Origin of the sequence: Providencia sp. PROV129 (assembly GCF_028482245.1) — a bacterium.
Taxonomy (GTDB): domain Bacteria; phylum Pseudomonadota; class Gammaproteobacteria; order Enterobacterales; family Enterobacteriaceae; genus Providencia; species Providencia vermicola.
Window position 1 is genome coordinate 57,491 of sequence record NZ_JAMPQD010000014.1, and the last position, 115,343, is coordinate 172,833.

A 115,343-nucleotide genomic window follows, 5' to 3' on the forward strand; every position below is an offset into this window, starting at 1 on the left:
TTGTTGAGCATTCTACGTATACAGAGCCAGATAAATTATTTATAGCTACTCAAGAAACATTAAAAAGCTTATTTTCCCACTGCAAAGGAAAACGCCCCAAAAGATCAAGGCTTGCACCTGATATCTACTTTAATACGGAAAGAAGCAAAGGATTATGTCGTCTTTGTGGCAACCCAACTGAGTTTTCTTCATTTATTACCAATTGGGATAACGACGGTTTTATTGATGATACTGAAGAAAAATATGGACTAAAGAAAGGGCCAGATTTTAGCCATAAATACTGTGCTCACCATAAACCACAATTACAAGATGGCTCTTGGAACCCAGCCTATAAACAAGCAATGCGCTCTTCTAAACAATTTGAATTGGAAGTTTTAAGATTATGTCGCCAAATAGCTAAACCAGAGCGTTTAAACGCTATGTCAGGTGATAATCTCATAGATGAGTATTTTTATTATTATCTTAAAAATAAAACAATAAATTACGCTCAATCACTTACATTTTTTGAGCATATCCAAAATACATTTTCTGGATCAATTACCGTTGATGAAAAAACATGTGAGGAAATAATTAGTATTGTTAATAACATGACAAATGCAGGAATTTCTTTGGGGCCTGATGATATAGATAAGATACGCAATATTGCCCGTGAAATGGTCAATTCACGTTTATCAGATAATAAAAAGCGCATGTTAGTTTTACGCAAAAAAGGTTTTAATCAACGAGAGATAGCTGAAATAATCAGCTCACTGATCGGTAAAAAATTATCACACCAAGCGGTATCTAAGGCTATAAAATCAGTTTGTGATAAATTTCAATTAAATTATATATCAAATAAGCATGTATACATGGAGTAATGAAATTGATACTAAATTATGATGGCTGGTGTAGAAGAATCGATTTAAATTTTCGAGCCGAGTATCCTTATATATCTACAAGAATATTCAAAATAAGCAACTATGAATATCATTTATATGCCATTGGCTTAGCTGAAGATTTCTCCCACATAGAGAAAATATTTGATAACAAAATTAGATATATAACAACACCTATAAAACTTGTTGCAAAAATTCCTGAAAAGTACGAGTGTGAACTCACATCGATTGCCGATGAAAATATACCTTCAAATTTTGAAGGTATACCTTTTACATTAGATCAAATGCTGGTTCATATTGCGTCTATACACTCTAATGTAATGTTTTCACAAATCAGAGAGGATCATGAAAATAGCAGGATTATTATTGAACTAGCTCCAAACAGCAAACAACATGATCTTGATAATGTTGAGAAAACTACTAGTCAATTAAAATCCCCATACTCATTTCAAGTTATCATAGGGAATACTAAAGCAAAAAAAATTATAATGCATGATGAAGTATTCAGTATCGCACCATCTCAATATAAAAAGGATTTAAATTGTAATTTTTTAGAACGTGATGAAAGCCTATGGTTTGAAAATATTGATAAAATATATTCTGGCGAATTTAAAAAATCTGAATTATATTTCATAGAAAAAAACAAGTCTAGTTGCCTAGTGAATTTTTCTATTTTTAAAAATTCAAACTTAAGAAATCACTTATTACTTTATGATATAGTTTACTGCGTACTTCCCTTTTCGAAAAATATAAATAACTTTTTTGAAGATCAAAAAATAAGTAGATTTGAATTTTTAACTTTACTTAAACGAGGTCGGATTAAAATATTAAACATACAGCCTGAAATCAGATTAGATTATGGTTTACTTAACGAAGCATATAGCGAAAATCCGTCCTCAGTAATAAGCAGAAGAGCACTTTCAGCATTATCTGCTATCGATCTAGTTGAGTTAAACCAATCTTATATATTCAGTGACCCAGAATTGGAAAAACACATACTTCCTCTATTGAAACAAATTTCTGAGCTTACAGCTATTAATTTAGATTTAATCAGCAATTTCATACTTTGGCCAAAAAAAGCGTTAAGAAATAGCTTAGATACATTAAATCAATCAGGTCCTATAGGAATAGCTCAATATGGGGTCAATAATACAATTACTAGGTTATTACCATCTAAAAATAAACAAAGTTATGACTTTGAATTTACAGTTAATAGTAATCAGATTCATTTAGCACATGCTTTGGATGCTACATATTTTCCTTTCTATACTGAAAATGCAGAATATTCAGACCATCCCTATGCACTAATGATGGGGCACTTATTAAATTTTTATAAAAAGTATAGCTACCAAACATTGAGTCAGTGTTATGATATGAATGAAATGAAGATGATTACAAACCCTAGCTTATCTCTTATTTCTATATTTGATATTAATGAGTATATTCCAATATTAGAGTTTGAGAATGAATTGTCTAGTGGCACTACGCGTAAATATATGCAATCTTTGTTTTCAGAGTTAAGCACTCTTGACCAAACAGATAGGAATGAACGCATACACCAATATAATATTGAGCTTGAGAAAGCACTCAAAAATAAAAACAAGATCAGACATGGTCTAGATTTAGGATTAGATGCCTTAGGTATGGCTGTGCCATTTTTATCCACTATAAAAAAGGCACTTACATACCAAATAAAAAGAATAAAATCTAACAGTTCAGCCATACAAGAGACTTTTGATTTTATTGAAGATAAAGCTTTACGAGGAAATATGAAACAGCGTCAAATATCTCTCTTAACAAAAATCAATAGAGTTGCTAGGCTTAAACGCAGCTTAAAATAGATATATAATGATTTATATATCTGATCAGATTTGAGCTATTCTGTATTAATTTTCATACAGAATACTCAAATTTGTGTAATGGATATTACGCATTTATATCAATATTAACTTTATTATATAATCTTTAAAGTTATTTCTTTTCAGAGGATCTTCTATATTAAATTATCCACTCATCTATCATATCAGCCCAATCCTGTAACATAGCGGTGCGCTGCTCGCGGTACTCAGCTTTATTGTACACTGCCCTAACCCCTTTCTGTTCATGTGCCAGGCATTTCTCTATCCAATCCGAGTTATAGCCAGCTTCATGCAACAATGTACTCGCTGTTCTGCGTAAATCGTGAGGTCCAAATTTAGCAAGGTCGTGTCCGTCTTTTTGTGCAGCTTTATAGGTAAGATCCAGTACCCGATTCATTGTTGCACTACTCATTGGTGCATCTGAATCATAGCGCGATGGTAGAATAAAATCAGAACCGCCTGCAAAGGTTTTTAAGGCAACTAAAATATCCATTACCTGACGCGATAAGAAAACCAAATGCGGATTGCGACGTTTCATTCGCTCTTTTGGGATTGTCCAAATTGCTTCACTGAAATTAATTTCACTCCAGGTGGCATTAGTTAACTCACTTTTACGTACCATTGTTAACAATAGCAGTTTTACAGCTACCCGAATTGAGGGCGTTGTCCCAACCTTCTCAAGATAGCGATACATCAAACCAATTTCACCTGGCGTTAACGATCGATCTCTGGGTTCAAATTTAGCAATACTTGCGGGCCTTACTAAATCTGCGGGGTTTTCTACCTTCTGACCTCGTTCAATCGCCCAGCGATAAACCTGAAGTACGATTTCTCGTGCATGAACCGCAGTCGCTGGTGCACCACGTTCAACAATAGTATCAGTGACCGCCCGTAAGTCTTCGTGTGTGATTTCATTTAACTTTTGGTTGCCAAATTTGCCCTTGAGTTCCCTAGTATAAACTGATCGCCGCATATCCCGTGTAGAATCTGCCATCTGATAGCCACGAAGCCATTTTTCAGCCCATGCACCAAATGTTTCAGCACCTTTAATTCTCGCTTTATCTCTGGCTTTTTCTTTAGCCGGGGACTTACCATCTGCCACCATTCTTTTGGCTTCCCCTAGCCGCCCTCTGGCTTCAGCTAAAGTGATCCCGCCAATACCATAACGACCAAAAGTTACCGTTTCCTGTCTGCCATTAATAGCGTAGTTATAACGAAAAGAGACAGAGCCTGCAGGCGTTACAGCGACATATAGCCCATCTCTGTCATTCACTTTATAGAGCTTTTCTTTCGGTTTTAAATTTCTCAGTTTGGTATCAGTCAGCATTCATTTTTATCCTTTTTTAACGTTTTGATACCATGCAAAAACAACCGTAGGAAACTATGATTTAATTCCTTTAAAAACAAAGAATTACTTATTTTTAATACCATGAGGAGATCAAAAACTATCGCATGGTATCAGTCGGTGTTCATGGCATCTGCTTGCGATAATACCAACTTTAATACCCCATTCAACTTGTGCTTGACGCTGCTAATCAGTGCCAGATACGGCAAGCCACAAAAACAAAAAAGCCCAATTTTACATGGGCTTAGATAGTTATTTTGCTAGTCAGTGCCAGCTGATTCTTATTGCGGGATTATTCCCACTCAATCGTCGCAGGTGGCTTGCCGCTGATATCATAAACCACGCGGGAAATACCATTAACCTCATTGATGATGCGGTTAGAAACGCGGCCTAAGAAATCATATGGTAAGTGTGCCCAATGAGCAGTCATAAAGTCGATGGTTTCAACTGCACGCAGTGAAACAACCCAGTCATATTTACGGCCATCGCCCATAACGCCAACAGAGCGAACAGGTAAGAACACAGTGAATGCTTGGCTAACTTTATGATATAATTCAGCTTTATGCAGCTCTTCGATAAAGATAGCATCTGCACGGCGCAGTAAGTCACAGTACTCTTTCTTCACTTCACCTAATACACGAACCCCTAAACCTGGGCCTGGGAATGGGTGACGATATAACATGTCATAAGGTAGGCCTAACTCTAAGCCAATTTTACGCACTTCGTCTTTGAACAGCTCTTTTAACGGCTCCACTAAGCCAAGTTTCATGTCATCTGGCAATCCACCCACATTGTGGTGAGATTTAATGACGTGTGCTTTACCAGTTGCAGATGCTGCTGACTCAATAACGTCTGGGTAGATAGTCCCTTGTGCTAACCACTTGATATTTGGCAGTTTAGATGACTCTTCATCGAAAACTTCAATAAACACATGACCAATTTTCTTACGTTTCGCTTCAGGATCGCTGATCCCCGCTAAGGCGTTTAAGAAACGATCTTCCGCTTTAGCATGGATAATGTTCAGGTCAAATTTACCTGCAAACATTTCCATCACTTGGTCTGCTTCGTTTAAACGTAATAAGCCGTTATCAACAAACACGCACGTTAAGCGTTTACCAATAGCGCGGTTTAACAGTAAAGCGGTAACTGAAGAATCAACACCACCTGACAATGCCAGCAATACGTGGTCATCACCGATTTGCTCTTTCAAGCGCGCAACAGTGTCTTCGATAATTGCAGCAGGTGTCCATAATGCTTCACATTGACAAATATCTTTGACGAAACGGGATAAAATATTTAAACCTTGATGAGTGTGAGTTACTTCTGGGTGGAACTGTACACCGTAGAATTTTTTCTCTTCGTTTGCCATGATGGCATACGGGCAGCTTGGTGTGCTTGCGATGGTTTTAAAATCCGCAGGGATAGCCGTTACTTTGTCGCCATGGCTCATCCACACGTCTAAAACAGGTTTGCCCGCTTCATTGAGAGAGTCTTTGATATCGCGGAATAATTCACATTGTTCAGTGATTTCAACGTTTGCGTAACCAAACTCACGTTCACCTGAAACTTCAACAGCACCACCCAGTTGCATTGACATGGTTTGCATGCCATAGCAAATTCCTAATACAGGTACGCCTGCGTTAAAGACGTAGTCGGGTGCTCGTGGGCTATCATTCTCAGTCGTACTTTCTGGGCCACCAGAAAGAATAATACCATTTGGATTAAATTCTCGAATTTGCTCTTCTGTAACGTCCCACGCCCAGAGTTCACAATAAACGCCAATTTCACGGATACGGCGGGCAATCAGCTGTGTATATTGCGAACCGAAGTCAAGGATAAGGATGCGATGCTTATGGATATTTGTTGTCATTTGAGGAGAATTCCAAAAATTCAAGTCAAAAATAAAAATTGGTGATGTGCAATACATCAACACACCACCCTGTAAAGTTATCGGTTATTGTCCCAAACGATAGTTTGGTGATTCTTTGGTGATAGTCACATCATGTACGTGGCTCTCTTGAATACCCGCGCCACTGATGCGGACAAATTCCGCTTTTGTTCTCAGTGCGTCAATGGTACCACAACCCGTCAGCCCCATACAGGAACGTAAACCACCCATTTGCTGGTGAATGATTTCTTTCAGGCGACCTTTATAGGCAACACGGCCTTCGATGCCTTCTGGTACTAATTTGTCTGCTGCGTTATCAGATTGGAAATAACGGTCTGAAGAGCCTTTAGACATTGCCCCTAATGAGCCCATACCACGGTATGCTTTGTAAGTACGGCCTTGGAACAGGATAGTTTCACCCGGAGATTCTTCAGTCCCTGCGAACATCGAACCCACCATCACACACGCGGCACCCGCTGCAATCGCTTTGGAGATATCACCAGAGAAACGAATACCACCATCAGCAATAACTGGAATACCCGTGCCTTCAAGAGCTTCTGCAGCTTCAGCGATTGCAGTAATTTGTGGTACACCAACACCCGTTACGATACGCGTAGTACAAATAGAGCCAGGGCCAATACCGACTTTCACTGCGCTCACGCCTGCATCTGCTAACGCTTTTGCGCCTTCAGCTGTTGCAACGTTACCACCAATGATTTGTAAGTCAGGGTATTTTTGGCGAGTTTCACGAATGCGTTGTAATACACCTTCAGAGTGGCCGTGTGAAGAGTCTATCAGTAAGACGTCTACACCAGCTGCAACCAGCGCATCAATGCGCTCTTCATTGCCACCGCCAGCACCAACCGCAGCACCAACACGTAAACGACCTTGCTCGTCTTTACATGCGTTTGGTTTACGTTCTGCTTTCTGGAAGTCTTTAACGGTGATCATCCCTAACAGATGGAAGTTATCGTCGATGACTAAGGCTTTTTCTACGCGTTTTTCATGCATTTTTTGTAATACGATTTCGCGTGCTTCACCTTCTTTGACGGTAACTAAACGCTCTTTTGGCGTCATAACCGCGGTAACCGGTTGGTCTAAATCTGTCACGAAACGCACATCACGGCCTGTAATGATACCGACTAATGAATTGTCTTTCGCCACCACTGGGTAACCTGCGAAACCATTACGTTCAGCCATTTCTTGCACTTCGCGGATAGTGGTATCAGGGGTAACGGTGACAGGGTCAGTGACAACACCACTTTCATGTTTTTTCACGCGGCGAACTTCTTCCGCTTGACGCTCGATAGACATGTTCTTGTGGATAAAGCCAATCCCACCTTCTTGAGCCAAGGCGATTGCAAGGTCAGATTCAGTGACGGTGTCCATTGCTGCAGAAAGCATTGGAATGTTCAGGCGGATGTTTGCAGTCAGTTGAGTAGAGAGATCAGCTGTATTTGGTAATACTGTTGAGTGTGCAGGAACGAGTAATACGTCGTCGAAAGTTAGTGCTTCTTTTTTAATGCGTAACATAGGCAATATCCCACCAGGCAGCGTTATGGAAAGGTATAAAATATTGCCGCGGCATTATACACACCGTAATCGGTTGCTTCCAGCCTTTTTTTGAAAAATTACTTGATAACTCCGATAGCTAGGTTAGTATTTAGCGATTAAGTCCTTGTTTTAAAATTTGATCTGGCTCACATGTCGACTTCACAAAATAGTGCAATTTTTTCTGTTAGTAAGCTTAACCTTGCCGTGCGCGAACTTCTTGATCAGCAAATGGGGCGGATATGGCTAACTGCAGAAATTTCAAATTTTTCCCAGCCTAGTTCAGGTCATTGGTATCTGACGCTGAAAGATGACCGTGCACAAGTTCGTGCGGCGATGTTCCGTGGGCAAAATGCACGGGTAACCTTCCGTCCTCAAAATGGGCAACAGGTTTTAGTGCGCGCCACTGTCACGCTATATGAACCCCGCGGCGACTACCAGTTAATTATTGAGAGCATGCAACCTGCTGGCGAAGGGTTATTGCAACAACGTTTCGAGTTGCTAAAACAAACGCTAAGCGCGCAAGGTTTATTTGATACACGGCATAAAAAACCGTTACCCAGCCCAGCAAAATCTGTGGGGATTATCACCTCTGCAACGGGTGCGGCTTTGCACGATATTTTAAATATTCTTCGCCGTCGTGACCCTTCACTGCCGATTGTTATCTACCCCACGGCGGTTCAAGGGGATCTCGCCCCTGCTCAAATCGCACGTATGATTGAATTAGCAAATTTACGCCGTGAATGTGATGTATTAATTGTTGGCCGCGGTGGCGGTTCATTAGAAGACTTATGGGCGTTTAATGAGGAAATCGTCGCAAGAGCGATATTTTCGAGCCAATTACCCATCATCAGTGCTGTAGGCCATGAAACTGACGTCACCATTGCAGATTATGTGGCGGATGTGAGAGCACCGACACCATCCGCTGCTGCGGAACTGGTCAGTCGTAACCAACAAGAAATGCTCCGCCAGATAAAATCAGCACAACAACACCTTGAAATGGCGATGGACTATTACATCGCAGGGCAACAGCAACGCTTTGCTAAGCTTCATCACCGTTTACAACAGCAACACCCGCAATTACGTTTAGCAAGACAACATAATCAGTTGAATTTATTACAGCAAAAACTTGCACAGTCAATGACTCGTCAATTGCAAACTGCCTCAGTTAAATTTGATAGAGCCAATCGTCGTCTGCAACAAAACGATTTACGACCACAATTGCAAAAACAACAGCGCCACATACAACAAGTGCAATACCATTTACAAAATATGATGACGCAATTAGTGAACAGTTACAGGCAACGTTTTGCAGTAGCGTGCTCAAAAATGGAAGCTGTTAGCCCATTAGCAACACTGGCTCGTGGCTTTAGCATTAGCGAAGCACCTGATGGCGCAGTTTTGAAAAAAACCACCCAAGTTAAACTGGGACAACAGCTACGTACGCGCTTAAATGATGGCTGGGTAGAAAGTGAAATTACCCATATTGAAAAAGTAAAAGCAAGGCGCGCCACAAGAAAAACAAATTAACTGTTTTATGGGTTTCATCTTTTCAATTTAATGAAACCCATATTTTAACCCTAATTAGAAACGAATTTGCCCACCCAACATATAGGTACGCCCTCTTGCCGTCGCATTGTGTTTACCACGTTCCTCCATAATTGCTGTCGAATTTGAACGGTTTAGTGCATCAGAATAATTTTTATTTGTTACGTTATTTATTGTCATCATCAATTTGACGTTCTTGTTGATTTCATAATCGGTGTATAAATCAATCACGGTTGGCTGCTTTTCATATTTATCTTTTAAAGCATTCCCTTCATTATCTACAATAGATTCAACACCAATACGTTTGGATGGCCCAGTCCATGTAACCGTCGTTCCCAATGTTAACTTTTCATCCAATAAACGGACACCTGTATCTAAGGTTAGATAATAATCAGGTAGTTCCGTAAAATCTCCTGCACTAAAATCTGCGGTTTTCGCAATGGACGTAGGCTGGTCTCCAGTCTCTTTTGTATAAGAAAGCATTGAATAGAATACACCTGCATCATAGTTTGCTTGCAGTTCATAACCACGCAAATTAACGTCTTTTATTTCATTCGAATAGATATAGCTTTTTTGAGTAATATTCGGAAATTCGTTGTCCCAAACATCATCGTTCATCAAACACCATTCTAATTCAACCGCATTTGTTGGCTTACACAATAAATATGGCTTGCTCGTAATGTAATTTTTAATTTTTGTATTAAACCACAACGCTTTCAGATTAAATTGGTCGCCTTCAACAAATAAATCAGGTTTTAAACTGTTAAACCCAACCTGCCATGTATTTGCTCTTTCACCTTTTAAAAATGGGTTCATACTTTGTCCGCCATTTTGCGAATAAAAAACTTCCTGTGAATTTGGTGCCCTCATTGAATGTGCATAACTCACAAAAGGCTGAAATTCAGGTATGATTTCAGCAGAAAGTAATACTCCAGGGTTAAAACCACTCTCTTTTAAGTTAATATTAGCTTCTTCCTGAGGGAAACATTTCTCAGTTTCATCGCAAGCGGGTTTATAACCTTTTAAACGGTAATGCATATAATTCAAATCAAATACCGCCGTATAAATATCGTATTTCGCTTCTAGTTGCGTATAACCGCTGGATAAATCCAGTGTGCCTTCTGGGGAAAAAGGGTTATATTTTAATGTGTCATCATCAATAACTGAGCTTACTGTCTTTTGGTATTTCGTTTTCGATAATTTAGAACCGATTTTCCATTGAAAATCGACATCTCCATAAGAAAATCGGCTCGTATTTGAGATATTAAGGCCATCTGCAATATTTTTAGACCCGCCCTCTCTCAAAGCCCACCCAAGGGAATCCCCTTCAAACTTTTGGTTGCTATTACTGTGGTTTGCCAACACCTCAATATCCACTAGTTCATTTAATGGCGTATATTTATATTTAAGGTAATAATCTTCACTATCAATTTTACGGCGAGTTAATTTATTTTGTAAAAAACGGCCGCTAAACTCTAATTCATGTGTATCATTGGGTTTATATTTTAATTTGGTTAATTGTGATTGAGGCTTTTGTTTGAACGTTGAATCCGTTGCAAAATCATCACTGTCATATCCCGCACCATTTTTATAACTTCCGGGAATATTGTGACCGCTGATGGCAATTAAACCACCAAAATATCCTTCCCCATCATTTAATAATGTTTTTCCTGCAACGGAAACCATACCATTATAGCCAAGCCCGTTATCTCCCCAACTTCCTTTGCTACGTAGTCCATATAAATTATCTTTAAAAATTACATCATCAATACCAAGAGTACGAAAGTTTGCGCTACCAGCTAAAGCATTCACACTATTACTGCCATTTAATTGCCCTTTTTCTACCTCAACTTCAACAATAAAATTAGGGTCAATTAACGCGCCGAAATCATTATTGGGCTGTTGCCCATGCGTGTATTGGCTAGGCGAAATACCGTAGTAACTTTGTGTGACACCATCCACCATCATATTAACGCGACCAAAACCACTCAGGCCACGAATGTTCACGTTGATAGTACCTTGGCTGCCATCCATTTGGGTGTACGTCCCTGGCATAGTACGGATAATTTTATCCATACCTTGTAACTTATTTTCAGTTCCAACAGCACTGTAAGCACCTGGTTTTTCCAGTGCTTTAACCAAAGGCGTTTGTTTTTGCGCACCTGAGACTTTTAATTGGCTAAATTTAACAACCTTTTCTTTACCTTGATTTTCTTGCTGTGTATTTTCAGCGAAAGCAATCCCCTGAGCACCAGTAAAAACCATACTCGCACTCAATATTATTATTTTATTTTTCATTTAAACCATTCCTGTAAACGCAATATTTCTATTCACGCCCACAGTGCATTCCAATATAAAAAAGATAAATTCAATACCCATAATTGAATTATCAAAAAATGTTTTCCCCCAAATATATTCACACATTTAGGGGGTTATTATTAGATTGAATAAATTATTTTAAATAAGGAAAGTATTTAGCTTTATCTTCTAGCATTAAAAGAAAACTGTAATCCAGAGCAATATCATCAAGTGCATTAAAACGCCCAGATTTCCCGCCGTGCCCTGCGTTCATGTTAGTTTCCAATAATAATAAAGAATTACCTTGTTTCATATCGCGTAATTTTGCCACCCATTTAGCGGGTTCCCAATATTGAACTTGAGAATCATGCAGGCCTGTGGTGACCAACATATGTGGATAACGCTGTGCTTTAATATTGTCATAAGGACTATAGGATTTTATGCGCCAATAAGCCTCTTCATTTTCAGGGTTTCCCCATTCATCATATTCCCCAGTGGTCAATGGAATAGAAGGGTCAAGCATTGTCGTCACAACATCCACAAATGGAACCGCAGAAACCACGCCTTCATATAACTCAGGCGCCATATTCACAATCGCCCCCATTAATAAACCACCTGCACTCCCCCCCATCGCATAAATATGCCCTTTTTTTCCATAACCTTGGTCAATAAGCGCATTGGTCGCATCGATAAAGTCAGTGAAGGTATTCATTTTATGAATAGTCTTTCCTTGCAAATACCATTTTTTACCCAGTTCACCACCACCACGAATATGTGCGATAGCATAGACAAAACCGCGATCTAACAGAGACAATCTTGATGAACTAAATGAAGGGTCCAAACCATAACCATACGCCCCATAGCCATAGATAAGTAATGGGTTTTTGCCTTGTTTAAAGAGGTCTTTACGATAAACCAGTGAAACGGGGACTTTTACGCCATCGTTAGCCGTTATCCATAAACGTTCACTTTGGTAATTTGCCTTATCAAAATTTTTGATATCCTCTTGTTTTAGTAACTGTTTTTCTTGCGTTTGCATATTGATTTCATACACAGAAGACGGCGTAGTCATCGATGAATAGCCATAACGCAATTTGTTAGTATTAGGTTCTGGATTATTTGATATCCATGCCATGTACGCAGGGTCGTCAAACGTCACATAATTTTCTTGCTGAGTTTGCCAATCAATTTGGCGAATATTCACCAAACCATTCGCCCGCTCTTCAAGCACTAACCAGTTATTAAAGAGTTCAAATCCTTCTAAATCAACATCATCGCGAGGAGCAATCAACGTCGACCACGCCGAAAAATCATCATGTTTTTCTGCATTGTTATTAGTGTACAAACCAAATAATGGGTTTTGATGGTTTGAACGAATATAGAATTTCCCATTGAAATGATCAGGGTAGTATTCCACACCCGTTTGGCGAGGTTTAAAGGTTTCAATCGCTTTATCAGGTTGGTTAGCATCAATAATCCGATATTCGGATGTCTCAGTACTGGTAATGCCAATAAAAATGATCTCTTTCGAAGTCGATTTGCTTAAACTCACGTAAAATGTATCATCGTTTTCTTCATAAAGCAGTTTGTCTTGCGCTTGTTTTGTGCCTAACTTATGGCTAACCACTTGATATGGTAATAACGTTTGCTTGTCTTTATTCACATAGAATAAAGTTTGGTTATCATTCGCCCAAACAATATTGCCTGATGTATTCATCAACACATCATTTTGCCACTGGCTTTCATTAATTTTACGAAATGAAACCGCGAATTCATTACGCCCTTGTCTATCCTCTGCAATTGCCATTATCGTGTTATCGGGTGAAATTGTTAACGCCCCCATACGATAATATTCTGTACCTTCCGCACGTTGGTTACCATCGACTAAAACAGTCCATTCACCTTGGCTATTTACAGGGCGTCTTTCATAAATTGCATAATTTTTTCCAGCAACAACACGAGTGCGATAAGTATAGCCATTAAAATCGTACGGAACTGACTCGTCATCTTGTTTCATCCGTGAGAATAACTCGTCATAAATCGCTTTTTTTAATGACTCTCCTGATTTAAGCTCTTGCTGTGTATAGGCATTTTCTTGGGTGAGATAGTCAATGACCTCTGGCGCTTTACGCTCGTCATCCCTTAACCAATAATAGTTATCGACACGGGTATCTCCGTGGATTGTCATCGTATGTGGCTGCTTTTTGGCCATCGGTGCTGTCATTCGTTCCTCCGCAAACACTGCGCTTGTCTGTAATCCCAATAATGCAATAAGACAAAATTTAACGGCTCCTGATAAGCCTGACAATCTATTTAAGTGCGTTCGCATTTTTTACCCTGATTATTTATTTTCAATCGTAAAATCAATCGGCAATTCCACCGTCACTTTGCCTTGAGTTAACATATCGGCAGGGGGTACTGGCAAGGGCTCAGCTCGAGTGAGTACCCGTTGCGCTTCTCTATCTAATGAGTTTGTACCTGAGCTTCTGACTAATGCACTATTCACGATATATCCCTGTGCATCTACCTCAAATTTAATCACGGGCCTTCCAACGCGATTACGCCGTCTAGCATCTTCAGGATAGCGTTTAAATTTATTCAGTTGCCCAAGAACTAGCGCTTCCCATTGGCGTTGCTCATCATCTGATTGAGCATGACTGTTAAATGCAGCCGCAACGCGATCTGTTTGTTGCTTTGCCGCCGCATCGCTTGTCACTGGGGCAGCACTGGCTTTTGAGTTATCACTTTCCAACTCGCTAATTCGCTTATTTTTCACGTCCTTGCGTTCTTTTTTAGGTACTGGTTCAGTTTTCTTTTTTTCCACCTTTGTCACCAACACTTCAGCCTCTTCGTTAATTGGCACTGAAGGAGTGACAACATCATCCATAACCGATTCTTGTGCTTGGCTTGCTATCGCGAGCTCTTGAGTTTCACCGATATTAGTTTCAGTTAACTGTTTAGCTTGTGATTCAATGGAAATTTCCATAACCACTGAAGGTGGCGGTAATAAATATTGCCAATCATTTTCCGTAATTTTAAAAAAAAGGAGAATAACCGCAACATGCAGAATAACAGCCAAAACAAAAGCGCCACTGGTTTTCGTCGTTCTACCGTATTCTAAAGTGATCGTCGACATTTTAATCTTTCATGTAACAACAAAGAACGCAAATGATAATCAATAACAAATGCAAATGAAAACCATTTATTACAAATAGTGCTAATTCATTCACATTATTAATATTTATTTAGCTTAATTAGCCTGACTATTAATCACTTGTTGGGGTATACCAGACGTAATCAGCATGTAAATTATCAATCTCACTGCCTTTTTCAGAGATAATTAATACCTTAAATTCAGTTTCTGGTGATAAATCTTGTAAGTGAAGAGGCACGCCAATCGCACGAGTTGCATGATATCCACCCGCAAACAGTAATGCAGGTTGTGGTGCGTTAATTAAAGCGTTAGCCATTGCGCGGTCACGCATTTGTTGGATAACCGTCATTTTGGTGACTTGTTCAGCTGTCAATTCACCACCATGTGAAGATTCAATCGTTTTACTAATAATCTCTTGTACAACGGGTTGAGTTGAATGTGCTCCCGTCAATTTAGGCGGATTTGCATAAGCCTTTGTAATCACATCTTTATCTAAGTTTGCGGCTAACACAGGATAAGGTTGCACTAATACATGTTTAATCAGCTCGCCGTACTGCTCCCATGGCCAACCCGTATTCCATTTGATCGCTGTTTGTAGCCGCTCATCACGAATATAAGCATTTCCCTGCAATTCCGTTTTTGCTCTATTGAATTCTTTTTGTTGCGATGGTGTCATCATCTCTAGTAAAACCGCACCTTGCGGCCTGACCTGCTGCATTTCTTGGACTAACCACTGCTCTATTTGATGGTGATAACGGTTGTCATGCTTTTCGCCCACAATCACATGGGAAGATTGAGCGAGTTGTTGCACCAGTTGTTCTGGGGTGATTGATTTCCCCGAAGATAAATCAATCAATTGATTTTTTTCTACGAGTTTATGATCGAGTTGAAGTGTTTTTTGCGGGGATTTCTGAACACACCCCACCAGTAACACTAGGCCTGCCAGTAATGTGATTGTTTTTCCAATAAAGCGTTTTGATATCATTATTTTATTTTCCAGTATGCAGATGAAGCACACAAAATACAGATAATGATAATCATTTTCAATTAAAAAAGGGCCTCATATAAATACGAAAGCCCTTTTATGCTTAATTTAAATACAAACCGACTGCCATATTAGAGTGGGTTAGTTTGTGCCTCAACAACCGCCAGCGCCACCATGTTCACGATACGACGAACAGAGGCAATTGGCGTTAAAATATGCACAGGTTTCGCTACACCCATTAATACTGGACCGACAGTCACACCATCAGAACTGGTCACACGCAGTAAGTTATAACTAATACGTGCAGCTTCCATCGTAGGCATAATTAATAAGTTAGCAGACCCTTTTAATGGGCTATCTGGCATCACATCTTTACGAATGGACTCAACCAACGCTGCATCTGCATGCATTTCACCATCAATTTCAAGGTGCGGATCACGAGCTTTGATCATAGCTAAGGTATCGCGCATTTTTTGTGCAGAAGGACAATCGGAAGAACCAAAACTTGAGCGTGATAATAAAGCCACTTTTGGCTCAATACCAAAGCGACGTACCGTATCTGCAGCCATCAAGGTAATTTCGGTCAACTCTTCAGGGGTTGGGTCTTCATTGACGTAAGTATCGGCAATAAAAGTGTTACCGGTTGGCAGCAATAAGGCGTTCATTGCACCTGCCGTATGGACGCCTTCGCGGAAACCAAATAGATCTTTTACCACTTCATAGTGTTCGCCATAACTGCCTACTGTACCGCAAATCATACCGTCAGCTTCACCACGTAACACCATGATACCGCCAATTAACGTAGGGTTATTGATTACGGCACGGCGAGCCATTTCTTGCGACACCCCACGACGCTTCATGATTTGGTAATATTCTTGCCAGTATTCTTTATAGCGCGGGTCATTTTCATTGTTGACCACTTCAAAATCTTTGCCTAATTCAATATGTAGGCCCAGTTTCTGAATACGCATTTCAATAACACTTGGGCGACCCACTAAAATTGGGAATGCCAAACCTAATGAAACCAGCTCCTGCGTTGCATGCAATACGCGCTCTTCTTCCCCTTCCGCTAAAACAATGCGTTTTTTCGCTGTTTTCGCTTGAGAGAAAATCGGTTTCATAAATAAATTTGTTTTATAAACAAATTGGTTTAATTTTTCGATATAGGCATCGAAATCTGCAATTGGGCGAGTGGCCACACCTGAATCCATCGCAGCTTTCGCCACCGCGGGGGCAATCTTAACAATCAGACGTGGGTCAAATGGTTTAGGAATGATGTATTCTGGGCCGAAAAATAAGTCTTGGTTGCCATATGCTGAAGCAACTTCTTCACTTTGTTCTGCAAGTGCCAAATCGGCGATAGCATAAACACAAGCCAGTTTCATTTCTTCGTTAATAGTCGTTGCCCCAACGTCCAGCGCACCGCGGAAAATGAATGGGAAACATAATACGTTATTAACTTGATTTGGGTAATCAGAGCGGCCTGTACAGATAATGGCATCTGGGCGAACTTCTTTCGCCAGTGGTGGTAAAATTTCAGGTTCTGGGTTCGCCAGCGCTAAAATGAGAGGGTCTTTCGCCATCGTTTTCACCATTTCTGGTGTCAATAAGCGTGGGCCTGAGCAGCCTAAGAAAATATCCGCATTTGGAATAGCGTCAGCTAAAGTACGTTGACCATTATCTTCAATCGCATAAGCGGCCTTCGTAACATCCATGCGTTCATCACGGCCTTTATAAATCACACCTTTTGAATCACAAACTGTGATATTTTCACGTTTAAGGCCTAATGCAACCAACAAATTCATACATGCGATTGATGCAGCACCTGCACCCGAGACCACTAAGCGAACATCGCCAATCTCTTTTTTCACAATACGCAGGCCGTTAATTACCGCTGCTGTACAAATAATCGCCGTACCATGCTGGTCATCGTGGAACACAGGAATTTTCATGCGCTCACGTAATTTTTGCTCAATATAAAAGCACTCTGGCGCTTTGATATCTTCTAAGTTGATCCCACCAAAGGTCGGTTCAAGTGAGGCAATAATATCAACCAATTTATCAGGATCAGTTTCACCGACTTCAATATCAAAGACATCAACGCCAGAAAACTTTTTGAATAGAACCCCTTTCCCTTCCATAACGGGCTTACCCGCTAAGGCGCCAATATTCCCTAAGCCAAGAACAGCTGTTCCGTTTGATACCACTCCCACCAAATTACCTTTCGCTGTATAACGATAGGCTTTAAGTGGATCATCAGCAATTTCAAGGCATGGCACAGCAACGCCAGGAGAATACGCTAAGGCAAGGTCACGCTGGGTCGTTAAAGGTTTTGTAGGGGTAACCGTGATTTTCCCTGGATGTGGAAACTCATGAAAATCAAGAGCACTTTGTTTTAATTTATCATCCATCGTCAAGTCCTTTCAAAATAGGTAAGAGCGATAACAGTATAAACACATCTCGCTAGCAAATCATGATCATGCTGGCAATTTCCAGAAAAATCTTTTGATAAGCAGGAATTTGCAACAGCAGACTGGATAAAACATCTGCATTTAAACGTATCATTTAGCTTTTTTCTCAGACGACATGGTGAGGTGAACCTCTAGCCTATTTAATTAAATAAAAAACATACTATGAATATAATCATTATAAATTGATAATGTATATGTCACTTAACTTTTTACTTAATTAATACATTAATTATATATTAATTAATTCCGCCCTTATTATTCATTAAGTATCATTTAAATTATTCAAATTACCGATATTAATTTTCGAAAATTAATGTATTATCAAAAATCAGTAAAAGTTATCTTAATTTCATATTTAAATTTCGCTTTACATATTTTATCTCAGCAATGTCAAATAATATTACACATATTAAACTCATAGCCATTAGCATATTAAATAATAAAAATGGTTATATTAACGTCAAAATAGTGATTATTTCTATCACACCTATCCAAATAGTTCGTAACGTTTCAGACATAACAAAGGAACCCTCTATGTCTAATTACACAGTAATGATTGTTGATGAGCACCCTATTATACGCTTTGGATTGCGTCAGCTCATCAATACCGATGAACACTTCGTTGTAATGGCAGAAAGCTGTAATTGTACCGAAGCATTAAGTATTGCAACACATCTACAGCCCGATCTTATCGTGATAGATACCAATATGCATGGCAATAAAACCTTTGAAACCATTCGGATGCTCCGCAAACAATGCTTAAATAGCTATCTATTAGTTTTATCCGCATCTACAATTAAAACCGATATATACGGTGCTATTGATGCAGGAGCCCAAGGTTATCTATTAAAAAGTAGTGAACTTGATATGCTATATTACAGCATGAAAAAGGCCTCTGCAGGGCAACATGTATTCAGTGAAAAAATTTATCAACATTTAATGACTCGCCATCAATCTAATGACCCACTATCCACATTAACACGAAGGGAATGTGAAATTCTGCATGAGCTTGCCGCGGGGTTAAAAAACAGAGAAATTTCTAAGTTACTTTTTATTTCTGAAGAAACCGTTAAAGTACACATTCGAAATATTCTAAAAAAACTGCGCGTGCGTTCTCGACTCGAAGCCAGCTTAATTTACATGCGTTCAAAATAACCAATATGAATTATTCAACCACTCATTTATATAATAAGTATTGGTTATAATTATTATATAAGACATTCATTATAACCAACGTAATAAATACCTACTTTTATTTATATTGTTGGGGGTAGACCCATAATGCATTTTCCCGCATTATGTAAGATAAATCATTTGCTTTAGAGGAAAACTGTATGTCTAAAACCCCTTCTTCTCCTTATATCATGTACGGAATTAAAAACTGTGACACCATCAAAAAAGCACGTCGCTACTTAGAAGACAACGGGGTCGACTATCAATTCCATGACTATCGGGTTGATGGCCTAGACGATGCCTTACTTTCTGTATTGATGGAACACATTGATTGGGAGGTTTTAGTCAATAAACGAGGCACAACATGGCGTAAACTCAGTGATGAGCAAAAAAATGCAGTGGTTGACGCAACAAGTGCAAAACAAGCATTACTTGCTGAGCCAGCAATGATTAAACGCCCTGTTTTAGTTTCAGCAGATAATCGCTATCTGGTCGGTTTTAGTGCCGATGAGTACCAAACTTTTACTCAGTAGTTAGGTGGTATAAATGGATTGTCCTGTTATTCAATTAGCAAAAGAGCTTATTTCACGCCCCTCGATTAGCCCTGATGACCAAGGCTGCCAAGCATTACTCACCGAAAGGCTACAAAAAATTGGTTTTACCGTTGAACCAATGCCCTTTGGTCATACACTCAATTTTTGGGCTCACCGCGGTACTGGAACAACACTCGCGTTTGCAGGTCACACTGATGTTGTTCCCGCGGGAAATAGCGAAAACTGGCAAACGCCACCATTCACTCCAACAATTATTAACCAACATCTATATGGTCGTGGCGCAGCAGATATGAAAGGTTCTGTTGCCGCTATGATTGTAGCTGCTGAGCGTTTTGTCGAAAAACACCCGACTCACCAAGGTCGTTTAGCCTTTCTGATTACCTCTGATGAAGAAGCTGACGCCCATGATGGCACAGTTAAAGTTGTTGAGGCGCTGATCCAGCGTAACGAAACCGTTGATTACTGCTTGGTGGGTGAGCCCTCTAGCCAATCAACGCTAGGCGACATCATCAAAAATGGGCGCCGTGGTTCTATTACCGCTGATTTAACTATTCTTGGCACACAGGGTCACGTTGCTTATCCACACCTCGCCGATAACCCTGTCCATCGTGCAGCAGCCTTTTTACAAGCGCTAACGACAACAACATGGGATAACGGTAATGCATTTTTCCCTGCAACTACCATGCAAATTGCCAATATTCATGCGGGTACAGGGGCGAGTAATGTCATTCCTGGTGAATTATTTATTCAATTTAACTTCCGTTTTAGTACAGAGCTAACAGACACTGTAATTCGTGACAGGGTCACAGAAATGCTTTCGCACTATGGACTAGAATATAAAATTGAATGGTCGTTATCTGGTCAGCCATTTTTAACGGATAGTGGCAAGTTAGTTTCGGCAACCTTACAAGCAATTAAAGAATTAACAGGCCGTACTACGGAATTATCCACCAGCGGTGGTACCTCTGATGGTCGATTTATCGCACAAATGGGGACACAAGTCATAGAACTGGGGCCTTTAAATGCCACAATCCATAAGGTTGATGAATGCGTTAGTGTCGATGATCTACAGCAGTTGGCTTTGATTTATGAACGGATAATGGAGTTGCTCATTCTATGATCACCATTGAAATGCTCACTGGCCGCTCAACGGATCACTTGGTCACTCTGGGGGGGCCTCACCGTTTGCAATTTAATGCAACCAAAGCCTTTCTTGCAATGCAGCAAGCCGCAGCAAAAGCAGGCTTTAAATTACAATCAGCCAGTGCGTTTCGTGATTTTTCACGGCAACAATTGATATGGAATGAGAAGTTTTCAGGTAAACGCCCTGTGCTGGATGCCAACAGCCAGCCCCTGGATATTACCCAACTTTCTGAAGGTCAACTTTGTGAGGCCATTTTGCACTGGTCTGCACTACCTGGTGCAAGTCGTCACCATTGGGGAACTGAGATTGATGTTTATGACCCCTTACGCATTCCAGCTGGGCAAACGTTGCAATTAGAGCCTTGGGAGTACGACGCAGGTGGTTACCTTGCACCGCTAAATGATTGGTTGTCAGACAACATGGCCACCTTTGATTTTTACCGTCCTTTCACTGCAAGGGATTCAGGTGTTGCCTATGAACCTTGGCATATTAGCTATTGGCCGCTTTCATACGAAGCGGAACAATTGTTAACACCCGAGGTCATCAAAAATGTTTTGGAAAAAGAAGATATTCTTGGAAAAAACTGGTTAATCAATAACCTAGGCTATATTTTTAACCACTATATTAAAATTCCAGAGTAACGTTTAACCCTTCTTTTTAATTCAATGCAACCCCATAAGCTAGATATTGACTTATGGGGTTGTTTTATCACGCGTTTGTATGGCCTCGTCAACGACAGGTAACCGATACATAAAATAAAGCAACCAACAAAGTAATCCAAACAAGCCTATTTTCAACCACAAATAGCTCACAACCCAAATCGATAATGAAAAAGTGAGTAAAATCAAAATAATCGCTTTAGGCTTAGCACCTTTAGGCAGTCCTCTATACTTCTGCCAATGACGTAAATAACCACCAAACCAAGAGCGATACAATAACCACTGATGAAAACGCGGCGAGGAGCGTGAAAAGCACCATGCAGCGAATAATAAAAATGGCGTTGTTGGTAAAATAGGCAATACTACGCCTGCAAATGCAAGCGCCACCGCCAGCCAACCCAAAAAAATAAGAAGGATTTTTTTCAAATTTGCCTGCGCTCCCTTGCAAACTCATGTAAACGTCAAAACCCTGATAAATATGTGGTAACTCACAGTAATATCAATGATATACTGTAATCGCAAATGGGTTTAGTGAAAAGTCGCTTTTCCCTGTTTAAACCCATCAGTGAAATCGTTGAGTTATATCGTGTCACTCTCATTAGTGATATAAACACAATATAACTGGCTCGACGAAAAAGCAAAAATGATAAATGGTGATAAAAAATGCAATGGCTAGCAGACTACTGGTGGATAATTCCGCTTCTCTTGGTTGGACTTATTTGGAACTCCGTCAAAGAAATGATGAAGCTTGACCCTAAAAAGTTTCTTGATGATAAACCAGAGGTTCCTCCCCACAAAGATAATAACCACCTGTGGGATGATGAAGATGATTGGCCTAAGGACAAAAAGTAATCACCTTTTGAACAATCTCAGATAACAGCGCTGGCTGGTATTGCCTGACAAAAACACCAACCTGCTTTCGCACACAATCCAACCACTGTTTTTTGCCTGTTAGCTTGAATTCTTCGCATATTTGAGACAGTGGCTTATCCTGTTCGAAATAATGTCTTAAAAGAGGGGCTGGATCAGAATATTGAGCTAAAAAGCGCAAAATAGCACTTTGACTGGCTGCAACTGGCCGCTTAAACTCACTAAAACCAATAAGTTCAACCCAATCTTCTTGATTAAGCTGTTGTTCATCCGTTGAACAAAGGGGGAAATCCGCTAAATCTCTTCGCCAGTAAAGATCCCGTTGAAGCAAGATTTTACCGTATTCGCATAATTGCTTAGCGCTTGAGGAAAGCGGTAAAATCGCCATCGCTGTATAACACCCGCTACTTGCTTCTTTCTGTGACCCAATACGAAGTAAACTAAACCCTGCTTTTTGCCAAAATGCATATAAATCAGGCGTTAGGCCAAAACTAACAGAAAGAAAATCAATATCTTGTATGATACAATCCTGCTTTTGTTGTTCAACTAATGTCAGACCAATTTGCTGGCGACGATAATGTGCATCGACAGCAATGCGCATCACCCTTCGCGACTTCCACTGTGCTGCCTGCGGAAAATAACTATGCGCCGCTAACGATTGAGCGACTAGATTCCCTCGAGGACGACGTAAACCCGCCCAAACTTGCCAACTTAATTCTTCATCTAATAACCCCTCATCCACCATCCATAGCGCAGCTAAATAGTGTTCATCCATTTGTTGGCTAGAGGCGGCCATGAAATGCTGTTTGTTTGCATCTAATAAACGACGTAAATCTAATGGTGATGTTCGATAATGAGCACTCATTAACAAACCATAAAATGCGGTTAATTTACGCTCATTTCTTGCCAATTCATCCTGGCTAATTGATTGATATTCAATAATCGAATGCGAAGTCAAAGTTGAATTTGAAGTTGAATTTGGCTCTTGCAATAGCAGTGCTTGATTTAGCCATTTTTCTAACGGGTCATGCCGTGCAAAACGAATCGGCTCATCGAGATTTAAAGGCGTAAAATTGGGTAAGCTTGCACAAAACTTCAACACAAAACCGCGCCCTGTACCTTCATAGCCATCAACCGTGGTCGTTAATAGCACACGAGGAAAATAATCAACTAATTGGCATAATATATAGTTCGGGATAGCAGCGGCCTCATCGATAACCAACCAATCTGCTGTTATTTTATGACCCGCTTGACAATAAGCGAGTAAAGCATCTGGCGCCCAAAAATGCAGTGGTTTAACAGCATGTTGTGCTAGCACTTCAGTGGAGACTTTAGCGGGTGCACAGCACCAACATTCCCCTAGCCATTGTTGTATTAGCTGACCTGCAACCGTTGATTTCCCTCGGCCTCTTGGCGCAATAATCCCCCAAACCCCTGTTGACGCTGATAATAGTTGATTTAAGGCCTGCTGCTGCTGCGCTGTTAATTGCCCAGTTGGTGGTAACCAAACAGGGCTATTGCTCAGTAATTTTACGCGTACTGTATTGCCTTGCTGGTAAAAGATGACATCATCGGAGGCGCACATAGCACGTTGCAAATGGCGCACAAAATTGGGTGTTGAGATCATGCCATGCTGTTCATTCCAGCGCAGACTATCAATGTCTAGGTGATTAGGCCATGCCTCTTGCGCTACCGTGCAAAAAACCAGCAAACTGCCCGCCTTTAGTGAGCCTGCTTGCATCGCAAGTGCTTCACTATGAATACCCTTGCGTGCATCAAAAATACCATGCAAGAATTCACGTCCTAACAATAAGTGAGCATTCTCTGGTAACACACTGTTAGATAAATCAGAGGAAAGTGTCAGCCAATCCCCTGTTAAGGTGGTTTGTAGTTCAACTAACCGCTGAGTAATCCATTCATCGTCGCCAGATAAAACCAATAAGCGGCGAAAACCAAACATACGCAGCTGCTCAACGCAGGCAGACAGCAAATCATTCATGAGGTGATTAAGATTTCCCAATTAATAATGATAATATCCCTGCGGCAATCAAAGGCCCAACAGGCACACCTCTAAATAAAGCAACACCAATCACGGTGCCAACAAGCAACCCAGCGACAGTCGAGGGTTGGTTTGACATTAACGCGACCCCGCGGCTCCCTAACCAAGAAACCGCGACACCAATGACGATTGCCAGAATGGATTTCCAATTTAAAAATGAGCCCAAGACTTCACTCGCGCTGATTTTACCACTCGCAATCGGAGCCATTACCCCAATAGTTAAAATCAAGATCCCGATGGTTAATCCATACTTTTCAATCCAAGGAAAATAATTATTTAGTGGTGTTATTCGTACAACCAATAAAAATAACATGGCAAGTGTTACTGTCATATTATGGCTAATTATTCCTAACCCAGCTAAGACCAAAAGAATGATTAATGTGGGGTCAACGTGACTCATAGATTTTTCCCTGTAGAACTGGCAATTTTTTGTGAGTAGCAAAATAACTTATTTTAAAACATGTTATTGGGTCATTAGTTAAGAAGCAAATAATTACATCAACTCTTTTTATTATTAGCCATATTCACTATTAAATCTGTGTTTTTATTCACCTAAACATGAAGTTTCAAATACGCATGAGTAACAATGGGGATTTTGATACAAATAAGCATCAAAAACCCAAGAGCGGGATATGATTAAAACTCGCGTCATGCTCCTCTTAATGAATCTCCACCTCCCAGTATAATCCATGGCAAACAAGCAAAATGAAAAAACAAACCATGACTGCACTGGAATTTAACCTCTCGATTGAAAACTTAAGTTAAATTCTTGGAATATTCATCACTCTTTATTTTTTTATCTGCCTTTTTTTTTGATTTTCCTCACTATAAACACCAACTCGTAGAGGGTTTTCCTGAAGTTTGCATCACATGTCTTATCCCCCCAGAAACGCATCAATTATTGCGTATAATGCCCCAGAGCAATCAATACACAAAAACTTATAACCTAGCATTATTTATCATTTTAATGTTTTACATGCTTGTGCGACATTCAGCACAATTTCAACTCTAGGATTGAAAACATGACCCAAGCATTACCCCTTTATTCAAATGCACGTTTTATTGCGATCCGCTTACTTCCAGGTGACGACGTTTTATTAACCTTAAGAAAACAGATTGCCCTACATGGGTTCCAAGCCGCCTTTATTGCAGGCTGTGTAGGGAGCCTTACGAATGTTGCATTACGCTTTGCTGGCCAAGAAGATGCCGACCATATCCGTGGAAAATTTGAAATTGTTTCATTAATTGGCACCTTAGAAGCCAATGGTGAACATCTGCATTTATCCGTTTCTGATGAAAAAGGCCACATGCGAGGCGGTCATATGATGCCTGGTTGTAGTGTTAGAACAACATTGGAATTAGTCATTGGTGAACTTGAAAATATTGCCTTTACACGGGAACCCTGCTCCCTTTCTGGTTATGAAGAACTTGTTGTTATTTCACGCTAATTTTTCTATTTTATTTTGCAAGGAATCATTTTTTTATGAGTAAATCATCGTTTGTTTCCAGCCGCACCCTAACGCTAATTGTTTTTTCAATTGCGATCAATATGGTTGTAGGCCAATTAAGCTCCATGTTAAAGCTGCCTATTTTTCTTGATTCTATCGGAACATTAATTTGCGCCTTACTCGCAGGGCCTTGGGCTGCTCTCACTAGCGGATTATTGACCAACTTATTATGGGGGCTTCTAAGTGGTCCAATCGCAGCGGCTTTTGCCCCCGTTGCAATGATGATAGGTTTAAGTGCAGGCCTTTTAGCACGTGCTGGCGGTTTTCGCACATTACCAAGAGTGATTTTATCAGGCGTTGCGATCACCTTCGCGTTAATGATTGTTGCCGTGCCAATTCGAACGTATTTATTTGGCGGCACAACAGGCAGTGGCGCCGATTTCTTTGTTGCCTATTTCCATGCTGTGGGTGATAACTTACTTGAATCCGTTGCTATCACCGTTTTAGGGGCAAATATTGCCGATAAGATCATCTCAGCGCTCGTTGCATGGTTATTAGTTCGACAATTACCTGAACGTGTGCAACGCAACTATCCAAATATGGCGAAGGTGCGCTAAATGCACCCGTTCACCTCACTGACGTTGTGGCTTTGGCTCAGTGCCAGTGCATTGTTATTACCGCTAGACTGGCCATTGATTCTGCTGGGGTGTAGTACATTTCTTGCTTTACTATCATGGCGCCCAGCTCGCTCTCGCTGGAAAATTGTTGCATGGTTTATGATCCCAATGGCATTAGGTTTATGGCTAATACATGGAGGGTGGTTCGCACAATTGCTGACAGGTGAAACACTGAAAAATAGCCGACCTGAGTTTGCTTTAGCCTTATGGTTTAAGTTGTTAACAATTATCAGTTGTTCACAAATTTGGCTGCAATATGTACCAACTGAGCGGTTTATCCGTGCTTTATTTGCTAGCAGACTACCTGCTAGCTTTTCTTACCTTCTTGCTGGGCCATTATTACTTGTCGAACAACTTAAGCAACAACTGAATATTATCCGTGAAGCACAATTAGCAAGAGGTGTTCCACTTGACGGTAATTTTTGGCAACGATGCACTTCATTACCCGCTATTTTGTTCCCCTTAGCCAGCAATACATTAAGCGAGCTAAGTATTCGTGGCGCAGCTCTGGATATGCATGCGTTTCGCTATAGCACCAAACGCACAACGTTGAATCCACCTGCGGATAGCTACTGGCAAGTTATATTACGTTACAGCCTGTTATTATTGATATTTATTGAAGGTGGGTTAGCTCTGTGGTGGTAAATTTACAGCAAATGCAATTTATTCCCCAAGGTGCACAGCACTCGTTACTGGGGCCCATTGATCTCCAGCTTAATGCAGGCCAATGGCTTTGCGTATTGGGAGGAAATGGTAGTGGAAAAAGCACATTAGCACAGCTTCTTGCTGGTTGGTATGGGGATTTATTACACGGTGAATTAACAGGGATAGCAAACGTCTTACAACAACCGCTGGTAAATAACGCATTAGTTCAAGCGTCTGTTACACGTCAACTTATTCAGCAATCCCCTCAGTTGCAGCTTTCTGGCTGCACATTTACCGTCGAACAAGAAATCGCCTTTGGCCCCGAGAACTTAGGCTTGTCACCCGATGAAATCGCTCAGCGTATCGAACATGCTATCGCATTCACTTTTTGTGAGCCACTCAGGCATCGGCATCCTGCGACCTTATCTGGTGGCGAAGCACAACGTGTTGTTTTGGCAAGTGCCCTGGCGATGCGTCCCAAATTATTATTGTTAGATGAAGCTTTTAGTCGATTGACCCCCAGTGCGACGCAGCGCCTATTGTCTCAATTGAAACACTATTCAATTCACACCAATTGCTGCATCATATTATTTGAGCGTAATTTATTACCCGCTATCAATTACTGCGAAGACTACCTTTTACTCAGTAGCGGCAAGGCATTTTCTGAAGCAGGAAGAATGCTCTCCAGTGGTTCTTTAAACACAATTTTTCCGAGCTCAATTGCCACGATTAATATGCCCGATGCATGGCGTGCGATTGGGGAGTTAATTAACCTCGGCGAATGGCAAAGTTCAATCCCTCGTGATGAAACACAATTAATTGATGCGTTTAAGGTGTTATATGCTACAACTCAATAACGTCAGTTACCGCTGGCCAAGTTCAAATATCAATAATATTTCTGATTTATCATTCAATGTACAGGCAAGTGAATGGGTTGCGCTTGTCGGTGATAATGGCGCAGGGAAATCGACACTTTTGCGACTTTTAGCGGGGTTATTAGCCCCTAACCAAGGTGATTTACTGCTACATAACCAGCCCCTCGCACAATTAACGACCCCTCAACGCGCTAACCAAGTCGGTATCTTATTTCAAGAGGCGGAAAAGCAAATTTTTCACAGTACAGTAAAAGCCGAAGTCGCATTTGGATTAAAACGAAAAAAGCTGCCAAAAGAGGTCATTACTGAACGTGTACAAAATGCATTGGAAGCTTGCCACTTAACTGATGTTGCGGACAAACACCCACTCGACCTGCATGCAGGGCAACGCAGAATGGTTGCAGTCGCCTGTTTAGAAGCCGTCTCGCCATCGCTAATCTTACTCGACGAGCCGAGCCGTGACTTCGATGCGTTATGGATGCAGCGGTTTGAAAATTGGTTGGATTTACAACGTATTAAAGGCACTACTATTGTGACTATTAGCCATGACTTTGACTTTGTGGCGCGCCATTTTAAGCGGGTACTACATTTATCCCATGGAAAACTGATTGCAGATGGCTCACCAATAGAGGTGCTCAATCATAATGCATTACAAGTTGAGTCTGAGCTCCCTGCTCCAACCTTGATTTCATTGAGCCAAACGTTGGCATTATCAACCGCATCCGTCACACCTAAAGCATGGGTTAAAAATTTTCTTCATCTTGATGAGATAAAAAAATAGCCTGCTAAGCAGGCTAAAGTCATTCTATTTTATAGGAAATAATTAATCTAATTGAACCCCGATGCGACGCGCAACTTCTTCATAAGCTTCGATCAAACCACCAAGACTTTGGCGAAAACGGTCTTTATCCATTTTGTTTAGTGTTTCTTTATCCCACAAACGGCTACCATCAGGGGAAAACTCATCACCCAGAACCACTTGGCCGTTAAATAAACCAAACTCCAATTTAAAATCAACTAGAATCAAACCTGCATCTGCAAAAATCTTGCTTAATACATCATTAGCTTTGTAGCTAAGTTCACGCATTTTAGCGAGATTTTCTTTGCTCACCCAGCCAAACGTTTCGCAGTAAGATTCGTTAACCATTGGGTCATGTTTAGCATCATCTTTTAAGAACAGGTCAAATAATGGCGGGTTTAATACCATCCCTTCTTCAACACCTAAACGCTTCACTAATGAGCCCGCAGCACGGTTACGGATCACGCACTCAACAGGCACCATGTCTAATTTTTTGACCAGAGCTTCGGTGTCGGACAGTAACGCTTCCATTTGTGTTGGAATACCCGCTTCTTCTAACTTACTCATAATGAAGTGGTTAAACTTGTTATTAACCATGCCTTTACGGTCAAATTGCTCGATACGCTCACCATCGAGTGCTGATGTATCATTACGGAATTCCAGAACTAACAGATCAGGATCCTCAGTGGTATAGACAGTTTTTGCCTTGCCACGATACAACTCAGCTTTCTTTTGCATCTTACACACTCCAGAGATGTGATTGAACTATAGAGAAAAACAATAGGTGAATAGATTTTGTGACGCTGTTTTGCAGAACACAAAATTAACGGAAAATGGAAAACAGATAAAAATGCCTTTTCTCAGTTAATTTTTTGCTCTGTTTCAGTCAGTTAACCATCAAACCGTATCGTTAATCTAACTTACTGATATTCAATATTTTATCTTTCAATGCCTATTATGATAATAAAATTTCACGCTTGACGCAAACGATTACTTAACGATAAACACTGATTTTTTGTCCATTTGTTTTTCGCTCATGAGGTATTCGTTTTTAATTTACCAATAACTAATTAGCCAACTATATAGTTGATAATAAAAGGAAGAGCATTGATAAATGAACTGATTAATGATCAGCTTTATTATTTGGACTGGTTCAATGGTGATTGGCTGATAACAACTAATCTATGTGGATGATTATCCTTGTCTTTCCCCCAGTACACGTCCATCCAGTTAAGGTAAAAATCCTCCATATTGGCAATACGAGCAAGGGGCCTCTCTTCTTCGCCATTAGATGCGTAGACAAAGTAATGATTAAAAAATGCCCAGTTAATCATATTCTCCCAAAAGCGTTGCCCATCTTCAGTTTGTTCTTCATCCGTCACCATAATATTGTACGTATTGAGCAAATAAATGAAAAACCTTTCAGGTAAATCCTTGATAGTCATTTTATGATTAGGCGCAAAAGTTCGCCACACTTTAACCTGAGTACACGTGGTTTTCCCTATTACGATGTCCCGTCGAAACCGCAGTTCAACCAAGTACACCGTTTCAGGCTTCTCGCCTTCTGCAATTAAGCGGTATTGATCCTTCTCTCGGGATTTCACTAAACGATAACCATTGGGTAAAACAAAACCAAGGAGTGCAAATTCACTCACTCCTTCCGCTAAAAAATGTGAGGTGTCTTCTACATTTCGGCGGGTGATGCGTAATTTTTGGTTAAATTCTGTGCCTGAAATTTTCCTTGGCATAATATCGTTGCTACCGTTTTTTGTGGGTTTCGCCTCTGCGGTGTTATTGATATTAAATAAGGTATATCCGAAAAATTTCTGATGATAAATCAATCAAAATATACGTGACGAGTATCGATTATTAATATAAATAATCGATCACTATTATTTCTTTTCCCATAAAAAAACCGTGGCTAATAACGCCACGGCTTCTATTTTTTAACCATCAAAACTGAGTGATTATTTTTTTGCTGGGGCTTTACTGAACGCCGCTTTTAATGCTGCAACCATTTCGTCATTTTGTTTCTGCGTTAATGCAACGCCTTTTGTCGAAATAAACTGCAACGTACTACGGTTGTTTAAGTCGCCCACTTGCACTTTATAGTCTGCTTCAGGCACAGTTGGGTCATCAATGCCCAACGCTTGCCACTCAGAACTGCTTAAACCTTTATAAGTCACCATTACTGAACCTGTTGAACGCGTGCGGTCACCCACTTTCATCCCCACGCTTTCTAAAGTGTGTGGTAAGCGTTCCCATACAGCATCAAACGGTGCACGGACAACAATCAGCGGTAAGCCAGTATCATCACTGCCAGTTTGCACATCAATGATGCCATAGGCGTTTTGCAGGCTATTTTTATTTGAGGTATCACGTAACGCATACAAGTTGTCAGTTAATTCATTTAATAACAATTTGTTATAACGTTGAATTTCAACAACATCCGTAATAGTTTCATCACCTTGACGCATACCTAAGTTAGTCACCGTCAAGGCTATCATGCCATTTTCAGGTTTAACTGACACTTTATGACGACTTTCCATCGGAATGTTTTCGTCAGCACGCGTCCATTTTATCCAATCAGTTTCAATGGAGTGAGTACCGTCATCTTTCGATGAAACTGGAATGTTACGTTGCTCTAAAATCATCGTAACTTGTGACCATAAAGCACTATTTTCAGGTGTGTTTTCTAGCAACAAACGGCTTGCATCAGCGCTATTTTCCGTACGCGAACCAGCTAATTGCGAAATCGTCAGTACTGGTGGACGAATATCTAACGCTTTCCCAACTGGACCTGTTGAGGTCGTTTTTGGAATGTCGTATTCACCATTTTGTGCAGGCAATGTAATCCCTTGCGGCACATTTAATACTTTCAATGGCGCGGCGTTAAGGTATTCCTCATCACCACTGACCTGACGTTTATAGCGCTGATCGCTGGAGCAGGCTGCCAGTAACACCACAAGTGACAGGCCAGCAACCTTCATAACCTTCGATTTTTGCAATAATGTTGCCATTAAAATTCCCTAAATTTTACAGTAACCCAGCGAGTTTTAAAGCGTCCTCAACTTTTTGCTGGCCTGCCGCAGTTAACGGTGTCATTGGTAACCGTAATGTTCCATCGGCAATCAGACCTAAGCGATGACAACCCCATTTCGCTGGAATTGGATTCGGTTCAACAAATAACTGTTGGTGTAAGCCCATCAGTTTTTTATTTAATTCACGCGCCTCAGTATATTTGCCTGCAAGCGCTAAGTCACACATTTTTACCATCTGAGCCGCAGCAACGTTCGATGTCACTGAAATAACGCCCTTTCCGCCCAGTTGCATGAAATCAAGTGCGGTCGCATCGTCACCCGTTAATAGCACAAAATTATCATCAACCAGCTCTTTGATTTGATGAACACGTGCTAAGTTCCCTGTCGCTTCTTTAATTGCGACAATATTCGCCAATTTTGCTAAACGACCCACAGTTTCTGGCAGCATATCGCAACCTGTACGTGATGGTACATTATAGAGAATTTGTGGCAAGCTCGTGTTTTCTGAAATTGCTTTAAAGTGTTGATATAACCCTTCCTGTGAAGGCCTATTATAATAAGGTGTTACAGTCAGGCAAGCAACCACACCACTGTTTTCAAAATCATTTGTGAGTGAAATAGCTTCTGCAGTCGCATTTGCGCCCGCTCCTGCAATAATCGGGATACGACCATCAGCAAGCTCTAATGTTGCTTTCACAACATCCACGTGTTCTTTATGCGTTAAGGTTGCTGATTCACCAGTAGTACCAACAGAAACGATAGCCGTTGTGCCGCTTTCCACATGGTAATCGACCAATTTTTTTAAGCTAGCTTTATCTAAACGCCCCGCTGAATCCATTGGTGTGATAACTGCGACAATGCTTCCTGTTAAAAATTCTTTGTAGTTTGCGTTTCCATTAGCCATAGCGATACCCCTTAAATAATTGAACCTCCATGTTACGTTTTCATTTCCAAGAAGAAAACCACCCAACAGCAAGATTTTAATGAATTTTGTTAATGCCAACAGAGTTAACTTAAATAGAAGTAATAATTCACTGACTTTTCTCGCAAGAGTGAATGACGCCTCTTGGCAGATGTCACTTTTTATGGTTTCCTTACTCCCAGTGGCCGTCAGTTTTTATAGTCTCGTTTTAAGGCTATATTCTAATCAAATGTTTAACTGGCATAATCAAAAAAATAAGGAATAGACTTTGCCTAAGACTGAACAGCAATTTCTTGTCATTACTGCGCTGGGAACAGATCGTCCGGGCATCGTGAACACCATTACACGTATTGTCAGTGAGTGTGACTGTAATATTGAAGATAGTCGCTTAGCGATGTTTGGCAAGGAGTTCACCTTCATTATGATGTTATCTGGCAGTTGGAATGCAATTACCCTGCTTGAGGCAACCTTGCCTCCTAAGGGAGCTGAACTCGACTTGCTGATTGTCATGAAGCGAACTCAGAGTGTTCAAATAACTTATTATCCATCCACAGTTACTGTGAATGTCGTTGTCGATGATGCACCTCGAATTGTCGAGCAATTCACAAATTTATTTACAACTTCGCAATGTAATATCGCAGAACTTGTTTCTAAGACTCAACCAGCCAATAATAATATGCCTGCTCAACTGGAAATTCAGATTACTGCACATGACCCGTTGGACGATAATGGCATAATTATAAAGAATAAATTTCAACAACTATGTACAATGCTAAATGCCACAGGCAATATCAGTATTGTTAACAACCCCAATATGCAGAGTTAACGGAGATATATGTAATGAACCCATTGAAAGCCGGTGATAAGGCGCCACAATTTAGCCTTCCTGACCAAGATGGTGAGATCATCAATCTTTCTGATTACCAGGGTCAGCGCGTATTAGTTTACTTTTACCCAAAAGCGATGACTCCCGGCTGTACAGTTCAAGCGTGCGGCTTGCGTGATGAGATGGATACACTCAAAGCAAAAGGCGTCGAAGTGTTAGGGATTAGCACTGACAAACCAGAGAAACTGTCGCGTTTCGCTGAAAAAGAAATGTTGAATTTCACACTGTTATCCGATGAAGACCACCAAGTGTGCGAGCAATTTGGGGTTTGGGGCGAAAAACAATTTATGGGGAAAACCTACGATGGAATTCACCGTATTAGTTTCTTAGTCGACCCAACAGGGAAAATCGAGCACGTTTTTGATGATTTCAAAACCACTAACCACCATGAAATCGTTCTCGCGTACATCAACGCAAACGCATAATACTTTATAATTCAATAGTGCTGTATATCCCATACAGCACTATGATTGATTTCTTATTTAGCCTCTTCTACTGGCTCTTCTGGCCAAACATGGATTACTGCTTTAATTAAAGTCGCCAACGGGATTGCAAAGAAAACCCCCCAAAAGCCCCACAATCCGCCAAATACCACCACAGATAAAATAATCACCAATGGGTGTAAGTTAACAGCCTCTGAAAACAGTAATGGCACTACAACGTTGCTATCCAGCCCTTGAATGACCAAATAAACTAACATCAGATACCAAAATTCACTGCCAATCCCATATTGGAATAACGCGACAATAACCACAGGAATGGTGGCAGCGACTGCACCAATATAGGGTATGAGTACCGCGACACCGACTAGCACCGATAACAATACCGCATAGCGCAAGTCGAAATAGGCAAAACATAAATAGGTTGCGACACCGACAATCACCATTTCCGTCACTTTACCGCGTAGGTAATTGGTGATTTGCTCGTTCATTTCGACCCAAACTTTCCCGACTAATAACCGGTTTTTAGGTAGCAATTTTAAGAAACTTCGACTAATACGTTCTTTATCTTTTAGTAGAAAAAAGGTCATTAATGGCACTAACACTAAATACACCGCAAGGGAAAAAATGCCAATTAGTGATGCTACCGAAGCCTTAACCACGGAATCAGCAATCCCAGACATACGGCTACGTAAGTTATCAGCCATCATATCTATGATCCCAACATCGACTAATGCAGGGTATTGCTCAGGGAGTTTTTGAGCAAACTCATTGAAGCGGTTAACCATATTGGGGAGATCGGCTATCAAATTAATACCTTGCTGCCATGCCGTTGGCGCAATAATTAAAATAACCATGGCACTTATTCCTGCAAACAAGGTCAAAATAATACTCACGGCAACTGCGCGGGATAATCCTGCGCGCTGTAGTATATTTGTTGGCCATTCAAGTAAATACGCCAAGGCAATTGCCACCAGCAATGGAGCCAGTATACTGCTGAAAAAGAAGATGATCACAAAACCTGAGACCAACAATGTAAACAGTGCCACGGCTTGTGGATCGGCAAAACGCCGACGGTACCATTGTAAAAACAATTCCAGCATGTGTTGCTCCCGAGGAATTAATGCGAAGGACAGTTCCTAAATTAACGAAAATTATACCGAATAACAGATTTTACGATAGCTTTTGCTATCATGTGTTTTAAACTTTTCGAGTTATTTGATGCCTTGTGTTTATGTACTCGAAATAAAGTTGGCACTTACCCTAAATTTTAAACGTTGTATGGGATACTCACGTTTCATGAAAAAAAAATTGAAATACCCATTATTGGCTTTCATGATCGCTGCACTCGTCAATGGTGCGGTTTTGCCTGCTTATAGTGCAATTGAAGATACCTTACCTGACATCGGTACCACTGCGGGTGGCACGCTTAGCATTAACCAAGAAATTATTATGGGTGATGCCATTACCCGGCAAATTCGCGCCAGCACACCACTAATTTACGATCCCTTGTTAACTCAGTATGTTAACAAGATTGGCATGCGTTTAGTGAAGAATGCTGACTCAGTTAAAACCCCGTTTAAGTTTTATTTAGTCAATAACCCAAATATTAACGCCTATGCTTATTTTGGCGGCAATGTGGTGCTGCACTCCGCTTTATTCCGTTATAGCCAAAATGAAAGCCAGCTCGCTTCTGTTATGGCTCACGAAATTTCTCACGTCACGCAAAGGCACCTTGCGCGAATGATGGAAGACCAAAAAAGCACCACGCCGTTAGCCATTGCAGGGACAATTGGCTCACTCCTTTTAGTCATGGCCAATCCACAAGCGGGTTTTGCTGCACTAACAGGTACGATGGCGGGTGTGCAACAAGGTAGGATTAGTTTCACACAAGCGAATGAGCAAGAAGCAGATCGTATTGGCCTGCAAACATTGCGCCGTTCGGGTTTTGATCCTCATGCAATGGCGGATTTTATGCAAACCATGGCAGATCAAACGCGCTATATGTCTAAACCGCCTGAAATCTTGTTAACGCACCCCCTTCCCGACAGCCGTTTAGCGGATGCACGTAACCGTTCAAGTCAGTTACCCAAAGCCAGTGTGCCTTCATCATTAGATTTTATGTTAGCCCGTGTCCGTATTTTAGCCATGTATGGCACAGAGCAAAAGCATGCCCTTGACCAGATCATCGAAAATTACGAGAAAGGTTCGCAAAACGAACAGCTTGCTGCGCAATATGGTAAAGCCCTGATCCTTTCACAGGATAAAAAATACGCAGATGCAGGTAAAATTCTCACTGAATTATTAAATAAACAGCCCGATAATCCGTGGTTTATCGATAGCATGACAGATGTTGATATCGAGCAAAATCAAGCAACTAAAGCCATCACTCGCCTGCAAGGTGCACTCAAAAAATCACCGAAAAACACGGTGTTTATTGTTAACTTAGCGAACGCGTTAATCAACAACCATCAGTATAAAGAAGCGACCACGTTACTGAACAAATACACTTTTGATTATCCTGATGACCCAATTGGTTGGGATTTGTTGGCTGAAGCATCAGCAAAACAAGGCAATCGCCCCGAAGAACTCGCGGCTTATGCAGAAGGCCTCGCACTACGCGGTGGTTATGACACAGCAATCAATTATTTAAGTGATGCCAGCCGCCAAAGCCGTTTAGGCAGTTATGAACAACAACGCTACGATGCACGTATCGATGCATTGAGAAAACTACAATTACGTGATGAAAATGCAAAACCGTAAGGACTCAAAATGACGGATTCAATTAAGATTTACCATAACCCGCGTTGCTCTAAAAGCCGTGAAACCTTAGCGCTTTTAGAAGAAAAAGGGATCGCACCAACGGTGGTTGAATATTTAAAAACAGCACCGACTGCTGCTGAGATTAAAAAATTATTGAAAATGCTAGGTTTTAAAGATGCTCGTCAATTAATGCGCACAAAAGAAGACTTATACAAAGAGTTGAATTTGAGTGATGACAGCTTAACGCAAGATCAACTCATTAAAGCGATGCATGAGAACCCTAAATTGATTGAACGCCCTATTGTGGTTAATGGTGATAAAGCCCGTTTAGGTCGTCCACCTGAGCAAGTGTTGGAGATTTTGTAAAAATCCCTCTTAATAAGCAAAAACCAGTCTCACTGAAAAATTAAGACTGGTTTTTTGTTATTTCTGACCTTTATATTCCATATAGCTCAGTATGGTTAAAAAAAAGCAGTGGAGAAGCCCACTATATTTGAAATTATTATTGCTTCAATAAAATCACTTTTACCATAAGAAGATTTACCAACCTTATAGAGTATATTTAATTGGTTAATTAATTGGCTTATGACTATAACGCCAAAAAATAACAAATAAACTTAAATAAAAATAGATAAAGTACAACAAAATTTTCATTTGTTCATTATCTCCTTTTAAGTTGTCATCTATATTTTTCTTCGTTAATTCTGATGATATAGCACCCGTAGCACTACCAATAATATTAGGGTACTTAGATTGTTTTGGAGGAGCAGATATGGATGGCATATGTGTTAAAATCGTTCTTTCAGCCCACTAGACCATATATTCATTTTTTATCTAATAAAATAAAACCTGCATATTCCCTTTCGTTTATGATTGAGTTTCCTAACTTTATTTTATCGTAAAGAAAAATCTAAAATACTCTTTTTTATAGTCAACTAACCATATCTTTTATATTTATTATTTTAAATACCTTTGCCATTCAAGTTTAAGGCTATATTAATAATTAAGGCAGTAATAATACTATAGATTTAGAATATCTTTAACAAACGGAATGGTGAGTTTGCGTTGGGCAACAATCGAGGCGTGATCTAACTTGTTGAGAATATCAAACAACGTACCCATTTTTCTGTCGAGGCGTTTAAGCACAAAACGGCATACATCTTCAGGCAATTCAAACCCCCGCATGCGAGCACGTAATTGTAAGGCGTAGATTTTATCTTCATCACTTAATGGATGTAGTTTGTAAATCTGCCCCCAATCGAGACGGGAAGCTAAATCAGGCAGTTTAAGGTCAATTTGACGAGGTGGACGATCACTGGTGATCAACAAGCAGGTACGGCCAATTTCGAGAATACGATTATATAAATTGAACATCGCCATTTCCCATTCCTCATCCCCAGCTATGCATTGAATATTATCAATACACACCAGTGATAGGTTTTCCATACCTTCAAGGACATCAGGCACAAAATAGGCACGTTTATCTAAAGGAACATACCCAACAGCAACGCCTTGCTCTGAAAGCTCTGCGCACGCAGCATGGAGTAAATGGCTTTTTCCGCCACCTTCACGTGACCAATAATAAATATAGCTACCATGTGCTTGATTGATTGCAGATTTTATAGCAGACAGCAACGCTTCATTTTCCCCTGCATAAAAGCTGGCAAAGGTTTCATCATCGGGTAGATAAAGTGGTAGTGAAAGCTGTGATGGTGTGTTCAGAATCGCCTCTGGCTGTACAAATCAATTTTCGCTAAACAGTTTACCACAAAAAACGCGGATAGATGAACAAGATCCCTTTCAATTGCCGCTGCTTTAACCACAGCAGCAATTGTCATAAATTAAAAAATGCGATTACTTATCGTTATTTAGCTCTTTAATTTCACTGTTTACAAACTGTTTTTCAGGACGAACAAAGGTAATAAAACGGAACAGTAATGCCATAAAGATCCCGACAATAGTCGCTAATGCCATCCCTTTTAGTTCAGCTTGGCCAATGTGAATAACCGCGCCACTCACCCCGATAATCAAGATCACAGAGGTTAAAATTAAGTTTTGAGGTTTATTATAATCAACCTTCGAATCAATCAGAACGCGAATACCTGACGCACCAATAACTCCGTACAGTAATAATGAAACGCCCCCCATCACAGGTACAGGCACTAATTGGATTGCAGCGGCTAATTTACCAATGCAAGATAACAAAATAGCGATAATCGCTGCCCCACCGATGACCCAAGTACTGTAAACCTTGGTAATTGCCATCACACCGATATTTTCACCATACGTGGTGTTTGGCGTTGAACCAAAGAAACCAGATAACACGGTTGAAAAACCGTTAGCAAACATCGAGCGGTGTAAACCTGGGGATTTCATTAAATCCCGTTCAACGATATTGGCCGTAACCACTAAGTGGCCTACGTGTTCTGCGATAACGACTAACGCCGCAGGTAAAATAGTGAGGATAGCAAACCACTCAAAACGTGGAGTATAGAATGTTGGGATTGCAAACCAAGGCGCTTCAATCACTGGGGTAAAATCCACAATCCCCATAAAGTATGACAACGCATAACCCGTTAAAAAACCGATTAAAATAGGGATAATCGATAAGAAACCACGGAACATGACCGCACATAAAATAGTCACCGATAACGTGGTTAATGAAATGATTAAAGTGTTGGTATCAACCGCCGCGCCATCTTTTGGCAGTAAACCTGCCATACCTGCCGCCGTTTGGGCGAGTTCTAAGCCGATAACAGCAACAATTGCTCCCATCGCCGCTGGCGGGAACATCACATTGATCCAGCTCCTTCCTGCCACTTTGACGATTAACGCCACAAGGCAAAACAACACACCACAAATAATAAAACCACCCAATGCCAGTTCATAACCCAATGGCAATAAAATTAACACCGGTGAAATAAAGGCAAAACTTGACCCTAAATAAGCAGGGATCTGACCTTTACAGATAAACAAGTAGATTAATGTACCAATTCCGTTAAACAGCAAGATAGTTGCTGGGTTTACACCAAACAGAATAGGTACGACAACGGTTGCGCCAAACATCGCAAAAAGATGCTGAAAACTCAGTGGAATAGTTTGTAGTAATGGTGGTCTTTCTTCAACACCAATAGTGCGACGTGTCATTTGAGCTTATCCCCTTTTAGCTATGATTTATGCAAGTGGCCGAAGACTTGCAAACATTGATTTCATTTAATAAATCAAAAAAAAGCCGACTTCTCAGTCGGCTCATTTTTATTTAGTACCAAATATCTTATCGCCCGCATCACCGAGGCCTGGAACAATGTAACCTTCTTCATTGAGATGCTGGTCAATGGAAGCGGTATACAGCTCAACATCTGGGTGGACTTTTTCTAATGCTTTGATCCCTTCAGGTGCAGCAACTAAGACTAAAACCTTAATTGACTTACACCCTTCTTTTTTCAGTAAATCGATAGTCGCGATCATCGAACCGCCCGTTGCCAACATAGGGTCAACAACTAACGCCATACGCTCATTGATATCTGAAGTCAATTTTTGGAAATAAGGGACAGGCTGCAGTGTTTCTTCATCACGGTACACACCAACCACACTGATACGTGCGCTAGGAATGCTTTCCAATACACCATTCATCATACCAATACCTGCGCGGAGGATTGGGACTACAGTGATTTTCTTACCTTTAATTTGTTCTATTTCGACAGGACCACACCAACCATCAATAGTCACTTTTTCAGTTTCTAGGTCAGCGGTTGCTTCATAAGTCAGTAGGCTACCAACCTCTGAGGCCAGTTCACGAAAGCGTTTGGTGCTTATATCATGATCTCGCATCAGGCCAAGTTTATGTTTAACGAGAGGGTGTTTTACCTCAACGATTTTCATGGGTTTCTCCTACTATTTTAGACGCTGGCGGACAAAAAAATCGCGGGATTATAACTCTTTTAACCATGAATGCCACTAGATTACGTTTGATTTTGGTCAAAACAGCAACGATTAGGCAAACTTTTTTAAAATAGTATACCCCATATCGGTTAAGTTGCATGTTGATGATCTCCTGAATTTATTTTTTTGCCAATATTTAAATATTGGGCATATTTCACCTTGTGAACAGGCTCACTTTCTGCCATTTTCAGCCATAATAATTTTCATTCACAAAGCTATCGCAAACGTTTGCTTAGCCTGTTAGAATACTGCCCATGATGTTATTTTTCTCAAAAATGTAATTGCCTTGGGGGCCGTAGTGACTGATAAAACCTCTCTCAGCTATAAAGATGCCGGTGTCGATATTGATGCAGGTAACGCACTGGTTGAACGTATTAAAGGTGTCGTAAAAGAAACGCGTCGTCCCGAAGTGATGGGGGGTCTTGGTGGGTTCGGTGCATTATGTTCCCTGCCACAAAAATACCGCGAGCCCGTACTTGTTTCAGGTACCGACGGCGTTGGGACAAAATTACGTCTGGCAATGGATTTAAAACGCCATGATTCAATCGGGATTGACCTTGTTGCCATGTGCGTTAATGACCTTATCGTTCAAGGCGCTGAGCCATTATTCTTCCTTGATTACTACGCGACAGGTAAATTAGACGTTGATACCGCTGCCAGCGTCATCACGGGAATTGCCGATGGCTGTAAACAATCTGGCTGCGCATTAGTGGGTGGTGAAACCGCTGAAATGCCAGGAATGTACCATGGTGAAGACTATGACGTTGCAGGCTTTTGCGTCGGTGTGGTTGAGCGTTCTGAAATCATTGATGGCAGCAAAGTCAGCGCAGGTGATGCGCTAATCGCCCTCGCCTCAAGTGGCCCTCACTCAAACGGCTATTCATTAGTGCGTAAAATTTTAGAAGTCAGCAAAACGAACCCCGAAACTGAACAATTAGATGGCAAATCATTGGCTGACCATTTATTAGAACCTACACGTATTTATGTGAAAAACGTGTTAGAGCTGATTGCGAAGAATGACATTCATGCGATCGCACACATTACAGGCGGCGGTTTCTGGGAAAATATCCCACGCGTTCTACCGGATAATACCCAAGCGATTATTGATGGTAGTAGCTGGCAATGGCCTTCAGTTTTTAGTTGGCTACAAAACGCGGGTGATGTCAGTACCCATGAAATGTACCGCACCTTTAACTGCGGTGTTGGCATCATCATTGCCCTGCCACAAAGTGAAGTCAATACCGCATTAGCGTTATTAACATCACTAGGTGAAAACGCATGGCAAATTGGTTCAATCGGCCAATTACCTGCGGGTGAAGAGCAGGTTGTGATCCGCTAATGAAAAAAATCGTTGTCCTCATTTCTGGCAGTGGCAGTAACTTACAATCGATCATTGAAGGTTGCCAGTCAGGCACAATAAAGGGTCGCATTGTGGCCGTAGTGAGCAACCAAAACACGGCTTATGGACTAGTGCGGGCACAGCAGGCAGGGATCCCTGCCGCTTGCCTTGATGCAAAAGCGTATAGCAATCGCCAAGCCTATGATGCCGCTTTATTAGCGCTTATTGAACAATACCAACCAGACTTGGTAGTCTTAGCTGGGTTTATGCGTATTTTATCCCCTGATTTTGTCACTCATTTCACAGGGAAATTACTCAATATTCACCCTTCTTTATTGCCTAAATACCCTGGGCTACATACTCATCGTAAGGCTTTGGAAAATGGTGATAAAGAACATGGTACTTCCGTTCATTTTGTCACTGAGGAATTAGACGGTGGCCCTGTGATATTACAGGCTAAAGTTCCTATTTTCCCTGAAGATACCGAAGCAGACCTCATTGAACGAGTAAAAACGCAAGAACATACTATTTACCCTCTGGTTGTACAATGGTTTAGTGATAACCGCTTGACCATGGTTGAAGGTAAAGCCGTATTAGATGGTAAAGTGCTCCCTCAACAGGGTTATGCTAATGAGTAGTTTATTTTCTGTATAAATAACGATTCAAAGGGTGGAATTTCCACCCTTTTTGTTGCACTAAAATTGGCGAATATACAATCTGTCAATTGATTGTTTTTTCAGCGATTAACCACTTAGTTCTGTATAAAGTGAACTATTCTTCAACAAGGGGATGATCTCTCTGTGTTATGTCATTATTTTATCCCAAATAAGTGGTATCCTTATTTAAGCAAAAAATGTTTTTTCATAACCAATAGAGGTGTTTTATGACTACCGGGCAAGTTCATCCGTTTAGGTTGCGCCCACTTGAACGTGAAGATTTAGCTTTTATTCATCAACTTGATAACAACGCCAGTGTGATGCGCTACTGGTTTGAAGAGCCTTACGAGGCCTTTGTTGAGCTAAGTGATCTTTACGACAAACATATTCATGACCAATCCGAACGCCGTTTTATCGTGGAAAATGATAGCGAAAAAGTCGGGTTAGTTGAATTGGTTGAAATTGATTATGTTCACCGCCGTTCTGAGTTCCAAATTATCATTGCACCGCACCACCAAGGCCATGGCTATGCGAGCCGTGCAGCAAGGCTGGCAATGGACTATGCTTTCTCTGTATTAAATTTGTATAAGCTTTATCTCATTGTTGATAAAGAAAATGTCAAAGCGATCCACATTTATAATAAACTTGGCTTCCATACTGAAGGTGAATTGATTGATGAGTTTTTCGTGAATGGTCGCTACCATACGGCTATCCGTATGTGCGTTTTCCAACAGCAATATTTTGCAATGAAACAGCAATCAGAGAACCCTGAAAGCGTCATCGCACAAGATAAAGCAATTAAGCATCACATTTAGTTAACTGGCTGATACAATCGCCATTAAGTAACAAGCGTCTAATACGGAGTCAGAATGTCCCAAGAACGTCTCTATCATGAAAAAGAGCTAAGCTGGCTGTCTTTTAACGAGCGCGTTTTGCAAGAAGCCGCCGATAAGCGTAACCCGTTAATTGAGCGAATGCGTTTTTTGGGCATTTATTCCAATAACTTAGACGAGTTCTATAAAGTGCGCTTCGCCGACGTGAAGCGCCGTATTTTAATTAATGAAGAACGTGGCTCTGCCAGTGGCTCTCGCCATTTACTTAAGCGCATTCAAGCAAAAGTCGCCAAACAAGAACAAGAGTTTGACGTTTTGTATAATGATTTATTGCTTGAAATGGCCCGTAACCAAATCTTCCTGATTAATGAGCGACAGATTTCCCCACGCCAACAAATTTGGTTGCGCCAATATTTTCGCCAAAATCTGCGCCAACATATTACACCGATTTTAATCAACCCAGACACAGATTTAGTTGAATTTTTAAAAGATGACTATACCTATCTTGCGGTTGAGATAATTAATGGCAATGACATTCAATATGCACTGCTAGAAATTCCATCGGATAAAGTCCCGCGTTTTGTTAATCTCCCCCCTGAGATGCCAAAGCGTCGTAAATCCATGATTTTAATTGATAACATTCTTCGTTATACGTTAGACGAAATTTTCAAAGGCTTTTTCGATTACGACGAACTTAACGCGTATTCCATGAAAATGACTCGTGACGCCGAGTATGATATCGCTACCGAAATGGAGTCCAGCTTGCTGGAAATCATGTCATCGACGTTAAAACAGCGCTTAACCGCAGAGCCTGTGCGTTTTGTTTATCAACGGGATATGCCTGATGAAATGGTCGCCTTGTTGCGGGAAAAACTGGGATTATCCAACGATGACTCCGTCATTGCGGGTGGCCGTTATCATAACTTCAAAGACTTTATTAATTTCCCCAATGAAGGAAATAAAAATCTATTAAACAAACCATTGCCTCGCTTGCGCCACCGCTGGTTTGATAATTTCCGTAACGGTTTTGATGCCATTCGGGAACGCGATGTATTGCTGTATTACCCGTATTATACCTTTGAGCATACCTTGGAGTTATTGCGCCAAGCCTCATTCGACCCAAATGTGATATCCATTAAAATCAATATTTATCGTGTCGCAAAAGATTCACGCATCATCGATTCCGTGATCCACGCGGCACACAACGGCAAAAAAGTCACTGTGGTCGTTGAATTACAAGCACGTTTTGATGAAGCAGCGAACATCCATTGGGCTAAACGATTAACAGAAGCGGGTGTGCATGTTATTTTCTCCGCGCCAGGTCTGAAAATTCATGCCAAGTTATTTATCATCTCCCGTATGGAAGAAGGCCAAATTGTCCGTTATGCCCACATTGGGACTGGAAACTTTAACGAAAAAACGGCACGGTTGTATACCGACTATTCCTTACTAACGGCTAACGAGCAAATCACCAATGAAGTGCGCCGCGTATTTAGCTTTATTGAAAACCCATATCGCCCTGTCACCTTCGATAATTTGATGGTTTCACCACAAAATACACGGACAAAGTTAACTGCGTTAATTGACCAAGAAATTACCAACGCTCTGGAAGGTCTACCAAGTGGAATCACATTAAAAATTAATAACTTGGTTGATAAAGAACTGACTGATAAGCTCTATGACGCCTCTAATGCAGGGGTCAAGATTCGTTTATTAGTTCGTGGGATGTGTTCGCTAGTGGCTGGCCAAGCGGGTTACAGTGAAAACATTCAAGTCACCAGCATTGTTGACCGCTTTTTGGAGCATGACCGCGTCTATGTGTTTGCCAACGCAGGAGACGAAAAAGTCTTTATTTCTTCAGCTGATTGGATGACTCGAAATATTGACTACCGAATTGAAGTCGCGGTTCAATTAGTCGATCCCCTTTTAAAACAACGGGTTTTGGATATTCTGGAATTACAATTCAGTGATACTGTAAAAGCGCGTTATGTTGACAAAGATTTAAGTAATCATTATGTTCCCCGCGGCAACAAGCGAAAAATTCGTTCTCAGCTTGCCATTTATGAACATTTGAAATCACTTGAAACGCCAGATACCCGAGCTTGATACTATGCCAATAACAACATCATCAGCACCAAGACCCCAAGAAATTGCGGCCATTGACCTAGGTTCAAATAGCTTTCATATGGTGATTGCGCGCGTTGTCAATGGTGCGCTTCAAGTACTTACCCGCCTAAAAAAACGTGTTCACCTTGCTGATGGACTGAGCGATACCAATGAATTAAGTGAAGAAGCGATGGAACGCGGGCTTTCTTGTTTAGCACTATTCGCCGAACGCCTGCAAGGCTTTTCCCCCGATAACGTCTGCATTGTGGGCACCCATTCCTTACGTGTCGCCACCAATGTGAAAGATTTTTTGCAACGCGCAAAAGAGATCATTCCCTATCCTATTGAAATTATTTCAGGGCAAGAAGAAGCCCGTTTAATTTTTATGGGTGTCGAACATACCCAGCCAGAAAAAGGTCGTAAACTGGTTTTAGACATTGGTGGTGGTTCGACCGAAATTGTTATCGGTGAAAAATTTGAACCCTTATTGATTGAAAGCCGCCGAATGGGCTGTGTCAGCTTTGCAAAAAACTATTTTCACAATGAAACTATCACACCCGAATTTTTTAACCGTGCTTACCTTGCGGCTTGTTTAAAATTAGAAAGCACTGCCATTCTATTTAAAAAATACACATGGGATGTCGCAATGGGGGCGTCGGGGACCATTAAAGCAACACACGGGGTTTTAGTGGAACTTGGTTACAAAGACGGCATGATTACCCGTGAACGCCTTACTGAAATAAAAAATATGGCGTTGAAATATAAAACTTTTTCTTCTCTGGATATTCCTGGACTGTCCAATGAACGCAAACAGGTTTTTGTTCCTGGCTTAGCGATTTTACTGGCGGTTTTTGACTCATTAGAGATTAAAGAATTGCGATTATCGGATGGCGCACTGCGCGAAGGGGTTTTATATGAAATGGAGGGCCGTTTTCGCCACCAAGATATTCGCCAACGTACTGCTTTAAGCCTTGCTGAGCACTACAATATTGATAGAGAACAAGCAAAACGGGTGTTGAAAACCATGGAAGAACTTTATTACCAATGGGGTCAACAAAATCCTAAACAAATCAATCCACAATTAGAGTCTATTTTAATTTGGGCAGTGATGCTTCATGAAGTTGGATTAAGCATTAACCATAGTGGTATGCATCGCCACTCCGCTTATATTTTGCAAAATACCAATTTGCCTGGCTTTAACCAAGAACAACAACTGTTGTTAGCTACGCTAGTGAGAAATCATCGCCGAGCCATAAAATACGATGATATTCCTAAGTTTAACCTATTTAAACGCAAACAGTTTATGCCGTTAATTCAAATTTTGCGGCTCGCTATTTTATTAAATAATCAACGTCAATCCACCACCATTCCATCATCTTTGCGCATCGAAACAGACGATGGATATTGGACACTTTATTTACCTGCAGAATATCTTGAGCAAAATGCCTTGATGTTATTGGATTTAGAAAAAGAAAGTGCTTATTGGGAAGATGTTCCTGGTTGGTCATTAAGTATATGCGCGGAGAATAAATAACTTTCAGCCATTATTGTGGTGATTTCTTCTTGTTTTTTTCACGCTAAACGCGGAAATCACTGCCTGTTTGGTGCGACTATTTGATATATTATTCAAATGGGCGACAATAATGATAATAAATTTCGTCCGCTCACAGACGAATTAATAAAACGCGCTTCGGCGCGGCTATTGTTTTAAGGATTAAAATGTCACAATCTGCTTTCTCAAACGATGTGGGGCCAATAGTTAACCCGCACTCACAAAAGCTGGCACACATTCGCCAGCAGATCCTGACGCTTTTTTTAGATGACGAGGAATTCGTCCACGCACTTGTTGAAAATGATCAACACGTCAGTATTGATGACAAAGCAATTAGTGAAAAAATCAGTACTGTTAAAGAATTACTTCTCGATTTACACACCGCGGATATCGCCGATATTTTAGAAATGTTACCCTACGATGAACGTCTCGCTTTATGGCGTTTAGTCGATAATAACGAGCGCGGTGAAGTACTCGTCGAGGCCTCTGTCTCTGTATGGGACAGCCTGATTAAAGACATGTCGGATAGAGAACTGCTACGCGCGGTCGCTAGCTTACATGTGGATGAACAAGCCTACATTGCCGAACATCTTCCGCGCGACACCATGCGCCGCCTGTTAACCTATTTAGAACCAAGCCTACGCAGCCGTATTCGCGAAGTTTTACAATACGCAAAAGACAGTGTCGGCCAAATGATGGATTTCGAATTCGTCACCGTTCGTCCAAACGTAGCCTTAAAAACAGTACAACGTTACTTACGCCAACGCGGCAAAATTCCAGAAGCCACCGATAAAATTTTCGTAGTAGATAACAACAATTATCTGCAAGGGGAATTACCTCTAACCACCATTTTGACACAATCACCCGATAAAATCGTCGCCGACGTCATGAAAACGGATACGGTTACCTTCCTGCCTGATGAAAAAGGGGAAGATGCAGCGAGCGCGTTCGAACGGTATGACTTAATTTCTGCTGCCGTTGTGGACAGCAATGGCTTACTGATGGGTCGTCTGACGGTTGAAGACATCGTTGATAATATTAGCGAAGAAAATGATAACAGCATCCGTCGTATGGGGGGGTTAAGCCCTGAAGAAGACGTCTTTGCACCTGTAGGCCAAGCGGTTAAAACCCGTTGGACATGGCTGGCCATCAACTTGTGTACTGCTTTCGTTGCATCCCGTGTGATTGGTGTGTTTGAAGACACCATCTCTCAGCTGGTTGCTCTCGCCACTTTGATGCCTATTGTGGCTGGGATTGGCGGAAATACAGGGAACCAAACTATCACCATGATCGTGCGTGCGATCGCACTCCACCAGATCCAAAGTGGTAGCTTTTCCTTCTTAATGCTCAGGGAGCTGGGTGTCGCCTTTATCAACGGTATTGTCTGGGGCGGTATCATGGGGGTAGTCACCTATTTCCTCTATGGCGATCTTGCCATGGGTGCAGTGATGACGCTTGCAATGGTACTAAACCTATTGATGGCGGCAATAATGGGTGTGCTTATCCCACTTATTATGATCAAAATGGGGAAAGACCCTGCTATTGGCTCTAGCGTAATGATTACAGCTATCACCGATACTGGCGGCTTCTTTATTTTCCTCGGCCTCGCTACCCTATTCTTAGTATAATCTTTGTTCGTGCATGTTCAGCGAGAGCGTTGAGCATGCACGATTTATAAAACTCCGCCATTTCCAATAAAAACCACACAAACATTTCAAACTTAACGTAGAAAACTCATTGCATTGCAAAGTATTTACTATTTTATTAGCAAGTTCATCTATTTTATAGATTAAAATTACCATTCAAATAATTATATTTAGTGTTTATTTCATTACATTAAATAGTAAGAAATTATTAAATTAATCATAATTAACTAAATATATTACTATTTTAAATATACGATATTCTGCAAAATGCAGATTATTAACATCATATAAGGTTATTTAAAGCCGCATCAGATATTAAACCCTAACAAAGAAAACTAATAAGAATGTTATGCTTGTTTTTGGTGTTGCGGTTTACAGAATATAGAATTTCCTGCTATAAATAAGGCATGCAAAAAGATACTGTGTATTGAACTACGTTATACCCATCCAACGTTTTCGACCTCTTATCTGCACCCAATAAATATGATTGGCTCATTATTTTGAGTAAATGCTTGTTACCCTGAATTTATATCATCGTGAATATTTTCAGGTATTTTAGAAGGATAGTATTATGACATCGCAAACAACCAGCCAGCCCTCGGCACGACCGTTGGGCAAAGAAGATTATAAAACCTTAGGCTTGTCCTCTTTAGGCGGCACACTGGAATTTTATGATTTCGTTATTTTCGTCTTCTACGCGAAAATTATTTCTCAGCTCTTTTTCCCTGGGGATAATGAATTTCTCGCGCTAATGGCGACACTTGGCTTGTTTGCAGCGGGTTACCTTGCTCGCCCACTTGGCGGTATTATTATGGCTCACTTTGGTGACAAAATTGGCCGTAAAAAAATGTTCACCTTGAGTATTTTCTTGATGGCATTTCCAACATTCGTGATTGGTTTCTTGCCAACATTTGAAACCATTGGTGCCGCAGCGCCACTGTTATTATTGTTAATGCGCATCATGCAAGGTGCCGCTATCGGTGGTGAAATGCCAGGGGCATGGGTATTTATCGCGGAGCATACGCCAAAACAGCGTTACGGCTTAGGTGTTGGCACATTAACGTCAGGGATCACTGGTGGTATCTTATTAGGTTCCATCGTGGCTATCATTATCGAGCGCACTTACACGACTGCTGAAGTCCATGACTTCGCATGGCGTATTCCGTTTATCTTGGGCGGTATCTTTGGCTTTATCTCTGTGTATTTACGTCGTTTCTTGCAAGAAACACCTATTTTTAGGGAGTTAGCTGCGAAGAAAGCGTTATCTCAAGAATTACCTGTAAAAACGGTCATTAAATCCCATAAGCAAGCCTGTATGATCACTGCAGCGCTGACATGGTCATTATCAACGGCGATTGTTGTGACGATTTTGATGACACCTGATGTGGTTTTAAAAGGCATCTACAATATTGACCGTAATATTGCGTTACAAGCCAACTGTGCTGCCACATTAACCCTGACGTTAGGCTGTATTTTTTGGGGTTGGTTAGGGGATAAAACAGGTACTCGTACTTCTATGACCTTGTCATGGGGCGGATTAGCAGTCACCGCGATTTATTTCTATTCATCTTTATCAACGGATATTGCCGCCAACACCTTAATTTTTAACTATGGCTTGATGGGTTTCTTTGTCGGTGCGATTGCAACAACGCCAATTATCAGCACGCGTGCATTCCCACCTGAAATTCGTTATTCAGGTTTATCATTCGCTTATAACGTTGCCTACGCCATCTTTGGTGGTTTAACACCAATTTTAACAGGCGCATGGTTGCAACAATCTCACATGGCGCCTGCGTATTATGTGGCAGGCGTGTCATTGTTAGCCGTTGCCGTTGCCTTCATTCCTCTTTCTTGGAAGGGGTGGACGGTCAATAACAATAAAAATGATGAGCGTGTACCTGTCTTAAATTCCGAAGCAACAAATTAATAAAATATAAACTTAAATGGCCCCTCATATTCTTAATAAACAGGGGCCTCTTTATGCTAACTCCTCTGACCGTACAAAAGCTTGTCTAGTGGTCTTACTAAATTATGTTGATCTCGAGCGATAACTGTATCACCGTTATCAATACTACTCATTAGTGAAATAATTTTATCTAGATATACTCGAGTATCACCCTTACTTAATTCTTTATTATTATGATTGAATTCGCTTCTCATGATCAGACTATCTAGATAGCCCTGTCGTTGTTCGTAATCTTTATTTCTTGCAATAAATAATTCTGTATCTTGCGTATTTGCACCTTCATTTTTTATCTTCTCAGATAAGCCTTTCATCTCAGTCTTTAATTGCATGACCTCACTCAATAATGCCTCTAAATGATTATGGCCTTTATATGGTATATTAGATGTAAGTCCCTTCACTTCATTCTCAATATATATTATATCTGCAATCAATTGATCTGAAGCCATTTTCAGTTGCTCATTACTGTTAATTACCAATAATAAAAGCTCTTTCTCATATGGTTCCATTATAGATATTGGTGCATATCTGTTATTGATTATTTTTGTATAATCCTCAACTAATGACGTTTTATCATCTGAAAAATCAAAATATAAATCGTATTTAGTTCTTTCTTTATCGTATGCACAGCAAACTTGATTTCGAATTACCCTGATAAAATCTTTTGCATGAAGCAAGGTGAACTTAAAGTTATTTAAATTACCGTAATAGTCTTTTTTGATATCAAAAATCAAATCATAATAATCTGAGTTATTTTTATATTTAACATCCCCCTGTGTGTTTAACACTGAGATATCCACCAAATATCTATCTACACTTAACGCGTAAGATACTAGCTCATCTTCAAGAAGCTTAATATTTTCATCGAGATTTAATAACTTATTTTCTATTTCCATAAGTTTATTAATATAATTTTTTCTTTTCGAATCGACTGAATAGTTCATAAATTAAACCTTATTATTCGTTACCCATTAGCCTTCTTCCATCCAAAACAGAGACTACTATCAATGAATTACTAAAATATCAATGCCATAAATAGCATACCAAAACATCCATTACATAATTAATGGCTATATTATTATTTTAAGTAACCGTTTGAATTTGCATCTCTGTATTATCGGTAACATTTTTTTCAGTTATTTTCCATTTTAATAAGTTAGTTTTATACGTAAAACCTAACAATGGTACATATCGACCAGCACTTAAACTTTATGCGTTTTAAATCGCATAAACTAATTTTTTATTTATATAATTCTGAATAATTCATTTTTAAATGACGTTGAAATAACCATAACCGACGGAATATAAAAACAAAAAAACAGTACTCACCTCGGCTTGGAGATATTCCGAAATGTATCATCCTTCCTTTGCATCAAACCACTAGCTAGTGGTACGTACATAAATTGACACTTATTCATAATTCCTCCATTTTTCTTTGTGCCTATCAGGCTAAACTATTAATATGTGTAACTGACTCTTTTCAGTTAGTTTTTTGCCTCACAGCCAGACTAATTTTATCCACTCTTTTGAGTTAAGCGAATGACCAAAAATGAATAAGCAAAATCGCCGCAAATCTTTTACTCGCTCTGCTATTTTTGTTGCCATCATTGTGGCCGCTGGAGCGACTTGGTATTTTTACAATCAAGAAAAAACCGCAGATACGCCTAACTCAAGCGCGGTTGCCAAACCCAATTCACAACGCAGTGCAATGGGCCGCCCTCCTCGCGTTTTAGCACCAGTACAATTTGCTGTCGCTGAACAAAAAGTGGTTCCACGGTTTTTATCGGGCTTAGGAACGGTCCAAGCCGCTAATGTGGTGACAGTAACCAGCCGCGTTGAAGGGCAATTGATGAAGCTCTATTTTACTGAAGGGCAATACGTCAATGCAGGGGATTTGCTCGCACAAATCGACCCTCGCCCATTTGAGGTACAATTAGCCCAAGCTGAAGGCCAGCTCGCAAAAGACAAGGCAACACTCGCCAATGCTCAACTGGATTTAGCCCGTTACCAAAAATTAGCGGGTACAAAAGTCATTTCACAACAAGAACTGGATAACCAACGTGCATTAGTATTACAAGCTCAAGGCAGTATTAAAGTCGATCAAGCCGCTGTCGACAGTGCTAAGTTGCAATTAACTTACAGCAAAATCACAGCCCCTATTTCTGGACGTGTAGGTTTAAAACAAGTCGATGTGGGTAATTTTGTCTCGTCGGGAACATCAACACCGATTGTTGTGATCACCCAAACGCAGCCCGCAGATGTATTGTTTGCCTTACCTGAAGGGGATATCCCCGCAATCCAGCAAGCCCAAGCGAACAGTAAAAATGTCCTGATTGAAGCTTGGGATCGTAATAACATTGCCCTGATTGCTCGTGGCGAACTGCTCAGTACCGATAACCAAATTGATGCGGCAACAGGCACACTGAAAATTAAAGCACGCTTCACCAATGAGGAACAAAAATTGTTCCCGAACCAATTTGTGAATGTGAAGATGCAAGTCGAAACCCTACAAGATGCTGTAGTTATCCCCACCGCAGCCTTACAAATGGGTAATGAAGGCCATTATGTCTGGGTTCTCAGTGAGGATAACAAAGTGAGCAAGCATACCGTCACTGTAGGGATGCAAGATAGCCAACAGGTAGTGATTGAAAGTGGTTTAGCCGCCAACACAAAAGTGATTACAGACGGTGTAGATAAGCTCACCGATGGTACAACAGTTGAAGTCGTTACCCCTGAAAGCTTAGCGAAAAAAGACAAAGAACCCCGTAAAGGTCAACCGACTCGTGCGGAGAAAGCATAATGCGGCCTGAAATGTTAAAAGGTGGCGGCCCATCTCGCCTATTTATCTTGCGCCCAGTTGCAACAACCTTATTCATGGTGGCTATATTACTGGCAGGGATTATTGGCTATCGCTTCTTACCCGTTTCCGCTTTACCTGAGGTCGATTACCCCACCATTCAGGTCGTGACGCTGTATCCTGGCGCAAGTCCTGATGTCATGACCTCCGCAGTTACAGCCCCTCTAGAAACCCAATTCGGGCAGATGTCAGGCTTAAAACAGATGTCATCCCAGAGCTCAGGTGGCGCGTCTGTGATCACTTTGATGTTCCAGCTTTCATTGCCGTTAGAGGTTGCTGAACAAGAAGTACAAGCCGCGATTAATTCCGCCAGCAGTCTACTGCCATCGGATTTACCTTACCCCCCCATCTATAACAAAGTGAATCCTGCAGACCCGCCTGTTTTAACGTTAGCGGTGACATCCGATGCCATGCCGTTGACACAAGTACAAGATATTATTGAAACGCGGATCGCACAAAAAATCTCCCAAGTTAATGGTGTGGGTTTAGTGACACTCGCTGGCGGTCAACGCCCTGCTGTGCGGGTGAATCTTAACCCTCAAGCGATGGCAGCCAAAGGGCTGGACAGCGAAACCATTCGTGTCGCGATTAATAATGCCAACGTCAATTCTGCTAAAGGGAGTTTTGACGGCCCAACTCGCGCGGTGACCCTTTCCGCCAATGACCAAATGAAATCCCTCGATGATTACCGTAAGTTAATTGTTGCATTCCAAAATGGTGCACCTGTTCGCCTTGGCGACATTGCAACCGTCAAAGAAGGTGCTGAAAATGCATATCTCGGGGCATGGGCAAACAACGAACAAGCGATCGTGATTAACGTTCAGCGCCAACCTGGTGCGAACGTAATTGAAACCACGGATACTATTCGTACATTATTACCTGAACTTATTGAGAGCCTCCCTAAATCCGTTAATGTCGATATTTTAACGGACAGAACCAGTACCATCCGCGCTTCAGTCAATGATGTGCAATTTGAGTTGATGTTAGCCATCGCGCTGGTTGTCATGGTCATTTATCTCTTTTTACGCAACGGGATTGCCACGTTAATTCCAGGTATCGCAGTGCCACTTTCCCTGGTTGGCACCTTTGCGGTGATGTATTTTTGCGGATTCTCCGTGAATAACCTAACATTAATGGCGCTAACCATCGCTACAGGCTTTGTCGTGGACGATGCCATTGTCGTGATCGAAAATATCTCCCGCTATTTAGAACAAGGGGATAAACCGCTGGTTGCGGCATTAAAAGGCGCGGGGGAAATTGGTTTTACCATCATATCCCTAACCTTCTCTCTTGTTGCTGTGTTAATTCCGCTGTTATTTATGGGGGATATTGTTGGCCGCTTATTCCGTGAATTTGCCATTACCCTTGCTGTTGCCATTTTGATTTCAGCGGTGGTATCCCTCACGCTAACCCCAATGATGTGTGCGCGGTTATTAAAACCAGAGTCGCAGCATAAACATAACCGTTTTGAGTTAGCATGTGAGCGATTCTTTGACCGCATGGTGGCAGGTTATGCCATTTGGCTGAAGCGAATTTTAAACCACCAGTGGCTCACGCTGTCCGTTGCGCTTGGTACTATGGTACTCACCGTCTTGTTATATATGTGGATCCCAAAAGGCTTCTTCCCATTACAAGACAGCGGCATTATTCAAGGCTCCATTGAAAGTCGGCAATCCATTTCGTTTTCTGCGATGGCACAAAAGCAGCAAGAAGTCGCGAACAAGCTCCTCGCCGACCCTGCCGTTGATAACGTCACCACCTACGTCGGCGTCGATGGCACAAACGCAACACTGAATAATGCGCGCCTTCAGATTACCTTAAAACCCCTTGATGAGCGTGAAGATCGCGTCGTTGCTATTATTGCTCGTCTGCAACAATCCGTAGATAACATTGCGGGAGTGAATTTATACCTACAACCAATGCAAGATTTAACCATTGATACGCAAGTGGCTCGTACTCAATATCAATTCACCTTGCAAGCAAGTACTCTTGATGAGTTATCGACTTGGGTGCCTAAGTTGATGAGTGAGTTAGAACAGCAACCTGAGTTAACGGATGTGAGTAGTGATTGGCAAAATAAAGGGTTAGTCGCTTATGTGAATGTTAACCGCGATACAGCAAGCCGTTTTGGCATTACCATGTCATCCATCGATAACGCGCTGTACAATGCCTTTGGTCAGCGCATGATTTCAACCATTTATACCCAATCGAATCAATATCGCGTCATTTTAGAGCATGATACGCAAACCCGCGATGGTATGGATGCCCTGAACGATATTCGCTTAAAAGGTACCGATGGCGCCATAGTGCCACTCAGTACCTTAGTGAACATTCAAGAAGGCTATGGCCCATTGGCGATTAATCACCTTGATCAATTCCCTGCTGTGACATTCTCATTTAATGTGGCCGATGGCGCATCCTTAGAATCCGCAGTCAATGCGGTTAAGCACGCGGAATCACAAATTTCGATGCCAAAATCCATTACTACGCAATTCCAAGGCGCGACGTTAGCCTTTGAAGCTGCATTAAGCAGCACCATTTGGCTAATCGCAGCCGCGATTGTGGCGATGTACATCGTGCTAGGTATTTTATATGAGAGCTTTATTCACCCCATTACCATTCTTTCGACCTTACCCACGGCGGGCGTAGGTGCACTGCTCGCCTTAATGATGGCAGGAAAAGACCTCGATGTTATCGCGGTAATAGGGATTATCTTATTGATTGGTATCGTGAAAAAGAACGCCATCATGATGATTGACTTTGCTCTAGCCGCAGAGCGAGAACAAGGCATGTCACCGTATGATGCCATCTATCAAGCTTGTTTATTACGTTTTCGCCCAATATTGATGACAACAATGGCTGCATTGCTAGGTGCATTGCCGTTAATGCTCAGTACGGGTGTAGGTGCCGAGTTGCGCCAACCGCTGGGGATTTGTATGGTAGGGGGCTTGATTATGAGCCAGATATTAACGTTATTCACGACCCCTGTGATTTATTTGTTATTTGACCGTTTGTCACATTACCTAAAAGCACGCCGTCAAATAAATAAGGCGCAGGTATCGTAATGAAACGCTTTTTCGCCCTGTTTATTAGCCGCCCCGTTGCCACCACACTGATTAGTGTAGCGATCACCTTGTGCGGTGCATTAAGTTTTCTCTTTTTACCTGTCGCGCCGCTTCCCCAAGTGGACTACCCTGTGATTAACGTGACAGCGTCACTTCCTGGCGCATCTCCTGAAACCATGGCATCTTCCGTTGCAACGCCTTTAGAGCGTTCATTAGGCAGCATAGCAGGGATCAGCGAGATGACTTCAAGCAGCGCACTGGGTCGCACCACAATCACCCTCGAATTTAATCTTGATAAAGATATCAATAACGCGGCGCGGGAAGTCCAAGCCGCCATTAATGCCGCCCAAACCCTGCTGCCTAGCGGTATGCCCAGTCGCCCACGCTACTACAAATCGAATCCATCCGATGCGCCAATCATGATTTTAACCATGACATCGCAGACCTTAGGAACAGGGGAAATTTATGATATCGCCTCGACACGCCTTGCCCAACGTATTGCACAAATTGAAGGCGTTAGTGAGGTTTCTGTAGGCGGTGGTTCACTTCCCGCAGTACGTGTGGAATTAAACCCAACAGCGTTATTCAACCAAGGCGTATCCCTTGATGCCGTGCGCTCAGCCATCAGTAGTGCTAACGTGCGCCAACCCCAAGGCTACATTAACGATGACGAAAAACGGTATCAGGTACAAACCAACGATGAGTTAAAAAAAGCGGCAGATTACCGGCCAATTATTGTGCACTATAAGGCAGGCAATGCAGTTAAGCTCAGTGACGTTGCCAATGTCAAAGATTCTATTGAGAATGTCCGTGCAGCTGGAATGGCAGATGGCAAGCCCGCCATCTTGATTGTGATCCGCCGTGAGGCGGGTGCCAATATTATTGAAACCGTCAATCGTATACGGGCTGAAATCCCTGAATTTAGGGACATGATCCCTGCCGCCATTGACCTCAAAGTCGCACAAGATAGAACGCCGACCATTCGCGCTTCCCTTGCAGAAGTGGAACGTGCCCTGTTAATCGCCGTCGCATTGGTTATTTTGGTGGTACTGCTATTCTTACGTTCTGGACGTGCTACCTTAATTCCCGCTATTGCCGTACCTGTTTCGCTAATTGGTACTTTTACTGCCATGTATTTATGTGGCTTTAGTCTTAACAACTTATCATTGATGGCATTGACCGTTGCTACGGGCTTTGTGGTCGATGATGCAATTGTGGTTTTGGAGAATATTTCCCGTCATATTGAAAATGGCATGAAGCCCTTTATGGCTGCAGTCAAAGGGGTGCATGAAGTCGGCTTTACTGTCGTCTCCATGAGTATATCCTTGGTTGCAGTGTTTATCCCTCTCCTCTTGATGGATGGGCTGGTTGGGCGGCTTTTCCGTGAATTTGCCATTACCCTTGCAACCGCAATTGGGATTTCATTAATTGTTTCCCTCACTCTGACCCCCATGATGTGCGCCTATTTGCTTAAAAAGCGGGGAAAAAATAGTAAAGCCAAACACCGTGGCTTTGGTCGTATCTTACTGTGGGTTCAAGAACGCTATGGTATTGCACTAAACTGGGTGTTAAACCACCGCCGTAGCGTATTAGCGATTTTGTTTGCCACTATTGGGCTTAATGTTTATTTATATATTACTGTTCCTAAAGCCTTTTTCCCTGAACAAGATACTGGTCGAGTATTGGGCTTTGTCCGTGCTGACCAAAGTATTTCGTTCCAATCAATGAAAGAAAAAATGACCCGCTTTATGGAGCAGGTGAAAGAAGACCCCGCTATCGATAATGTAACGGGGTTTACGGGTGGCAGCCGCGTTAACAGTGGTTTTATGTATATCTCCCTGAAACCCCTTGGGGAGCGCACTGAAAATTCAGCGACCGTTATTAACCGTTTACGCACCAAGCTTGCCAATGAGCCAGGGGCAAACTTATTTATGATGCCAGTGCAAGATATCCGTGTCGGCGGTCGCCAAGCAAATGCCAGCTACCAATTTACCTTGCTTGCTGATGAACTTAATGCGCTAAGAGATTGGGAGCCCGCCATCCGTAAAGCATTAGGTGAGCTTCCACAATTAACGGATGTGAACTCTGATAAAGAAGACAAAGGCGCAGAAATGGCCATCACCTATGACAGAGACCTAATGGCACAATTAGGAATAGATGTACGTGAAGCCAACAGTTTACTGAATAACGCCTTTGGTCAGCGTCAAGTTTCAACAATTTATGAAGCCATGAACCAATATAAAGTGGTGATGGAAGTCGCGCCTGAATATACCCAAGATGTAAGCGCCCTTGATAACATGTTTGTAATTAACAAAACAGGGCAAGCAATCCCCCTTTCCTATTTTGCTCGCTGGCAACCTGCCAACGCGCCACTTAGTGTGAATCACCAAGGGTTATCAGCCGCATCCACGATCGGTTTTAACGTGGCGGATGGCTATACGCTAAATGATGCAATGGTGGAAATTGAAAAAACAATGACAGCTCTTGGAGTGCCTTCTACTGTACGGGGGACTTTTGCAGGCACCGCGCAGGTTTTCCAAGAAACCTTGAAATCACAGCTATTTTTAATTTTAGCAGCTATCGTCACAGTCTATTTAGTGCTCGGTATTTTGTATGAAAGCTACATTCACCCACTGACAATTTTGTCCACCCTACCGTCTGCAGGGGTCGGTGCATTATTAGCCTTAGAATTATTTGATACGCCATTTAGTTTAATCGCCTTAATTGGCATTATGTTGCTCATTGGCATCGTGAAGAAAAACGCCATCATCATGGTGGACTTTGCTATTCAAGCACAACGAACTGCGGGTTTAACGGCTCGAGAAGCCATTTTTCGCGCCAGTTTATTGCGCTTTCGCCCCATTTTGATGACCACACTAGCAGCGATTTTCGGTGCTTTACCCTTAGTTTTAGGCAGTGGTGATGGTGCAGAATTACGCCAACCGCTGGGGATCACCATCGTTGGCGGTTTAATCATGAGCCAGCTGCTCACACTATTCACCACGCCAGTGGTCTATTTAAGCTTTGATAGCTTGAGGCAACGTTGGGCAAGCAAAAAGGCAGCGTCACGCCTTAAAACGGAGAAACACCATGAAGCTTAGGTTTAACAGTGTGAGTACCCGCTTGTTTCTGGCTATCTTCGCCACCTGCTTGCTGCTTGTGGTGATCATGCACCAAGGCGTACGCATGAGTTTTCAACACGGCTTTGTTGATTATATTAAAGAAAATGATCAACAGCGGGTGGAACAAGTCTCTGCCGCCCTTGCGGAGCAATATCAAGAAATGGGCAATTGGCGCTTTTTATTAGGTGATGAGCGGACTTTTTTCCGCATTTTGCGCGCTGTTGAGCACCAACAACATCGAGGCCCGATGCGCCAGCGATGGAGAACAATATTTTGGGTTTATGACACGCAAGATAGACTAATTTTTGGTAAGGACACCCCGCTGCCAAGCAAAGTAATCCGAGAGCCAATTATCACCGATGATGGCAACACCGTTGGTTGGCTTGTTGCCAGCTATGAAGATGGTATTAGCAGCGCGCTTGACCGTCGCTTTGACAGCAAACAACTGTATACTAGTTGGGTGATCGCAGGGCTTTCCCTGTTTGTGGCACTGATAGCCACTATTTTTCTGGCTCGGAGTTTTTTAAAACCCATCAAACGGTTACTCGAAGGCACGAATCAGTTAGCACGTGGTGACTTTACCACCCGTGTACCTGAAGAAGGCCGCGACGAACTTGGTCAATTAGCGAAAGATTTCAACCACCTCGCCTCTACCCTTGAAAAAAATGAGCAAATGCGCCGTGATTATATGGCAGATATTTCTCACGAGTTACGCACGCCGTTATCCGTTTTACGCGGTGAATTAGAGGCGGTACAAGATGGCGTGCGCCAAGCAACACCCGAAACAATTAATTCCCTACTCAATGAAACTCACACGCTAATCAAATTGGTAAATGATTTACATCAACTATCGCTTTCTGACCGTGGTTCACTGATCTATCGCAAACACCCCATTGATATTATTCCCTTATTGGATATGGTCATCGGGCAATCTCGCTGGCGTATTGAAGACCAACAATTAACCGTTTCACGCCACTTTAGTGAACAAGCCACTGTATTTGCTGACCCAGACCGTATTAACCAATTATTCTATAATTTGATGGAAAATAGCCTTCGCTATACTGATTCAGGTGGGAAAATTGCCATTGATGTCACAGAGCAACACCATCAGCTGTCTATTGTTTGGCAAGATAGCGCCCCAGGTCTGAGCGCGCTGCAGTGCCAACATATTTTCGAGCGATTTTACCGTGCTGAAGGCTCTCGTAACCGCGCCAGTGGCGGCTCTGGTTTAGGGTTAGCCATTTGCTATAATATTGTTGAAGCGCATAATGGTTCTATCACCGCAGAGCCTTCATCCCTCGGCGGTGTCAAAATTACCATCACTTTACCGCTACAATTTCAGGAAAAAGGGATTTAACCATGGCAGAAAATCACAATGCACATATTTTGATTGTGGAAGATGAGCCCAAGTTAGGCCAGCTTTTGTTTGATTACTTGCAAGCAGCGAATTACCTCCCTACCTTATTAAGCCGTGGTGATGAGGTCATTCCTTATGTGCAAAATAACCACACTGACCTGATTTTATTAGATTTAATGCTGCCTGGCTTAGATGGATTATCGGTTTGCCGTGAATTACGCAAATTCAGTGATGTTCCCATTGTGATGGTGACGGCAAAAACGGAGGAAATCGACCGCTTATTAGGGCTAGAAATTGGTGCTGATGACTATATTTGTAAGCCGTTTAGCCCGCGGGAAGTGGTTGCTCGTGTTAAAACCATTTTACGCCGTTGCCAAGTTGCCAATGAGCCATCTCAATCCCATCATTCAACGCAATTGATTATTGACGAAAATGCGTTCCAAGTGCGCTATGGCACAAAATTACTTGAGCTCACCCCTGCTGAGTTTCGGTTGCTTAAATTTCTTTCCGATAATGCAGGCACCGTGTTCTCCCGTGATCAACTCCTCGACATTCTCTACGATGACCATCGTGTCGTCACAGACCGCACAATCGACAGCCACGTAAAAAATTTACGCCGAAAACTAGAATCATTAGATAACGAAAAAACCTTTATTCGTTCAATTTATGGACTAGGTTATCGTTGGGATGATGTTTAAAGGCTAAATAGACGTACTTTTATTAAGGGATATTTGGTTTTTGGCGCAATTAGCGTTAAAATCACCGCCCTTAATACGCCATTTCCACGGAAATGGTGCTGACTTGATATCAGATAGAGACAAACCATGTTTACACCAGAACTTTTATCCCCTGCTGGTTCATTAAAAAATATGCGCTATGCATTCGCTTATGGTGCTGATGCCGTTTATGCAGGGCAACCCCGTTATAGCCTACGCGTTCGTAACAATGAGTTTAACCACGAAAACCTCGCTAAAGGCATTCAAGAAGCCCATGAGCTGGGCAAGAAATTTTATGTGGTGGTCAATATTGCACCACACAATGCCAAGTTAAAAACCTTTATTCGTGACTTAACACCTGTTATCGAAATGGGCCCTGATGCACTAATTATGTCTGACCCAGGTCTGATTATGATGGTGCGTGAAGCCTTCCCTGACATGGATATTCACTTATCTGTTCAAGCAAATGCGGTTAACTGGGCATCGGTAAAATTCTGGAAACAAATGGGATTGACTCGTGTGATTTTGTCCCGTGAATTGTCTTTGGAAGAAATTGCAGAAATCCGCCAGCACGTGCCTGACATGGAATTGGAAGTGTTCGTCCACGGAGCACTCTGTATGGCGTATTCAGGCCGTTGCCTGCTATCAGGTTATATTAATAAACGTGACCCGAACCAAGGTACCTGCACTAATGCATGCCGTTGGGAATATAAAGTGGAAGAAGGTAAAGAAGATGATGTGGGCAATATTGTTCATGTTCATGAGCCCATTCCCGTGCAAAACATCGCCCCAACATTAGGGGCTGGCGCGCCAACGGATAAAGTGTTTATGATTGAGGAAGCCAAACGCCCGGGCGAATATATGACCGCGTTTGAAGATGAACACGGCACGTACATCATGAACTCTAAAGACCTTCGTGCGATTGAACATGTTGAAAACCTAACTAAAATGGGTGTTCATTCACTGAAAATCGAAGGCCGCACTAAATCTTTCTATTATTGTGCTCGTACTGCGCAGGTCTATCGCCGTGCGATTGATGACGCTGTCGCAGGTAAACCATTCGACCCAACGTTGCTATCCACCTTAGAAGGGTTAGCTCACCGTGGTTATACCGAAGGTTTTTTACGTCGTCATACTCATGATGCATACCAAACTTATGAATACGGCTATTCTGTGTCAGATACTCAGCAGTTTGTGGGTGAATTTACGGGTAAGCGTGTTAATGGCCTTGCGGAAGTGGATGTAAAAAATAAATTTAGCGTGGGCGATAGCTTAGAAATGATGACACCTGCAGGTAACATTGTGTTTATGCTCGATGCATTAACGAACCGTAAAGGTGAAGCCATTGATGTCGCACCAGGTAACGGCCATGTAGTATACCTGCCTATTCCTGAAGACGTTGATGTCAATTTTGGTTTGTTGATCCGTAACCTTGCAGGAACAACAACCCGCGACCCGCACCAAACTCAGTCAGAAAACCCCATTGCAAGCTAACGCTTAGCGATAATTTTCGATAAAAATACATGATGACCTAGCCAAGAATTCATAATTTAGTTATTTGAATTTTTGGCTTTTTTATCGGTAATCGATAAACCAATTTCACTTTAAGTGCCATTTCGTATTTGAGAATCATTCTCGTTATTGACATTTTCTTTGAACAGTGCACTTAATATCCAATTTTATGCAACAGATCACATCAATTGGTTATTCAATATCGTATAGTCACTATCGAAAACGAAGAACTAGAAAGTCATAAAATAAGACTAGGAACCACCTCCTTGGCTGGCTCAATCTCCCTTGAGCTAGCCATTTCTTTTATCTAAACCTTTTCTCTTCCCGACCCACTCTTCTGTAAAAAAGATAAAACATTTCCTTTCTTAAATGAAATCCCCTTATACTCATTTTAGATAATAAACCCTATGGATGAGTATTTATGATTAAATATCAGTCAGCTATGATTATCCTCAACGGCAAGCAATCAAATAACCCTGATCTGCGTAAAGCCATCGCCCATTTGCGCCAAGAAAATTATTTAATAACAGTGCGGATTCCATGGGAAATACAAGACACTCATGATTTTATTGCCGATGCTATAGCGAATAATATTGCCACTGTCATTGCTGCTGGCGGAGATGGCACAATCAATGCAGTTGCAAGTACACTCATGCAATTTCCTGCTGAAAAGCGCCCTACTTTAGGTATTCTCCCTATGGGCACCGCAAATGATTTTGCAACGAGTGCAAATATTCCCTTAGATATTGAATCTGCACTCTCCCTCGCAGTGAAAGGCAAAGCCGTTTCCATTGATATTGCTCAGGTTAATGAAAAATACTTTTTTATTAATATGGCAACGGGGGGTTTTGGCACACGGATCACCACAGAAACGCCAGAAGCACTTAAATCTGCACTTGGTGGTGCGGCTTATGTGATAAATGGCCTTTTACGCCCAGATACCCTAAAAACAGATATCTGCCGTATTGAATCAGACAATTTTACTTGGGAAGGTGAAACACTGGTTATCGCAATTGGCAATGGGAAACAGGCGGGTGGAGGCCAACAACTTACCCCTCATGCACTTATCAATGATGGCAAACTTGATTTACTGATAGTCCCTTCAAGAGACGTACTACCCGCTTTATTAAGCAATTTATTTTCAACGGATAAAAATGAGCATTTAATTGAAAAGAGCTTAACCTGGGTAAAAATTTCTTCCCCTCACACGATGGTGTTAAACCTAGATGGAGAACCGTTATCAGGGGATTCCTTTACCTTTCATGTTCAAACAAATGCCATACAATGCAGACTACCACCACAATGCCACTTGTTAGCCTAAACGGTCTAATATCAGGAAACCTGACTCGAGTTTCCTGATATTCGTTTTGTTACCACCATGCATGGAAATGATGAACAGGCCCGATCCCTTGCCCCACTTCCAAGCTATCAGCTTGTTCTAGCGCAGCTTGCAGATAGGCTTTTGCCTCACTCACCGTCGACTGCCAATCAAGATGACGTGGGCGCAATGCCGCTAATGCCGCAGACAACGTACAGCCCGTACCGTGTGTATTTTTTGTGTTAATACGTACAGAAGTAAAGCGCCACTCCCCTTGTGGGGTAATTAGCCAGTCAGGGCTTTGCGCATCTGTCAGGTGCCCCCCCTTCATCAGAACAGCTTGGCAGCCTTTTTCAAGGAGCTTATAGCCTTGTGCCAACATTTCACCTTCTGTTTGCGCCACTTTTTCATCTAATAATACCGCCGCTTCAGGTAAATTTGGGGTAATTAATGAGACTAATGGTAATAATTGCTGGCGCAGAGCATCAACCGCCTCTGGCAACAGTAAGGGATCACCACTTTTTGCAACCATCACGGTATCTAACACCACAAACGGAATAGGATATTGTTTCAATGCGTTCGAGACAACCTCCACATTGGCTTGATTAAATAACATGCCAATTTTAGCAGTATCGATGCGCACATCACTGAGAACGGAATCAAGCTGCGCAGCAACAAATTGTGCAGGTAAATCCTGAACAGATTGTACGCCACGCGTATTTTGCGCCACTAATGCTGTCATCACGCTGGTTCCATAAGCCCCAAGTGCCGAGAACGTTTTTAAATCCGCTTGGACACCTGCACCACCTGATGGGTCTGTTCCAGCAATGGTTAACGCATTAATACGCATGAGTGACTCCCCTTTCTAATTAGAAAATACGTCAATATCATCGATGTAAGATATGGTTTATAACAAACAATAAAACCGCGTTAATTGTCTCATAACATTTAACAAATGCCAGCGGTTACTGACTGAAATTTAATGAGTTAGTGAATTAAAACCGTATTTTTATATCAGAAGGGTCAGCTTGTCTTATAAATAAACATTCGGTAAATGAATATTTTCAACACCGCGCGCGCGCAACTGAGCCGCAAACGTCTCCACTTCAGTTTGCGTGGCAGCGAGCCAATTTGCCGCTTCATTTTTAACACCGTGCTGCTGAAATGCGTTAATTTTTATTCGTGTTGCTGATGGCAATGTGTTGATGAATTCCGCCAACACATCGATGTGTTCTTGATAGTCCGTTTGCTGCGGAATATACAATAAGCGCAGTTCGTATAATTTTCCTGCATTTGCTAATAATTGAATTGTTTCAAAAACGCGCTGATTATCTTTCCCTGTTAATCGTAATGCACATTCATCGCTCCAGGCCTTTAAATCCACCATCACTCCATCGGTGTAGTCTATCACCCGTGCCCACCCCGCTTTTGCAAGATGACCATTGGTATCAATAAAACAGGTTAAATGATTTAGTAATGGTGATGCTTTAATGGCTTTAAACAAATCAATAATAAAGGGAAGCTGGGTTGTCGCTTCCCCACCACTGATCGTAACGCCATTTAAAAACATCACATTTTTATTCAAGCTGCTGATGGCCTCGCTCACGCTCAATGGTATTGTCATTGGGCTTGAGTTTTTTGTACAGGTTTGCAGGCACGTATCACAAAGCTGGCAAGCCACATTGTCCCAAATGACTTTACCATCCACCATGGATAGACCATCATGGGGACAGGTAGCGACACAATCCCCACAGTCATCACACAACGCCATGGTGTATGGGTTATGGCAATTTAGGCAACGCAAATTGCAACCTTGCAAGAAAATAACTTGCCGATTACCAGGCCCATCAACACACGAGAAGGGAATGATTTTATTCAGTGTAGCGCATCGATTGCTCATGGCTAATCACTCGCTGTTGCCTTGCCGTAATTTTGCAATTTTTTGTCGCTTCCTCCCCTAACCATGTGGTATTACTTCTCGACCCTTCTGTTTTGAATTTTTCAATATCGGACAAACGTACCATATACCCCGTAACGCGCACTAAATCATTGCTAGCCACATTTGCCGTAAACTCACGCATTCCACAGCTAAATGCCCCTTTACACAACTGCAAGAGCGCTTGCGGATTTTGCTTGATAGTTTCATCGATCGTTAAGATGTCGCTGATCCCAGATAAGTAGTGTTTATGATGCGGCGCGACGGCTTGAATGTGTGAAACGGGGTCTGGTTCTTCCCCATAAGGCAACCGCGCTCCTGGCGTGGTGCCAATATCTGAACTGATCCCAGATTGAGCATGCAGCATCGCCCGCTGTTTATAACCATATTTAACGGGGGTCGACTCAACATAATCAGCAAGTTGTTCACTGATTTGATAAGATAACGGCAACGCGGGTGAATTTGGCTCATATTGGCCTTTTCGCCCATCTTTTTCCATTAACAGATTGACGGCTTCTGCTAAACCAAAAATACCAAACATCGGCGCAAAACGCCGTGGCTCAATCAATCCTTCGTGCACAAGGAAGCTAGTTTGGAAGAAGTTAGACTCTTCAAATAAAAACGCACTGCGCGTTTCGATGAGCTCCATTTGTAAATCGCAATATTTTTTCAGTTGATTTTGTAAGAAATCATCGGAGTTTTGGCTGCGTAAAGCCACTTCACGCAGGTTGATTCGCACCAATGTGCTCCCCCCACCCGCAACAGGCAAAGAGTTATAGCAACTGACAATACCATAACCTTGCTCATCGAATGCTGCACTATGCACAAGGTCATTGGCAATATGCGGCTTACTGCATTCACAAATGTTCTCAATGGCTTGTAAAAAAAGCGATTCAGGGGTTCTTTGCGGGTGATAAACAAACGTTAAATTTGGCGCAACCTGCTTTAATTCCGCATCAATACGCAGAATAAGACGACAAATAATGTTGTCATCAGGCCCAATATTCGCGTGCATAAATGCATCAGGTAACGTGCGATCCAACATTACCCAAAAGCGTTTTAATTTCGGATAAAGTTGCTCTTCCGTCAACTCCCCCACATAAGGCATTAAAATTTTATCAAGGTACCCAAGAAAAACGGGGAATCCAGTGACAGAAGGCACATGGTTATAAATAATCATCAAATGATTAAGTGCATCGTCAAAGTCTTCTGCTGGGGCTAACTCTAAGTAGCTGGAGCCCTGTTTAAGAAACTTCACATAATCAGGTAAAACATAACGAGGCTTATAAGGCGCATTCCCTTCATACATGTCGCAAATAACACGCTCATTTAACGCTTCAGTTAAGGGCTTGCTCATTGAAAGATAGGGGATATTGCTTTCCGCCTCAATGGCTAAAAAGTTAGCTTTTTGTCTGGGTGATAATAACTTATCCGTGGCGATGGCCAAACATTTGGCTTGGTAATCGGTTAAAGGTTCTTGGCGCTTCATCATAGGAGTTCCTTATATGTCTAGGTGCAGTAGCACACCTTGGGCAGTCAATATGCCGCCTATAGACGCATTTCATCCCATTGAGCGCTTTCTTGGTTTGACGCCCGTCATACTTTTTTGAATTGTTTGCACGTTTTTTCTCATAAATGTCTACGGCGTCAACATTATTAATAACAACACCGTAAAAGCCTAAAATATTTTGAAATTACAATCTATTAGTAACAAGCAATATGTGTACTAATCGTCATTTCTTATCGAGCCATGATGTAATCGAAGTCTAGAAACTGACCTCCCCCTCAAAATATCGCTCAAGCCCTCCGTGAACACTTTTTAGGAAAGCTATACACTGAAATAATGTGAATTTAGGCTAATATATACCCTATGAATAATTTTACTTGTATAACCTTGTTAGGATAGCCTCACTTAATTATTTTTTCTTAACAATTGAATAAATACTGTCATCTTTTGTGTATCTTAATTAAAATAATTCAGCTAATAATTATTATAAAAATGCTAATCTAACAATCATTAGCGAGCTAATTATCATTTATATCAGCGATAAAGAACTGGATCTTCAATGAGAGTTTATAAAAAAAGACAATGGGTCATCGGTGCCTCAATATTAATGGGTGCATCCGTCTGCATGTCAACACCTGCATTGGCACAAAACCACTCAACCAATCTTTGGGATACTTTCAAAGGGAATGTCAGTTCCACTTGGGATTCCGATAAGTATGAACTGTATGTTCCTGCGGTCACATGGCACAACCGTGCAATGTATGACAAGAAGAAAACAGATGAATACAACGAACGTCCTTGGGGAATTGGTTTTGGTAAATACCGTTATGATGAAGATAATGACTGGCACGCTATTTATGCAATGGCCTTTAAAGATTCACATAACGACTGGGAACCAATTGGTGGCTACGCCTACCAAAAAATGTGGATCCCTGGCGATCTTGATGGTTTTCGAATGGGAGCAGGTTTCACGCTAAGTGTCACAGCACGCAAGGACATGTATTACATTCCAATCCCTGCACCGCTTCCTTTAGTTTCGGTGGAATATGACAGGCTTTCACTTCAAGCAACGTATATTCCAGGAACCTACAATAACGGAAACGTGCTATTTGCCTGGTTGCGTTGGCAGTGGTAAAAACCCTGTGATACAAAAAAGGCCAGAGATTTTATCTACTGGCCTTTTTTTAACGTTTAATTCTAGCTTTGTTGGCGTTTCGCGACATCTTGCTTCTTCGCACCAGAGAATTGATAGCCAATCCACAGCACACCAATCCATACCGGGATCATCAGAACAGAAACGCGTAACCCGTCCATCGTTAAAATAATCCCTAGAATTAACAATAAGAAAGCTAAGCACAGGTAGTTACCAAATGGATACCAGATACTCTTAAACTTAGTTGCTACACCTTGTTTATTCATTGCCGCTCTGAATTTCAAGTTTGAGACGCAAATCATAATCCAATTCAATACCAACGTGGTGACAACTAAAGACATTAATAATTCGAATGCCTTTCCTTCCATCACAAAGCTAATCAGTATCCCACCTGATGTTGCAATACCTGAAACCAGCAATGCCATAATAGGAACCCCACCTTTATTCACTTTAGATAAGAATTTTGGGGCATTATTTTGTTGAGCCAAACCAAATAGCATGCGGCTTGTCGCGTAAGCACCACTGTTATACACAGAAAGCGCCGCAACCAAGATGACAAAGTTTAAGGTGTTCGCAACCAGCAAGTCACCTAATTCATGGAAAATTAAGACAAATGGACTCGTTTTCCCATCAAGGTCAACCCATGGGTAAAGCGCTAACAGCACTGCAAGTGAACCGATATAGAAAATCAGGATGCGGTAAACAACTTGGTTGATGGCTTTTGGAATGCTTTTTTCAGGGTCTTCCGCTTCTGCCGCCGTGATCCCCACCAGCTCTAAACCACCAAACGAAAACATGATAATGGCAAGTGCCATCAGGAGACCATGAAAATCTTTCGCAAAGAAGCCGCCATATTCCCACAAGTTACTCACTTTAGCTTGTGGCCCACCGTGACCACTTAGCAGGAGGTAACAACCAAAGATAATCATACCGACAACTGCAATCACTTTAATTAATGCAAACCAGAATTCAGTTTCACCGTAAGAACGAACATTAATCAAGTTTACCGCATTAACGGCGATAAAAAATATCACTGCTGATACCCAAATTGGTAGCTCAGGCCACCAATGTTGCATGTATTTCCCTGCCGCAGTTAACTCCGTCATGCCGACAAGAATAAACATAAACCAGTAGTTCCAGCCAGATAAAAAACCCGCAAAACCACCCCAATATTTAAAGGCAAAATGGCTAAAAGAACCTGCAACGGGTTCTTGAACAATCATCTCGCCCAGTTGACGCATAATAAGAAAGGCAATAACGCCACACAATGCATAACCTAAAAGAACAGATGGCCCTGCCATTTGTATGGTTGTTGCAATCCCAAGGAATAAGCCTGTACCAACGGCGCCCCCCAATGCAATCAACTGGATATGCCTATTTTTCAATCCCCGCTTTAGCATTTGCTGCTCTTGCGCCATAACTTTACCCTTTTGTCCTATTACTTGCTTTTTATCGTCCAAAATTATAATAATCGGACAAGTTTATTTGAATTTTCTTATTAAAACCACATTCTTATGATGCTGTTTTTGCATTTAAAATACTTAAAGGTATTTTTGATTTATTGCCTACCTTTATTCATCCATTACGCAACGATACTGAATAATTATTATCGCGCTTCAATATCAAGTATTGTGCATTAAAAAGCAAATTCAAAATGGTAACAAGTCGGTTACACGACAAATTCCAACAATAAAGTTATCTCCACCTTGATCGCACACGTTATCCATAGCAAGTAAGTAAAGAAACAAGCAAACTAACAAAACACTCACGGTGATAACAATGATACGGCTGAACACTGGGCATTCCTTCAGAATAACAAAGATGATTTTTATCTTTCAAATGATTACAATGCTTATGCACTATCATTTTATGACTGTGCATTTTGGCTGCATTGCGGGTAAATTTTCGAATAGCGAATAGTACGCCAATTCATTACTTGAAATTTGAGGAAAATAAGCAATTGGCACATCTTTACAATAATTATGCTTATTTTAAGCGCTATCCTTTGTTAACTTATTCTGTTTGTGCTTTTTTTATTCAAAAATTGCTGAATATCGCACAACCAGCCTTTGTCATGGGGAAATGAAGTTGTGTATACTTCTACTACCGTAAAACAAGAAATTATTTGAGATGCCACAAGATAACCACTTAGCACTTGTCTATGCGTTGAGTAAATGGATAGAAGAACATTTGGGTCGAGTCATACATCTAGAAGAGCTCGCAGCCTACTCTGGCTACTCACTTTGGCATATGCAAAAAATATTCAAAGAAGTCACCGGAATTTCCTTAGGAAAATACATTCGCCAGCGCCGTTTAGCAGGGGCTGTTAATTTATTACGTAATAGTAGCCAATCTATCTTTGATATCGCTCTCGATTTTGGTTTTGGTTCCCAATCTCACTTTACCTATATGTTCCGTAAAGAGTATGGCATTACACCCTTTGATTTTAGGCAAAATGACCAAATTCAACTCGATGTAAAACAACCACTGCACTTAACCCGAGAGTATGAGTGAACATGTGTTAATCACATTAATTCTTTGAATTTACTAATTAATGTTCTAACACATTGTCATTTCAACCAAGCATCCAGTTTAATACCTTGAACAGCCGCTGAAATTATGCACTGTTCAAGGACACTTTTGCGTATCCATAACTTAATTTATACCCACTTAGATAATTTACATTCCGAATAATTAGAGTAAGGTACTGTGGTAATGTATTAACTTCAGGAGGCAGTGGATGTCTATCAAACTGGTTGCTATTGATTTAGATGGCACATTACTCAATCCCCAACACCAAATCTCCCCAGCAGTTAAAGATGCCGCCATACAAGCCAGTCAAAAAGGGGTTTATGTTGTACTCGCATCAGGACGCCCTTTTTCAGGGATCGCCCCTTACCTTAAAGAGTTAGGCTTAAATACCGCTAATAATTATTGCATAAGTAATAATGGCAGTGTTATCCATCAAGCTAGCGATGGCAGCCATTTAGTGGAAGTACCGTTAGATTTTGATGATTTTCAGTATTTTGAAGAACTTGCCAGAAATGTAGGTATTCACATGCATGCACTTGCGGACAATACAATGTTCACTGCTAATCGTCATATTAGCCACTACACTGTGATGGATGCATATCTCACTAATACCCCATTGGTTTATTGTCCTGTCAATGAAATGGACACGTCCCTTGCTTTCACGAAGTTTATGATGATTGACCATCCTGAAACCCTAGAAACGGGTATTAGTTACATTCCTGAAAATGTCTTCGACAATTATGCCTTAACGAGAACCAGCCCTTATTTTCTTGAAATATCTAATAAAGCAGCGAATAAAGGTGCTGCACTTCAGATTATTTGTGAAAAATTAGGCCTTACACCCGATAAAGTCATGAGTATTGGCGATCAAAATAATGATATTCAAATGCTGCAATATGCCAGCGTTTCTGTCGCGATGGGAAATGCGGCTGAGCCCATACGGAGAATGGCAAAATTTGTCACCACAACCAATGAAGAAGATGGTGTGGCGATCGCCATAAATAAATTTATTAATGTGTAATCCCTAAATCAAACAGAAAACAGCCCACCTTTTGAGCTGTTTTCTCTCTATTTAACCTGCTTTTGCCTGGTCGCAAGAAAACAAATAATTGAACCAATTGTTACCATTAATACCCCTTGCCAAAAACCGAGTGTTAATGCAGTACTCAATAAAATGGATGCAAAGGCTGTTGAAATAACGGGTGTGAAATATGAAAGTGTGCCCAAAAAGGCCACATTGCCTTTGATAACAGCGAAAGTCCACAATGCATTCGCCCCACCTGTCGCAATAGCAGCGATAAGGAGAAGCGTCAGGCTATTTGTCGTAAGATTAAATTCACTTGGTGTGCTAAATAAATAGAGAATCCACAGCCCTATTGCCGTCATTATAAAAAATAACACCATTCCATTGTGCCCACCTGAAATACGTTTCGTTACATTGCTATAAAATGACCAGAAGATCGCGCCAATAAAGGCTAGAAAATAACAGAGTGGGTTACTTTGAATATTGGCTAAAATAGACTCAGTGGAAAGTGGCTGATCGCCAGAAATAACCCAGACAAGCCCCATAAACGCAAGAATTAACCCTATAGCAAGTAATACGGTAAAACGCTGGCGATTAAAAAAAACAGCTAAAGCGATAGTAAAACTTGGCCATAGATAATTCACCATTCCTAGCTCAATCGCTTGCTGACGATTATTGGCTAAACCCAGTGCTAGCACAAAACATATTTCATAGCTAACAAACAGTAATGTCCCCCAAAATAAATAACGTTTAGGGTATTGTTTTATCTTTGGAAGGCCCATTGCTAAAACTAAAACAATCGAACCAATGGTATACACTAATGCCGCGCCACCGACAGGGCCGAAGTTTTCGCTAACACTACGGATCAGCCCAACCATGGTGCTCCACAATAGGATAGAAATAACCCCATACAGTGTCGCTGCGTATTGACCTAATTTCATGATTTTCTCTGCCAGTTACCCCAAACAATATGCCCGATAACAAAATGGTTATTCTTTTAAAAAACCTTATAGCTCAACACATTGGAATGCAAGTACTTTTCTTTACATAAAAAAAATTCCTAGGTATTAACCTAAGAATTTTATGATTTAATATCTTATTAATTAACGGGAGCTTTCTTTTTCAACCCATTTTTCAACCTGATCTTTTTCCCAAATCCCTTCTTCAAATTGTTTTTTTAATTCAGGATGTTGGTTGATATCAAATGTGGGAATTTTCCCCGCGGCTAATTGTTGGTTGTAATCTTTGGCTAGTTTAAATGCGATCCCCGATAATAAAAGAATTGCAATGAGGTTTGTCACAGCCATTAACCCCATAGATAAATCAGCTAACTTCCAGATAAATGGCATTTCAGCTAACGCACCAAACATCACCATACCAAGTGCCGCTATGCGGAAAATAAATAGCCCCGCAGTATGGTTATTCTCCAAAAAGATCATATTACTTTCTGCGTAAGCATAATTTGCAATGATTGACGTAAAAGCAAAGAAAAATATCGCGATCGCAATAAATGTGCTCCCCCAACTTCCCACCGCTGATGACAATGCTAACTGTGTCAATTCAATGCCATTAATTTTATCAACCCCACTATCTAATACCCCAGACGATAAAATAATAATCGCTGTTGCGCTACAAATCACGATTGTATCCATAAAGACCCCAAGCATTTGAATATATCCTTGGGAAGCTGGATGAGGTGGGTAAGGAGAGGCTGATGCTGCTGCATTTGGTGCTGACCCCATTCCCGCTTCATTAGAAAATAAGCCCCGCTGAATGCCTTGAGTCATCGCTTGGGCGACACCATAACCCACTGCGCCTCCTGCAGCTTCTTGTAGCCCAAAGGCATTACGAATAATCATCATAAACACATCGGGTAAGCGTTCGATATGGTGTCCAACAACCCAGAAAGCTAAAAGCAGGTAAGCGAGCGCCATAATAGGTACAACAAGCTCTGCCACTTTTGCTATTGATTTTAATCCACCAAAAATAATCACACCACTCAGAATAACTAAGCTGATACCGACATAAAGTGGGTTGAAGTCAAAAGCAACTGCGGTCGCTTGAGCGATTGAATTAGCCTGAACGGCATTAAATACTAACCCAAATGCAATAATAAGAAAAACAGAAAAAAGGATACCCATCCAACGTTGATTCAGGCCCTTTTGCATATAATAAGAAGGCCCGCCACGATAGTTTCCTTGGTCATCTTTTGTTTTATACAGCTGTGCTAGTGTACATTCGACAAATGACGTTGCCATTCCAAGTAAAGCCACTACCCACATCCAAAATATCGCACCAGGCCCCCCTGCTGTTAATGCGATAGCGACACCCGTTAAATTTCCTGTTCCAACGCGCGCTGCTAGGCTGGTACATAATGCCTGGAATGAAGAAATCCCAGAACTATCAGATTGTTTACTATTTTTCAGAATACCAAACATATGACTAAAATGCCTAATTTGAATAAAACCTGAACGAATCGTGAAATACAACCCTGCACCGAGTAGCAAATAAATGAGTAGCGAACCCCAAATAATATTCGTTAATGAATTTATAAATTCTATCAAATCACTCTCCTTTTTTATTAAATAAGCTAACGTAACTCGTTAGCAATTAATTTTGCCCCATATCAGCTAAACATTTAAATATAACCACTAAAATAAAAACAAAAATATAATTAATGTAAAATCCAATCTGTCATGAAATTATATTTTTTTATCTTTAATGTAAATTCATTTCTCTTCTCACTGTTCATTAACCGCCAAAAATACAAAAAACCAAATTAAGCCAAATGCAGAAAAAATCAAATAATCAAAAAAATCAAAGACATAAAAACAAGAGAAAATTACCCGACTTAGAAAATCAATCGTTTGATTTTTAGCTGATTATTTAAACCATTAACTATTTTAGTTAATGGTTAATCTTAATTCATTACATAAAATTAAATTAAATTTATTATTTTAAATATAAAACTTGCTTTTAAATTAAATTAAAAATAAGCAATAACCATTTTTATTTTAAATTTAAAATAGTGCTATTTTATTATTTCATAAAAAAACTCAGCACCTAAAATCACATTATGACAATCAAAAAACGAATATTGCTTATACTTTCTGATAACAATACACTGAACGTAAATTCGCTTTATTGACAAGAGGTTAACATATGGAAATTACGATTAAAGTATCTGATGACTCAATTGAACAGCTCCCTGCTAAAACTTATGATGCGTTTTGTGCAGAGCTAAAAGCGCGTGTTTTAGAGGTCTACCCTAGCAGTAACTTATTGATCACCCATGATAGTGGGCCAACAACTTTCTCAACTAAGGGTTTTCATAACGATAATGAAGCTCATATCGTTTTACATGAGCTTGTTGAAGATGTTTTAAAACACGGCCATTGGCTAAAAAATAATTAATCACCATTATTCACAGCAGCTGACAGTCGCTTTATAGCAACAGTCAGCTTCTTATCTCTTCCCTCCCAACTTTTATCTTCATATCCCTAAAGCCTGATCAAGATCATAGTTAACAAGGTATTTTCACTCTCTTCACTAAAATCGCTTTACCCTTAATCGTTATATGATAAAGTATATAACGTAATTTTCATTTACATTGCTTTTGCTAATTTATAGCGGCCAGTATTTATACTGGCTCTTTTTTATGAAATGGTGCGAAATACAACACAACATCCCCGTTTTAGTCCTAATCTGCTATAGTAATTTCTAGATATTATTTAGAATAACTATTCATTGAGTGCAAACAGAGGTATGACTATGAAGCGTTTATTACTGGCTCTTTGCCTGTCACCAGCTTTAACCATGGCAGCCAATGCCCCTTTAAATATTAGTGAACTGGCCAAGGATTATTGTGAAATAACAGGTCAAGCGCTAAACGAAGCATACAGCAGTAACAAAAGCAGTAGTGACCTAACCCTTGAAACAATTGCAAAATTAAAAAATGAAAATGTCGATTTGAAAAAGCTGGAGACAGTTGAGACAGACCTTCGCCAAAACCTCACATCCGCTATTGATGCAATTCGTAGCAATAAATCTCAGTTCAAGAATGACGAAGAGTTTGCTAAATCATTAAATGACTCAATCTCTGCGTGTAAAATTCAGACTGAGTTACTCCTGAACAAGTCGTAATCAGAATAAATCTCATCGAGATAAGAGCGCAACAGTAAAATTGCGCTCTTTTTCATATTAAGGTGCTTTAGCACATAATTTTTCTATTGATAATTTTAGCTCTGATGTTTCACTCACAATCAGTTGAGTATGCTCTGAAATTTTACCTTCTTGCACACTCACGTTGGCAACGAATGGAAGCATCTCATCTTGCGAAGACGTACGATATAGCCCACAAACTCGGTAGCTATTTCCCTCTTTATATTCACTCTTCAAAGCGATTCTGACGTCCTTAAATGTAATCTCGCCTGATTGGTTTAACTTCTTATCTACCAACTGCTTAGCTGTACTTTCAATGTCTGAATCACCAATAGTGCTATAAAAATGATAGCCAAAAACCCCTAGAGCTAACAATAAAACGATCAAGAGCTTTGTTTTTATACGTTTCAACCAGTTATCCTTCATATGATATGTTTGCTTAACTCATTATAATGACATAAGTGCCATAACAGTGAACAAAATGAGCCTTTGAGGTCGCTAGTTTGTGACTTCTTGTACGCATTTTATTATTTAATAACCAATAACATTTTTTCATGAAAATCATTTATTTTCATTAGCATTAGTTGTTTTTATATTATTTTATTAATCATTGATAAAAAAAACATTTTAAGTTTTTTCTTATCGATTTATACTTAACACATTCCAATATCTTTATTACTAATTAATTTATGAAAGAAAAAATCGTTAAAAATTTAGTTGAATTAACTTATGGTACAAACAATGATGTTAAAATCGCAGCAATTAATGCACTCGGTGATTATAAATGTTCTATTGAACAGCAACATGCCATAGACCGCTTATTAAATCTATGCGACGATTACAATAAAGATATTGCTGTTGCATCAATCACCTCACTCAGCAAACTTGCTAAATTCTTTTCAGAAAACCCATAAATTAACGGTAATTTAATTATTTTAACAATTCATCTTCATTATGAAGAAATAATGAATTAAAGTTGTATGAAATATGATTTATTCATTTATATAAGTAAATTAAATTGAATTAATTTATTTAACTGCCAATATAATAATTAATAAATATTCTAAAGGGGATTAAATATGAATATTCTTAAACCGTTAATTATTTCGACAAGTTTATTGGCAGCAAGTTTCTCAACATTCGCATATCATGGTGATGGCTACGGAAATAGTAATGGTTCTTGGCATCGAGGCGGGTACCAAAATCAGCAACAGTATAATAATCGCCCTTGCGATAACTATCGCAATAATAACTATAATAGACACCACCAAGGTATGATGCAATATTCAACGTCAATACAAACAAGTCAACCAGAAGAAGCTCTTAAAAAAATAGTTGCAGATGTTCCTAAAGGTGAAAACGGCAAACAATATATGGTTAAAGTTGCCGTGGTCGAAATCACACCGAATACACCAGTACAAGCCCAGTAATTGAAAACTCAGGGTAGTAAATGCTACCCTGTTAGTTATTTGACCTGATTATTCTTACAGGCCAATAGGCTGATAACCTTGCCACTGTGGGACAAAGTGTTCTCCCTGTTTGTTTTCTGTTAGGTGAATATAAAAATCACCAACTTGCTCTAGGAATACGCAGTCATCCACATCTTTCAAATTATCTTTATGTTGTTGTTCACTGTTAACTAGCAACTTTTTAATTGCCTTTTGTTTTGCATCATCCGCTGTTTTCGCAACAAAAAGATCAAACTCGTGTAATTCTGCTAAGCTGTTTGGGGTATACCCGCCGACATTAACAAAATATAATTTATGGCTAGTTTTTGATGGTTCTCGGCTTAGGATCACATCAAAACCATCAGCCCATGTAATAACTGCATAGCCGTCAATATGAATCTTATCTTTATCACCAAACCAAGCTTCTCTCAATGTAGGCCAAGCATCCTCTGGTTTTTCTGCAATAACAAACTGGATATCGTGAACCTCTATATTTGATTTGCCTGCATTACCACCAATGTAAAACATAAATAATTTCATTCTTACTCCAATTTACCACCTTGTTATATAATAAATTATATAACCATTAAAATTCAATTTGCAATCTTCCATTTTGCAGAAAATAACAACCTAAATTTTTATCTATGGTTTTCATCATATTAGCTTTATTAGCATTACTCCTTCTACCCGAGATCACTATCAGCAACACAAAAAGTGAATAAGAAATCATTTTAACTATATAATTATTTACTTTGAGGTTATTTTGAGTAATCTAATGAGCTCAAGAATAATAATTTCAGGGAATAATTATGGATCGTCGTTCATTTCTAAAATCCACTTCATTAGTAGCAGGTGGATTAGCGCTAAATACATTTATAAATCAAGCGTCTGCTAACACAGCATCGGTAAAACTACCTGATGCTAAGCATCCTTTATTGCTTAATTTCAATGAAAACTCATTAGGGATGTCACCAAAGGCTAAAGATGCAATTATTGCCGCGTTACCTAATTCTTTTCGCTATCCTGACGATGCTAGAGCTGAATTAATCACCAGTATTGGCTCTCTTTATGATTTATCTGATAAACATGTCAGCATCGGTAATGGCTCATCAGAAACCATTCAAGCCACTGTTGCCATGTTGGCAAATAAAGCTAGAAACCAAGGGATCAAAATTCAACTGGTTACCCCTGATCCTACATTTAATTATGCCGAGCTGTACTCACTTCCACTTGGTGTACAAATTACAAAGGTTCCTCTAAAAGCAGATTTATCTTTTGATTTACAAAAAATGGAGCAAGCGGCAAATAATTTTGATGGTTTATCCATGATTTATATCTGTAATCCAAACAACCCGACTGCCATGATTACCCCTCATAGCCAGTTAGATGGCTGGATGAGCAAAGCTCCCGATAACCAATTTTTTATTGTTGATGAGGCTTATGCTGAGTTTGTCGAAGACCCTAGCTTTGTCAGTGCTATAGAATTAGTTAAAAAAGGCCAAAAAAATCTTATTGTTACACGAACATTTTCAAAAATATTTGCGCTAGCGGGATTACGTGTTGGTTATGGAATAGCGATACCAGAGGTTATTACTGCCGTAGATGAATTTTTATCTATTGATAACACAAATACAGCAGGAGCTGTTGCTGCCCTCGCCTCATTAAAAGATAAAACCTTTATCGCAAACAGTCTTAAATCCAATAATTTATCGCGTAAAATTGTCGAAACTGCACTAAAAGAAATTGGACTCGAATATGCCCCATCACAGGCAAACTTTATTTTCCATAAAGTAAAAGGTGATGTAAAAGCCTATAAGCAACGCATGGCAGATGCAAATGTGATGGTAGGAAGAGAATTCCCACCCGCTGTAGGCTGGAACCGTTTAACATTAGGAACTCCTGAAGAAATGGAACAATTCGTCACAGTCCTAAAAGAATTTCACAAAAAAGGTTGGGCATAACATAGCCCTCCAACGCTACCAAAATAAAAGGAACAGGTATTGATCTCCCCCTTTTATTTTTTAAAAAGGGCCTTTGAAAATAAAGAAGGCCCCCACAAAAATAAGGGCAAAACCAATAATATGATTAACTGTTATACTCTCTCCTAAATATAAAACTGAAAAGAGCACAAAAACACAAAGAGTGATAACTTCCTGCATTGTTTTCAATTCTGCAGCACTATAAAACTGATGCCCCAACCGGTTTGCAGGTACAGCAAAGCAATATTCAACAAAAGCAATTAGCCAACTAAAAAATACCACCACATATAAAGGTTTCGTCGTAAACTTCAAATGTCCATACCAAGCAAACATCATGAACACATTTGAAATGATAAGTAAAAATACAGGGTATAATTTTGCTAGCATGTTAATTTCATAGTAAGAAGATAATTTTCATCATTATGAAATGAAAAAATCACGATTTCAATAAGGTGTAATTAGGCTAATTATTTCATTCTAAAATTTATTTCAGCTAAGACAAATGGAGAGTTAAATGTTTATTCAATATCGCTTAATGGATCTGACAGATAGCCTCAAAGTCGCTCATTTATTACAAGCTAATGCCCCTTCTAATCATGGTGAACTTCTTGGCGAATTTCCACTTCCTAAGGTTAAGGATATGTTGATAGGAAGCTCAGGAACCATTATTGCGGTAGCGGCTCAAGACGTTATCGGTGTGGTTTTTAGCTTTAGGTCGTCATCAGCCACATTACCCCCTTTAGCTTCATTTATTATCGAACAGTTTCCTCACCTAGTTAAAAATAATTGGCTTTATGGGCCTGTTTGTATCAATAAAGAATACAGAGGCAAAGATATCCTCAAAACTTTATATGACAAAGTTTGCGCACTCAATACAGGTAAACCTGTTGCTTTTATTAACACAAAAAATTTACGTTCATTAGCGGCTCACCAGAAATTAGGCATGAGTATTGTCGCTAACTTTATTTTCGATGAAATAGAATACTATTTAGTTATCGGCAGATAATTTTTTAGTACCATCTAGTACATTTTTATTTTAATTTGCTCACGTTTTGATAAACTAGATACATTATTGTATTAAAGAGTACATTTTATGACAGATTTTCTTACTGTAAACCAAAAGGCATGGGACAAACAGGCAGAGTCGCAACAAGCTTGGTCAACACCTGTGGATTCACAAACCATTCATGATGCTAAACAAGGTCACTGGCAAGTTCACCTTACCCCTACCCCAGTATCAAAAGATTGGCTAGGTGATATTAAAGGGAAAAAAATTCTTTGCCTTGCATCTGGCGGTGGTCAGCAAGCTCCTGTATTAGCAGCTGCGGGTGCTCAAGTTACCGTTTTTGACTTTTCAATAAAACAACTTGAACAAGATATAATGGTCGCAGAACGCGATCATTTAACATTAGAAACTGTACAAGGTGATATGCGTTCGTTATCTATGTTTGCTCGCGAAGAATTTGATATTATTTTCCACCCTATATCTAACCTATATATTCCAGATGTAAATCCTGTATGGCAAGAATGCCATCGTGTATTAAAAACAGAAGGAAAATTATTATCTAGCTTTTTTAACCCCGTAGTTTTTATTGGCGACCGGGATAAAAAATACCATGAGCAAGGCCTTATAAAACCAAGTTATACTATGCCTTTTTCGGAATTAAGCACTTTATCTGAAGAGCAAATTGCATACAAGACTGAACACCAAGAAGCCTTTGTGTTTGGTCATTCTTTAAATGATTTAATTGGTGGACAAATTAAAGCTGGCTTTCATATTGCAGGATTTGAGGAAGATTGGCAGCCACATCCACGTTTTATTGTTGACCGTTATTTACCAACATTCCTATCAACATTAGCGATTAAAATCCGCTAAAAATCCTACATTGGTTAGCCTATTGGCTAATCAATGTTAATTTTCTAAGATTGGCTATTCACCACGGTGGCAATAGCGCTCCCAAACAGATTCAAATTGTTCAGGGGGAATTATATCATCTGTCTTTTCAATAAATGGAATTGAAATCATCACCTTACCCGTTTTATTCTTATGTAGCCTAACAATAAATCGCTTATAGCCATGGGGTAATTCATTTTCAAAACCAAAGACTTCACCGCAGTAGTATCCTGTTTCCTCACCTTCATCACTTTTCGTTAGTACATAATATTTTACATTTTTGTACGTTGCTGCCGACGGATATGCCAAGAAGTCTTCAACTGAGCTTCTCACTCTACTATCCGTATCTAATTCTGGGTCAATAGTCACTTCGGTCATGATCCCCGCTATGTATGCACACCCAGCAACAAGTAATAGAACTAAAGATCTTAATAACATTTTATATAGATAACCCATGAGAAAACAGTAAACATCATTATAGTTTATACTTATTGTTTTGCGACCTCAAAGCGAATTAGGCTATTTATTTTTATAATCTACTGAATAAGTTGCCAAATATAAACTAAAATAGCAGCAGTAATTATCCATATTATTGTTGCTAAACTCAAACTACCCCAAGCCGTCATTTTCGTTGCAAATATATAAACTGTAAGTAGATACATAGCATAAGGAATTAATGACCATAACCCAAATAATGCAGTTTTTCTTAATGCCTCAGTGCCTTGCTCCTGCACAACAATCACATGTGCGATAAGCGCAAAAGTTGGAAATAAAGGTACCAACCCAGCAATATAATAAACTTTACTCCGTGAAAATAATGCAATGATAAGTACAGCTACAGCACCAATTAGACATTTTAAGAATAATGAAAACATAAGAGTTTAATTCCTTTTTACATTTAGCTTATTATCATTTCTTACTATTGAAAAGTTAACAGCATTATCAATTCAAACAATAGCTTATAAATTTTCTTTTCATTTTGTTAACCATTCCAAAAAATAAGTAAACACACTTAGATTTCATTCATTTTTATGAACTAAGTCATATTATTGCATGTAAAGTATCCATCACGAGTGCCGATACATTGAGTTAGTCCCTACGCCTGATGCTTTCGCGTGACTATATATAACGTTTTAGTCTATAGGATAATTTTGATTCACTTATCGCTAACAATGTTATGTCTGAAAGTCGTTATTTGTATGTATTCAAAAACATACTGCTCGATGGTATGAAAGGAAATAATCAATGATGTCTGATACTTCAAAAAAAATTAACTTTAACTCAGCTAAATTTACCTTCACTGGCCTCAAAACGACGACGTTGGTCTGGTTTATTTCAGGACTGCTGATCACACTACTACTGTCTACTTGCTGGTTTTTCTTTAGCTCGTTAAAACAGTATCAAGCAACACTCAATGACCTGGATATAATTTATAATGAGCAAACTGAATTAAACAATACGTGGCAATCTCTACTTCAAGCACGCAATACATTAAACCGCGCAAGCTCTCGCCATTTATTGATCATCAATAAAATGAAAACGTCGAATACTGACATCGACAGCCTTATTCAGTTTTACCATCAAAAAATGACACAAACCAATACATATTGGAAAAATTTTTCTGAAAGTTCCATGTATCAAAACAATGCAGCTTTCACCGATTTAGAAAAATCGTATAATACATTATATGCCGCACTGAATGAACTTTCTGTGTTCTTAGTCGAAGGAAAAACCTACGATTTTTTAAATCAACCCACACAATCATTTCAAGATGCATTTGAAAAAAATTACATAAATTATCACCAACAGCTTAATAAAAATTACCATGACATCGCTATTTCAAGCGAAAAACTTTATCACCAAAGCATAATTGGTCTTATTGTGATCATTACAATAATCTCCATTGTCACTCTATTCATCCGTTTTATTTTGCAATTTTTCTTTATCCGCCCTCTCAACCAAGTTATTGATGGTATCGAAAAAGTCAGCCAAGGTATTCTTTATCATCAATTTGATAATAAAGGTCTTTCTGAAATAAAACTGCTCAAAATACATGTCTCTAATATGCAAAGTAAGCTTATTGAAATTGTAAAAAATATTTATGACAACACTCACCATATTAAAGTTGAGTTGAATGATATTACGCAAATGAACCATGATTTGTCCATCCGAGCAGACCAGCAAGCCGCAGCAATTGTTGAAACTGCCGCCAGCGTTGAAGAACTCGACTCTTCATTTAAGCTCAATACAGCACATACAAATCAATCTTGTCAGCTTATGTCTGCAACGAGTATTACCATAGATAAGAGCAATGAGCTAATTTCTGATGTCGTCGAGAATATGGATGATATCGTCGACTTCTCTAAAGAAATCAGCAAAATTACATCTACAATTGATAATATTGCCTTCCAAACGAATTTGTTGGCGCTTAATGCAGCTGTTGAAGCCGCTCGAGTGGGTGAACATGGGAAAGGTTTTGCTGTCGTCGCTAATGAGGTTCGCGAGTTATCAATAAGCTGTACGCAAGCATCCAAAGAGATTAAATTATTAATCAATAATTCAAATGATAAAATTAATCATTGTTTCCAACTGGCGGCAGATGCTAACGATAATATTGTCTCTATTGCTCAAGATACCTCTAATATTAACGAAATGATCCAAAGCGTTGCCCTTGCCTCTAATGAGCAAACTCACGGTGTAAGCCAGATCCACCTAGCTATCAACGAATTAGATAACACGACTCAAGCGAATGCTTCAATGACACGTGAATTACAATCTTCACTAAAAGCACTCGAGTCTCAATCCAATTTACTGGAAGAGATAATTTCTATCTTCCACATTGAAGCCGAAGATACACAACAATCTGACAGCATTGAGCAAAAAAAAGATCTACCAATTAAAAAACTCCACTAAATTAAATTATTAAACCGTTGGGCACTATTCATGGTGCCCATATTTTTATTTTCTTTCATATTTTTTCTTCTTTATTCATGTTTGACTACCATTGAATATTTCTAACAAATTATCTGATATAACATGTCACGATTATTTCGAATAACGACGAGCCGACTATGACAATTAAAATTACCGTTCTTGTTGATAATAACACTCTCATCGACAGTTATTTTTGCGGTGAGCCAGGTGTCTGCTATCACATTGAAGCTGATGGCAAAAAAATATTATTTGATACAGGTTACTCTGATATTTTTATTAATAATGCCCATATACTCAATATTGACCTAGCCGATATTACCGACCTTGTGCTGTCTCATGGCCACAATGATCACACATGGGGATTAGGTCATTTGATTCAGTATTTTGACCGTCGTAACGTTGAGGAAAACCACCCCAAACAGCTTATTTATCATCCAGATGCATTAAAACCAAAACAGTTTCAATCGAAAGTGATTGGAGCGAACACCCCAAAAAATGTACTCGATGCCTACTTCACTTGTATAGAATCTATAAAGCCATACTATTTATCTGATAACGTTATATTTTTAGGTCAAATACCTCGGAATAATAATTTTGAAGGAAAAGACCCAATCGGTATTATGGTTAATGAAAACCAACAACACGTTGATGACTATGTCCTTGATGACACCGCTCTGGCAGTTACAACAACAGAAGGACTGATTGTAATAACAGGTTGTTCTCATTCAGGTATTTGCAATATTGTTGAATATGCGAAACACGTCACTGGGATAAATAAAATAGTCACTGTAATTGGCGGTTTTCACTTACAACAAGCCTCAGATGATCTTTTAGAACAGACTGGCAACTACTTTACTCAACAGGACTTATTGCACATCCACCCATGCCACTGTACTGACCTTGCAGCAAAGATACACTTAGCTAAGCATACTCCTGTTAAAGAGGTTGGTGCTGGCTTACAGCTCACTTATTCAAGTTAACTTGATTGCCCAGTAGTAAGCTGGGCATATTCTTGCAGCTAATCTGATGAACAAAAAAATTACCTTTCCATTCAGAAAATTATCTACATATAAATACGTTAAGTTCTTGACCCTAAATCACTGTCGTGTTTATTACCTTGAGTCATCCGCGTAAGCTCCTCGCAACGTACTATTTTATTATCTAAGACAGTAAAACAGGCAAATACTTCATACTCGCTGTAAGAGCCGTCTTTTTTCGTTGCCTTTGCAATATGTTGAGTATGAACGCAGTTATCTCCCTCTGCGATAGATTTAATTGTTATCGTAATTGATTCAGTTGCTTCCTCTAACACCTTCATATGCGCAACGAACTCATCAAAGCCAATTTCTTTACCATCGACTATTTGAATGTAATCTCTAGAGAAAAACTGCTCTATAACAGATAGTGATCCGATTTGCGTTCCTAACACAGAATCTAAAGCTTGTTTAACCAACTGTATTTTTCCCACTATTTACCTCTTGTTTTTTATAAATGCCTTTACTCTGTTATATGTTGTAAACCAACGATTTCAAGGGAACACTTATATTTAATTAAGCATTCTATTAACTTCAGCATTTTATGCTTTTTATAGCCCAAATGTTCCCTCCACATTAAATTAGGCTCATGTTATTTCTTTGAGATACATTTTGTTTTTTTACATTAAAACCATTTAACCCATATTAACACCAATAAATAACCTTATAATTCATGCTGGTATATGGATTAATTTTATAAAAATCACTCATAAAAACAAAGAAAATACGGCAAAAATCATTTATTTTTAAGCCATTTAGTCCATTTTTCTATTTAGATCACAAAATTCATGTGTAATATCATATTCTTCGTAAATTTCACACTTTTATAAAATAATGTATCTTGCTAATTCTTATGCTTTTATCCATAATCCTAAGCTATAGTATTTACCACTTTCAGTAACTTCATAGACTCAGTTTTTCCAAGTAATCTTGGATAAGTCCTGAAAACGATATCCCTAATTTATTGGGAGGGGCAGTTTTATGCATATCCCCCCCCCTACTTATATAGGAAACATTTAATATAATCGTATGTTTTTACTGTTAAATGTAATCATGACATATATAAAGGAGGATTTGTGCTGGAAAATCATTTAAACATATTTATTCGAGCTGCATTTATTGAAAATATGGCCTTGAGCTTTTTCCTCGGAATGTGTACTTTCCTCGCGGTATCCAAAGAGGTTAAAACCTCGTTTAAATTAGGTCTAACCGTTGTTGTCTTACTCACTATCGCTACGCCCATCAATAACTTGATCTATAACTATGTTCTTCGAGACGGAGCTATAGCTGAAGGTATTGACTTATCATTTTTATCCTTTGTCACATTTATTGCTGTTCTAGCCGCTTTAGTCCAGATCTTAGAAATGTTCCTAGATAAATTTATACCTTCCCTCTATCACTCACTGGGGGTCTTCTTACCACTCTTAACTATTCACTGTGCTATTTTTGGAGCAACCATTTTTATGGTTGAAAGGAACTATACATTCACAGAATCTGTTGTTTATGGTGCTGGTTGTGGGATAGGTTGGATGTTGGCTATTATTGCGCTTGCGGGTCTTCGTGAAAAAATGAAATACTCTGATATTCCAAAAGGATTAAGAGGATTAGGAATAACATTTATTACCGTAGGTTTAATGTCCCTTGGCTTTATGTCTTTTTCAGGTATTTCGCTCTAATTTTGCATTGAATAGCACATTTCTAAAATCATCTCATTCTATAATGTTAAAAAGCCAATAAGGACATTACTTTTTAACATTTAAACTTGTTTGCTAAGAGGCTACCCCTTTCTTTCGTCCTAGCTTTTTCTCAATCCCCCTACTCTTTCTATCCGTTCTGTAACTTCTATCACTTTTTTATTTTCACTCTAAATTGGATTAAAAGATAAACACTGGTATGATTCAATTGCCGACTCAAACGATAGGCACTTTATAACTATAATTATACAGATACATTTCCATTAGATACCCCTGCTTGCAGGGGCTTTTTTATAAAGAACAGTATTCACGTTGAAGTGTTATATTTGCTAATTACATTTTATACAACGAATAATATTGTAAAATTAGTCATATAATTGGATGAGAACATTTCTCTTTTCACTATATCCCTTTAGAACCCCTGTCCCCCTAGATGTCATTTCATCTTTCTTTTCATGCTACTTGTTACATTATTTAACCCTTTGTTAAGGTAATACATGGTTATTTAGCATACAGTAATACCAACTTTATCAAAATCATCAATTGGATATTTACAATTAAGGTGGCACTATGCGATTTAATTTGACCCAAATAAGTATCTTAGAAGAAAACTCCAAAATAATTGGTTTAGACCTCATTCTAAGTGGAGATGATAAATCTACTCACCATTTAAAAATGGATATCAAAGGGTTGGATATGATGAATCTCACATTAAGAGATATTGAGAAACAAGCAATTAAACAGGTTAAACATAATTTTGAACATTGCTCCAATGGATAAACTAGGCACCACATTCACTTTATCCCCATACATCTATCTCATACTGGCTTAGGCCAGACAAAACTCACCTTTTAATCAGAGCGTCATCTGAACCCCACCATCATCTAATACCCTCTAGGTATATGAGTATCTATGATTGAAAAATAATTAGTTAAAATCATCAAGTTTTAAAATGACATACCGATAAACTAAACTATTACGCCCAATTTTGATATAGAACATCGATACGTTCCGATACAATGAACTCATTCCAAATAAGTAACAAAGCGACTAATACCTATTCCAGAAAATATTTGTAACAAATCTTTTCTATTGGTAAACTTTCATTTCAATATTGTTTTATCTATGTAAAAAATAATAATAAATTTTGTCTCAAATTGATAAAAAAGAATAATAAAAATATTGAATAAATAAAAAACCAAACAAGCATCATAAAATAATAGTTCATATTATTATTTATTAATACATGAAAAATGCTATCGCATATACACGTGATAAGAGTATTTGCGATAATCACAAAATTCGCTGTATAAAATACATAAAATTAACAAATTGGTTTATAAACTTATTTATCAATATGTTGAGACTACCTTACCACTAAAATCAAACGATTGTTTAATTTCATTTGATAGCTACTACCAATTAAAAATTGGAAAACAAGTATTTAAAACGATTGTACTTGATATAAATATTTGACTAGTTTTTATCTCAGAAAATTCTTAATAAAAAAGAGGTTAATATGAATCGTGCTATTTTAAATAGCAAAGTTAATACCTTAGTGGGAAATTATTTAAGGCAAAAACGGATTGAAAATGATATGACTGGTGCTGAAGTTAGCGAATTACTTCATGTTAGTCAGCAACAAATTTCACGTTATGAAAATGGTATTAATACAATTTCATTCAGTTTAATCCTACTGTTTCTTATCAAATTAAATATCAGTGTAGAATCTTTTTTTGTTTCTTTACTGAAGGAGCTGGAAAATGAAGGTGATATTATAGACTTAGGATTAAGTTTATATTTAAATCCATCATCTAGAGAAAATCAATATCTTTATATATAAAATGCCTCATCAACATCAGGATCAATAACTAACTCAGAACATATAAATGTTAAAAAACAATAAAAATCTTGGCCTATACATACAAAAAAACAGAATAACTAACCATATTTCAATTGAAAAAATGGCAAATTTATTAGACATATCAACAGATTTTTATCTGTCTTATGAAAATGGTGAAAAATCCATTTATGCAGACCATTTATTTTATATCGCTAAAATTTTAAATATCGATATCAGCCAGTTAGTTAACGTTTATTTAGAATAGCTAACTTATAGCATTTAAGCGTCAGAGGTTTATTAAAACCTCTGACCTTCAATAGCAAACCCACTAATAGCTCTTATCCTCCTATTTTGTGAAAATATATCAATATGTAATAAAAAAACATGTCTTTTAATATTGGATAACGAGGTCACAACTTCGCATTTTATGTCTTCTACAATGTACAGCCTAAAAGTAGGAGAAAAAATGAACCCTAATAACAAAGTAAACGTTCTTAAACTCATTTCGGCAGAAATGAATAAAGTCATTGATTATTACTCAAAAAACACATCTAGCTCACCGCAAAGTACTGATTTAATATCATTACGTGAAGCTTATAATGAAGATAGAAAGTATTGGAATGCAGATGCCCCCATCATGCAATCAACTCATGATATTAACATTCAAACGCCTTATGGTTGTATCCTTACACGCATATTTCAGCCTACAATAACTACACCTGCGACATTATTTTATATCCATGGTGGTGGGTTTATTTTCGGTAATCTTGATACCCATGACAGAATAATGCGGTTACTAGCGCTATATACTGGCTGTACCATCATTGGTGTAGACTATTCTTTATCACCCGAAGCCCGTTACCCTCAAGCAATTGAGGAAATATCTATGGCATATCAATTTTATGCCCTTAATGCCGAGAAGTATAATATTAACATGGATCAGACAGGCTTTGCGGGGGATTCCGCTGGCGCAATGTTATCATTAGCGACAACACTTTGGCTTCGTGATAATAATATTGTAAATCATGAAATTAAAGCTAATTTACTTTGGTACGGACTTTATGGTTTACAAGATTCAGTGAGCCGTCGACTTTATGGCGGTGAGTGGGATGGATTAACACAGAAAGACCTTGAAGGATATGACAGCGCCTATCTTGGTGAGTCAGGAAGTCGCGAAGCACCTTACTACTGTTTATTCAATAACGATTTAACTCATCATATTCCACCTTGCTTTATTGCCAGTGCGGAATTTGACCCACTTTTAGATGATAGCATCGCATTATTCAATACATTAAAAAACAATAAGATATCCTGCAAATATAAGATGTACCCAGGTACATTACATGCTTTTTTACATTATAGCCGTATGATGAATATTGCTGATGAAGCAATTAGAGATGGTGCTGAGTATTTTAAAAGACTTACCTCTGAAAATAGCCTCTAGAGCTAAATTCTGTCATTCAATTTTCTGTATTGTTTTATTTGATTAATACTTACAAGTAAAATTATCTTACAGAGCAAAACAGAGGTTATTATGCTAATTAGCCTAAAAGCGGTTACAAAAGAAAACTATGAATCCATTTGTCTTTTAGATGTATCTGATGAGCAAGAAAAATATGTTGCTTCAAACACTTGGTCACTGGTTGAAGCCGCTTATAATGAAAATTATACCGTAAGAGCTATTTACTGTGATGATGACCCAGTTGGTTTCTTTATGTGGGTACAAGAAAGCCCAATAAGAATATCAATTTGGCGGTTTATGATTGACCAACATCACCAAAATAAAGGAATAGGTAGACAAGCGCTTAGCCTCGCGCTTACAGAGATAAAACAAACACAATCAATCATAGAGATTGAAATATGTTATAACCCTAACAACCCTGTCGCCAAAAATTTTTATTCCTCATTTGGTTTCAGTGAGGTCGGTATGGATAAAAATAATGAAGATATGCTTGCGTTAATTTACCTTAAAAAAGAGCGATGAATTTTCCCCTTAACCTAGGGAAAAAACCTCTGCAGCGGTAGCCATTATCTTAATATATGCATATCGCCCTCCTGCAAGGTATTCCTATTTATTAAGTTAATAGGTAAACGCACAACTATTAAAGTAATTAATCTGTGAGAGTGATATTCGGTAGCTATAGACGAATAAAGGCCGCATTAGTGTTGTGATCCCACTAATTGGACGACTAATTACTGAAGGCTTTTTACTGTCGTAATTCATCTTTCCAATGTACAAATACAGTCATCAAAGATAACTCCTCCAATAGTGTAGTTATCTTTAATAACGTCTGTAAGGATATTTTTCTAGAACGCTAACTGATGCCTTGTTTCCATCCGTAACCACAGCTTGATACCGTGAAATGGCGGATAATTCAGGGAGTGCCAATAAGGCGGCCAATGAATCAGTAGCCAAAGACTTACCTGAGAACTCACACGCTATCATGTAACCAACTTCAGCCACCAGCTCACAACTTTCTTGAACTATCATTAAACCCGTTAACCCCATCGGAATACCATCAACTTTTCTTCGGATCACTAGGCATAACCAATGAGAAGACGATAAGTCCCATTTTGGTAGGCGGCTTTCAAAAGCATCTTTGATTTGTTCATCACTTAATGGATCAGAAACAAATCGCATTATTCTAGCATCTGTATATAGCTTCCTGAAAAAAAACCAATCTGCTTGCGTTATCTTTGTTAGCTCAAACGTCATTTTCTCTCCAGTAATAAAATTTAGCGATATTTGGGATGACCATTGACATGTAACACAATAAAAAACGGGAACTATTAAGTTCCCGTTCTTAATCACAACACGTAATAAATTACATGTGTGCGATCATTGCATCGCCGAATTCGCTACATTTCAGTAATTTAGCGCCTTCTAACTGACGTTCGAAATCGTAAGTTACAGTCTTAGCCGCGATTGCGCCTTCCATACCTTTAACGATTAAGTCAGCCGCTTCAGTCCAGCCCATATGGCGCAGCATCATTTCAGCAGAAAGGATGATAGAACCAGGGTTTACTTTGTCCTGACCTGCATATTTAGGTGCAGTACCGTGAGTTGCTTCGAATAATGCACACTCAGAACCAATGTTAGCGCCTGGCGCAATACCGATACCACCAACTTGTGCTGCTAATGCATCAGAAATGTAGTCACCGTTTAGGTTCATACACGCTATAACATCATATTCCGCAGGACGCAGCAGGATTTGTTGTAAGAATGCATCTGCAATCACATCTTTAACGATGATATCTTTGCCTGTTTTAGGGTTTTTAATTTTAACCCATGGGCCGCCATCTAATAATTCGCCGCCGAATTCTTCTTGTGCTAATTGGTAACCCCAATCTTTAAACGCACCTTCAGTGAATTTCATAATGTTTCCTTTATGAACTAAAGTCACTGAATCACGACCATTATCAATTGCATATTCAATTGCCGCGCGAACTAAACGCTTTGTTCCTTCTTCTGAACATGGTTTGATACCGATACCACAATCTTGTGGGAAACGGATTTTTGTCACACCCATTTCATCTTGCAGGAATTTAATGACTTTGTCAGCTTCTGCGCTACCTGCTTTCCACTCAATTCCTGCGTAAATATCCTCCGAGTTTTCACGGAAAATAACCATATCGGTCAGTTCGGGCTGTTTAACTGGGCTTGGTGTGCCTTTGTAGTAACGTACTGGACGTAAGCAGATGTACAGGTCAAGTTGTTGACGTAGTGCAACGTTCAAAGAACGAATACCACCACCAACTGGAGTTGTTAAAGGACCTTTAATTGAAACGCGGTAATCACGGATTAAATCGAGAGTTTCTTCTGGTAACCAAACATCTTTACCATAAATTTGTGTAGATTTTTCGCCAGTGTAAATTTCCATCCAAGAAATTTTGCGCTCACCGTTGTAAGCTTTTTTAACTGCCGCATCAACCACTTTTAACATTGCTGGAGTGACATCAACACCAATGCCGTCACCTTCGATATAAGGGATAATTGGGTTGTTCGGAACGTTTAGTTTGCCTTTTGCATCAATGGTAATTTTAGCGCCTTCTGCCGGAACTACTACTTTGCTTTCCATTAACCTCTCCTTTCACTTGCGTATTTTGCTTGTTAATTTTTTGTAAGAGACGTGTCAATACTACTTCAATCTGCGTCGAACGCCAATGATTACTCACCTAAGCTTTAGTATGGATCGCATTAAACGCACTAACACGTGAATAAAAACAGAATAATTCCTTATAAAATCATATCATTACTGAAAAAGATAACTCACTCATACCCTACAAATCATCGAAACCCAATAACACTGCCTTGACGACTTTGAAACTCAATTCACATTAATTTTATCTGGAATAACATTAATAAACATTCGAACTGCTCACATAAATTGAGTTGTTTGTTATTTTTTCCTTTAATTAACAATAACTTTAATTAACAAATCCTCAATTTATTACTTTTATGATTTTAATGTTTTTAATCTCTAGTAAAGGTGAGCAAATAAAGAGCACGAATAAGCTAAGAAATAACTCCCACTAATAAATATCGCAATATAGGCAAATATAAAATGAATATAAAATCATTAATAACCAACTCATAAAAAGGTGATTATATGAAAAAACTTTCTATTTTTATTCAAAAAAAGAAAAATGAATATGCTCAACACCCTTTTTTCTTAAAACCCATCGACCCGCAGCGCCCTACAGCTGAATCTTTAGAGTTTATGCCTAAAATAGCTTTTTTTATTATGAGCTTTGGTGATTTAAATAAATTTATTTTGCCTTTTACTTTTCCACAAAATACGTTAGAGGCAGCTGTTAATACACACGCACTTGAAGATGAAAATCATTGGCCATGGTATCTCAGTGATTTATGCACATTGAAAATGAATAAGCCACAACCTATAACAGATACTCTAGCGTGGCTGTGGTCACCACAAATGGAAGCCAATCGTAAACTCACTTACCAACTCATTGAAATGTTATCAACCCAGCCTGCAAAAATTCGATTAGTCATCATTGAATCAATAGAAGCCACAGGTCGTGTATTTTTTACTTATTTAAATGAAATTGCACAACATTCCCCTAATGCGTTAGTTTATTGTGGTGATCTTCATTTAAGTCGTGAAAGCGGTCATACCATGGGTAGTGAAGTTGAACTTATTGATACTATTCCTTTTAGTCATCAAGAATATACAATTTGCTTAGGTCTCATTGAGCGGATATTCGATATATTTAGTGAGTTCATTGATGAGATCAGCGAATAATTAATTAAAATATGAGTCATAACGCTTTGTGACTCATATTTCCCTACCCCCTAAGAATATTTTTTTTCGTTGATTTCCATTATACTTTCAGACGTACCTTTTTACTGGCACTACTATCTGGCTAACGACAAATGAATATACCCCCTAAGAAACGGGCTAAATTTGGCTCATCCCCTATAAAACAAAAACACGCCAAATCCACCAAGCATTTAGCAATTTCAGCTAGTCGCCAACCCGCTAAAATACGCAAAGTTATTCTATTCAACAAACCCTTTGATGTACTGCCACAATTTACCGATGAACAAGGCCGCGACACCTTAAAAAATTATATTCCTATTACGGATGTTTATGCCGCGGGTCGCCTTGATAGAGATAGTGAAGGCTTGTTAATTCTAACTAACGATGGAAAATTACAAGCGCGTTTAACACAACCCCAGAAAAAAACAGGGAAAATATACTATGCTCAAGTAGAGGGGATCCCTGATGAAAGTGCATTGGTACGATTTCGCCAAGGGCTGACGTTAAATGATGGCCCTACGCTTCCCGCAGGGATTGAGTTAGTCGAAGAACCTAAATGGTTGTGGCCCCGCAATCCGCCAATTAGAGAACGCAGAAATATTCCAACAAGTTGGCTTAAAATTACATTATACGAAGGCCGTAATCGACAAGTGCGTCGTATGACGGCAAATATCGGATTCCCAACGCTGCGCTTAATTCGCTATCAAATGGGTGAATTTAATTTAGGGGATTTATCAGTAGGTGAATGGATGGAGGTCAATGTTGTTTAAACCCAATGTCACTGTCGCAACAATTGTGCATGCTGAAGGCAAATTTCTAGTCGTCGAAGAGTGGATTAATGATAAACCCACTTGGAACCAACCCGCAGGCCACTTAGAGGCTAACGAAACTCTCTTGCAAGCTGCTGAACGTGAGTTACTTGAAGAAACTGGCATACAAGCGACGCCAACTCAATTAATTCAAATCCATCAATGGATTGCACCTGACAGCACTCAATTTATTCGCTTTTTATTTGCTGTCGAACTTGATGCTATTTGTGAAACCCACCCGCAAGATAGCGATATCGCCTGTTGTCACTGGGTCGACGCGCAAGACATTTTAGAAAGTGACTGCTTACGTTCCCCTTTAGTCGCTGAAAGCTTGCGTTGCTTTCAAACTGGGAATCATTACCCTCTAGATATTCTTTCAGCTTATGGCTCCCACTACCAATAATCCCCCTTTGCTTGGTGAAATTGTCACCAAGCAATAATATTCTCTCTAACGCTGGTGCAACAAGGGGTCAACATGCTAAAGTATGGGGCTTGATTTTTCCGCAGTGAGACTATTTCCATGTCAAATAACAGTACCATGTCAGATAACAGCCAGAAAAAAGTCATCGTCGGTATGTCCGGTGGTGTTGACTCATCCGTATCCGCCTATTTGCTGCAGCAGCAAGGATATCAGGTGGCTGGCCTGTTTATGAAGAACTGGGAAGAAGATGACGATACGGAATATTGCTCCGCTGCAACTGACCTTGCTGATGCGCAAGCTGTGTGTGACAAACTCGGCATCGAGTTACACACCATCAACTTTGCCGCAGAGTATTGGGACAATGTATTCGAACATTTTTTAACCGAATACAAAGCGGGCCGCACGCCAAACCCTGATATCCTGTGTAACAAAGAAATCAAATTTAAAGCCTTCTTAGAATTTGCTGCTGAAGATTTAGGGGCAGATTATATTGCAACAGGCCACTATGTACGCCGCCGTGATGTCAACGGAAAAAGCCAGTTACTCCGTGGTTTAGATGGTAATAAAGACCAAAGCTATTTCCTGTATACACTCAGCCATGAACAAGTGGCAAAAAGCCTGTTCCCTGTCGGTGAGCTTGAAAAGCCTGAAGTCCGCCGTATTGCTGAAGAAATCGGTTTAATCACCGCAAAGAAAAAAGACTCAACGGGCATTTGCTTTATTGGTGAACGTAAATTCCGCGACTTCCTCGGTCGTTACCTTCCTGCTCAACCAGGTCCGATTGTCACGGTTGATGGTGAAACAATTGGTCAACATGAAGGCCTGATGTATCACACATTAGGCCAACGCAAGGGCTTAGGTATTGGTGGAACGAAAGAAGGTTCAGAAGAACCTTGGTATGTTGTCGATAAAGATGTTGAAAACAATATATTAATTGTTGCACAAGGCCATGAGCATCCACGGTTGATGTCTATCGGCTTGATTGCGCAGCAATTACACTGGGTTGATAGAAAAACGCTAACCCAACCATTGCGCTGTGTGGTCAAAACGCGTTACCGTCAAGGGGATATCCCTTGTACAATTACGCCTATTGATGCAGAGCGAATCGAAGTCACATTTGATTACCCAGTTGCTGCTGTCACCCCAGGGCAATCTGCCGTGTTCTATATTGACGAAGTCTGCCTTGGTGGCGGCATTATTGAAGCGCGTATTCAGGAGTAGTTGTGGCGAAAAATTATTACGACATTACGCTTGCCTTAGCGGGGATCTGCCAAGCAGGTGCTATGGTTCAAAAGCTGGCCCACGAAGGCACATGCCTTGATAGCGATGCCGAAACAATGGTCAATAGCCTGACCAACATGAACCCAAGCTCCACATTAGATGTGTATGGTAATGCCCCTGCAAATCTCAAAACAGGTTTAGGTGCAATGTTAGGCATGCTAACAGGTGGTAACAGTGGTTTATCCGCCGAGATGACGCGTTATATGCTGAGCATGATGGCCCTTGAGCGTCGTCTAAATAAAGACGATGAAGCGATGAATAAGCTTGGGCAACGTATTGAGCAATTCGAGCGCCAAGCGAGCTATTTTGAACCTCTTTCTGATGGTGTGTTTAATGCATTAGCAGGAATCTATGTTGATGTCGTCAGCCCTGCTGGCCCACGCATTCAAGTAACGGGTTCCCCTGACATTCTGAAAAACACCTTAGTTCAGGCTAAAGTTCGCGCAATTTTGCTGGCGGGTATTCGTTCCGCAGTACTTTGGCAGCAAGTGGGTGGAAGTCGCATCCAACTTATGTTTTCTCGCAATCGTCTGGCAAATCAGGCGAAAGAAATTTTGTCTCACCTTTAAATCTGGAGTTGCTACCAATGGAATTATCCTCACTGACCGCTGTATCCCCGATTGACGGCCGTTACGGTGATAAAGTCAGCGCTTTACGCACTATTTTTAGTGAGTTTGGCTTACTGAAATTTCGCGTGCAAGTTGAAGTTCGCTGGCTGCAAAAACTGGCTGCAACCGCTCAAATCAAAGAAGTTCCTTCATTTGATGCTGACGCAATCGCTTACTTAGATGAAATTGTTGCGAACTTCTGCGAAAAAGACGCAATGCGGATTAAAGAAATTGAACGCACAACCAACCACGATGTTAAAGCCGTTGAGTATTTTCTCAAAGAAAAAGTAGAACATATTCCTGCCCTGCATTCGGTTTCTGAATTCATTCACTTTGCATGTACATCAGAAGATATCAATAACCTTTCTCATGCATTGATGCTCAAAACAGCACGTGAAGAGGTGCTTTTACCTCAATGGCGTCAAATTATTGATAAAATAAAAGCAATGGCGCATGAATACCGCGACCTGCCATTGCTCTCTCGGACTCACGGTCAACCTGCTACGCCATCAACCATTGGTAAAGAGTTTGCCAACGTTGCTTACCGTTTAGAACGTCAATTCCGTCAACTACAACATGTTGAAATTTTAGGTAAAATTAACGGCGCAGTGGGTAACTATAATGCGCATATGGTTGCTTACCCTGAAGTGAACTGGCACGAATTTAGCGAAACGTTTGTGACTTCATTAGGCATTCAGTGGAACCCATTCACTACGCAAATTGAACCACATGATTACATTGCTGAACTCTTTGATTGCGTCGCACGTTTTAACACAATTGTATTAGATTTCGACCGTGATATTTGGGGATATGTCGCATTAAATCACTTTAAACAAAAAACTATCGCTGGCGAAATCGGCTCTTCTACCATGCCACACAAAGTTAACCCTATCGACTTCGAAAACTCCGAAGGTAACTTGGGTTTAGCAAATGCTGTTTTAGGTCATTTAGCGAGCAAACTGCCTGTTTCCCGCTGGCAACGTGACTTAACGGATTCAACTGTACTACGTAACTTGGGTGTAGGCTTAGGTTATGCCTTAATTGCCTATCAATCTACTATGAAAGGCTTAAACAAGCTGGAAGTTAACGAACAGCACTTACTGGACGAGTTAGACCAAAATTGGGAAGTGTTAGCGGAGCCTATCCAAACTGTTATGCGTCGCTATGGTATCGAAAAACCGTATGAAAAACTGAAAGAATTAACTCGTGGTAAGCGTGTTACCGCTGAAGGCATGAAACAGTTTATTGATGGTTTAGAGTTACCTGAGCATGAAAAAGTGCGCTTAAAAGCAATGACACCCGCTAACTACATTGGTTACGCTGTCACTTTTATTGATGAACTGAAATAATCTTAGTTGATTTATTCAGGCGGCCAATGTGCCGCCTTTTTTATTAGCTCTATTTCTATATTAACCATAAATTCCCCAAAACAGCCTAATCACTCGAAAAAAACCGCTTTTTTTTTGCTTTGTTTGACTTATATTTACTTAATCCCTTGTCGTGGCTGAGATCTCTTTTTACCATGACGTTTCTAGTGCATGATTCATGATTATCTCGGTAGGCACTTTAATTTTTTACTATGAGGGTTTCAGATGCGTATTCTTATCGTCGAAGACAATGCGTTACTTCGTCATCACTTAACAGTTCAACTTAAAGAACTGGGTCATCAGGTTGATTCAGCTGAAGACGCAAAAGAAGCTGATTATTTTTTGCATGAAAGCTGCCCAGACATCGCCGTTGTCGATTTAGGCTTACCCGATGAAGATGGCCTATCAATGATCAAACGTTGGCGCAGTAATCATGTAAATATCCCCCTCCTAGTACTGACCGCCCGCGAAAGTTGGCAAGAAAAAGTCCAAGCATTAAATAGCGGAGCAGATGACTACGTCACCAAACCTTTTCAATTAGAAGAGCTTGTCGCTCGCATGCAAGCACTAATGCGCAGAAACAGCGGGTTAGCCTCTCAAGTATTGGAGTTGAATAACTTTGTTATCGACCTGTCTCGTAAAGAATTCACTGTAAATGGTGAAGCCGTTAAACTAACAGCTTTTGAATATACTATAATTGAAACCTTATTACGCAATAATGGTAAGGTTGTTAGCAAAGATTCATTAATGCGCCAACTTTATCCAGACGCAGAGCTTAGAGAAAGCCATACCATTGATGTTTTAATGGGAAGATTGAGAAAGAAAATTCAACAATTTCATAGTGATGAAGTTATCGTGACGGTTCGTGGCCAAGGCTACCGTTTTGATGTGAATGGCTAACATGTGGCTAAGCAAATTTAAAGTTAAACCGCTTTCGTTACGTGCTCGATTTTTGTGCGCAACGTCTGCTGTTATCCTTGCGTTAACACTGTCCTATGGCATCGTGGCCATACTTGGTTATTTAATCAGTTTCGATAAAACCACCTACACCCTACTACGGAGCCAAAGTAACCTAATTTATAGTTTGGCTCAGTGGCAAAACGATAAAATTGATATTCGTGTTCCTCCAAATTTCACGTTAAATAACCCTACATTAATCATTATTTACGATGAACAAGGGCAAGTATTATGGCGCCAGCGTGATGTACCTAGTGTTGAGCGCTTGATCCGCAATGATTGGTTAAAAAAAGAAGGTTTATACGAAATTGATACCGATATTCGTGAAACCCGCCAACTCCTTGATGACAATCCAGAATACAACAACAAGTTGGATAAAATAGAAAGTGATGATGAGCCGCTCACTCACTCCGTTTCAGTTAACCAATATGCCGCTGGAGAGAACCTGCCTCCTTTAACTATTGTTGTTGTCGATACATTGCCACAAGATTTACAAAATACAGGGCTAGTATGGGAATGGTTTGGTTATGTATTGCTCGCTAACTTAATTTTAGTCATTCCTTTACTGTGGCTCGCCGCCTATTGGAGCTTGCGTCCCATCAAGTCCTTAGTTTCTCAGCTAAGTAGTCTTGAAAAAGGCGAAAGGGATACCCTAGATGAAAACCCGCCTTCTGAGCTCAGAGGATTAGTGCGTAATTTGAATATTTTGTTAACTAACGAACGAAAACGCTATAGCAAATACCGCACCACTTTGTCTGATTTAACCCATAGCTTGAAAACACCACTTGCTGTTTTACAATCCACGTTGCGCTTACTTCGTTCAGGTAAACAAATGAACATCGACCAAGCTGAGCCCATCATGCTGGAACAAATTGGCCGAATTTCACAACAAGTCGGTTATTATTTGCATCGTGCGTCGACACAAGGTGATGAAAACCTGATGCTCAGAGAAATTTCATCTGTTCCATCAATATTAGATAGCTTAGCAAGCGCATTACACAAAGTTTATCAACACAAAGGCGTTTCTATTACCGTCGATATTTCCCCTGAAGTAACTTGGTTAGGTCAACCTAATGATTTTATGGAAGTGATGGGTAATATTATGGAGAACGCCTGCAAATATTGTTTGGAGTTTGTTGAAGTGACCGCCATTGTTGAACAAGACAGCCTAACATTAATTGTGGACGACGATGGCCCAGGTGTTCCTGAAAGCAAACGTAGCCTCATTTTCGTTCGTGGGCAACGTGCAGATACACTTCGACCAGGCCAAGGACTAGGCTTGTCTATCGCAGTGGATATCATTGATCAATATGATGGGGAAATCACCATTTGTGATAGCCCTCTCGGTGGGGCACGATTAGCCGTCACATTTCGGCAGCAATCTATGATTGAAGATAGTTAATATGTGATGTGAATCCGTTTCTTCCCTACTTTACAAACCATTTCAGGTATACTATTTAAGAGTTTTTTTCGCGGAGCTGTTATATTTTGATAATGCTTTTTCAATCAAAATCATCACACAGTTCCCACTTATTTAAGATAAGATCGATAGAGTAAAATAAGCCTTACTTAGGTTATTAAGACTAGAACAGCCATATTAATCTAGACATTGTAAAAGTTATCAGGAAAGCTCAACAGCTCCTAGGGACAATAAGATGGACTATACACTTAATCTTGACTGGCAGAGTTTTCTCGACAGTCACTGGCAGAAGCGCCCACTGCTTATCAAAAAAGGGTTTGCGCGTTTTATTGATCCTATCTCACCAGACGAACTTGCTGGTTTAGCGATGGAAGATGAGGTTGATAGCCGTTTAGTCAGCCATAAAGAGGGAGTTTGGCAAGTCGGCCATGGCCCATTTGAAAGTTATGATCACCTCGGTGAGGAAAATTGGTCTATTTTAGTGCAAGCTGTGGATCATTGGCATCATCCAAGTGCCGCCTTAATGAAGCCATTTCGTGTCTTATCCGACTGGCGTATGGATGACTTGATGATTTCTTATTCCGTACCTGGTGGCGGTGTTGGCCCTCATCTTGATCAATACGACGTATTTATCATTCAAGGAGAAGGCCGTCGTCGTTGGCGTGTTGGGGAAAAAATCCCAATGAAACAACATTGTCCTCACCCTGACCTTCTGCAAGTGCAGCCTTTTGACGCTATCATTGATGAAGAAATGGAACCAGGTGATATCCTATATATCCCACCTGGATTCCCACATGAAGGCTATGCTATTGAGCCCTCATTAAACTACTCTGTTGGTTTCCGAGCACCCAATACACGCGAACTGATGAGCAGCTTTGCTGACCATTTAATTTCTAATGATTTAGGCAGTTATCGTTATAGTGATCCTGATTTATCGTTCCGTGATAACCCTGCTGAGATTTTACAAGGTGAGCAAATCAAACTGCGTGAAATGATGGAATCACTGATTAACGACCCTGATTTGTTTCGTCAGTGGCTAGGTGAGTTTATTTCTCAATCACGCCATGAATTAGATATTGCACCACCAGAACCGCCTTACGAACACGATGAAATCTATGATTTGCTAAAAACACAGCAAGAGACTTTATATAAACTTAACGGTCTTAGAGCATTACGTGTCGGCGATCAATTCTTCGTAAATGGTGAATGTTTAGAAACCACTTGCTATGAAGCTGCAGACAGCTTATGTCGTTATGATTCCGTTAATAGCCAAACTCTGGGCGAAGCTATTGATGATGTCAATTTTATCGCTCTTATGACAGCCTTAGTGAATAATGGTTATTGGTATTTTGACGACTAATTCGCTTTATTAAAAATAACATCTAAATAATATACAAGCTCATCCTAAAATGATGGGCTTGTAATTCTATAAATAAGAAATATTACTTCAAAAAACACGCTCTCTCTGCTGGAAAAAACCAGTCATAGAACCACTTTTCTTTACTTACCTCTATTTAATGGGCTTTATTGTCTATTTTATCACTAATAAATCGTCATTATTTAGCCTATTACCACCAAAAATGGCATCCATAGATAAAGCATTTTCAAAATTCATTTCTACAATACTTTAAATTAACAACCAACTACCTTTGCAGACTTGCAATATAAACTTAATTTATATATTTCACGCTAGAATATAACATCATGAATATAGAAGTTTTTTTAGCTTTATCGATATTTTCGTTTGCTACATCAATCACCCCTGGCCCCAATAACGTCATGTTACTCACTTCAGGTGTTAATTTTGGATTTAAACGTACTGTTCCCCATAGCATTGGCGTTTCATGTGGCTTTTTTATTATGTTACTCGCTGTCGGCTTAGGTATGGGGACCATCATTCAATCTTCACCGTTGCTATACGCCATTTTGAAATATTTCGGTATTATCTATTTGCTTTGGTTAGCATGGAAAACAGCAATTAGTCACGCTATAACCAAAGCGAATAATAAAAAAAATAAACCATTAACTTTCATAGAAGCTGCGCTTTTTCAATGGATAAACCCAAAAGCTTGGATCATGGCAGTTGGAGGTATGGCAATGTATACCAACACTGTGGAACCCTATTTTTCAATATTGTTAGTCGCTGTGGTCTTCGCCTTGATAAATTGGCCTTGCGTTGCGATTTGGGCTTTGTTTGGTCATCAATTACGTGAACGATTATCGCAACCTCGCATATTAAGAAGATTTAACTTAGTGATGGGGATACTTTTGGCACTGAGTGGTATTTCTGTATTATTTCAATAAACCCGTGAAGCACACTCTAATAAATTTTGAGTGTGCTTCCTTAGATAAATAGTTTATGGCTGACGAGCATGAATTGCTGTTAATTCAGCGATTCGCATAATAACGTCTACCGCCTGTTCCATGCCCTCTTGGGTGATAAACTCATGTTTACTATGGAAGTTATATCCCCCAGTGAAAATATTTGGACAAGGTAAACCACGATGAGAAAGCTGAGCGCCGTCCGTTCCGCCACGAATTGGCTGAACAACAGGTTCAATACCACAATCAATCATGGCCTGTTTTGCTAACTCAACAACATGGGGATATTTCATCACCTCTCTTTGCATGTTGTAGTAAGTGTCATCTAATGTCAGCTCAATATAGCAACTTGGGTGAAGGTTTTCTCCAACCTTTTCAGCAATACGAATGATATTTTTCTTTCTCGCTTCAAAACTGGCGAGATCAAAATCACGAATAATATAGTTTAGCTCGGCCTTTTCTACCGTCCCCTTCATAGATGTGAGGTGGTAAAACCCTTCGTAACCATCTGTATTTTCAGGCACTTCATCCGCAGGTAACATGGAATGAATGCGGTTAGCTAAATTGAGCGCATTTACCATTACCCCTTTTGCATTACCAGGATGAGTATTATTGCCAACAATTTTGATACCTACGTTTGCCGCATTGAAATTTTCATACTCTAATTCCCCTACACCACCGCCATCAACGGTGTAAGCCCACAATGCATCAAACTGCTTAAAATCAATATGACGGGCACCACGGCCAATTTCCTCATCAGGGGTAAATGCTAAGCATATTTTCCCATGTGGGATTTTATTGCCCTTTAAACGTACCAGAGCCGTGATAATTTCAGCGATCCCCGCCTTATCATCCGCACCTAATAATGTTTTACCGTCAGTCATTATCAGTGTTTTGCCAATCATTTCATGTAATACAGGGAACATGACTGGCGATAAGACTTCGTCACCAATACCTAGCGCAATATCACCACCTCGATAGTTTTCTAAAACTTGTGGGCAAACATTTTTACCCGAAAAATCAGGCGCTGTGTCTAAATGAGAAATAAAACCAATGGTAGGAACATCCCAATCAACGTTCGATGGCAAAAAGGCCATTAAGCAACCTTGATCGGTTAACGTCACCTGATCAAATCCTAATTCGTTCAGTTCTTTAGCTAGTGCTCGGGCAAATTTTAGCTGGCCTGTGCTACTAGGTACTGTTTTTGCATTCAGTTTTGATTGTGTATCAAAAGCAGTATATTCAAAAAACCGCTCCAAGAGTTTGTCCATACCCATCCCCCTAAAATATCAATAGCTATATTATGGGAAAGATCACAGATTCAATTATTGTTTCAAATCAGCTTTGCGGTTATTGCTGGTGCTTTTTTAGCATAATGCGTAAATTATATTTAATTCACGCATTTTATTTTATATACCTGTTTGCATTTTGCCCACAAAAGAACCCATAAATAATAAAGATAATACTCAATGTGTATTATCTCGTCGGTAATCAGTTATTTTTTCTTACCTAAAGCGTCAAATTAAGTTAACTATTAACCAACAACTGCATTATTAGCCAGTTATTTTTTTAAACAACTGTGCTATACAAGGTAAATAATTATTTGCTTATCATTTAGCAAATAAACAACATTAATTTGTTTCAAGGTAACTAAGGATATTATGTCAAATACTTGTTTAATTTATGGTGTTAGCAAAGGATTAGGTAAAGCACTTGTTGAGGGTGTACCTGGTCCTAATGATGTTATTTATGGCGTTTCACGCTCAAAACCGCCATTCGAGCAGAGCAACTTTTATTGGATCCAAGCAGATTTAAGTGATAACCAGTCCGCTAACATAATTAAAAACACCATTAAGCAACAACCTATTAATACCTTAATTTATAATGTTGGTATCTGGGAGAAGTTAGCCTTTAGTGATAAATATCAATTTGAAACAAGCGATGATATTGAAATACTGAATATGATCCAAACCAATATCAGTGCTTGCTTGCTCAATTTGAAAGCATTATTACCTAACTTACGTTTAGCAAAAAATAGCAAAATTATTTTAATTGGCTCAACCTGGGGATTAGATAACCATAAAGGCAAAGAGGTTACCTTTTCTGCCACTAAATATGCATTAAGGGGTATTATTCAGTCATTAAGGGAAACTTTAAGGGAAGACAAAATTGCTATTTCAATACTGAATTTAGGCTATTTAGCAACTGAATACCCGCTGTCTTTGCCTGTAGATGATGTTATTGAACAAAGTGGAGGTCAACTGATCCCCCTACAGGATGTGGTTAGTGCTGTGCGGTTTATACTCAGCACCAGCAATGCAACATGCGTAAAAGAAATCACTATGCCAGCCATGATGGATGAAAATGTTTAACTGATTTTTATAAAAAATCTGAAAAGGGAAACTTCGTTTCCCTTAATGCTTACTGCGCGATGTCTTTAACCTGTAATTCCATTATCAACTGGTTTATATACTCCACCACCACCTGACTTGCCAAACCGTAATGTTTTTCATCGAATTCACTTTCGACTTGGCTTGGCTCTAAGTTAAGCTCAACAGTATGAGCACCATGCAATTTTGCTTCATGGACGAAACCTGCTGCTGGGTATACATGTCCAGATGTCCCAATAGAAATAAAAATTGTCGCGTTTTCAAGGGACTGATAAATATAATCCATACCAATAGGCATTTCACCAAACCATACAATATGCGGTCGCAATGGTTGAGGAAATTGGCAACAATGGCAACGGTCTTCTACCGTTAAATCCCCTTTCCACTCCAATACTTGATTGGACCAATTACAACGTGCTTTTAATAATTCACCATGCATATGGACTATGCGTTTACTTCCCGCTCTTTCATGTAAATTATCAATATTTTGTGTGATCAACAAAAAATGGTCACCTAACAACTCTTCCAGTTGCGCTAACGCAAAATGTGCCGCATTGGGTTTGATATTGTCCTGCTGAAGTTGTTTACGCCTTTCATTATAAAAACGTTGCACTAATTGAGGATCCCTTTCGAAACCTTCAGGTGTCGCAACATCTTCAACACGGTGTTCTTCCCATAATCCATCCGCAGAGCGGAATGTTTGAATACCTGACTCAGCCGAAATACCTGCACCAGTTAATACAACAATGTTCACTTTTTTCATATCATTTAGTCTGTTATCTATATAAAAAGACCGGTTGCGAAGTCGCTGGCGGCGTACACATTTATTTTTACGAGCTTTTTTTAATCTATGACGATATCGCAACATCGAAAGCTTCCCTTCATTCAAGCAACCAATGTATAACAACTCAGATAATTAAATTTGTTCTCTATCGCTGTTAATACACCACTTTTCTATATTATTTAAACATTAATATACTAGAGCGCATCACGCAGTTGAATGCAAATAAAAATATCGAGGGTATCGATTTTGTCACCTTTTTATCATAAGTATTTCATCATTTATTCATAATTGAGCCACAAAAATCGCGCAACCGTAAAACAATAAAAAAACCTTTCTTGATAGTACCCCATACAGTTAGAATACATCCCGCAGATTTACTGCGATGATTATTCACCATTTAAAGGGGTTTCATGGAAAAGTTTTTCGAAAGAGCAATGTATGCTTCGCGTTGGATCTTAGCACCTATCTATTTTGGGTTGTCACTGACATTATTAGCTTTAACGATTAAGTTCTTCCAAGAACTCTACCATATTCTACCTAACATATTATCCATCCCTGAGGCAGACTTAATCCTTATGCTGCTCTCATTGATTGATATGGCATTAGTTGGTGGTCTATTAGTGATGGTGATGTTTTCAGGCTATGAGAACTTTGTTTCTCAGATGGATATTCCTGATAGCAGCGAAAAACTGGGTTGGTTAGGCAAAATGGATGCCTCTTCCCTAAAAAATAAAGTTGCCGCTTCAATTGTAGCGATCTCATCTATTCACTTACTGAAAATCTTTATGGATTTAAAAAGTGTCGAAAATGACAAGCTCATGTGGTACGTCATTATCCACCTGACCTTTGTGTTATCAGCCTTTGTCATGGGCTACTTAGACAAAATGACGAAAAAGTAATTTTCTTTTGTCCTTGTTGTGCCTGTTTTTCATACGATACGAATAATCGGCCATCAATTAATTTGTTAGCACACATTTAACTCGATGTCGTTGTTCCTGCTGTGCTACGATCTCGCCTAAATAATTTGATGGCACAATAAGGACGTTAATATGAGCGAGCATTTTATCGGTAAATATGAAGCTGAAATTAAGTTTCGCTTAGTAGATCACGCGACATTCCTGCAAAAAATAAAAACCGACCACGCAGAACCTTTCACAGAGAATAATTCAGAAACAGACTATTTCTATGAAAGTACTCACCAGCCTCTTGTAAATAATAATATCAGTATGTGTGTCCGTGAAATGATCCCTTCTGGAATCAAACTGTGGATAGTCAAAGGCCCTTCATCTTCAGAATGCAAAGCCATTAATATCGATGACTGCCAACACGTACAAAATATGCTAGTCACTTTGGGCTATCATTGCCATTTAACGACGACGAAAGTCCGTAGTATTTATTTTCTTGGGGATGTCCACATTACAGTAGACCACCTTGACGGCATCGGTTGGTTTGCTGAATTTGCCATTATGACGGATGATGAATGCCTACTTGGGCACTACTATCAAAAATTAATGTTGCTCGCAAAAAGGTATGATTTTACTGAAGAAATGATTGAAAAACGCAGCTATAAGCAAATGTTTTTAGAGAAAAAACAAAAAAACGCCAAGTATCATCATCTCGATGAGAAAGATACCTTGGCGTCTAGTCTATTATAGCATTATTGGCCGCTTAAAATACGAGCGGGGTCTAATTTACTTGCACGGCGTGCAGGATACCAGCTTGCTAATAAACTTAAAATAATGGTAGTAATTAATACATACACCACATCCATAATATGCAATTCAGAAGGCAAGAAATCGATAAAATACACATCCCCAGAAAGAATTGGATGCCCTAAAACAATCTCTAATCCTTTAATAATACTAGTTAAATTAACCGAAACCAAAACACCAAGCACGACCCCAATCAATGAACCAACTAAACCACCAAGCAAGCCATACCATAAGAAAATGGCACGAATTTGCCCGTCCTTCGCCCCGAGAGTCCGTAATACGGCAATATCGCTGCTTTTATCTTTAACTGCCATGACTAACGTCGATACAATATTAAAGCATGCCACGCCAATCACTAAAATCATCGCTAAGTACATAATACTACGTACCATTTGGATATCATTGTACATATAGCCATAATCACCAATCCAACTTTTCACAATAACGTGGTGCATTGTCTTTAGGCCAGCATCATAGACAACTTTATCCGCCTCAAAAGGATTTTCTGCTTTAATTTCAAAGCCACTAATACCATCACCGTAATCCAGATATTGCTGAGCATCCTCTAATGGTATTAACGCTAATTGGTGATCAAGTAACCCACTGAGTTTAAAAATACCCGCAACTTGCACACGTATACGTTTAGGTTGTTGAATTTTTAAGCTTTCATCAGTGTTGGGGATCATGATGGTCACCCAATCCCCTTGCTTTACATTCAATGCGTCTGCAACACCTTGGCCTAAAATAATCGATTGATTACCTGCGGCAAAATCTTTCCAAGCATCATTCAACACAAATTGCGGCAATGCACTGACCTGTGACTGAGTTTCTGGGGAAACCCCCATCACTTGAATCGCCTTTAAGTTTGCACCGCGCTCAAGCAACCCTGTAAAATTCACATACGGACTAACGCCTTCAACGCCTGGTGTTTTGCGAATAACCTGCTCAGCAAAATCCCAATCTTTATACGGCGGTTTTACTGCGTAAATTTGCCCATGAGGCACCACGGATAGCACGCGATTATTCAATTCGCGCTCAAAACCATTCATGGCACTGAGACCGATAATAAGCACTGCAACACCCAGCACGATCCCTAATGTTGAGACAATCGACACCAAAGATACCATGCCTGTACGCCGACGCCCGCGGCTAAAGCGTATCGCCGCAAGGAGTGTAAGAGGTAACTGAAACATTACCGCGCCCCCAACGTAATTTCCTGCTGTAAATGGCCATCACGCATTTCTAATTGACGAGATAACCGACGAGCGAGCGTCATATCATGGGTTACCACCAAAAATGCCGTGCGTTGCGTGCGATTCAATTCGCCTAATAGCTCAAAAATGGCATCTGCATTGCGCAAATCGAGATTCCCAGTCGGCTCATCCGCTAGTACCAACGCAGGTTCATTCACCAGCGCCCTTGCAATCGCAACACGTTGACGCTCCCCGCCAGATAACTCGGAAGGGCGGTGATCTGCACGATGTTCTAGCCCCACGGCTTTGAGCATTTCTTTCGCTTTAGTAAATGCAATCTCTTTTGCTGTAGCGCCAATCAACAACGGCATTGCTACGTTCTCAAGTGCAGTAAAATCAGGTAAAAGGTGGTGAAACTGATAAATAAAGCCTAAATCTTTATTACGAATGGCTGCGCGTTCATCAGAGGACAATTGATTAATATGTTGGCCACGGAAAATCACATTACCTTCTGATGGCGTATCTAACCCACCCAATAAATGTAATAACGTACTTTTCCCTGAACCTGAACTACCGACAATCGCCATCATTTCCCCTTGCCCCATAGAGAAACTGACATTTTTCAACACTTGCGTCGACAATGAACCTTCTTGATAGGTTTTACTTAAATGTTCACAGACAAGAAGTGGTTGTTTATTCATAACGTAAAGCCTCAGCAGGTTGAACTGCTGCTGCACGCCAAGAAGGATAAAGCGTCGCAAGCAGTGAAATAAGCATCGCAGAAACTGCAATAATTAAAATACCTGAATAATCAAGTACAATTGGCAAAGAAACCCCTTTGGGTAATAACCCAATTAACGGCATAATGACATTGAGTTGGCTTGACAAAAGCGTCCCTAAAACCGTTCCAATCAACGTACCGATAATACCAGCCCCTGCACCTTGGATCATAAATATTGCCAAAATACGCCAACGCTTTAAACCCAGTGTTTTTAAAATTGCCACTTCACCTTGTTTCTCCATGACAAGCAAAGAAAGTGAGGTTATGATATTAAAGGCCGCAACAGCAATAATTAGGCTCAGGAGCAAACCCATCATATTTTTTTCCATGCGAACCGCTTGGAAAAACTCCCCTTTGCGTTCACGCCAGTCCGTCCACACAAGTCCATCAGGCAAAACCTGCTTACTGAGTGTGTCAACTTTCAATGGTTCATTTAAATACAGTCGCCACCCCGTGATATTCCCTGTGGGATAACGCAGCATTCTCGCTGCATCTTGAGCAGCAACAATCAATTCGCTAGTATCAGCTTCACCATTTGTTTGGAAAATACCTGCAACCGTAAATAAACGCTGGCTTGGAATACGCCCCATCGGAGTCAGTTGGCTAACACCTGGAATAATTAAACGGACATCGTCACCTCGTTTTACGCCCAATGTGTCTGCTAATTTGCTCCCCAAAAAAACATGGTAGCGTCCTTCTTTGAGGTCACTCCTGTTACCACTAATAAGTTTATCTAGTAGCAGTGAGTCCGCATCAGGTTCGATACCCGCCATTACCCCAACCCCAACATTAGTGCGACTTTGCAGTACCACATCGGACTGGACGATGGGCGCAATATGGCTCACGCCTTGTAAATGTTGCAAGCCTGTAATAGGGTGTTTTGCTGGGTCAATATTTCCAGAAGCCGATGTTAAAATAGCCTGCGGCATATAGGCAAGTATGCTATCTTGTAGCGAACGTTCGAAGCCGTTCATCACGGATGTCACCGTAATTAAGGCCATGACCCCCAGAGTGATACCAATAGCCGATAAACTGGAAACAAAACGTCCAAATTTATCCGCTGCGCGCCCACGCAAATAGCGCAGACCTATAAATAATGAGACAGATTGGTGCATGAAATCTTTAATGCCCCTGTTGCCAAAGCGAAGTGTTCAGCGATAATAAAGGCTACGATTGATGAATGGAACCACTCAACGGTTTTTTTTCTGCTTTCCCCCCTTTTTTGTCTGAATTTCAGACAAATTACAGGCTGAAATGAGTTGTTTTGCTGTTAATTTTATAGTTTAACTATCGGTTAATTTATTTAAGTGTTAATTATCTAAAGACTGTCTATTATTGTTCTGATGTTTGTTTAACTGCTAACTAATCGCTGTGAGATACCAAAGATTTCTATGTCCTCAAAATTTCGTTATGAACTCCCTAGTCGTAGTGGCGATGTTCGCCATTTAGGTTGCCTTATTGGGGCGGCTGGTGCACTTGAATGTGGAGAAATGATACAACGTCATCACGGGCCTGTTGTCATTGTGACGCGAGATATGCAAAATGCATTACGCTTACGAGATGAAATTCAACAGTTTACATATCACCCTGTAGAGACGCTTTCTGATTGGGAAACATTGCCTTATGATAATTTCTCTCCACATCAAGAAATCATTTCTCATCGTTTATCAACACTTTACCGTCTATCTTCTTTGCAAAAAGGGGCATTAATTCTTCCTGTTAATACCTTGATGCAAAAAGTCTGCCCACCTGATTTCTTAACGAGCCATGCACTCGTCATGTCAAAAGGTGACAAATTATCACGTGACAATTTACGTGATGAATTGGATAAAGCAGGCTATCGTCATGTAGAGCAAGTGTTAGAACACGGCGAGTATGCAACCCGCGGCGCTTTGCTTGATTTGTTCCCAATGGGGAGTTCACTGCCCTTTCGCATTGATTTCTTTGATGATGAAATCGACAGTCTGCGTACCTTCGATGTGGATACACAAAGAACATTAGAAGAAGTCGCTCGCATCAATTTGCTACCTGCTCACGAATTTCCAACAGACAAGGACGCGATTGAACGTTTCCGAAGTCAGTGGCGTGAACGTTTTGAAGTACGCCGCGACCCTGAGCATATTTATCAACAAGTCAGCAAAAATACATTACCTACAGGTATTGAGTATTGGCAGCCATTATTTTTTGCTCAACCATTACCATCACTGTTCGACTACTTACCGTCCTCAAGCCTGATTGTTTCTCAGAATTTACAAGAAGCCGCTGAGCGTTTTCAAATTGACACTCAACAACGTTATGAAAGCCGTGGTGTTGACCCTATGCGTCCTCTGCTCCCTCCAGCAGATTTATGGCTTACCGTTGAGCAACTCAACCAAAATTTAAAACAATGGCCACGAATTCAACTTTCTTCTGAGGCGCTACCTAAAAAAGCGGCAAATACCAATTTAGATTATTTGCCATTACCTGATATCAGCACTCAAGCGCAAAGCAAAACACCATTAGAAAAGCTTCGCCAATTTAGTGAGCAATTTGACGGCACGCTCGTTTTTTCTGTAGAAAGTGAAGGCCGCCGTGAAACAGTAACAGAGTTATTAGCACGGTTAAAAATTCGCCCTGAAATCATTGAAAGCTATACAAGCCCAATTACCTCACGCTTTGCGATTACTATTGGTGCAGCCGAGCGCGGTTTTATTCAATCAGATGCGAATAAAGCGCTGATCTGTGAAAGTGATTTATTAGGTGAACGCGTAGTTCGTCGTCGTACAGATAATCGCCGGGCGATTAATACAGATACCTTAATTCGTAACCTCGCAGAGCTGCGTCCAGGGCAACCCGTTGTGCATATTGAACACGGTGTTGGCCGTTACCAAGGGCTAATCACCCTTGAGGCTGGCGGTATTAAAGCAGAGTATTTAATTCTCACCTATGCAGGAGAAGATAAGCTATATGTTCCTGTTTCTTCACTGCATTTAATTAGCCGTTATGCTGGTGGGGCCGACGAAAATGCGCCACTGCATAAATTGGGCAGTGATAGTTGGGGACGTGCTCGCCAAAAAGCAGCCGAAAAGGTACGTGATGTTGCTGCTGAGCTTCTTGACATTTATGCACAACGTGCAGCAAAAGCAGGTTTTGCATTCAAACATGACAAGCAGCAATACCAAGAATTTTGCCAAGGTTTCCCCTTTGAAACAACGCCTGACCAAGAAATGGCCATCAATGCCGTTTTGAGTGATATGTGTCAGCCACTGGCAATGGATAGGCTCGTCTGTGGGGATGTTGGTTTCGGTAAAACTGAAGTTGCCATGAGAGCGGCGTTCCTTGCTATCAATAATAATAAGCAAGTCGCTGTTTTAGTACCAACCACCCTGCTTGCTCAACAACACTATGATAACTTTAGGGATAGATTTGCAAACTGGCCCGTTCGTATCGAAATGCTTTCTCGATTTAAAACCGCTAAAGAGCAACAACAAATTATTGCTGATGCTGCTGATGGCAAAGTCGATATTTTGATTGGGACACACAAATTATTGCAAAGCGATATTGTCTGGAAAGATTTAGGCCTACTGGTTGTCGATGAAGAGCACCGGTTTGGCGTTCGCCACAAAGAACGTATTAAAGCAATGCGTGCGGATGTGGATATTTTAACGCTTACCGCAACACCTATTCCTCGCACGCTGAATATGGCCATGAGCGGAATGCGAGATTTATCCATTATTGCAACCCCACCAGCACGTCGATTAGCCGTAAAAACCTTTGTTCGTCAATATGATGAGTTAGTTGTCCGTGAGGCAATTTTGCGTGAAACTTTACGGGGGGGACAAGTTTATTATCTGTATAATGATGTAGAAAATATCGAAAAAGCCAAAGCACGACTTGAAACGTTAGTTCCTGAAGCCCGTTTTGTTGTCGGGCACGGACAGATGCGCGAGCGCGAGTTAGAAAGAGTCATGACCGACTTCCACCA

The 115,343-nt window shown here is 40.1% G+C and carries 102 protein-coding genes and 1 pseudogene (2 of these 103 running past the window's edge); 63 read left to right on the forward strand and 40 right to left on the reverse strand.

The genetic code is table 11. The annotated features are described in order from the left end of the window. Both PSF27_RS10145 and PSF27_RS10150 read left to right on the forward strand, forming a co-directional pair. Window positions 1-857: the 3' portion of a transcriptional regulator gene (locus PSF27_RS10145; protein WP_264997425.1), read on the forward strand. 322 nt of this gene lie to the left of the window's left edge; the window shows 857 of its 1,179 coding nt (coding positions 323-1,179); its start codon lies beyond the left edge, outside the window; it ends in the stop codon at window positions 855-857. Then, window positions 857-2,716: a hypothetical protein gene (locus PSF27_RS10150; RefSeq protein ID WP_272681396.1), complete on the forward strand. Its 1,860-nt coding sequence runs from the start codon at window positions 857-859 to the stop codon at window positions 2,714-2,716. Before PSF27_RS10145 ends, PSF27_RS10150 begins: the two co-directional genes overlap by 1 nt. Window positions 2,717-2,873: 157 nt before the next feature. On the opposite strand, the gene PSF27_RS10155 is transcribed toward PSF27_RS10150, so the two are convergent. The 3 genes from PSF27_RS10155 to guaB form a co-directional block, all read right to left on the reverse strand. Continuing rightward, on the reverse strand, window positions 2,874-4,061 hold the full coding sequence (locus tag PSF27_RS10155) for a tyrosine-type recombinase/integrase (protein ID WP_264997423.1): 1,188 nt from the start codon (window positions 4,059-4,061) through the stop codon (window positions 2,874-2,876). Window positions 4,062-4,371: 310 nt separating this feature from the next. Next, the gene (gene guaA, locus PSF27_RS10160) at window positions 4,372-5,949 is read right to left on the reverse strand and encodes a glutamine-hydrolyzing GMP synthase (RefSeq protein WP_272539410.1); all 1,578 of its coding nucleotides are present in this window, start codon (window positions 5,947-5,949) and stop codon (window positions 4,372-4,374) included. An 84-nt stretch (window positions 5,950-6,033) separates the two neighbouring features. After that, window positions 6,034-7,500 (reverse strand): IMP dehydrogenase, encoded by a 1,467-nt coding sequence (gene guaB / locus PSF27_RS10165; protein ID WP_206086581.1) that lies wholly within the window; start codon window positions 7,498-7,500, stop codon window positions 6,034-6,036. 171 nt (window positions 7,501-7,671) lie between these two features. Here guaB and xseA point away from each other — a divergent pair, with 171 nt between their 5' ends. Beyond that, complete coding sequence (gene xseA, locus PSF27_RS10170) at window positions 7,672-9,048, forward strand: exodeoxyribonuclease VII large subunit (protein ID WP_272681397.1); 1,377 nt, start codon at window positions 7,672-7,674, stop codon at window positions 9,046-9,048. 54 nt (window positions 9,049-9,102) lie between these two features. Here xseA and PSF27_RS10175 read toward each other — a convergent pair whose 3' ends face one another. The 5 genes from PSF27_RS10175 to maeB all read right to left on the reverse strand — a co-directional run bounded on the left by PSF27_RS10175 (window position 9,103) and on the right by maeB (window position 17,914). After that, window positions 9,103-11,364 carry a TonB-dependent receptor gene (locus PSF27_RS10175; protein ID WP_272681398.1) on the reverse strand — a complete coding sequence of 754 codons (2,262 nt, stop codon included), beginning with the start codon at window positions 11,362-11,364 and terminating at the stop codon, window positions 9,103-9,105. Window positions 11,365-11,518: 154 nt separating this feature from the next. Next, window positions 11,519-13,693 (reverse strand): S9 family peptidase, encoded by a 2,175-nt coding sequence (locus PSF27_RS10180; RefSeq protein WP_206086578.1) that lies wholly within the window; start codon window positions 13,691-13,693, stop codon window positions 11,519-11,521. 12 nt (window positions 13,694-13,705) lie between these two features. Further along, complete coding sequence (locus PSF27_RS10185; protein WP_272681399.1) at window positions 13,706-14,500, reverse strand: energy transducer TonB; 795 nt, start codon at window positions 14,498-14,500, stop codon at window positions 13,706-13,708. 130 nt (window positions 14,501-14,630) lie between these two features. Continuing rightward, window positions 14,631-15,503, reverse strand: a complete 873-nt coding sequence (locus PSF27_RS10190; RefSeq protein WP_272539414.1) for a ChaN family lipoprotein — start codon at window positions 15,501-15,503, stop codon at window positions 14,631-14,633. A 131-nt stretch (window positions 15,504-15,634) separates the two neighbouring features. Next, entirely contained in the window at window positions 15,635-17,914 is a 2,280-nt protein-coding gene (maeB, locus tag PSF27_RS10195) for an NADP-dependent oxaloacetate-decarboxylating malate dehydrogenase (protein WP_272681400.1), read from the reverse strand. 594 nt (window positions 17,915-18,508) lie between these two features. Here maeB and PSF27_RS10200 point away from each other — a divergent pair. The 4 genes from PSF27_RS10200 (at window position 18,509) to PSF27_RS10215 (ending at window position 21,486) form a co-directional block, all read left to right on the forward strand. After that, a complete protein-coding gene (locus tag PSF27_RS10200) occupies window positions 18,509-19,129 on the forward strand; it encodes a LuxR C-terminal-related transcriptional regulator (RefSeq protein ID WP_225818758.1) in 621 nt (206 codons plus the stop codon). Between the two features lie 179 nt (window positions 19,130-19,308). Continuing rightward, window positions 19,309-19,680, forward strand: coding sequence for an ArsC family reductase (locus tag PSF27_RS10205; protein ID WP_241016903.1), 372 nt, complete (start codon window positions 19,309-19,311; stop codon window positions 19,678-19,680). A gap of 13 nt (window positions 19,681-19,693) precedes the next feature. Beyond that, a complete protein-coding gene (gene dapE, locus PSF27_RS10210; RefSeq protein WP_272681401.1) occupies window positions 19,694-20,821 on the forward strand; it encodes a succinyl-diaminopimelate desuccinylase in 1,128 nt (375 codons plus the stop codon). Beyond that, window positions 20,818-21,486: a M15 family metallopeptidase gene (locus PSF27_RS10215; RefSeq protein WP_272681402.1), complete on the forward strand. Its 669-nt coding sequence runs from the start codon at window positions 20,818-20,820 to the stop codon at window positions 21,484-21,486. Before dapE ends, PSF27_RS10215 begins: the two co-directional genes overlap by 4 nt. Before the next feature lie 51 nt (window positions 21,487-21,537). Here PSF27_RS10215 and PSF27_RS10220 read toward each other — a convergent pair whose 3' ends face one another. After that, window positions 21,538-21,930 (reverse strand): DUF454 family protein, encoded by a 393-nt coding sequence (locus PSF27_RS10220; protein ID WP_272681403.1) that lies wholly within the window; start codon window positions 21,928-21,930, stop codon window positions 21,538-21,540. A gap of 237 nt (window positions 21,931-22,167) precedes the next feature. Between PSF27_RS10220 and PSF27_RS10225 the strand changes: the two genes are divergently transcribed. Then, complete coding sequence (locus tag PSF27_RS10225) at window positions 22,168-22,356, forward strand: YpfN family protein (protein WP_047757402.1); 189 nt, start codon at window positions 22,168-22,170, stop codon at window positions 22,354-22,356. On the opposite strand, the gene PSF27_RS10230 is transcribed toward PSF27_RS10225, so the two are convergent. Together PSF27_RS10230 and PSF27_RS10235 are read right to left on the reverse strand one after the other, a co-directional pair. Then, window positions 22,340-24,373 carry a tRNA(Met) cytidine acetyltransferase TmcA gene (locus PSF27_RS10230; protein WP_272681404.1) on the reverse strand — a complete coding sequence of 678 codons (2,034 nt, stop codon included), beginning with the start codon at window positions 24,371-24,373 and terminating at the stop codon, window positions 22,340-22,342. The two genes, PSF27_RS10225 and PSF27_RS10230, sit on opposite strands and share 17 nt — an antisense overlap. A 7-nt stretch (window positions 24,374-24,380) precedes the next feature. Then, window positions 24,381-24,833, reverse strand: a complete 453-nt coding sequence (locus PSF27_RS10235; RefSeq protein ID WP_206086569.1) for a DUF441 domain-containing protein — start codon at window positions 24,831-24,833, stop codon at window positions 24,381-24,383. A gap of 622 nt (window positions 24,834-25,455) precedes the next feature. Between PSF27_RS10235 and PSF27_RS10240 the strand changes: the two genes are divergently transcribed. The 5 genes from PSF27_RS10240 to PSF27_RS10260 are packed head-to-tail and all read left to right on the forward strand — an operon-like array spanning window position 25,456 to window position 28,859. Continuing rightward, complete coding sequence (locus PSF27_RS10240; protein ID WP_206086568.1) at window positions 25,456-25,881, forward strand: PPC domain-containing DNA-binding protein; 426 nt, start codon at window positions 25,456-25,458, stop codon at window positions 25,879-25,881. Window positions 25,882-25,916: 35 nt separating this feature from the next. Continuing rightward, window positions 25,917-26,498, forward strand: coding sequence for an ECF transporter S component (locus tag PSF27_RS10245; RefSeq protein WP_206086567.1), 582 nt, complete (start codon window positions 25,917-25,919; stop codon window positions 26,496-26,498). Next, on the forward strand, window positions 26,499-27,203 hold the full coding sequence (locus tag PSF27_RS10250) for an energy-coupling factor transporter transmembrane component T (RefSeq protein ID WP_272539420.1): 705 nt from the start codon (window positions 26,499-26,501) through the stop codon (window positions 27,201-27,203). After that, the gene (locus PSF27_RS10255; protein WP_272681405.1) at window positions 27,194-28,060 is read left to right on the forward strand and encodes an energy-coupling factor ABC transporter ATP-binding protein; all 867 of its coding nucleotides are present in this window, start codon (window positions 27,194-27,196) and stop codon (window positions 28,058-28,060) included. The genes PSF27_RS10250 and PSF27_RS10255 overlap by 10 nt, the downstream gene beginning before the upstream one ends. Then, window positions 28,044-28,859, forward strand: coding sequence for an energy-coupling factor ABC transporter ATP-binding protein (locus PSF27_RS10260; protein WP_272681406.1), 816 nt, complete (start codon window positions 28,044-28,046; stop codon window positions 28,857-28,859). Before PSF27_RS10255 ends, PSF27_RS10260 begins: the two co-directional genes overlap by 17 nt. A 42-nt stretch (window positions 28,860-28,901) precedes the next feature. Here PSF27_RS10260 and purC read toward each other — a convergent pair whose 3' ends face one another. From purC to dapA, 4 genes are all read right to left on the reverse strand, one after another. Beyond that, window positions 28,902-29,615: a phosphoribosylaminoimidazolesuccinocarboxamide synthase gene (purC, locus tag PSF27_RS10265; protein WP_206086563.1), complete on the reverse strand. Its 714-nt coding sequence runs from the start codon at window positions 29,613-29,615 to the stop codon at window positions 28,902-28,904. 401 nt (window positions 29,616-30,016) lie between these two features. Then, the gene (locus tag PSF27_RS10270; RefSeq protein ID WP_272681407.1) at window positions 30,017-30,625 is read right to left on the reverse strand and encodes a hypothetical protein; all 609 of its coding nucleotides are present in this window, start codon (window positions 30,623-30,625) and stop codon (window positions 30,017-30,019) included. 219 nt (window positions 30,626-30,844) lie between these two features. Continuing rightward, window positions 30,845-31,897, reverse strand: coding sequence for an outer membrane protein assembly factor BamC (gene bamC, locus PSF27_RS10275; protein ID WP_206086561.1), 1,053 nt, complete (start codon window positions 31,895-31,897; stop codon window positions 30,845-30,847). Between the two features lie 16 nt (window positions 31,898-31,913). Next, window positions 31,914-32,822, reverse strand: coding sequence for a 4-hydroxy-tetrahydrodipicolinate synthase (gene dapA / locus PSF27_RS10280; protein ID WP_206086560.1), 909 nt, complete (start codon window positions 32,820-32,822; stop codon window positions 31,914-31,916). A gap of 286 nt (window positions 32,823-33,108) precedes the next feature. Here dapA and PSF27_RS10285 point away from each other — a divergent pair, with 286 nt between their 5' ends. Next, on the forward strand, window positions 33,109-33,666 hold the full coding sequence (locus PSF27_RS10285; protein ID WP_206086559.1) for a glycine cleavage system transcriptional repressor: 558 nt from the start codon (window positions 33,109-33,111) through the stop codon (window positions 33,664-33,666). A gap of 14 nt (window positions 33,667-33,680) precedes the next feature. Further along, window positions 33,681-34,151 carry a thioredoxin-dependent thiol peroxidase gene (gene bcp / locus PSF27_RS10290; protein ID WP_206086558.1) on the forward strand — a complete coding sequence of 157 codons (471 nt, stop codon included), beginning with the start codon at window positions 33,681-33,683 and terminating at the stop codon, window positions 34,149-34,151. A 53-nt stretch (window positions 34,152-34,204) separates the two neighbouring features. Here bcp and PSF27_RS10295 read toward each other — a convergent pair whose 3' ends face one another. Beyond that, window positions 34,205-35,269, reverse strand: coding sequence for an AI-2E family transporter (locus PSF27_RS10295; RefSeq protein WP_206086557.1), 1,065 nt, complete (start codon window positions 35,267-35,269; stop codon window positions 34,205-34,207). A gap of 196 nt (window positions 35,270-35,465) precedes the next feature. Between PSF27_RS10295 and PSF27_RS10300 the strand changes: the two genes are divergently transcribed. After that, the gene (locus PSF27_RS10300; RefSeq protein ID WP_206086556.1) at window positions 35,466-36,929 is read left to right on the forward strand and encodes a beta-barrel assembly-enhancing protease; all 1,464 of its coding nucleotides are present in this window, start codon (window positions 35,466-35,468) and stop codon (window positions 36,927-36,929) included. A 9-nt stretch (window positions 36,930-36,938) separates the two neighbouring features. Continuing rightward, window positions 36,939-37,295, forward strand: a complete 357-nt coding sequence (arsC, locus tag PSF27_RS10305; protein ID WP_206086555.1) for an arsenate reductase (glutaredoxin) — start codon at window positions 36,939-36,941, stop codon at window positions 37,293-37,295. A gap of 654 nt (window positions 37,296-37,949) precedes the next feature. On the opposite strand, the gene hda is transcribed toward arsC, so the two are convergent. The 3 genes from hda to upp form a co-directional block, all read right to left on the reverse strand. Then, complete coding sequence (gene hda / locus PSF27_RS10310; RefSeq protein ID WP_206086630.1) at window positions 37,950-38,654, reverse strand: DnaA inactivator Hda; 705 nt, start codon at window positions 38,652-38,654, stop codon at window positions 37,950-37,952. A gap of 129 nt (window positions 38,655-38,783) precedes the next feature. Further along, complete coding sequence (gene uraA, locus PSF27_RS10315; protein WP_272681408.1) at window positions 38,784-40,076, reverse strand: uracil permease; 1,293 nt, start codon at window positions 40,074-40,076, stop codon at window positions 38,784-38,786. 108 nt (window positions 40,077-40,184) lie between these two features. Then, on the reverse strand, window positions 40,185-40,811 hold the full coding sequence (gene upp, locus PSF27_RS10320; protein WP_206086546.1) for a uracil phosphoribosyltransferase: 627 nt from the start codon (window positions 40,809-40,811) through the stop codon (window positions 40,185-40,187). 358 nt (window positions 40,812-41,169) lie between these two features. On the opposite strand from upp, the gene purM reads away from it, so the two are divergent. From purM to PSF27_RS10355, 7 genes and pseudogenes are all read left to right on the forward strand, one after another. Beyond that, a complete protein-coding gene (gene purM / locus PSF27_RS10325) occupies window positions 41,170-42,210 on the forward strand; it encodes a phosphoribosylformylglycinamidine cyclo-ligase (RefSeq protein ID WP_206086540.1) in 1,041 nt (346 codons plus the stop codon). Further along, window positions 42,210-42,848, forward strand: a complete 639-nt coding sequence (gene purN, locus PSF27_RS10330; RefSeq protein ID WP_206086538.1) for a phosphoribosylglycinamide formyltransferase — start codon at window positions 42,210-42,212, stop codon at window positions 42,846-42,848. Before purM ends, purN begins: the two co-directional genes overlap by 1 nt. 245 nt (window positions 42,849-43,093) lie before the next feature. Further along, window positions 43,094-43,681, forward strand: coding sequence for a spermidine N1-acetyltransferase (speG, locus tag PSF27_RS10335; RefSeq protein WP_206086537.1), 588 nt, complete (start codon window positions 43,094-43,096; stop codon window positions 43,679-43,681). 54 nt (window positions 43,682-43,735) lie between these two features. After that, complete coding sequence (gene ppk1 / locus PSF27_RS10340) at window positions 43,736-45,805, forward strand: polyphosphate kinase 1 (RefSeq protein ID WP_206086530.1); 2,070 nt, start codon at window positions 43,736-43,738, stop codon at window positions 45,803-45,805. Between the two features lie 4 nt (window positions 45,806-45,809). After that, on the forward strand, window positions 45,810-47,339 hold the full coding sequence (gene ppx / locus PSF27_RS10345) for an exopolyphosphatase (protein ID WP_272681409.1): 1,530 nt from the start codon (window positions 45,810-45,812) through the stop codon (window positions 47,337-47,339). Between the two features lie 365 nt (window positions 47,340-47,704). Next, a pseudogene (gene mgtE, locus PSF27_RS10350) lies at window positions 47,705-48,985 on the forward strand (magnesium transporter); the annotation flags it as partial. Window positions 48,986-49,574: 589 nt separating this feature from the next. Further along, window positions 49,575-50,930, forward strand: coding sequence for an MFS transporter (locus tag PSF27_RS10355; protein WP_206086508.1), 1,356 nt, complete (start codon window positions 49,575-49,577; stop codon window positions 50,928-50,930). Window positions 50,931-50,986: 56 nt separating this feature from the next. On the opposite strand, the gene PSF27_RS10360 is transcribed toward PSF27_RS10355, so the two are convergent. After that, window positions 50,987-51,910, reverse strand: coding sequence for a hypothetical protein (locus tag PSF27_RS10360; protein WP_272681410.1), 924 nt, complete (start codon window positions 51,908-51,910; stop codon window positions 50,987-50,989). A gap of 605 nt (window positions 51,911-52,515) precedes the next feature. On the opposite strand from PSF27_RS10360, the gene PSF27_RS10365 reads away from it, so the two are divergent. From PSF27_RS10365 to yegS, 7 genes are all read left to right on the forward strand, one after another. Beyond that, a complete protein-coding gene (locus PSF27_RS10365; RefSeq protein WP_206086504.1) occupies window positions 52,516-53,766 on the forward strand; it encodes an MdtA/MuxA family multidrug efflux RND transporter periplasmic adaptor subunit in 1,251 nt (416 codons plus the stop codon). Beyond that, window positions 53,766-56,888 (forward strand): MdtB/MuxB family multidrug efflux RND transporter permease subunit, encoded by a 3,123-nt coding sequence (locus PSF27_RS10370; RefSeq protein WP_206086502.1) that lies wholly within the window; start codon window positions 53,766-53,768, stop codon window positions 56,886-56,888. Before PSF27_RS10365 ends, PSF27_RS10370 begins: the two co-directional genes overlap by 1 nt. Then, on the forward strand, window positions 56,888-59,989 hold the full coding sequence (gene mdtC, locus PSF27_RS10375) for a multidrug efflux RND transporter permease subunit MdtC (protein WP_272573201.1): 3,102 nt from the start codon (window positions 56,888-56,890) through the stop codon (window positions 59,987-59,989). Before PSF27_RS10370 ends, mdtC begins: the two co-directional genes overlap by 1 nt. Beyond that, the gene (baeS, locus tag PSF27_RS10380) at window positions 59,979-61,367 is read left to right on the forward strand and encodes a two-component system sensor histidine kinase BaeS (RefSeq protein ID WP_272681411.1); all 1,389 of its coding nucleotides are present in this window, start codon (window positions 59,979-59,981) and stop codon (window positions 61,365-61,367) included. Before mdtC ends, baeS begins: the two co-directional genes overlap by 11 nt. Before the next feature lie 2 nt (window positions 61,368-61,369). After that, a complete protein-coding gene (gene baeR, locus PSF27_RS10385) occupies window positions 61,370-62,065 on the forward strand; it encodes a two-component system response regulator BaeR (RefSeq protein ID WP_272681412.1) in 696 nt (231 codons plus the stop codon). A gap of 126 nt (window positions 62,066-62,191) precedes the next feature. Beyond that, window positions 62,192-63,577 (forward strand): prephenate-dependent tRNA uridine(34) hydroxylase TrhP, encoded by a 1,386-nt coding sequence (gene trhP / locus PSF27_RS10390; protein WP_206086495.1) that lies wholly within the window; start codon window positions 62,192-62,194, stop codon window positions 63,575-63,577. A gap of 439 nt (window positions 63,578-64,016) precedes the next feature. After that, window positions 64,017-64,916 (forward strand): lipid kinase YegS, encoded by a 900-nt coding sequence (gene yegS, locus PSF27_RS10395; RefSeq protein ID WP_206086493.1) that lies wholly within the window; start codon window positions 64,017-64,019, stop codon window positions 64,914-64,916. A gap of 49 nt (window positions 64,917-64,965) precedes the next feature. Here yegS and thiD read toward each other — a convergent pair whose 3' ends face one another. The 3 genes from thiD to PSF27_RS10410 all read right to left on the reverse strand — a co-directional run bounded on the left by thiD (window position 64,966) and on the right by PSF27_RS10410 (window position 68,341). Then, complete coding sequence (gene thiD, locus PSF27_RS10400; protein WP_272573203.1) at window positions 64,966-65,763, reverse strand: bifunctional hydroxymethylpyrimidine kinase/phosphomethylpyrimidine kinase; 798 nt, start codon at window positions 65,761-65,763, stop codon at window positions 64,966-64,968. 183 nt (window positions 65,764-65,946) lie between these two features. Further along, entirely contained in the window at window positions 65,947-66,813 is an 867-nt protein-coding gene (locus tag PSF27_RS10405; RefSeq protein WP_272681413.1) for a YjjW family glycine radical enzyme activase, read from the reverse strand. Next, window positions 66,785-68,341, reverse strand: a complete 1,557-nt coding sequence (locus PSF27_RS10410; protein ID WP_206086487.1) for a YjjI family glycine radical enzyme — start codon at window positions 68,339-68,341, stop codon at window positions 66,785-66,787. Before PSF27_RS10410 ends, PSF27_RS10405 begins: the two co-directional genes overlap by 29 nt. A 574-nt stretch (window positions 68,342-68,915) precedes the next feature. On the opposite strand from PSF27_RS10410, the gene pagP reads away from it, so the two are divergent. Beyond that, window positions 68,916-69,491, forward strand: coding sequence for a lipid IV(A) palmitoyltransferase PagP (pagP, locus tag PSF27_RS10415; RefSeq protein ID WP_272681414.1), 576 nt, complete (start codon window positions 68,916-68,918; stop codon window positions 69,489-69,491). Between the two features lie 62 nt (window positions 69,492-69,553). Here pagP and PSF27_RS10420 read toward each other — a convergent pair whose 3' ends face one another. Together PSF27_RS10420 and mgrB are read right to left on the reverse strand one after the other, a co-directional pair. After that, entirely contained in the window at window positions 69,554-70,927 is a 1,374-nt protein-coding gene (locus tag PSF27_RS10420) for an amino acid permease (RefSeq protein WP_206086483.1), read from the reverse strand. A 231-nt stretch (window positions 70,928-71,158) separates the two neighbouring features. Continuing rightward, a complete protein-coding gene (gene mgrB, locus PSF27_RS10425; RefSeq protein WP_432652755.1) occupies window positions 71,159-71,293 on the reverse strand; it encodes a PhoP/PhoQ regulator MgrB in 135 nt (44 codons plus the stop codon). Between the two features lie 346 nt (window positions 71,294-71,639). Between mgrB and PSF27_RS10430 the strand changes: the two genes are divergently transcribed. Then, on the forward strand, window positions 71,640-72,023 hold the full coding sequence (locus PSF27_RS10430; protein WP_206086481.1) for a helix-turn-helix domain-containing protein: 384 nt from the start codon (window positions 71,640-71,642) through the stop codon (window positions 72,021-72,023). A 226-nt stretch (window positions 72,024-72,249) separates the two neighbouring features. Next, window positions 72,250-73,062, forward strand: coding sequence for a sugar-phosphatase (gene yidA / locus PSF27_RS10435; RefSeq protein ID WP_272681415.1), 813 nt, complete (start codon window positions 72,250-72,252; stop codon window positions 73,060-73,062). A gap of 47 nt (window positions 73,063-73,109) precedes the next feature. Here the strand turns inward: yidA and yddG are convergent, their stop codons facing one another. Both yddG and PSF27_RS10445 read right to left on the reverse strand, forming a co-directional pair. Continuing rightward, window positions 73,110-74,006, reverse strand: coding sequence for an aromatic amino acid DMT transporter YddG (gene yddG, locus PSF27_RS10440; RefSeq protein ID WP_206086477.1), 897 nt, complete (start codon window positions 74,004-74,006; stop codon window positions 73,110-73,112). 162 nt (window positions 74,007-74,168) lie between these two features. Continuing rightward, window positions 74,169-75,629, reverse strand: coding sequence for an alanine/glycine:cation symporter family protein (locus tag PSF27_RS10445; RefSeq protein WP_206086469.1), 1,461 nt, complete (start codon window positions 75,627-75,629; stop codon window positions 74,169-74,171). Window positions 75,630-76,227: 598 nt separating this feature from the next. On the opposite strand from PSF27_RS10445, the gene PSF27_RS10450 reads away from it, so the two are divergent. Beyond that, the gene (locus PSF27_RS10450; protein WP_206086467.1) at window positions 76,228-76,479 is read left to right on the forward strand and encodes a DinI-like family protein; all 252 of its coding nucleotides are present in this window, start codon (window positions 76,228-76,230) and stop codon (window positions 76,477-76,479) included. A gap of 357 nt (window positions 76,480-76,836) precedes the next feature. After that, the gene (locus PSF27_RS10455; RefSeq protein ID WP_272681416.1) at window positions 76,837-77,208 is read left to right on the forward strand and encodes a hypothetical protein; all 372 of its coding nucleotides are present in this window, start codon (window positions 76,837-76,839) and stop codon (window positions 77,206-77,208) included. Between the two features lie 57 nt (window positions 77,209-77,265). Here the strand turns inward: PSF27_RS10455 and PSF27_RS10460 are convergent, their stop codons facing one another. Continuing rightward, on the reverse strand, window positions 77,266-77,637 hold the full coding sequence (locus PSF27_RS10460; RefSeq protein WP_272681417.1) for a hypothetical protein: 372 nt from the start codon (window positions 77,635-77,637) through the stop codon (window positions 77,266-77,268). Window positions 77,638-77,915: 278 nt separating this feature from the next. Here PSF27_RS10460 and PSF27_RS10465 point away from each other — a divergent pair, with 278 nt between their 5' ends. Beyond that, window positions 77,916-78,140, forward strand: coding sequence for a HEAT repeat domain-containing protein (locus tag PSF27_RS10465; RefSeq protein ID WP_206086463.1), 225 nt, complete (start codon window positions 77,916-77,918; stop codon window positions 78,138-78,140). Window positions 78,141-78,305: 165 nt separating this feature from the next. Next, window positions 78,306-78,656 carry a hypothetical protein gene (locus PSF27_RS10470; protein ID WP_206086461.1) on the forward strand — a complete coding sequence of 117 codons (351 nt, stop codon included), beginning with the start codon at window positions 78,306-78,308 and terminating at the stop codon, window positions 78,654-78,656. A gap of 54 nt (window positions 78,657-78,710) precedes the next feature. Here PSF27_RS10470 and PSF27_RS10475 read toward each other — a convergent pair whose 3' ends face one another. After that, window positions 78,711-79,214: a DUF1543 domain-containing protein gene (locus tag PSF27_RS10475; protein WP_206086459.1), complete on the reverse strand. Its 504-nt coding sequence runs from the start codon at window positions 79,212-79,214 to the stop codon at window positions 78,711-78,713. 269 nt (window positions 79,215-79,483) lie between these two features. Here PSF27_RS10475 and PSF27_RS10480 point away from each other — a divergent pair, with 269 nt between their 5' ends. Next, window positions 79,484-80,635 carry a pyridoxal phosphate-dependent aminotransferase gene (locus PSF27_RS10480; RefSeq protein ID WP_206086457.1) on the forward strand — a complete coding sequence of 384 codons (1,152 nt, stop codon included), beginning with the start codon at window positions 79,484-79,486 and terminating at the stop codon, window positions 80,633-80,635. Window positions 80,636-80,695: 60 nt separating this feature from the next. On the opposite strand, the gene PSF27_RS10485 is transcribed toward PSF27_RS10480, so the two are convergent. After that, complete coding sequence (locus PSF27_RS10485) at window positions 80,696-81,040, reverse strand: DMT family protein (RefSeq protein ID WP_206086451.1); 345 nt, start codon at window positions 81,038-81,040, stop codon at window positions 80,696-80,698. Between the two features lie 127 nt (window positions 81,041-81,167). Here PSF27_RS10485 and PSF27_RS10490 point away from each other — a divergent pair, with 127 nt between their 5' ends. Then, the gene (locus tag PSF27_RS10490) at window positions 81,168-81,659 is read left to right on the forward strand and encodes an N-acetyltransferase (protein ID WP_272681418.1); all 492 of its coding nucleotides are present in this window, start codon (window positions 81,168-81,170) and stop codon (window positions 81,657-81,659) included. An 87-nt stretch (window positions 81,660-81,746) separates the two neighbouring features. After that, entirely contained in the window at window positions 81,747-82,529 is a 783-nt protein-coding gene (locus tag PSF27_RS10495; protein ID WP_272539433.1) for a class I SAM-dependent methyltransferase, read from the forward strand. A 54-nt stretch (window positions 82,530-82,583) separates the two neighbouring features. On the opposite strand, the gene PSF27_RS10500 is transcribed toward PSF27_RS10495, so the two are convergent. Together PSF27_RS10500 and PSF27_RS10505 are read right to left on the reverse strand one after the other, a co-directional pair. Next, window positions 82,584-82,985, reverse strand: coding sequence for a hypothetical protein (locus tag PSF27_RS10500; protein ID WP_272681419.1), 402 nt, complete (start codon window positions 82,983-82,985; stop codon window positions 82,584-82,586). A 98-nt stretch (window positions 82,986-83,083) separates the two neighbouring features. Further along, window positions 83,084-83,422 (reverse strand): GlpM family protein, encoded by a 339-nt coding sequence (locus PSF27_RS10505; protein WP_206086439.1) that lies wholly within the window; start codon window positions 83,420-83,422, stop codon window positions 83,084-83,086. Window positions 83,423-83,792: 370 nt separating this feature from the next. Between PSF27_RS10505 and PSF27_RS10510 the strand changes: the two genes are divergently transcribed. Together PSF27_RS10510 and PSF27_RS10515 are read left to right on the forward strand one after the other, a co-directional pair. Next, a complete protein-coding gene (locus PSF27_RS10510) occupies window positions 83,793-85,460 on the forward strand; it encodes a methyl-accepting chemotaxis protein (protein ID WP_272681420.1) in 1,668 nt (555 codons plus the stop codon). Between the two features lie 158 nt (window positions 85,461-85,618). After that, complete coding sequence (locus PSF27_RS10515) at window positions 85,619-86,461, forward strand: MBL fold metallo-hydrolase (RefSeq protein ID WP_272681421.1); 843 nt, start codon at window positions 85,619-85,621, stop codon at window positions 86,459-86,461. 98 nt (window positions 86,462-86,559) lie between these two features. On the opposite strand, the gene PSF27_RS10520 is transcribed toward PSF27_RS10515, so the two are convergent. Beyond that, on the reverse strand, window positions 86,560-86,949 hold the full coding sequence (locus PSF27_RS10520; protein ID WP_272681422.1) for a nuclear transport factor 2 family protein: 390 nt from the start codon (window positions 86,947-86,949) through the stop codon (window positions 86,560-86,562). A 642-nt stretch (window positions 86,950-87,591) separates the two neighbouring features. On the opposite strand from PSF27_RS10520, the gene nqrE reads away from it, so the two are divergent. The 6 genes from nqrE (at window position 87,592) to PSF27_RS10550 (ending at window position 92,036) form a co-directional block, all read left to right on the forward strand. Next, window positions 87,592-88,191 (forward strand): NADH:ubiquinone reductase (Na(+)-transporting) subunit E, encoded by a 600-nt coding sequence (nqrE, locus tag PSF27_RS10525; protein WP_206086428.1) that lies wholly within the window; start codon window positions 87,592-87,594, stop codon window positions 88,189-88,191. Window positions 88,192-88,779: 588 nt separating this feature from the next. Further along, window positions 88,780-88,989, forward strand: a complete 210-nt coding sequence (locus PSF27_RS10530; RefSeq protein WP_206086420.1) for a hypothetical protein — start codon at window positions 88,780-88,782, stop codon at window positions 88,987-88,989. A gap of 739 nt (window positions 88,990-89,728) precedes the next feature. Beyond that, window positions 89,729-90,052: a helix-turn-helix domain-containing protein gene (locus tag PSF27_RS10535; protein ID WP_206086416.1), complete on the forward strand. Its 324-nt coding sequence runs from the start codon at window positions 89,729-89,731 to the stop codon at window positions 90,050-90,052. 46 nt (window positions 90,053-90,098) lie between these two features. After that, window positions 90,099-90,317 carry a helix-turn-helix domain-containing protein gene (locus PSF27_RS10540; RefSeq protein WP_206086415.1) on the forward strand — a complete coding sequence of 73 codons (219 nt, stop codon included), beginning with the start codon at window positions 90,099-90,101 and terminating at the stop codon, window positions 90,315-90,317. 201 nt (window positions 90,318-90,518) lie between these two features. Continuing rightward, a complete protein-coding gene (gene aes, locus PSF27_RS10545; RefSeq protein ID WP_272681423.1) occupies window positions 90,519-91,496 on the forward strand; it encodes an acetyl esterase in 978 nt (325 codons plus the stop codon). Between the two features lie 90 nt (window positions 91,497-91,586). Next, window positions 91,587-92,036 carry a GNAT family N-acetyltransferase gene (locus tag PSF27_RS10550; protein WP_206086413.1) on the forward strand — a complete coding sequence of 150 codons (450 nt, stop codon included), beginning with the start codon at window positions 91,587-91,589 and terminating at the stop codon, window positions 92,034-92,036. A gap of 297 nt (window positions 92,037-92,333) precedes the next feature. Here the strand turns inward: PSF27_RS10550 and PSF27_RS10555 are convergent, their stop codons facing one another. After that, window positions 92,334-92,768: a GNAT family N-acetyltransferase gene (locus tag PSF27_RS10555; RefSeq protein ID WP_272681424.1), complete on the reverse strand. Its 435-nt coding sequence runs from the start codon at window positions 92,766-92,768 to the stop codon at window positions 92,334-92,336. 109 nt (window positions 92,769-92,877) lie between these two features. Further along, entirely contained in the window at window positions 92,878-94,131 is a 1,254-nt protein-coding gene (gene icd / locus PSF27_RS10560; RefSeq protein ID WP_206086408.1) for an NADP-dependent isocitrate dehydrogenase, read from the reverse strand. A gap of 531 nt (window positions 94,132-94,662) precedes the next feature. Between icd and PSF27_RS10565 the strand changes: the two genes are divergently transcribed. From PSF27_RS10565 to PSF27_RS10610, 10 genes are all read left to right on the forward strand, one after another. Continuing rightward, window positions 94,663-95,316 carry a hypothetical protein gene (locus PSF27_RS10565; RefSeq protein WP_272681425.1) on the forward strand — a complete coding sequence of 218 codons (654 nt, stop codon included), beginning with the start codon at window positions 94,663-94,665 and terminating at the stop codon, window positions 95,314-95,316. A gap of 131 nt (window positions 95,317-95,447) precedes the next feature. Then, a complete protein-coding gene (rluE, locus tag PSF27_RS10570) occupies window positions 95,448-96,104 on the forward strand; it encodes a 23S rRNA pseudouridine(2457) synthase RluE (protein ID WP_272681426.1) in 657 nt (218 codons plus the stop codon). Further along, a complete protein-coding gene (locus PSF27_RS10575) occupies window positions 96,097-96,546 on the forward strand; it encodes an NUDIX domain-containing protein (RefSeq protein ID WP_272681439.1) in 450 nt (149 codons plus the stop codon). Before rluE ends, PSF27_RS10575 begins: the two co-directional genes overlap by 8 nt. 135 nt (window positions 96,547-96,681) lie before the next feature. Beyond that, on the forward strand, window positions 96,682-97,785 hold the full coding sequence (gene mnmA / locus PSF27_RS10580) for a tRNA 2-thiouridine(34) synthase MnmA (RefSeq protein ID WP_272539446.1): 1,104 nt from the start codon (window positions 96,682-96,684) through the stop codon (window positions 97,783-97,785). Window positions 97,786-97,787: 2 nt separating this feature from the next. Continuing rightward, window positions 97,788-98,414: a high frequency lysogenization protein HflD gene (gene hflD / locus PSF27_RS10585; RefSeq protein ID WP_272681427.1), complete on the forward strand. Its 627-nt coding sequence runs from the start codon at window positions 97,788-97,790 to the stop codon at window positions 98,412-98,414. Window positions 98,415-98,431: 17 nt separating this feature from the next. Further along, complete coding sequence (gene purB / locus PSF27_RS10590) at window positions 98,432-99,802, forward strand: adenylosuccinate lyase (protein WP_206086404.1); 1,371 nt, start codon at window positions 98,432-98,434, stop codon at window positions 99,800-99,802. Between the two features lie 243 nt (window positions 99,803-100,045). Further along, window positions 100,046-100,720, forward strand: a complete 675-nt coding sequence (gene phoP, locus PSF27_RS10595; protein ID WP_206086403.1) for a two-component system response regulator PhoP — start codon at window positions 100,046-100,048, stop codon at window positions 100,718-100,720. 1 nt (window position 100,721) lies between these two features. Next, window positions 100,722-102,179, forward strand: coding sequence for a two-component system sensor histidine kinase PhoQ (phoQ, locus tag PSF27_RS10600; protein WP_206086402.1), 1,458 nt, complete (start codon window positions 100,722-100,724; stop codon window positions 102,177-102,179). Between the two features lie 253 nt (window positions 102,180-102,432). Beyond that, window positions 102,433-103,557, forward strand: a complete 1,125-nt coding sequence (locus tag PSF27_RS10605) for a ribosomal protein uL16 3-hydroxylase (RefSeq protein WP_206086401.1) — start codon at window positions 102,433-102,435, stop codon at window positions 103,555-103,557. 344 nt (window positions 103,558-103,901) lie between these two features. Next, window positions 103,902-104,501 carry a LysE family translocator gene (locus tag PSF27_RS10610; protein WP_272681428.1) on the forward strand — a complete coding sequence of 200 codons (600 nt, stop codon included), beginning with the start codon at window positions 103,902-103,904 and terminating at the stop codon, window positions 104,499-104,501. A gap of 53 nt (window positions 104,502-104,554) precedes the next feature. Here PSF27_RS10610 and pepT read toward each other — a convergent pair whose 3' ends face one another. Then, entirely contained in the window at window positions 104,555-105,790 is a 1,236-nt protein-coding gene (gene pepT, locus PSF27_RS10615; protein ID WP_206086399.1) for a peptidase T, read from the reverse strand. A 390-nt stretch (window positions 105,791-106,180) separates the two neighbouring features. Between pepT and PSF27_RS10620 the strand changes: the two genes are divergently transcribed. Then, the gene (locus tag PSF27_RS10620; RefSeq protein ID WP_272539437.1) at window positions 106,181-106,891 is read left to right on the forward strand and encodes an SDR family oxidoreductase; all 711 of its coding nucleotides are present in this window, start codon (window positions 106,181-106,183) and stop codon (window positions 106,889-106,891) included. 49 nt (window positions 106,892-106,940) lie between these two features. On the opposite strand, the gene cobB is transcribed toward PSF27_RS10620, so the two are convergent. Continuing rightward, window positions 106,941-107,774 carry a Sir2 family NAD+-dependent deacetylase gene (cobB, locus tag PSF27_RS10625; protein ID WP_272681440.1) on the reverse strand — a complete coding sequence of 278 codons (834 nt, stop codon included), beginning with the start codon at window positions 107,772-107,774 and terminating at the stop codon, window positions 106,941-106,943. A gap of 329 nt (window positions 107,775-108,103) precedes the next feature. Here cobB and PSF27_RS10630 point away from each other — a divergent pair, with 329 nt between their 5' ends. Both PSF27_RS10630 and PSF27_RS10635 read left to right on the forward strand, forming a co-directional pair. Beyond that, window positions 108,104-108,592 carry a TIGR00645 family protein gene (locus PSF27_RS10630; protein ID WP_206086397.1) on the forward strand — a complete coding sequence of 163 codons (489 nt, stop codon included), beginning with the start codon at window positions 108,104-108,106 and terminating at the stop codon, window positions 108,590-108,592. Between the two features lie 150 nt (window positions 108,593-108,742). Then, window positions 108,743-109,348 carry a class IV adenylate cyclase gene (locus tag PSF27_RS10635; RefSeq protein WP_272681429.1) on the forward strand — a complete coding sequence of 202 codons (606 nt, stop codon included), beginning with the start codon at window positions 108,743-108,745 and terminating at the stop codon, window positions 109,346-109,348. Between the two features lie 2 nt (window positions 109,349-109,350). On the opposite strand, the gene lolE is transcribed toward PSF27_RS10635, so the two are convergent. From lolE to lolC, 3 genes are read right to left on the reverse strand one after another with little or no spacing between them, the layout of a single operon-like run. Then, window positions 109,351-110,598, reverse strand: coding sequence for a lipoprotein-releasing ABC transporter permease subunit LolE (gene lolE / locus PSF27_RS10640; RefSeq protein WP_206086395.1), 1,248 nt, complete (start codon window positions 110,596-110,598; stop codon window positions 109,351-109,353). After that, on the reverse strand, window positions 110,598-111,299 hold the full coding sequence (gene lolD / locus PSF27_RS10645) for a lipoprotein-releasing ABC transporter ATP-binding protein LolD (RefSeq protein WP_206086394.1): 702 nt from the start codon (window positions 111,297-111,299) through the stop codon (window positions 110,598-110,600). Before lolD ends, lolE begins: the two co-directional genes overlap by 1 nt. Beyond that, a complete protein-coding gene (lolC, locus tag PSF27_RS10650; RefSeq protein WP_206086393.1) occupies window positions 111,292-112,494 on the reverse strand; it encodes a lipoprotein-releasing ABC transporter permease subunit LolC in 1,203 nt (400 codons plus the stop codon). The genes lolD and lolC overlap by 8 nt, the downstream gene beginning before the upstream one ends. Before the next feature lie 276 nt (window positions 112,495-112,770). Between lolC and mfd the strand changes: the two genes are divergently transcribed. Continuing rightward, window positions 112,771-115,343, forward strand: partial view of a transcription-repair coupling factor gene (gene mfd, locus PSF27_RS10655; RefSeq protein WP_206086392.1) — the 5' portion only. It continues 871 nt past the right edge of the window; 2,573 of the gene's 3,444 nt are visible here — the first part of the coding sequence; the start codon lies at window positions 112,771-112,773; its stop codon lies off the right edge, out of view.

What these genes read in the sequence shown, in the direction of transcription:
- icd (WP_206086408.1), bottom strand. Translation starts at nt 94,131, where the DNA reads ATGGAAAGCAAAGTAGTAGTTCCGGCAGAAGGCGCTAAAATTACCATT.
- arsC (WP_206086555.1), top strand. Translation starts at nt 36,939, where the DNA reads ATGACGGATTCAATTAAGATTTACCATAACCCGCGTTGCTCTAAAAGC.
- PSF27_RS10490 (WP_272681418.1), top strand. Translation starts at nt 81,168, where the DNA reads ATGTTTATTCAATATCGCTTAATGGATCTGACAGATAGCCTCAAAGTC.
- PSF27_RS10205 (WP_241016903.1), top strand. Translation starts at nt 19,309, where the DNA reads ATGTCTAAAACCCCTTCTTCTCCTTATATCATGTACGGAATTAAAAAC.
- PSF27_RS10550 (WP_206086413.1), top strand. Translation starts at nt 91,587, where the DNA reads ATGCTAATTAGCCTAAAAGCGGTTACAAAAGAAAACTATGAATCCATT.
- PSF27_RS10185 (WP_272681399.1), bottom strand. Translation starts at nt 14,500, where the DNA reads ATGTCGACGATCACTTTAGAATACGGTAGAACGACGAAAACCAGTGGC.
- PSF27_RS10510 (WP_272681420.1), top strand. Translation starts at nt 83,793, where the DNA reads ATGATGTCTGATACTTCAAAAAAAATTAACTTTAACTCAGCTAAATTT.
- PSF27_RS10430 (WP_206086481.1), top strand. Translation starts at nt 71,640, where the DNA reads ATGCCACAAGATAACCACTTAGCACTTGTCTATGCGTTGAGTAAATGG.
- PSF27_RS10180 (WP_206086578.1), bottom strand. Translation starts at nt 13,693, where the DNA reads ATGCGAACGCACTTAAATAGATTGTCAGGCTTATCAGGAGCCGTTAAA.
- PSF27_RS10635 (WP_272681429.1), top strand. Translation starts at nt 108,743, where the DNA reads ATGAGCGAGCATTTTATCGGTAAATATGAAGCTGAAATTAAGTTTCGC.
- PSF27_RS10605 (WP_206086401.1), top strand. Translation starts at nt 102,433, where the DNA reads ATGGACTATACACTTAATCTTGACTGGCAGAGTTTTCTCGACAGTCAC.
- PSF27_RS10190 (WP_272539414.1), bottom strand. Translation starts at nt 15,503, where the DNA reads ATGATATCAAAACGCTTTATTGGAAAAACAATCACATTACTGGCAGGC.
- PSF27_RS10360 (WP_272681410.1), bottom strand. Translation starts at nt 51,910, where the DNA reads ATGAACTATTCAGTCGATTCGAAAAGAAAAAATTATATTAATAAACTT.
- PSF27_RS10155 (WP_264997423.1), bottom strand. Translation starts at nt 4,061, where the DNA reads ATGCTGACTGATACCAAACTGAGAAATTTAAAACCGAAAGAAAAGCTC.
- PSF27_RS10370 (WP_206086502.1), top strand. Translation starts at nt 53,766, where the DNA reads ATGCGGCCTGAAATGTTAAAAGGTGGCGGCCCATCTCGCCTATTTATC.
- xseA (WP_272681397.1), top strand. Translation starts at nt 7,672, where the DNA reads ATGTCGACTTCACAAAATAGTGCAATTTTTTCTGTTAGTAAGCTTAAC.
- guaA (WP_272539410.1), bottom strand. Translation starts at nt 5,949, where the DNA reads ATGACAACAAATATCCATAAGCATCGCATCCTTATCCTTGACTTCGGT.
- ppx (WP_272681409.1), top strand. Translation starts at nt 45,810, where the DNA reads ATGCCAATAACAACATCATCAGCACCAAGACCCCAAGAAATTGCGGCC.
- maeB (WP_272681400.1), bottom strand. Translation starts at nt 17,914, where the DNA reads ATGGATGATAAATTAAAACAAAGTGCTCTTGATTTTCATGAGTTTCCA.
- lolE (WP_206086395.1), bottom strand. Translation starts at nt 110,598, where the DNA reads ATGTTTCAGTTACCTCTTACACTCCTTGCGGCGATACGCTTTAGCCGC.
- PSF27_RS10240 (WP_206086568.1), top strand. Translation starts at nt 25,456, where the DNA reads ATGACCCAAGCATTACCCCTTTATTCAAATGCACGTTTTATTGCGATC.
- PSF27_RS10355 (WP_206086508.1), top strand. Translation starts at nt 49,575, where the DNA reads ATGACATCGCAAACAACCAGCCAGCCCTCGGCACGACCGTTGGGCAAA.
- lolD (WP_206086394.1), bottom strand. Translation starts at nt 111,299, where the DNA reads ATGAATAAACAACCACTTCTTGTCTGTGAACATTTAAGTAAAACCTAT.
- PSF27_RS10405 (WP_272681413.1), bottom strand. Translation starts at nt 66,813, where the DNA reads ATGAGCAATCGATGCGCTACACTGAATAAAATCATTCCCTTCTCGTGT.
- PSF27_RS10455 (WP_272681416.1), top strand. Translation starts at nt 76,837, where the DNA reads ATGAAGCGTTTATTACTGGCTCTTTGCCTGTCACCAGCTTTAACCATG.
- PSF27_RS10245 (WP_206086567.1), top strand. Translation starts at nt 25,917, where the DNA reads ATGAGTAAATCATCGTTTGTTTCCAGCCGCACCCTAACGCTAATTGTT.
- mnmA (WP_272539446.1), top strand. Translation starts at nt 96,682, where the DNA reads ATGTCAGATAACAGCCAGAAAAAAGTCATCGTCGGTATGTCCGGTGGT.
- PSF27_RS10630 (WP_206086397.1), top strand. Translation starts at nt 108,104, where the DNA reads ATGGAAAAGTTTTTCGAAAGAGCAATGTATGCTTCGCGTTGGATCTTA.
- purN (WP_206086538.1), top strand. Translation starts at nt 42,210, where the DNA reads ATGAAAAAAATCGTTGTCCTCATTTCTGGCAGTGGCAGTAACTTACAA.
- bamC (WP_206086561.1), bottom strand. Translation starts at nt 31,897, where the DNA reads ATGGCAACATTATTGCAAAAATCGAAGGTTATGAAGGTTGCTGGCCTG.
- PSF27_RS10235 (WP_206086569.1), bottom strand. Translation starts at nt 24,833, where the DNA reads ATGAGTCACGTTGACCCCACATTAATCATTCTTTTGGTCTTAGCTGGG.
- uraA (WP_272681408.1), bottom strand. Translation starts at nt 40,076, where the DNA reads ATGACACGTCGCACTATTGGTGTTGAAGAAAGACCACCATTACTACAA.
- PSF27_RS10300 (WP_206086556.1), top strand. Translation starts at nt 35,466, where the DNA reads ATGAAAAAAAAATTGAAATACCCATTATTGGCTTTCATGATCGCTGCA.
- baeR (WP_272681412.1), top strand. Translation starts at nt 61,370, where the DNA reads ATGGCAGAAAATCACAATGCACATATTTTGATTGTGGAAGATGAGCCC.
- lolC (WP_206086393.1), bottom strand. Translation starts at nt 112,494, where the DNA reads ATGCACCAATCTGTCTCATTATTTATAGGTCTGCGCTATTTGCGTGGG.
- dapA (WP_206086560.1), bottom strand. Translation starts at nt 32,822, where the DNA reads ATGGCTAATGGAAACGCAAACTACAAAGAATTTTTAACAGGAAGCATT.
- PSF27_RS10505 (WP_206086439.1), bottom strand. Translation starts at nt 83,422, where the DNA reads ATGTTTTCATTATTCTTAAAATGTCTAATTGGTGCTGTAGCTGTACTT.
- PSF27_RS10270 (WP_272681407.1), bottom strand. Translation starts at nt 30,625, where the DNA reads ATGCCAAGGAAAATTTCAGGCACAGAATTTAACCAAAAATTACGCATC.
- PSF27_RS10225 (WP_047757402.1), top strand. Translation starts at nt 22,168, where the DNA reads ATGCAATGGCTAGCAGACTACTGGTGGATAATTCCGCTTCTCTTGGTT.
- yidA (WP_272681415.1), top strand. Translation starts at nt 72,250, where the DNA reads ATGTCTATCAAACTGGTTGCTATTGATTTAGATGGCACATTACTCAAT.
- PSF27_RS10365 (WP_206086504.1), top strand. Translation starts at nt 52,516, where the DNA reads ATGAATAAGCAAAATCGCCGCAAATCTTTTACTCGCTCTGCTATTTTT.
- PSF27_RS10215 (WP_272681402.1), top strand. Translation starts at nt 20,818, where the DNA reads ATGATCACCATTGAAATGCTCACTGGCCGCTCAACGGATCACTTGGTC.
- pagP (WP_272681414.1), top strand. Translation starts at nt 68,916, where the DNA reads ATGAGAGTTTATAAAAAAAGACAATGGGTCATCGGTGCCTCAATATTA.
- trhP (WP_206086495.1), top strand. Translation starts at nt 62,192, where the DNA reads ATGTTTACACCAGAACTTTTATCCCCTGCTGGTTCATTAAAAAATATG.
- PSF27_RS10295 (WP_206086557.1), bottom strand. Translation starts at nt 35,269, where the DNA reads ATGCTGGAATTGTTTTTACAATGGTACCGTCGGCGTTTTGCCGATCCA.
- PSF27_RS10250 (WP_272539420.1), top strand. Translation starts at nt 26,499, where the DNA reads ATGCACCCGTTCACCTCACTGACGTTGTGGCTTTGGCTCAGTGCCAGT.
- PSF27_RS10420 (WP_206086483.1), bottom strand. Translation starts at nt 70,927, where the DNA reads ATGGCGCAAGAGCAGCAAATGCTAAAGCGGGGATTGAAAAATAGGCAT.
- PSF27_RS10620 (WP_272539437.1), top strand. Translation starts at nt 106,181, where the DNA reads ATGTCAAATACTTGTTTAATTTATGGTGTTAGCAAAGGATTAGGTAAA.
- PSF27_RS10535 (WP_206086416.1), top strand. Translation starts at nt 89,729, where the DNA reads ATGAATCGTGCTATTTTAAATAGCAAAGTTAATACCTTAGTGGGAAAT.
- PSF27_RS10450 (WP_206086467.1), top strand. Translation starts at nt 76,228, where the DNA reads ATGGAAATTACGATTAAAGTATCTGATGACTCAATTGAACAGCTCCCT.
- PSF27_RS10565 (WP_272681425.1), top strand. Translation starts at nt 94,663, where the DNA reads ATGAAAAAACTTTCTATTTTTATTCAAAAAAAGAAAAATGAATATGCT.
- PSF27_RS10540 (WP_206086415.1), top strand. Translation starts at nt 90,099, where the DNA reads ATGTTAAAAAACAATAAAAATCTTGGCCTATACATACAAAAAAACAGA.
- bcp (WP_206086558.1), top strand. Translation starts at nt 33,681, where the DNA reads ATGAACCCATTGAAAGCCGGTGATAAGGCGCCACAATTTAGCCTTCCT.
- speG (WP_206086537.1), top strand. Translation starts at nt 43,094, where the DNA reads ATGACTACCGGGCAAGTTCATCCGTTTAGGTTGCGCCCACTTGAACGT.
- PSF27_RS10500 (WP_272681419.1), bottom strand. Translation starts at nt 82,985, where the DNA reads ATGTTATTAAGATCTTTAGTTCTATTACTTGTTGCTGGGTGTGCATAC.
- upp (WP_206086546.1), bottom strand. Translation starts at nt 40,811, where the DNA reads ATGAAAATCGTTGAGGTAAAACACCCTCTCGTTAAACATAAACTTGGC.
- pepT (WP_206086399.1), bottom strand. Translation starts at nt 105,790, where the DNA reads ATGGACAAACTCTTGGAGCGGTTTTTTGAATATACTGCTTTTGATACA.
- purB (WP_206086404.1), top strand. Translation starts at nt 98,432, where the DNA reads ATGGAATTATCCTCACTGACCGCTGTATCCCCGATTGACGGCCGTTAC.
- PSF27_RS10175 (WP_272681398.1), bottom strand. Translation starts at nt 11,364, where the DNA reads ATGAAAAATAAAATAATAATATTGAGTGCGAGTATGGTTTTTACTGGT.
- PSF27_RS10475 (WP_206086459.1), bottom strand. Translation starts at nt 79,214, where the DNA reads ATGAAATTATTTATGTTTTACATTGGTGGTAATGCAGGCAAATCAAAT.
- PSF27_RS10470 (WP_206086461.1), top strand. Translation starts at nt 78,306, where the DNA reads ATGAATATTCTTAAACCGTTAATTATTTCGACAAGTTTATTGGCAGCA.
- dapE (WP_272681401.1), top strand. Translation starts at nt 19,694, where the DNA reads ATGGATTGTCCTGTTATTCAATTAGCAAAAGAGCTTATTTCACGCCCC.
- PSF27_RS10610 (WP_272681428.1), top strand. Translation starts at nt 103,902, where the DNA reads ATGAATATAGAAGTTTTTTTAGCTTTATCGATATTTTCGTTTGCTACA.
- PSF27_RS10485 (WP_206086451.1), bottom strand. Translation starts at nt 81,040, where the DNA reads ATGCTAGCAAAATTATACCCTGTATTTTTACTTATCATTTCAAATGTG.
- phoQ (WP_206086402.1), top strand. Translation starts at nt 100,722, where the DNA reads ATGTGGCTAAGCAAATTTAAAGTTAAACCGCTTTCGTTACGTGCTCGA.
- PSF27_RS10480 (WP_206086457.1), top strand. Translation starts at nt 79,484, where the DNA reads ATGGATCGTCGTTCATTTCTAAAATCCACTTCATTAGTAGCAGGTGGA.
- PSF27_RS10515 (WP_272681421.1), top strand. Translation starts at nt 85,619, where the DNA reads ATGACAATTAAAATTACCGTTCTTGTTGATAATAACACTCTCATCGAC.
- PSF27_RS10230 (WP_272681404.1), bottom strand. Translation starts at nt 24,373, where the DNA reads ATGAATGATTTGCTGTCTGCCTGCGTTGAGCAGCTGCGTATGTTTGGT.
- PSF27_RS10260 (WP_272681406.1), top strand. Translation starts at nt 28,044, where the DNA reads ATGCTACAACTCAATAACGTCAGTTACCGCTGGCCAAGTTCAAATATC.
- aes (WP_272681423.1), top strand. Translation starts at nt 90,519, where the DNA reads ATGAACCCTAATAACAAAGTAAACGTTCTTAAACTCATTTCGGCAGAA.
- purC (WP_206086563.1), bottom strand. Translation starts at nt 29,615, where the DNA reads ATGCAAAAGAAAGCTGAGTTGTATCGTGGCAAGGCAAAAACTGTCTAT.
- baeS (WP_272681411.1), top strand. Translation starts at nt 59,979, where the DNA reads ATGAAGCTTAGGTTTAACAGTGTGAGTACCCGCTTGTTTCTGGCTATC.
- mdtC (WP_272573201.1), top strand. Translation starts at nt 56,888, where the DNA reads ATGAAACGCTTTTTCGCCCTGTTTATTAGCCGCCCCGTTGCCACCACA.
- PSF27_RS10530 (WP_206086420.1), top strand. Translation starts at nt 88,780, where the DNA reads ATGCGATTTAATTTGACCCAAATAAGTATCTTAGAAGAAAACTCCAAA.
- ppk1 (WP_206086530.1), top strand. Translation starts at nt 43,736, where the DNA reads ATGTCCCAAGAACGTCTCTATCATGAAAAAGAGCTAAGCTGGCTGTCT.
- PSF27_RS10200 (WP_225818758.1), top strand. Translation starts at nt 18,509, where the DNA reads ATGTCTAATTACACAGTAATGATTGTTGATGAGCACCCTATTATACGC.
- PSF27_RS10465 (WP_206086463.1), top strand. Translation starts at nt 77,916, where the DNA reads ATGAAAGAAAAAATCGTTAAAAATTTAGTTGAATTAACTTATGGTACA.
- rluE (WP_272681426.1), top strand. Translation starts at nt 95,448, where the DNA reads ATGAATATACCCCCTAAGAAACGGGCTAAATTTGGCTCATCCCCTATA.
- guaB (WP_206086581.1), bottom strand. Translation starts at nt 7,500, where the DNA reads ATGTTACGCATTAAAAAAGAAGCACTAACTTTCGACGACGTATTACTC.
- PSF27_RS10495 (WP_272539433.1), top strand. Translation starts at nt 81,747, where the DNA reads ATGACAGATTTTCTTACTGTAAACCAAAAGGCATGGGACAAACAGGCA.
- PSF27_RS10410 (WP_206086487.1), bottom strand. Translation starts at nt 68,341, where the DNA reads ATGATGAAGCGCCAAGAACCTTTAACCGATTACCAAGCCAAATGTTTG.
- phoP (WP_206086403.1), top strand. Translation starts at nt 100,046, where the DNA reads ATGCGTATTCTTATCGTCGAAGACAATGCGTTACTTCGTCATCACTTA.
- PSF27_RS10555 (WP_272681424.1), bottom strand. Translation starts at nt 92,768, where the DNA reads ATGACGTTTGAGCTAACAAAGATAACGCAAGCAGATTGGTTTTTTTTC.
- yddG (WP_206086477.1), bottom strand. Translation starts at nt 74,006, where the DNA reads ATGAAATTAGGTCAATACGCAGCGACACTGTATGGGGTTATTTCTATC.
- yegS (WP_206086493.1), top strand. Translation starts at nt 64,017, where the DNA reads ATGATTAAATATCAGTCAGCTATGATTATCCTCAACGGCAAGCAATCA.
- PSF27_RS10150 (WP_272681396.1), top strand. Translation starts at nt 857, where the DNA reads ATGAAATTGATACTAAATTATGATGGCTGGTGTAGAAGAATCGATTTA.
- thiD (WP_272573203.1), bottom strand. Translation starts at nt 65,763, where the DNA reads ATGCGTATTAATGCGTTAACCATTGCTGGAACAGACCCATCAGGTGGT.